Here is a 105,745-nt window from a genome sequence, read left to right on the forward strand (position 1 = left end):
ACTTCCACGCTGGCGGCGAAGCCTTGTTCGTGCAGGTGTGTATAGGCTTCCATCATCTGCGTTCCAAGCCAGGCTCCTTCTTGTTCCATCCGCAATTCTCCGCAGGTTTGTATGACGTCTTCAAAAGCTTCGTTGAAGGTGATTTCGTACTTTCCTTTGTTGATGAGTGTACGCATGGAGTGGGAGATATGTATTTCGTCCGGAAAGATGACAAAACGGTCTATCGGGCACCACCATTGTATCAGTTCTTCCCGAAATGCGTACCAGGGGAATATACCGTTGGAGTACGCCAGGATGAGGCGGTCGATGGAGAGGTCACCGCCCACGGCGAGCAACCCGTCGGGGTCGCCGTAGTGAGGATTGGGGAAAGCAAGTTTATTCGTCAGTTGAAAGACCATATCGTTATTCGGTTGCGGGTTGTAGTTTCAATGCTCCGTTTTCTACTTGCACGCGGACTTTCCCTCCCGCCTTCAGTGTGCCGAACAAAATTTCGCGCATCAATAAAGGTTTCAAGTGCGAGGCTATCACGCGGTCCATCTCTCGGGCACCGTATTCGGGGATAAAGCCCCGTTGGAGCAGCCATTCGTGTGCTTCTTGGCTCAATTCCATTTCCACCTGGCGGGAGGACAACTTGCTGCCCAGTTCTCCGAGTTTCTTGTCGAGGATAAGTGATGCCATCGGGCGGTCCATGTCATGGAAGACAACTGTGGCTGAAAGGCGGTTGATGAATTCGGGCTTAAAGGTTTTCTTGACTTGTTTCAGCATGGCTTCTCCGGCGGTGACCTGACTATTGAAGCCGATGGACGCTTGGCGGGCATATTGTGCTCCGGCATTGGAGGTCATGATGAGAACCACGTGGCGACAGTCGGCTTTCCGCCCTTTGTTGTCGGTCAGTATGGCATAGTCCATTACTTGCAGCAGGATGTTGAATACGTCGGGATGCGCTTTTTCTATTTCGTCGAGCAGCAACACGCAGTTTGGGGTCTTGCGTATGGCGTCGGTCAGCAGACCGCCGTCCTCGTAACCCACGTAGCCGGCAGGCGAGCCAATCAGTTTGGCTACGGTATGCTTTTCGGTATATTCGCTCATGTCGAAACGTTGCAGGGCGATGCCCAGCTCGGCGGCGAGCACTTTGGCAACCTCGGTCTTTCCTACTCCGGTGGGGCCTACAAAGAGCAGGCTTGCCAGCGGTTTGTTTTCGTCGAGCAGTCCGGCTTTGGACATTTGCACAGCTTCCACCACCTGACGGACGGCTTCTTCCTGCCCGTAGATGCGGGAGCTGATACGTTCGTGCAGGCTTTCCAAGGCGGCGGTGTCGTCCTCTTTCATGGCGAGGGCATTTACTTTACAAGTACGTGCCAATATGTCGGTTACCAGTACCTTGTCCACGGTCTGTTCTTCGGAGTCTGTGGGATGTATTTCTCGGTAAGCTCCTGCTTCGTCTATCAGGTCGATGGCTTTGTCGGGCAGGAAACGGTCGCTGATGTAGCGGGCGCTTGCCTTTACGGCATAGGGGATGACGTCGGGTTCGTAGGTGACGCCGTGGTAGGCTTCGTATTTCTCTTTCAGACCTTCTACGATATGTATGGCTTCTTCGATGCTCGGTTCCAGTATGTCTATCTGTTGGAAACGGCGTACCAGTCCCTTGCTGCGGGAGAAGTAGCGGTTGTACTCGTCGTAGGTGGTAGAGCCTATGAAACGTATTATTCCGGTTTCCAGATAGGGTTTCAGCATGTTGGAGGCATCCATAGAGCCTTCGCCCGTGCGTCCGGCGCCTATCAGGTTGTGTATCTCGTCGATGTAGACGATGGCGCGTCCTTCACGTCCGACACCTTCCATGATACTTTTCAGCCGCTTTTCGAAATCACCGCGATATTGTGTGCCTGCCAGCAGATTGCCCAAGTCCAGTTCATAGATGCGGAAGCCGGCAAGCCGTTCGGGGACGTTGCCCGCTTCGATACGGGCGGCAAGCCCATAGGCAAGGGCTGTTTTGCCTACGCCGGGTTCGCCCACATGCAACGGGTTGTTCTTTTCCTTGCGGCAGAGCACTTGTATGGTTCGCTCCAACTCCATCTCCCTGCCGATAAGCGGATTGTGGTCTGCCAGGCAATCGTTGAGGCAGGTCACGTAGTTACGCCATGGTTCTGTTTTTTCTTGCTCATCGGGAGATGGCATATCACCTGCTTCTGCTGCCAGCTCCGCTTCTTCGTAGTGGGTAATGAGCAGACTGAGGAATTCGGGCAGGTCTCTGCCAACTGCTTCCTTCAGGAAATGGCATGCCCAGGAATCTTCCAGTTGCAGCAAGCCTTGTATCAGATGGGGAACACCCAGCTCTTCGGCGCTGGAATACTCTGTCACCATATAGGCATGTTGCAAGAGTGAGCTGAGCTGGACGGAAAGTCCCAACTCGTATTCCACATTATCGGGGATAGTTTCCACTTCTTCCGTCAGATAGTTTTCCAGTGAGATGCTGAGCTCCACATAATTGTAGAAGGTATCTTGTAGGGTGTGGATGAATGGGTCTTGCTCTATGATGGCGCTCAGCAGATGTTCGGGCATGATGAACTCGTGCCGGTAAGACTCGGCTTTTCTTTGTGCGGAAGCGAATGCTTGGTTTACGAATATCGTATTTTTTATATCCATATTGTTTCTTTCTTCTTATTCTTCTTCCTCCGGGGTGACGGTGAGCCGGAGGGGGAAACCTTCATTGCGTGCCATGCGGGTGGCTTTCTGTACTTTGGAGTGGGCGATGTCGTATGAGTAGATGCCTACTACCGCGGAGTTACTTTTGTGCACCTGCAGCATCAGTGTTTCCGCTTCTACCGATGATTTGTAAAAGACGGTGGTGAGTACCTTTACCACAAACTCCATGGTGGTGAAGTCATCATTGTAGATGGTGACTTTGAAGCGTCGGGGTTCCCGTAATTCTATGCGTTCTTTTTCTTTGAAAGAAGATTGCTGTTGTTCCATTTCTTTTTAAAAACTACTGTTAAGACATTGTTCTACCGTTGTGTGGGCAACGAAAACTCCTGCCAGTCATATTCGTCCCCATACTCGTCGGCTATGGCTATGCGTATGGTGACGTTACCCGTCTTTATCCGTTCTCCGGCACTGATGTTGGCGGTGTATTTCACACCGTTGTGCGGAGTTATTTGCTCTATCATGACCGACGGTGATATGTAAATGCGCTTCATGCCCGTGGTTTCCGCCACCACCGGCACTACGTTGTAGGCTGTTTTGTTTCCTTCGTTCATGATTTCAAAAATCACTTTACAGTTTTCGCCCGAATTGATGACGTGGTTGCGGCTGTCGTCAATGAAACGTATATTCCGTATCCTCAAGTGGTCGATGGCCGATGCTTGCGGCTGTCTTCCGGATTGCGGGGGATAGGGCTGTGTCCTTTCTATCCGGTAGCTGTACTCCTCCTGCTTCTTGGGGGCTGTGGCTGCATTGGCAATGGCAGCTCCCGCAATGGTCCCTATGATGGTGCCGATGGCAGAACCCCGGTATCCTCCTCGCCAGCCTCCGTTACTGTCACCTATCAGCCCGCCGATGGCACCGCCTACATTGCTTCCGATGGCAGCTCCTGCAAGCACTGCGTTAGGGTCGCCTGCAGCCATCTGGCTTGTGCCGCATCCGCTGAGGATGATGGTTGCTGCCAGAATTCCTATAAAAGACTTTTTCATGTTCATATCCTATAATTATTATGTTGGGCAGATTGTTTTATAAAAGGGCTATTCCCAGTAAATCATCTTTTTGGTCATGCCTCCGTCAATGGTTATGTTTTCGCCATTGATGAAGTCGTTTTCGTCTTGGCATAGGAATACGCACATACGGGCAATATCTTCCGGTTTGCCAACCCGTCCGGAGGGGTGTTGCGAATGGTCTTCTGCCCGTAATTGTTCATAATCGTGTGTCTGAATCCAGCCCGGAGAGATGGAGTTGACCGTGATGTGCCACTCTGCAAGCGATAAAGCCAACGCATGCGTCAATGAATAGATACCTCCTTTGGAAGCTGCATATCCTTCACTGCCCGGTTCACTCATCAGATAGCGGGTAGAACAGAGATTAATGATTCTTCCGTAGGTATTCGTGCTGTTTTGACTTTTGCGGTGTACTGCCAACGCATGTGAAGTAATGAATACCGGACGTAAATTCACAGACAATATTTTATCGAACGTCTCCACACTCGTTTCTGTGATGGGAGAGAATTCACTGATGCCGGCATTGTTTATAATGATGTCAATATCCCCCCATTCCTTGAAAATATTTTGCAGGCAAAGTTCCAATGCTTCTTTGCTGTTTAGGTCGACGGGGTGAAATTGTGCTCCGGTGGCTTGGGCGGTTTGTTGTCCTTCCAGTTCATTCTTGTCACAAAAGGCTACTTGGTAATTAAGCTTGCAGAAGGCTTCTACAATGGCTTTGCCAATCCCCCCGGCACCTCCGGTCACGAAAACTTTCTTTCCGCCTTTTTTGAGGGGAAGTGTCGGCTTATGTAGCGTTTGTACCTTGCCGGATTTTTTCGCTTTCTCCCAAGCTGCTTTGCGTGCCTGGTATTGCTCGTACTGATTTTCAAGATAATTATCGGCCATATATGTTTCCGGTTTTATTGTTTAACTACGGCGTGTGTCACTTCGTACCCGATGACTACTGCCAGTCCGTTCTGTTTTAGGTATTGTCCGATGGCGGGTACGTAACCGCATCCGTTCAATATGAGCAGGGAGGTGGTCAGTATAGCAATCTGTTTCTTCATGTCATTTTGACTTTATTTGGTTTAATGTTACAAAGGTAGAGAAAGTATTGAAAAGGCTATAGGGGTAGCATTATGTTTTCTTTCCTTTTGTCATATTATTTTTTTCAATGTGGTGATTCACCTCTCCATTAATGAGAGTTATATGATGGCTTTTACTGATTTTTCCTACTTTTTGTTTGTGGCTTTTCCCACTTTTACGAAATAAGTTACATATTTCTGTAATTAGAGCTGTCAAAATGGCTATAATGATGGGAACTAACCACTCTTTATTATTTTGTATGAATTCTACTGGATTGCTCATATTTGTATGTATTTATTAAAGTTAGATATGGATAACGGTGATGAATGAGTGAGTTTCCCTATGATTTTTGTTCCAATATATAATCCTAAGATACTTAAACTTAATCTTGTTAATGTAGAACTATTTAGTAGATTGAATACTTGCTCCCAGTTCTTATTTAAATTACAAAAATAACTTCTGACTTCTGTGGCTGTAAACGGTGGCATTTCCTTTTTAGGCTCTTTCAGTCGTTTTTGATTTTTTTACTCTATTGAGTCATGTGGTATATTCACATGCTTCATCAATAGACTTGTCTTTTCTTCGGATAAGTTCACTATATTGATACAAGATAACCTTCATCTCTCTTCCTTCTTTTTTCCTTGAATTCTCTTTACTTGTTCCTCTATTTCCTCAATCGAAGGCAGTTGACTTTTAATATCTTCGGGAATCAGCTTAGACAGCTTACACTCTGATATGCCGATAGGCTGATTTGTTGATTCCAGTGCATATTGCGCCATTACTTGTTTTTTTGTCTTGCAGATAAGCAAGCCGATGGTGGGGGTATCGCCAGGTTTACATTTTAGATGGTTTACGGCACTGATATAAGTACCGAGTTGACCTATTCTAACTTAATTCTTGAAAATCTTTGGTAATGGTCAGGAAATCGAAGTTATAGGGGTCTTTGAGTGTCTGTAGAGCTAGGTCACTTTGCGGTTTTGGTAGCAGACGACTCTTTGAGAAATCCGCTTCCTCAAGTCATTTCTTTCTGCCGTTCTATAATTTCTGCTCCCAGTTGCCAGTAAAGGTGAAGCAGTTCGCTGTTCACGCGTACAGCCGCTTTAATCTGTGTACTACGCCTTTCCGTCTTTTCTACCTCTCCACTTTTACCACACAATATACTATCTCCCCCTCTCTTTCTTTTACCTCACCCCGTGTCGCTGCCATATCCTTCCAAATACGTTTACCCGTTTTGCAGAGAATAGGTATCGCACTATGTCGCTGTATTTCCTCCTATATTTTCGCAGACGATAATCATTCCCCTTGTAGGGCTTCAAAAGGGCATCCGTCTGTTTCCCTAAAGAGAACGGTTTGTTTCAATATGGAGAACAGTTTGTTTCATTAGTAGGAAACAGTTTGTTCCGTTAAAGAAAACAGTTCGTTTTATTGAGTGCAAACAGTTTGTCTCATAGTATGTGAATACTTTGTTTCTTACCGTTGTGAACTAAACTTTCTTATAAGCAAGGATGGACTATTTCACCTGGATGATGTCATAATTCAAGTCACTCACAGCTTCCTGCAGGCTGTCGTTGACAAGGCGCAGGGTTGTGTCGTTCACTACTACGAAGTACACCGGAGTGTCCCCGTCGTTCGGGGTCAGCTTGATGGCTGTTTTCTTCTTGTTGTCGACGTCTTTCTGGATAACTTCTTTCTTTCCTTTGGAAGTAAAGCTCTTGTTCTTTCCGGGGCTTTCGGCATCCAGATAAGTTGTTACCAGCGTGTAGCCGCTTTCTCCGTCGGGACCTACACAGTCTACGCTCAATACATACTGGATGCCCAGACCGTCGGCGGCGGGAAGGATTCCTTCGTATACGGCTACGGCAGACGAGTCATTGCCGGTAACAGCCATTACACTTTCGTCCATGGCGACGGCGTCATTGTTCTGAGTTCCTTTTGATTGGCAGGATACCAATGCAGCGGCAAGGGCTGCAATCATCATTACTTTTTTCATTACTTTAATGGTTTAAGTTAATTATAAAGACGCAATAGCGTTTGTTATTCATATTCTTCTTTCTTGATGACGAGCAGCTTGTCCACCCGTCCGCGGTCCATATCCACCACTTCGAAGTCCAGGTTTTTGTAGCTGAACAAGTCTCCGGCTTTCGGCACCCGTCCTATCAGGAACATGGCAAGGCCGCTCAAGGTGGTGAAGTCTTCCTCTTTTAGGTCATCATAGTTCATAATGCCCATCGCCTCCATAAAGTCATCCAGATTCATAGAAGCCTCCACCAGCATGGAACCGTCCTGACGAACAACGATTTCCTCTTCTTCCGTTTCATTCTCTTCGAGGATGTCTCCGAAGATACTTTCTGTCAAATCGTGCAGGGTGATGATACCTTCTGTATTTCCATACTCGTCTACAACAACTCCGAACTTGTTTTTGTTCTTCTTAAACAGCTCTAAAACTTTCTTTGCATACAAACTTTCCGGAATAAACAAAGCAGGGCGTGCAATACTACGTAAGTTGAAGGGTTGTTCGCCGCCCATCATCAAGATGATGTCCTTTACGGAAACCACACCGATAATCTCGTCCTTTCCCTGCTCCACCAGGAGATATTTGCTGAAGTGTTCTTCGTGGATGATACGCAGCACCTCTTCCGGTGTGTCTGTGGGATGGAGCACAACGATGTCGCGGCGATAGGTCATCAGGTCATTCGCTCTTTTGTCCGAGAAGCGGAACACGTCACGCAACATTTCCGTTTCGTCTTTGTCGATGACGCCTTGTTCCGAGCTTTGGTGCAGAATCATCTTCAGTTCGTCTTGTGTCATTTGGCGTTCTTCGCCGCTGTTCAGTCCGATGAGTTTGTTCATCAGTTTGGTGGAAGCGCTCAGCAGGCATACAAACGGATAGGAAATCTTGGTCAGCACAATCATGAAGGGGCTGAGCATGGTGGCCCATCGTTCCGGGTTGTTCAAGGCGATGGACTTGGGCACCAGTTCGCCTATGATGAGCGACAGATAGGTGATGATGGCTACTACGGTAATCATGGCGAGAGTCTTGGCATAGGCGGCTACTCCCGGAATGAGGGCGAACAGCGGTTCCACGTCGTCGGCAATAGTAGCACCACCATAGGCACCGGATACGATACCGATAAGAGTAATACCGATTTGGATGGTGGAGAGGAATTTTTCGGGCTCTTCCAGTTGTTTCAATACTCCTTTGGCTCTTTTGTTCCCTTTTCCGACAAGAGTTTCAAGGCGTGCTTTGCTTGAGGAGACTAAGGCGATTTCATACATGGCAAAGATGCCGTTCAAAATAAGTAAGAGTAAAATGATAATAAATTCCATAGCGGATTTTGAATAGTTTATGAGGCAAAGATAATGATTTTTCAGTATTTATTGTTAATATTGCCATCCGTTAGAAAAAATAAACAATAAATAGATGAAAAAAAGAATTATTGCCTTGGGGCTTTTATGGTGCCTGTCTGCCGTAATGTTGCAGGCGGCACGTGTAGACACGGTGTTGGTGAGAAGTGCAGCCATGAATAAGGATGTAAAAGTTGTGTATGTATTGCCTGATAAGGCTATCGGCAAGCAGGCTTGTCCGGTGGTTTATCTGTTGCACGGTTATGGCGGCAATGCGCGGAGCTGGGTGCAACTGAAGCCGGAATTGCCGCAGATGGCGGATGAGAAAGGAATCATATTTGTATGTCCGGACGGCAAGAACAGTTGGTATTGGGACAGTCCGGAGAATCCTGCCTACCGTTATGAGACTTTTGTCACCTCGGAATTGGTGAAGTATACAGACGGGAACTATGCTACCATTCCCGATAGAAAGGCGCGTGCCATCAGTGGATTGAGTATGGGCGGCCACGGTGCTTTGTGGAGTGCTATCCGTCATAAGGATGTGTTCGGTGCGGTGGGCAGTATGAGTGGAGGAGTGGATATACGGCCGTTCCCCCAGAATTGGGAAATGAACAAGCAGTTGGGAGAGTTTGCTGCCAACAAGGCATCTTGGGATGCGCATACGGTGGTCAACCAGCTGGATAAGATTGTAAATGGAGACTTGGCGCTAATCATCGACTGCGGTGAGGCCGATTTCTTTCTTGAAGTGAACAAGGACCTGCACAACCGGCTGCTGGCAAGGAAGATAGACCATGACTTCATCACCCGTCCCGGTGGACATACCGGAACGTATTGGAACAACTCCATAGACTATCACGTCCTTTTCTTCGACAAGTTCTTTAAGAAGTAAGTAACTTATTATTCGATGGTATAGTTCACGGTGCGTGTGTAGTCCTGCTCGTAGCCGTTCCTTATATGCCTGACGACTGCATGGCAGGAAGTGACGATACCCCGGTTATCTAACGTATAAGTATAGGTGGTGGTCTCTTCACTTTCTCCGTTGCTGTCCGGGATGAGTTGGGTAATCAGATAGTTTGCAGGTTCTCCCAGTATCTTCCCGTATATGGCAACCGCATGCATGGAAAGCGGATACATGTCCGTAATGAATAGGCTTGGTATTTCGGAGATATTTGCAATTTCATTGCCTGATGGTGTGGTAGCCGTACTGTTGTGTTCAAAAGTGTCAACCTTTTGCTGTATGCGCAATGCCCGGAAGTTGCTGTAGTCTATTGTAATGAATGAGTATTCTTTTCCGTCGTCCATCTTTTCTGTGATGTTTTCCAGATAGTATTTGTCTTCGGTGTTGATGAGGTAGGAGAAGGTGTAAGTACGGGTATTTCCTGCCATATCCTGACTGGTACAAGTGGTGGCATAACCTTTGTCATTCAGCGTGTAGGTTGATACTGTACCTGCTTCGTCGGTTATCACGGCTTGATGGTCCTTGTATTCGACGGTAGTGGTATTCTCTATCTCGAAGAGTTCGTCTCCTGCCGTAAAGCTCTGTTTGCCGGTGTAGCCGGTCAGCCTGCCTGCACTGTTGTAAAGATAGGTATGGGTGGCAGTAACCGGTTGCGCATCGCTCTCTATCACTTCTTTTAGTTCGATTTTGGAGAAAGGAGTGGTGGGGTAGGTTGACGGTTCCGGTTCTGGTGTATCATTGCCATTGTTATCATCGCTGCAAGCTGCCAGTCCACCGAGCAACAGCAGGCTGAACATGATTCCCGAAAATCGGGTGATGATTGTAACTCTTCTGTTTAGTTTCATCCTATTGGTCTTTTTATTTGATGCGTACGGCATGGCTTGCCCGGCGTTCAATGGAGTTTGCGAGAGTGGTCACTCTTAAAGAACGGGTATCTTCTTGTGCGGGCGGTTGTATGCTTCCGTCGATGGCGCCGAGTGCAGTGCTCAATAAGGCTTCGTTGGTATCTCCAAAGGGCAGGAAACGTGACATGTCGCTCATCTCATTCACTACATATCCCGAGTAGGCCGGTTGGAATCCGGATTCATAATCAGATTTCCCTTCCGAATTGTATATCTTGCAGACGATGGGATTCATCGTTATCATCAGTTTGGGGCTGGAGAAATTCCTGGAACCTACATTCTTGCCTACGGTAGTACCGCCGATGATGACAACATCCATATACGGGTCGAGGCAGTTAATCACCATTTCGGAGGCGGAGGCAGTCTGACTGCTGGTAAGTACGTAGAGAGTATTCAGGTTTAGGTTTGCTCCGTTTCCGATGAGTCCGGAGTTCAGGGTGAACGGTACTATCTGCGGATTGAAGCGGTTGTTGAATTCCAGGTACCCCAACTCTTGTCCCAAGGCGGAGGAAGGTGCAAGCATGGTACACAGCAATTCTGCGCAACTCAGTAATCCACCGTTGTTGTAGCGCAAGTCAAGGATGAATTCGTTGACTTGCTGTGATGCGAAATATTGGAATGCGCTGCGCAGGTCGTTGTCATATTCATTACTGTTGTCCGTGGGGCCGGAACTGAAGTGGTTGTAGACCAGATAACCTATTTTCTTGCTGCCTGATGTATATACATTCTTATAGTGCACCGGGTTGTCGTTGACGGGACGCGCCGATGCTATCTGTCTGGGTTTGTCGTAAGCAACGATGGCATTTTTCTCCACGTCGTAATAACCTACTGTAAGTTCCATGGCACTACTTCCATACAGTTTCTTATAATTCTGTTCAGTAATAAAGTTCCCGTCCATCTTCATAATCCAGTCACCCCGTTTCAGCCCGATTTCCGAGGCCGGGCTTCCGTCGGCAACGTAAAGAATCTGTGCAACAATGGCATTCTCTTCTCCTTCTACTTCTATCTGGTTGGTAGTGAACTGGAATCCGTAGCTGTAATCCGTATAGGGGATGCTGCGGGTAGTGGTGACGCTGACCAGACTGTCGATGGTGGAGAATTTGTCTTCTTCGGATTTGAGCGAGGCAAAGAAAGTGAAAGGGGCTTGAAAATAGTTCAGGTCGTTGGTATGGGGGATAGCGTCTACCCAATAGTACCACACACGCATGGTATCGTCAATCCAGCGGTCTGTCTGGGTCTGTCCGGCATACTCTTTCCAGCGGTCCACCCCGCAGGAAGTCAGATAAATGGGAAGAATCAGGGTTCCCAATATGAGTATCAGTATATTTCTTGCTTTCATGGGGGCAAAGATAGTGCAAATTGAGTGCAGAACTTTCATGCTTGCATGAAAAAGTTTTGCCGAAATGCAGTCTATCTTATCTAAAGATAGAAAATAGCTTGCTTATCTACCACAATTGTGGTATAAAATTCCCTAATCTGTGTCATTGTCTGCCCCGGCTTATCGCTCTATCTTTGCAACATCCGAATGAGAAACGGTTTATTCACCTAAAATACAAACGACAATGGAAACAAAGAAATTGCACTTTGAGACTCTACAACTTCACGTTGGACAAGAACAACCCGACCCGGCAACTGATGCCCGCGCCGTACCTATCTATCAGACAACTTCGTATGTATTCCGTAATTCGGCCCATGCGGCAGCTCGCTTTGGCTTGCAGGACCCGGGGAATATTTACGGGCGGTTGACGAATTCCACCCAGGATGTGTTCGAGAAACGTGTGGCGGCTCTGGAAGGCGGTGTTGCCGGATTGGCCGTAGCCTCGGGTGCGGCAGCCATCACTTATGCCTTTGAGAATATCACCCGTGCAGGCGACCATATCGTGGCAGCTAAGACCATCTACGGCGGAACGTATAATCTGCTGGCCCACACATTGCCTGCCTACGGGGTTACCACTACTTTTGTGGACCCGGGCAATCTGGACAATTTCGAGAAAGCGATTCAGGAGAATACCAAGGCAGTATTCATTGAAACGCTGGGAAATCCGAATTGCAACATCATTGACATTGATGCCGTTGCTGAAATAGCACACCGTCACCGGATTCCTCTGATTATAGATAACACCTTCGGTACTCCTTACCTGATTCGTCCCATAGAGCATGGGGCAGATATTGTAGTCCATTCGGCAACGAAGTTCATCGGAGGGCATGGTACGTCCTTGGGTGGTGTTATTGTAGATAGCGGCAAGTTCGACTGGGTGGCCTCGGGGAAGTTTCCCCAACTGACGGAACCGGACCCGAGTTATCATGGAGTATGTTTCGTCGACGCTGCCGGTCCTGCTGCCTATGCCATCCGTATCCGTGCCGTATTGTTGCGTGATACCGGTGCCACAATCAGTCCTTTCAATGCTTTCATTCTGTTGCAAGGATTGGAGACGTTGTCGCTTCGCGTGGAACGTCATGTGGAGAATGCCTTGAAAGTGGTTGAATTCTTGAAGAAGCATCCCAAAGTGGTTGCCGTGAACCACCCGTCCCTGCCCGAGCATCCTGACCACGCGCTTTACGGGAAATACTTTCCGAATGGAGGCGGTTCTATCTTTACGTTTGAGGTGCGGGGCGGTGTGAAGGAAGCGCAGACGTTTATTGACAGTTTACAGATATTCTCGTTGCTTGCCAATGTGGCTGATGTGAAATCCCTGGTTATCCATCCTGCCACCACTACCCATTCCCAATTGAGTGCACGGGAATTGGAAGAACAAGGCATCAAACCGGGCACGGTCCGCCTCTCCATCGGGACAGAACATATCGATGATTTGCTGGACGACTTGTCCCAGGCATTTGACAGAATTTAAAAGAATAACAGTATACGATAGAATGAATATTGCTGTATTATTGTCGGGAGGTGTAGACAGCTCCGTGGTGGTACATCTCCTTTGCGAACAAGGTTACCGTCCTTCTCTATTTTATATCAAAATAGGGAGGGACGATGCCGATTATATGGACTGCTCTGCGGAAGAGGATATGGAGATGGCTTCTGCCATTGCCCGGCGTTATGGATTATCGTTGGAAGTAGTGGACCTGCACCGGGAGTATTGGGACCAGGTGGCGGCTTATGCCATTGATAAAATAAGACGTGGCTTGACTCCCAATCCGGATGTGATGTGCAACAAGCTGATAAAGTTCGGGTGCTTTGAGCAACGTGTGGGGAAGGATTTCGATATCACGGCAACCGGGCACTACGCCACTACGGTGTTGAGGGATGGAAAGACATGGCTCGGTACCGCTGCCGATTCCGTGAAAGACCAGACCGACTTTCTGGCACAGATAGATTATCTGCAAGTTTCCAAACTGATGTTTCCATTGGGCAGACTGATGAAGAATGAGGTTCGTGACATAGCCCTGCGTGCCGGATTGCCCAGCGCCAGACGTCGTGACAGTCAGGGCATCTGCTTTCTGGGAAAGATTGATTATAATGATTTTGTGCGCCGTTTCCTTGGCGAAAGGGAAGGGGATATTGTGGAGTTGGAAACGGGTAGAAAGTTGGGCAAGCATCGGGGCTATTGGTTTCATACCATCGGCCAGCGTAAAGGATTGGGGTTGGGTGGAGGACCGTGGTTTGTTGTCCGCAAGGATGTGGAGGAGAATGTGATTTACGTGTCCCGCGGATGTGATACGGCATTGCAATACGGCTATGAATTCCGTATGTACGATTTTCATTTCATTACGGATAATCCCTGGAAGGGAGCGCAGGAAGAGGTGGAGGTGACTTTCAAGATACGCCATACGCCGGAGTTTGTCAAAGGCAGGTTGCAAAAGGAGGCGGAGGGTTACCGCATTGTTTCGGAAGAAAAGCTGCAAGGCATTGCTCCGGGCCAGTTCGGAGTGGTGTATGATGCTGATGCCCGGCTGTGTGTCGGGAGCGGGGAGATTTATATATAATATTCCACCAAGTCTACGATGCCTGCCTTCATGGCATATTTGGTGGCTTCGTGCGCATTGTTTACACCCAGTTTCCGGAAGATATTCTTCCGGTGGCTGTTTACCGTATGGAAGCTGAGGTTTCGTTCGGCAGCTATTTCTTTGGTTGTTTTCCCCAGGGCTATCTCTTTTAGGATGCTCCGTTCGGCAGTAGTCAGTAAATCATCTTTGATGGTAGGATGAGTGGGGGAGGAGGAACCGTTGCCTGCGAGCAGCAGGTTACTGACGTGATTACAGATGAATCGCTCCTTGCGTGAGGCGCATTGTAGTGCGGTCAGTATCTCTTCTTTGGAATTATCCTTCAGCGCTACACCGAATGCCATGCTGCTGAACAATACCTGGCGCAGGAACGGTAGGCTCAATTCGTCGGAAAAGAGTAGCCAATCGGCTTCCTTGAAGCGTTCGTGAAGTACCATTAGCTCTTCGGCTCCCGAAAAATCAAAAAGGGTATAGTCCAGAATGACAACGGCGGTGGGATGCAGGCGTAGTTGCTGTATCAGTTCTGCCTTGTTGTCGGCTTCCAGCAGCAGGGAGGTGTCTTTCTGTCTGCCCAATAGGAACATCATGCCTGCTTTGGTGATATCTTGATTGTCTGCAATGATAAATTCTCTCATGACATTGGTATATAAAAAACTCCGCTACAAATGTACACTTTTTAGTGTGATTTGTGGCGGAGTGGGAATATATATATTTATATAAGGGTTTTACCAGGAACGTCCCTTGAATATGTTGGATTGTTCCAGCGGAACCAGGTTCCCGCTCAAAGTCATGGTGTTGGAGTTGAAGTTCGGGCTGATGGTTACGGTTGCGTTGTTCCAGCCATCGGTCAGCGTAAGGAATATCTGGGCGGAAATGCCGATACCCTGGATGCTGAAGTTACAATTCACGTTGCCCCGTTTGTCGGTAGTTATTTGGATGTCCGATACGGTTCCGTCTACTGTTACACCGCCAATGCCGTTAGGACCTGGGTATACGGTGTTGAAGGCTACCTGCACGGTGCCACGTCCTTGGTTGACCAATACGAAGTTGGTGTTGGAGTTTACAAATGCGGTCTGTCCGTTGCGGAACATCACTTGGTCTGCCTCCATTACGAACTGGTGAGCTTTCAAGGCCGCCATTGCGTCATCGTACGAAATGGCATCCTGTGCTTGTTCTTCAGCTTTCAGGCGTGCACGTTCTGCGTCTCTTTGGGCTTTACGGTCTGCGCGCTTTTCAGCTCTACTCTCTTGTGCATACATGGTCGTTGTTGCCATGCTTACCAATACTACTGCTGCTAATGCAATAAACTTTTTCATAATCGAATCTTTTTTTGTTTAGGTTTAAATAAATTGTTCGTTATAAGTTTATTGCAAGAACAATGCCTATCCAGGATTGTTCACCGGTTTTTTAATTATTTTATATCCGATAGCAGCAATAAAGATACTCATTACCGGACTGATAAGGTTGAAGAAGCAATAGGGAAGGTAGGTCAGTGTGGGTACACTCAAAATGGTGGCTTGCGTCATGCCGCAGGTGTTCCATGGGATAAGCGGGGAGGTGACGGTAACGGCATCTTCCGTGGTACGGCTAAGTAGCCGGCTTTCGTAGCCTTTCTTTGCGTAAACGTTGCTGAACATGTTTCCGGTGAGGATAATGCTGATGTACTGGTCTGCCGTGGCAAGGTTCAGGAACAATCCGGAATATACGGTGGATGCTACCATGCTGGCTGTATTCTTCATGAAGCGGACGAATAGGGAAGTGATGCTTCCTAGCATGCCGCTTGCCGTCATGGCTCCACCGAAACACATGGCGCAGATGATGAGCCAGATGGTATTCATCATTCCTGCCATACCTCGTGTGGCAATCAGTTCTGTCAACATGTCACTGTCAGTTTGTAGACTGGTACTGCCATAGAATGTCATCATTATCCCTTTGAACATATTCCCATCTTCCGCTATCTCATTCAGTAGTCCCGGTTGGAAGATGAAGGCGAATATCCCTGCCAGCAGAGTGGAGAGAAAGAGTGTGATGACGGAAGGCACTCTCCGGGCAATCAGTATTCCCGTAATCACGGGAACAGCCAGTAACCAGGAAGTAATGTTGAATTTGGCGTCCAATGCTGCCGTAAATTCCGCAATCTGTTGTGTATTGTTCGTTTCGTGTGTGAGTCCCATTACTGTAAAGATGACAAGGGTGATGAGGAGAGAGGGGACGGTGGTAATCATCATATAGCGGATATGGCTGAATAACGGTGTTTCCGTTACGGATGAGGCAAGGACCGTGGTATCCGATAACGGTGAAATTTTGTCTCCGAAATAGGCTCCCGAAATGATGGCACCGGCTATCCATCCCTCTTCAAAACCTTGTGCCTTGCCTATGCCCAAAAGGGCGATACCGATGGTGGCGATAGTGGTCTATGAACTTCCCGTCATTACTGATACCAATGCACAAATAATGCAGGTAGAAGCAAGGAAAAAATTCGGATAGATAATCTGCATACCATAATATATAAGGGTAGGTACCACCCCACTTATCATCCATGTGCCGCTCAAAGCACCGATAATCAATAGAATAATGATAGCTGTGGCAACACCTGAAATGTTGTTGGTGATGGCAAGTTCATAATCTTTCCAAGGGATGCGGTAGAAAGCCATGCCGATAAAGACACACATACCAGTGGTGGCAAGCAGGGAAATCTGGCTTCCTCCACTCAAGGCGTCACTTCCGAAAGTATGGATGGTGGCGAACAGCATTCCTACGAGAAAAGCGATGGGAAATAGAGAAACGAGTGGAGAGGGTATTTTCTTTGCTGAATTCATTGAATCGTTTTTACTATGCTTGGTTGACGAATCTATTATCACTCTGCCGTTTACAGTTTGATGTGGCAAAGGTATAACAATTCTGTTTAATATCTTTCTTATCCTCTGTATGACAAATAAAAATTATCAAATCTTTGCGTTTGCTTGGAAAAATGATAGTATTTTTGACTTTCAATTGATATATTTGACTTCAATTTGTATATTTATGAATAAAAAACTGTAACAGACAAGAAAGTGTTGACTTTTGGTGAAGTGATGTTTCGTCTGATTACTCCAAGATTTCGCCGTTTCTCCCAGTTCAATGAGTTATTGCAATCTATGGTGGCAGGTAGGCTAATGTTGCTATGTCGTTGGCACATTTCAGCATCCCTATGGAATTTGTCACCTGTCTGCCGGACAATGCCATAGCGCATGCTTGTATTGCTTCTCTCCGTGTTTGCGGTTTGGATATGGAGGAGATTGTCTTTGGCAGCAAGCGTCTGGGATTATATTATTGGGAGAGCGATGTTGCTTTCCGAAATTCTAATGTGGTGTATGTTGCAGGAAAATCTTTCTGGAATTGTGTAATTTCATCACTTTCATCTAACTCTGTTACGCCACCTTCGTTGCAATGACATTCAAGCGTAAGAGTTCCAGTTCACCATAATGATCTGTTGTAAACTGTATAAAAACTTCTGGGCTGTTAATGTCGTATAGTCTATCTGCATCTACGAACTTTACTTGCGTGTAATAAGCTACATCTCGCAGATTTTCCGGGAGATTCGGTTGTTCTTTGTAGATACAGTTTCCTGTATCTCGTTAGTGATGTGGTAATACGTGCAATATGGCCTGATGGTCATAGTCTTTAGGTGAGATGCGGAATGCACCTTCACCGAATTCTCCAAAACCTTTATAATCTTTTACCTCAGTCTTGAACCTCGGTGTTATCTGATTGAGTTCCCTATTACTATATCTTTCCGCATTTCACTTTTTTTTGTAACTTTGCCATAAATAATCGAATATGAGTATGACTTTAACAACTGAGAGAAAAGAAAAAGCAATATTATTCCTCTGGCAACATCTCCTGCTTCTGATTTCATTGTATCTGATGACATTGGGAGTCGTTCTATGTGTAAAATCCTCTTTGGGCAGCAGCGTAATCTCCTCACTGCCGTTCGTTTTTTCGCTGGCGGGATTGATAAGTCGTGTCCCTGAGTGGACAATTGGCGGATACACGATTGCGATGAACTTTATCTTGGTATTTTGCTAAATACTCATACTGCGCCGCAATTTCGACTTCATGCAGCTCTTCCAGCTTGTCATCGGATTCGTATTCGGATGGCTTATAGATATTAACATGGCATTGACAGCCGGTTTGGAATGCACGACTTGGTCTTCGCAAATATTCGCCCAATTCGCTGGATGTACCATCATGGGCATCGGCATCGCCTTCGAGGTGCGGTGCGGCTCGGTAACCATGCCGGGCGAGGGCATTTCCATTACCGTCAGCCAGGTAACGAAGCGTCCTTTCGCCAAAGTAAAGATATGGGTGGATACGACCCTCGTACTGCTCGCTGTTGCTGGGTGTTATCTCTTTTTCGGGAGCTGGCAATGGAATGTTATCGGTATCGGAACGCTGTTCGCTATGATTTATGTCGGACTGGTAGTGAAATTTATCGCTCCGCATTTGGGTTGGTTCGACCGCCTTCTAACCTATCGCCCAGGCTTCCGGCGTTACCTGTTCGGATTGGCTCGATTACTATATCGTCGCGGTGAAGTGAAAGAATAAAAACGAGGGTGTCAAAATGTGGCACCCTCGTTTTTGTTGTATCCCTGTTGAAGGCTGAAATCAAATATCCGCTTCTACAAGGAATATTTTGATTTTTGGAACAGCATCAACGGTTAATGTTGTTTGATTAGGCTATTTCAATTTTGAAATTAGCCAGTCAGTGACAAGCTTCACCGCATAATCAGAAGCAACGGTATATTATGGTCTTTATCTGTTTGTTGTCATACTCTTCGCTTGCAATTGAAGTGACGCCCCGCCTTGTGAATGTCCAACAAGATATATGTTTTCAGTTATCGTTAATGCCTTGACATAGGAAATTATACTTATGAGGTCTTCATTCTCATTGAGTACTGTCATATTCTGAAACTCGCCTTCACTCTTGCCGCAATCGTTGAAATCATAATGCAAGACGCCTATGCCATTCTCGTTGAGAATACAGATTATCGGTTCCCAGAGATGAAAGCCATCGTCACAGATGGTATGTTATTCGACTTTGAAAAAGAAGCGCGAATGCCAAATGCAATCACGCTTCTTTTGAGAATAAAATCCTGTGCAAAACAGAACTTTTACTTGGCAGGCAGCACCTCACCCTTCTCGTTGAAGAGCACGTCCGAAGTCTTTCCTTCAGCATCGGCAAGTGTCACCTTGTAGGTCTTGACACCCTCCTCGTTCTTCACATAGGCGGCCTTGATGGTCTGTCCCTCGTAGCTCTTGGCTACGGCATCCTTGACAGCCTGCGGAAGCTGGTCGGTTTCGATAGCCTCGAATTCATTTTCGGCGGTTACCGAAATCTGAGCCTTCGGTGCGATTACAGTGTTGGCATACGCGGCATTGAAGCCGAGGGCTGCGAAAAGAGCAGCAGCGATAAATACTTTTTTCATTTTCGTAATGTGTTTAATTAAACTTAAAATCTCCTTTTTTCAAGGTTGCTGATACAAATTTATCGACATCCCGAGCACAATCCAAGCAAGTGATTATGAACGGCATTTTTCCGATGACGGATGTTTCCCGGGTTCTATTTCGTCCCGCCTCCGAGGGCATGGTAAAGCGTGATGACGCCCTGTATCTCGTCATAGCGGTCTTCCGATTCCGCCAGTTCGGCCTGCAAAAGTTTCTGCTGGGCGGTGAGCACTTCCAAATAGTGGGTTCGCCCGTACTTCATCAGCAACTTGGTATTCCATACGGCGGCTTTCAGATTCAGAATCCGCTTGCGGTCTATACCCAGCCGCTTGCGGGCCGTCTGCCAGAGGATAAGTGCATTGTTCACCTCGTTGCCGGCATCGAGCAGGCTCTGCCGGAATTGCAGCAATGCCTCCTGCTGCTGTGCGCGGGCTATTTTCAGCCGGGCAACGTTCTCGCCTTTATGGAAAAGGGGCTGCACCAGCGAACCGACCGCATTGAAAAGCCACGTTCCCGGATTGGATATGGTCTCCGCATTATTGGTCCATCTGATGGTGCCGGAAAGCGTGATACGCGGATAAAAAGCCGAACGGGCTTCGCCGGTGGCATAGAACGACTGCATCAGGGCAAACTCCGCCTCCCGCACATCCGGACGGTTGCTGACCAGCGACAGAGGAAGCCCGGCGGACAAGCTGTCGGGAAAGTGCCGGTCGGCAAGCACGCCGCGTTCCAGCTTTACAGGAGCAATTCCCAGCAATGCACAGACCGTATTTTCCAGCTCTCCGATGCGCTTTTCCAACGTGAGGATGGAACCTTCCACCTCCAACTTGTTGGCACGTGCCTGCAACACGGCAGCTTCCGTAGTTTTTCCTGCCCGTTTGAGCGCGGAAAGCGTGCGGATATTCTCCTGCCATGTCGTCAGCGTGCGGCGGCTGATCTGCAACTGCTCGTCGAGCATCAGCAGCGTATAGTAACTGTCGGCAACGGTGGCGACCAGACGTGTCTGCATCGCCTGCTCGTATGCCCGGCTTTGCCCGAGAGCCGCCTTGGCTCCGGCTTTCGCATTGCGCTGCCGGCCGAAGATGTCCAATTCCCACTCTGCCGAAGGGCCGACCGAATAGGTTCGTTGCGCAGGACGTCCGTCGGAATGACTTGCTTGTCCCTGCCCGCCGAGAGAGACGGACGGAAGGAATGCCAGACGGGAGGATTGCAGGACGGCTTCCGCCTCTTCCGTCCGCAGGCGGGCCACACGCAGGTCGGTGTTATGCTCCATGCCGCATTCTATCCACCGTTGAAGCAGAGAATCGGTAAAAAACTCTCGCCACGAAAGATTGGCGAACGATGCGCTATCCGTCTGTTGCGTCTCTTGTCGGATACCGGTGTACAGACTGTCGGCGAACGACAAGTCGGGCCGTTCGTAGCGCGTATAGATTCCGCAACCGTTCATGAACGGCAGCAGAAAAAGCAAAAGGAATATATAATGAACTGTTTTCTTCATGATTATTTCTGTTTTAGGGTACGCCGGGGCATGACGGCCTCCTCCATACGTTGGAACACGATGAACAGCACCGGAACGATGAACAGCAATGCCACCGTGCCGATAAGCATTCCGCCTACCGTACCCACGCCGATGGATATGTTGCCGTTGGCTCCCACGCCGCTGGCGAACATCATCGGCAACATACCGAAAACCATCGTCAGCGAAGTCATCAGGATAGGTCGCAGACGGGCTTTTGCCGCAGACATGGCGGCAGCGGCGATACTCATTCCCATTTTACGGTGCTTGGTGGCATATTCGGTCAGCAGGATAGCGGTCTTGGCCAACAGACCGATGAGCATCAACAACCCCACTTGCATATAGATGTTGTTCTCCAGAGAGAACATGCGGGCAAAGAGAAAACTTCCCGCCAGCCCGAAAGGTACGGAGAGCAATATGACTACCGGCATGAAAAGGCTCTCGTAAAGAGCACAAAAAATCAGATAGATGAAAACGAAGCAGATGACGAAGATGATTACCGTCGAACTGCCCGAACCGGCCTCCTCGCGCGACATGCCGCCGAACTCGTAACCGTAGCCCGCAGACAATACCTCGGCAGCCACCTCCCGCACAGCCTGAATGGCTTCGCCCGAACTGTAACCGCCCGCCGCCGAACCGTTGATGGCAATGGCGGAGAAGAGATTGAAACGCGCCAGTGACTGCGCCCCGTACACTTTCGTCAGGGTCAGATATTGTCCGACGGGACTCATGCCGCCCTTGTCATTGCGTACGAACATATTATTCAACGCTTTGGTGTCGAGGCGGAACTCCGGAGATGCCTGTACCATGACACGATACAATTTGGAGAACCTGTTCATGTTCGAGGCATAGATACCTCCGACATACCCGGACAACACATCCAGCACATTGGCAGGCGACACACCTGCCTGTTTACACCGTGCGGCATCGACCTCCAACAGATATTGGGGATATTTCGTATCGAATGCGGTGGTAGCCTTGGCTATCTCCGGCCGCTCGTTCAGCCCCTCTATCAACCGATTGGCCACTTTCTGCAAATCCTCGATGCTGCCTCCCTTCTGGTCCTGCAAATGAATCTCGAAACCGTTGCTCGCACCATAGCCGGGAATCATGGCTTGGGTGAAGACGATGACTTTCGCGGCTGTGATGTCCGCCGTGCGGCGGTATATCTCGTCGATGACGGATTGGATGTCATCTCCCTTTTCCGTGCGCTCGTCCCAGGGATGCAGACGGATAGTAAACATACCGCTCGACGAACCCATACCGCTCAACATGCCCATACCTGTGGTCTTTGCACATACCTTGATTTGCGGAATGTCGCCGATTTTACGGTCTATTTCCTCCATGATTCTGGCGGTCTGCTGCAAATTGGTGCCGGGAGGCGTCTGAACGTCAATATTGATCGTACCCATATCCTCGTTCGGGACCAGTCCGGTTTTCGTCGTCTGCATCAGATATACCAGCCCGCCGCACGCCAGCAGTAATGACAGTCCGGCCAGCCATTTGCGGCGGAACAGAAAGAGCACTCCGCTCTTGTAGCGCACGAGCATTCGGTTGAAAGCCGCATCGAAAGCCAGATGGGAACGGGTAGAGAAACCGGGCCGTTCTCCTGCGGTAACCTCCGTGTGGGGCGTCATGAGCAGGGCGCAAAGAGCCGGACTGAGCGTAAGTGCATTGAGCAGCGAAATGCCGACGGCAACGGCCATCGTCAGTCCGAACTGCATATAGAACGTGCCTGTCGTACCGCCCATGAAACTGACGGGAATAAACACCGCCATGAAAACGAACGTGGAGGTCAGCAGTGCGGACGATATGCCGTCCATCGCCCGGATTGTGGCTTCGTAAGGCGAACGGTACCCCTCGTCGAACTTGGCCTGCACCGCTTCGACCACCACGATGGCATCGTCCACCACCGTGTCGATGACCAGTACGAGAGCGAAGAGCGTAATCATGTTCAAGCTGAATCCCGCCACGTACAGGAAGGCGAAGGTGCCTATCAGCGAAACGATGATTGAGACGGTCGGTATAAGCGTGGAACGTATGTTCTGGAGGAACACATAGACTACGAGCACCACCAGCAGGACGGCTTCAATCAGGGTCTTGACCACATTCCGGATGGAGGCGTCCAGAAAATCCTTCGTACTCATCAGGTCGGCGATTGCCATCCCCTTGGGAAGATTCTCGGATATTTCCGCCACCACCTTGTCGATCTCTTCGATAATTTCGTTGGCATTCGAGCCAGAGGTCTGGGAAATCATGCAGGTAGTGCCCGGATGCCCGTTCACGGAACCGATGTACTCGTAGGTTTTCGAGCCCAGTTCGACCCGCGCCACGTCTTTCAGGCGCAGGACGGTTCCGTTTTCCTGCGCGCTGACCACCAGATTCTCGTAGTCGGTCTCCTTGTCGTAACGTCCGCGATATTTCAGCACATAACGGAACGTATGTTCCGATTCGGCACCCAGCGTTCCGGTCGGCGATTCCAGATTCTGCTCGTCGAGCACCTTGCGTATGTCCGACGGAACAAGACCGTATTGCGCCATCTTGCCCGGATTGAGCCATATCCGCAAGGAGTAGTCCGCACCCTTGACGTCCACCTCGCCGACACCCGCAATACGGGCGAAACGGGGCTCGACGTTTATCTTCATATAGTTGCACAGGAACTTTTCGTCGAACGAATCGTCGGGACTGTAGAGAGCCAGCGTCTTGATGCGGCTCGTCTGGCGTTTACGCACGGTCAGGCCGCTCTTGGTCACTTCGGCGGGCAGTTGCCCTTGTGCCGAAGCCAACCGGTTCTGCACATTGACCATTGCCATGTCGCCGTCCGTTCCCTGCCGGAAATAAATCTGGATCGTGGCGGAACCCGTGTTCGTGGCGGACGACACCATGTACATCATGTTCTCCACACCGTTGATGGCCTCTTCGAGCGGCACCACCACGCTTTTCTGCACCGTCTCGGCATTCGCACCGGGATAGGTAGCCGACACAAGCACAGTGGGAGGCGCGATTTCCGGGAACTGTTCCACCGGCAACTGGACGAGGCAGATGATGCCCAACAGCGTAATGAAGACCGAAATGACACCGGCCAGTATCGGTCGGTCGATAAACGTTTGTATCTTCATAAGTTATTCTCCCCGTGTGTTTTTAGGTTCGACAACAGCACCTTCGCGCACCAGTCCGGCACCTTCGGCGATAATGACGTCGCCCGCCTTCAGCCCCGATTCCACGATATATTCTTTTCCGTCGTTCTGCGGGAAAACTTCGATACGGGTAGAGACGGCCCTGCCGTCCACCACCTTATAGACGAAGATGCGGTCCTGCAATTCATACGTGGCAGCCTGCGGAATGACGATGCAGTTTTCGCGCACGGAAGGAATCAGCACCGTGCCGCTGCCACCGTTGCGCAGCAGCCTCTCCTTGTTCGGGAAGACGGCACGCAGGCTCACAGCTCCCGTACTCTCGTCGATGGTGCCGCTCACAGCGTCGATATGGCCTTTGCAGGAATACATCTGCCCGTTGCTCATTTTCAACTCCACTTCAGGCATCTCCTCGATGGCATGCTTCAGGGAGCCGTATCGCTGAATCATGTCCAACATCTGATTTTCGGCCATCGAAAAATAAGCATACACCCGGCTGTCGTCCGACACCGTGACTAACGGGTCGCCGGATGTGCTGCTGACCAATACGCCTACCCGGTAGGGAATCATGCTCGCCACACCATTCACGGGCGACTCCACCTCTGTGTACGACAGGTTGTTGTGGGCGCTCTTCTCTTCGGCCTCGGCCAATGCGAGCTTGGCTTCCGCTTCCATGACCTCGTTGCGGGCGGTCTGCAAGTCGAACTCCGAAACCACCTCTTCTTCCAAAAGCCCCTTGTTGCTCTCCAGACCAGCCGGGAGGTGGAGAGCACCGCTTCGGCACTTTTTACATTGGCGACGGCGATGTCGTGCGCAGCCTTGTAAGGCACTTGGTCGATGACGAACAATACGCTGTCCTTACGTACCGCATCGCCCTCCTTCATCCGGATGTCCGTAATCTGACCGCTTACCTGCGGGCGAATCTCCACGGTCTGATACCCCCGTATGGTAGCCGTATAACCACTGCGGAGCGTGCGGCTGCTCAACGTTACCGTATCCGTCCGGTAAGCCGCAGTTCCCTGCTGCCGCCCGTCGCGGCCTCCGTTGCAGGCGAAAAGGCACAGGGCACAAGCGGCAAAAATCATTTTTGTTTTATATCCGTTATTCATACCGAAAGTTTTTTTGGACACAATATTACGAAGAAATCGACGGGTCGGGAAAATAGCGTTGACGAACGGTGGAATTGCGGTGGTAAACGTCGGGGACAATTCTTGTACGCGACTTCCGGAATAAGTATCTTTGCAAATAAATTATTTATAATGAACGGAATATGAAAGAAAAAAATATAACCTTGTCCATCGACCTGATTTTTTGCGTTATTATCCTGCCGCTCATCATCACGATGGTTCCGGTGGAAAAATGGATAGAAAAATACACACTCTTCGCCGTAAGTCTCGTGGCTTATATGTACGTCCTTTACTTCGCCATACGCAAAGTCAATTTTCCGCAACTTTTCATGAATCGCCGGTACGGCAGGATGGCGGCATTCATTCTGCTGTTCCTGGGGACAACCTATCTGTTGTCACTGTTTCCCTATCCTGAAAGTGCAGCGGACAACTCGGCTCTGCATCCCCATCTGAAAGAGCACCTGCGCAGCCAGACGGTATGGTTCCTTTTTCTTGTCGTGAGCGGGTTCAGCCTTTCTGTCAGTCTGATTTTCGAGCTTTTCCGGCAAACGCTGGCCAAGAAGGAACTGGAAAGCCAGAAGACAAGGCCGAGCTGGCACTCTACAAGGCACAGATCGACCCCCATTTTCTGTTCAACACGCTCAACACCCTTTACGGGCTTGTCATTCAGAAATCCGAAAAGGCCGAATCGGCGTTCGCCCAATTCGCCGACATGGTGCAGTACATGTACACCCATGCCAAAGACGACACGGTTGCTGTCCGCGACGAGATAGACTACATCGGTCACTACATCGATTTGCAATCCCTCCGTCTGAACCGCCACACGAAAGTCGTTTGGGAATGCGAAACGGACGACGATACGCTGCGCATACCCCCGATGCTGCTTGTCACCTTCGTGGAAAACGCTTTCAAGTACGGTGCGTCTTCGAGCAAAGACTGCACGATACGCATCCGTATGGAAATCGAAGAGGGCGCGCTCCGTTTCACGACGCAAAACGGCATCATGAAAAAGCGGCACGAAAAGGAGCCTGCCGTCGGCATCGAAAACTGCCGCGCACGGTTGGAACTGCTCTATCCCGGACGTTTCACGCTGACCGCCCGGGAAGAAAACTCCGAGTATGAACTGAATCTGACCATACGCCTCAAATGAAAAAAATAAATTGCATCGCCATAGACGACGAACCCATAGCACTGTCCGTCATATCCCAATTCTGCTTGCGGACGGGCGGTCTCGACCTGCTTACCTACAGCGAACCGCAAGAAGGATTGCAAGCCGTCATCGACAGGCAACCCGACATCGTTTTCCTCGACATAGAGATGGACTGCCTGAACGGTCTCGACATCGCACGCAAACTGCCGGCATCGACCTGCTTCATCTTCACCACAGCCTACATTCGCTACGCCCTCGACGGATTCGACCTCGATGCCGCCGATTTCCTGCACAAACCGTTCTCCTACGAAAGGTTCAAGACAGCCGTGGAAAAAGCAGTGCGGCGGCTGGAATATATCCGTAATGAAAAAGAGTGCATCATCGTCAAGCAGGAATACAACAATGTAGTGATTCCTGTTTCCGACATACTCTACATCGAAGCAATGGAAAACTATTGCAAAATTTTCCGTCGCAAGGGATGCTACACGCTTTCGCGCATGAACCTCAAAGCGATAACGGAACTGTTGCCGCCCCGGAACTTCATCCGCATACATCGTTCGTTCATCGTCCAGCTCGACAGCATTTAGCATTTCAACAAACAGGAACTTCGGCTTACCACCGGGCAGACCTTACCCATCGGCAGGCAATATGCCGAAAAAGTGATTTCCCGGTTGCACTCTCCGGGGAACAACAATGCGCATCATGACAATGAGTAATCCAAAACCGAAATCGGGAAAATAATCGTAAGAATTAACAATAAACAAATATAAATCAGGAAAAATGGAAAATACAGTCAGATGTGGGAACAATGCTTCTTTGAACGGTATTGATGGAAACAAAAAGGTAAAAGGCATACAACGGCATGTCATAGTGGATAAGAATGGCTTTCTTATTGCCGTTATGGTCACCATAGCTAATGTGCATGACAGTAAAGCCGCTTATTTGCTGATGAGGGTTCTTAAGGAGATGTGCTCCAGTGTAAGAAACATTCTTGCCGATGGAGGTTACCGAGGAGAACTTGTCGATAACATAAGAAAGAAATTCGGATATGTCATTCAGGTTGTTATCAGTGCGTACAAGGAACAGGGATTCAGACCCATTCAAAAGAGATGGATTGTGGAAAGAACATTCTCATGGATGGATTACAATAGAAGGCTCTGCCGAAACTATGAACTAACATTCGACTCGGCAGAGGAAATGGTCAAATTAGCCACTATAAGATTATTATTGAGGAATATTTAAACAGGCTCTTATTTCGAACCACGTTTTTTAAGTGGACAGCTGCATAACCGTTGGCAGTAAAGAGGCTTCCCTAGGGCGAAATGCTGTCGGGCAGTGGGAGATTGATGTGCTCGGCTTTATAAAACGTACATTGGTTTGATGTGGTATCAGTTCCATAAAAGGCTACGTGTAACAGATGTTTGGGGGCGGCATCGTATGCGCCTACTAGCCGTTGGATTAAATGGTCGCATTGGATAATAAGAAAATTGGGTGATTGCTGTGCCATCACCAGAAAGCATTTATAATGCCATTCTCATAAAAGAGTAAATCGGTTTCATCAGATTTGGAATTTATTTGTTCAAGGTTATTGTATGGCGGCAAATGTATGAAAAAACGGATATACAAAAACTTCCACCTACGTTTATGAACGTAAATAGAAGCTTTTGTACAATATTTGTATGTAGTTGTTGTTAACTGTTCATACTCATCAAGAATTCGTCGTTGTCTTTGGTCTTCTCCAGACGGTCTTTTACGAAGTCCATGGCTTCTATCGGATTCATGTCGGCAAGGTATTTGCGGAGAATCCACATGCGGTCCAGTGTCTGCTTGTCTTGCAGCAGGTCATCGCGGCGAGTGCTGGAGGCAACGATGTTGACAGCCGGGAAGATACGCTTGTTGGACAAGTTGCGGTCGAGCTGCAACTCCATATTACCCGTACCCTTGAATTCTTCGAAGATAACCTCGTCCATCTTTGAGCCAGTGTCAATCAAGGCAGTGGCAAGGATGGTCAGTGAACCGCCGCCCTCGATGTTACGTGCTGCACCGAAGAAGCGTTTGGGCTTATGTAATGCGTTGGCATCCACACCACCGGAAAGCACTTTGCCGGAAGCCGGGGATACGGTGTTGTAGGCACGTGCCAGGCGGGTGATGGAGTCGAGGAAGATGACAACATCGTGTCCGCATTCCACCATGCGTTTTGCTTTTTCAAGGACGATGCCGGCAATCTTCACGTGGCGTTCTGCCGGTTCGTCGAAGGTAGAGGCGATTACTTCCGCATTGACGGTACGCGCCATGTCGGTAACTTCCTCCGGGCGTTCGTCGATGAGCAGCATAATCATGTAGACTTCCGGATGATTGGCGGCAATGGCGTTGGCTATGTCTTTCATCAAGATGGTCTTACCGGTTTTGGGCTGTGCCACAATCAAGGCACGCTGACCTTTGCCGATGGGGGCAAACAAGTCTACGACACGGGCCGACATAGAGTCGGAGTATCCGCCTTTGCAAAGCTTGAACTTCTCGTCCGGGAAGAGGGGAGTGAGGTGCTCGAACGGTACGCGGTCGCGTACGAAAGCCGGGTCACGTCCGTTTATTTTGGATACTTTTACCAGCGGGAAGTACTTTTCGCCTTCTTTCGGGGGACGGATTACGCCTTCTACCACATCACCGGTTTTCAGGCCGAACAATTTGATTTGTGATTGTGATACGTAAATATCGTCCGGTGAGGACAAATAGTTGTAATCGGAGGAACGGAGGAAGCCGTAGCCATCCTGCATGATTTCCAGTACACCGGTTCCGGTGAGGATGTCATCGAATTCGTACGTCTTCTCGCGTTCTATTACGGGTTTGCGTTCCGGAGCGGCGGGATAGTTCTCTCCGTTGTTATACGGTTGTGCAGGGCGCTGCTGCACGGGGCGCTGTTGGTTATAGCCACCGTTGCGGTTGTTATTGTTGTTGTTATTGTATGGGTTGTTGTTGTCGCGGGCGCGGAGGCGCGGGCGTTGTGGCTGTTGCGGTTCGGCTGGGGCAGCGGCAGGAGTGGGAGTGGCGGGAGTTTCCGCTTTGGTCGCTTCGAATTTGCCGATAAGTTCGGATGGCAATTCTATTTTTTCCGTAGGGAGGTCTTCAATGGGGATGAAGTCATCTGCCGCTTCGGCCAGGATAGGGCTTTCGTCCGGTACGATATTCTTTTCTGCTTTGGCTTCTGCCTGAGGTTCTGTTTTCGGAGCTTTAGCCTCGAAGTTCAATTCCGGTTCGGCAACCTTCGGGGTTTCCGTTACTTGGGGTGCAGCAGTCTCTTCCTTTACCTTGCGGGGGCGTCCCGGTTTGCGTTTGGGTACGGCGGCTTCTTTGGCTGGCGCCGGCGTTGCAGCTTCTATGGTCGGTTCTTGGGGTGCTTCCACAGTTTTGGGTTGTTCTTTCGCAGCCGGTGCTTCCTCTGTTTTGGCTTTGGTGAGGTCTCCGTTTTTATTGGCTGAGAACACTTTGTCGGCACCTTCCTTTTTTACGGTCTTTACAGTGACGCGCGAGCGTTTTTGCTTTTCCCCTTTACGCTCTTCCTTCAGCTTGTCGGCGGCAACTTTCTTGGTAGCGCCTGCGATAGCTTGTTCGTCAAGTATCTTGTAAACAAGTTCTTCTTTTTTGAGTGAGTCTGTTTTTTTTATACCCAGTTCTTGGGCAATAGTTTGTAGTTCCGACAAATTTTTGTCGTTCAGTTGAATGATGTTATACATACAGTATATATGTGAATGGTTTAAAATTTACTTTTATTGAAAGGCATAAGTGCACAGTTGCAATTATTGTAGGAAGCAACTTGGGCAAGTTTACCTTGTGATATATGATTTATATGGGATATTTATTATTGAACCGGAAATCTGATAAACAATTCTTGCCACAGCAAGAAGTCGCAGAATGTTTCAACGGTGCAAAGGTAATAAATATTTTTGGTTTCATAAACAAATCATCTTTTTTTTAAATTTAAAACTTTATCTTTGCTGTATTAACAACAACATGAAGGATTGGTTTATGAATATAGATGAAGTACAGTTGATAACTTTTTCACCTACTTGTACCTCTAAACAAGTGGGAGAGGCAATTGTTCACGGAACGGGAATTTCGTCTGTCTCCAAAGTGGACCTCACCTTGGAGGCGGCGGGTAAAAGGGAGGTACCTTCCCATGCTTTGGCGGTCATCACGGTGCCCGTATATGGCGGCCATGTGGCTCCTTTGGCATTGGAGCGGATGAAGGAGCTTCATGCTGACGGTGCACCTGCCGTGGTTGTGGTGGTGTACGGCAACCGGGCCTATGAGAAGGCTTTGGTGGAATTGGATGCTTTTGTCACGAAGTTGGGCTTCAAGGTAATTGCAGGTGCTACGTTTGTAGGAGAGCACTCTTATAGCAGTGAGAAATATCCGGTGGCAGCCGGACGTCCGGATGCGGACGACTTGGAGTATGCAAAGCTTTTTGGTGAAAAAATACGTGCTAAAATTGCGGCGGCCGAAGATATGGAGAAACTGTATGGGGTGGATGTGACCCGTATCCAGCGTCCGCGCCAGCCTTTCTTCCCGTTGCTCCGCTTTTTGCGCAGAGTCGTCAAGTTGCGTAAGAGTGGGGTGCCTATGCCCCGTACTCCGCAAGTGGATGCGGAACGTTGTACGCATTGCGGATATTGCGTGAAGCATTGTCCTGCAGGAGCCATTATAAAAGGAGACGAGTGCAATACGGTTGCAGAGAAATGCATCAAATGTTGTGCTTGTGTGAAAGGCTGTCCGCAGAAGGCGCGCACGTATGACACGCCGTTTGCCGTATTGCTTTCCGATTGCTTCAAGAAACAGAAGGAGGACAGAATTATTCTGTGATGGCTACTGGTCGATGGTTGATACGACCAGCACTTTCCGGGTTTTTTCGTCTATTCTGAAACGGTTGTCCACCCGTTCTCCCACCAGCCAGATGATGTCATCTCCGCAGCAAAGCACCCATTGCCGTTCTTTGCGCAGAAGGGAGAACTTGCGGTCGGTCAGGTAGTCGCTTACCTTCTTCCGGCCTTTCATGCCGAAGGGCACGAAGCTGTCTCCCTGCCTGCAAAGGCGTAGCGAGAGGGGATGCTGGAGTTTGTCGGCATCAAAGCAGGCGGTGGCTTTGTTGCGTGGAATCATGAAATCCGGTGTATAGGGATGTTCTTTTATTTCCAATAAGGGCTTTACGGCTTCTTGTACGGGCTCTATCAACAACGAGCCGCGGTCTTTGATGACACGCCAGCCGGGGGTGGCAAAGACTTTGCCGGGCTGTCCGTCCAATGTCCGGCAGATGTCCCTTACTTGTGCGGCGTTGAACCCGAGCGGATGCAGGATCTCAAATAAGACCGTTTCCGATGCCGTTTCTTGCTTCAGGGCGTTGATACTTATGCCTTCCGATGTCTTGACCCGCAGTTTGGCTTCTTCTATACCTATATTATATATAGAGGCCGCATCGTCCAGATGCTCTGCCGTTTTGAGGATGCTTTCCTTGACGGAGGGGTTTATCTCCTGCATCATGGGAAGCAGGTTCAAGCGTATTTTGTTGCGGGTATATTCGTCCTGCAGATTGGTGCTGTCCGTCACGTAGGATTGCCCGATACTTTCCAGATAACCGACGATTTCCTTTCTGTCCAGGCAGAGCAAGGGGCGGACTATATGTCCGTTTCGGGGGCGTATGCCCCGCAACCCGTTGATGCCGGTGCCGCGAATCAGATTGAGCAGCAATGTCTCCACACTGTCATCCTGATGGTGGGCGACGGCAATGACGGCTGCACTGCATGCTTCCCTTGTTTTTTCGAACCACGCGTAGCGCAATTCCCTTGCAGCCATTTCGATGGAGATATGCCGTTCCTTTGCTTCCTGCTCCGTGTTGAAGTGGACGGTGTGCAGCGTCACCCGGTGCTCCAGGCAGAGCTGGCGTACAAAGTGCTCGTCGCGGTCGGATTCCGCTCCGCGCAGATGGAAGTTGCAATGGGCGGCTTCGCATGTGTATCCCAGGCTGAGGAGCAGGCGCAGCAACGCCACGGAGTCCGCCCCGCCGCTCAGTGCCACAAGTATCTTGTCGTCCAGCGAGAAGAGCTTGTGGTGCTCGATGTATTGTACTACCTTCTGCATATTCAACTATAGAGTGGTGCAAAGATAGTGCAAACGATTTTTATTGCCATATCTGCAAGTATCTATTTTCAGAATCTCTATCGGCTAAGGTCGTATTTGCTAAAAGCTAATCTTACCACAGCTGTGTTTTATGCATACCACACCTTTGTTCTTTTCTTACCACAGCTGTGGTAAGAAAAGAACAAAGGTGTGGTGAAGTTACGATTTAGTATCTCTGGAAGTAGTGTTTTGCCTTCTGGGCATTATTGTTTAGTGTCTCTTATTTAAAAACATTCTAAATTATTTGTGCCTTGCGGACATAAGTATTATCTTTGCCCCCAAAATAGAAAAGAAAGGCAGAAAGACTATGCGTTTGTCCGAATTGAATACCGGTGAAAAAGGTGTAATCGTAAAAGTGCTGGGACACGGTGGTTTCCGCAAACGGATTGTGGAAATGGGATTTATTAAAGGTAAAACAGTGGAGGTCTTGCTGAATGCCCCACTACGCGACCCTATCAAATACAAAGTAATGGGATATGAGATTTCTCTTCGTCGGCAGGAGGCTGAGATGATAGAGATTATCAGTGAGCAGGAAGCTAAGGAGCAGGCTGTGCAGCCCGATTACCACGAGGGGTTGGGCGAAAACATGCATCTGGGCGAAGATGAGCTGAAGCAACTGGCCCTCGGCAAACGCCGCACCATAAATGTGGCTTTGGTGGGAAATCCCAACTGTGGTAAAACTTCTCTTTTCAACATCGCTTCCGGTTCGCACGAGCATGTGGGCAATTACAGTGGCGTTACGGTAGATGCCAAGGAGGGGTATTTTGACTTCCAGGGCTACCATTTCCGTATTGTCGACCTTCCCGGAACCTATTCCCTCTCGGCCTACTCCCCTGAAGAAATCTATGTCCGCCGGCACATCATCAATGAAACGCCGGATATCATTATCAATGTTGTGGACTCTTCCAACCTGGAACGCAATCTCTATCTCACCACCCAGCTGATTGACATGAACGTGCGCATGGTGATTGCACTGAACATGTACGATGAGCTGGAAGCCAGTGGAAACACGCTGGACTATGTAAAGCTCAGCCAGTTGTTCGGAGTTCCGATGTTGCCTACGGTCAGCCGTAGCGGAAAAGGCATTGAACAGCTGTTCCATGTGATTATCAATATTTACGAAGGCGGCGACTTCCTCGACCATAAGGGCAGGATGCGCAGCGAGATATTGAGTGACCTTCGCAGCTGGCATCAGGAGTATGTTCCCGACCATGACTTCGGCAGCCATAAAGAAGAGATAGAACAGCCGCGTGGCTTCTACCGTCATATCCATATCAATCACGGTCCCGAGCTGGAACGTAGCATTGAGGAGGTGAAGCGCGTCATCAGCGTCAATGAGAACATCCGCCACAAATATTCCACGCGTTTCCTTGCCATCAAGTTGCTGGAGAACGACGAAGACTTGAAAAAGATTGTGGAGGAGTTGCCCAATGGAAAGGAGATTCTTGCTGTCCGCGACCGGGAAGAGGCACGGATTGCCGAGGTGGTGAACGAGGAGAGCGAGCAGGCCATCACCGATGCCAAGTATGGTTTTATAGCCGGTGCCCTGCGCGAGACCTATGTGGACAATCATCAGGATACGTCGCGCACTACTCAAATCATAGACTCAATCGTTACTCACCGTGTATGGGGTTATCCCATTTTCTTCCTTTTCCTTTATCTGATGTTCGAAGGCACCTTTGTGCTGGGCGACTATCCTATGCAGGGGATTGAATGGCTGGTAGGCGAATTGGGCGACCTGATACGCAACAAAATGTCCGAAGGACCGCTGAAGGACCTTCTGGTGGATGGTATTATCGGAGGTGTGGGCGGTGTCATTGTTTTCCTGCCGAATATTCTGTTGCTCTATTTCTTTATTTCCTTGATGGAAGACTCGGGCTATATGGCACGTGCCGCTTTCATTATGGATAAGATTATGCATAAAATGGGGCTGCATGGAAAGTCTTTCATTCCGCTGATTATGGGCTTTGGGTGTAATGTGCCCGCCATTATGGCTTCGCGTACCATTGAGAACCGCAAGAGCCGTCTGGTGACGATGCTCATCAATCCGCTGATGTCGTGCAGCGCCCGTCTACCCATCTATTTATTGCTGGTAGGCGCCTTCTTTCCGAACAATGCGAGCTTTGTGCTGTTAGTAATCTATGCCATCGGCATTCTGTTGGCAGTGGTCATGGCACGTCTTTTCTGCCGCTTTCTGGTGAAAGGAGACGATACGCCGTTTGTCATGGAGCTGCCGCCTTATCGTATGCCGACGTCCAAGGCCATCTTCCGCCATACGTGGGAGAAGGGGGCGCAGTATCTCCGCAAGATGGGAGGCATCATTATGGTGGCATCCATCGTTATCTGGGCATTGGGATATTATCCCAACCACGATGAATATGAAAGTGTGACGGAACAGCAGGAGAATTCCTACATCGGCCGGATTGGTAAAGCCATGGAACCGGTCATCGAACCGTTGGGATTCGACTGGAAGCTGGGCATCGGCATCCTTTCCGGCGTGGGCGCCAAGGAGCTGGTGGTAAGCACGCTCGGAGTGCTTTATGCCGACGATGCCGAGGCAGATGCCGTAAGCTTGGGTGAACGCATTCCGATAACGCCCCTGGTGGCTTTCGGTTACATGGTGTTTGTGCTGATTTATTTTCCGTGCATCGCCACGTTGGCAGCCATTAAAGGGGAGTCGGGCAGTTGGAAGTGGGCCGTGTTTGCGGGGCTTTATACTACTGCGCTGGCCTGGCTGATGTCTTTTGCAATTTATCAGATAGGAGGTCTGTTTTTATGATGAATAGTTGGCAGGAGTGGGTAGTAGCCTTATTGTTGTTGCTCTGCGCTGTGCGGATTGGCATGAGTATTTATTCTTTTTTTCATCGGGTCAAAGAAAATGGTAATCCGTGTGATAGCTGTGCAAGTGGCTGTGAACTAAAGAATTTATATGATAAGAAGCGTGCGGAGTGCAGTGGAGTGACGAAAAAAAAGAAGAAAAGTTGTTGCGGATAGTTGGTAGTTTCAAAAAAAGTGCTACCTTTGCATCCGCAAACGAGAAATAAAGAGTTCTTGTAAGAACCGGTACCTTGGATGAGTGGCTTAGTCAGCGGTCTGCAAAACCGTGTACGGCAGTTCGAATCTGCCAGGTACCTCGAAGAATAAAACTCCGAAACTGCTTTTTAAAAGTGTTTCGGAGTTTTTTGTTATAGGGAATTGTTTGCCCATTCTATAAAATATCATTCGCTGAATAGTTACAGCTTACTTATTAAAGATTGAATAAAATGAAAAAAGTTGGATTTCTGATTTTCTGTCTGTTTGCTATGTGCAGCATGGCAGGCAAGGCGCAGGATGTAGTGGCGGACAGTACCGGCTACATCGTTAAGGTAGGGGAGATGGCTCCAGATTTTACAGTGAAGCTGACGGATGGGAAAAGCATTACCCTTTCGGAACTTCGTGGGAAGGTGGTCATGTTGCAGTTTACCGCAAGCTGGTGTGGAGTGTGCCGTAAGGAGATGCCTTTCATTGAGAAGGATATATGGCTGAAGCATAAGTCGAATCCGGATTTTATGCTGATTGGCATCGACCGTGACGAGCCGTTGGAGAAAGTGATTGCTTTTGGTAAGTCAACCGGAGTGACCTATCCTTTGGGTCTGGACCCGGGAGCGGATATATTTGCGAAGTATGCGCTCCGCAAGGCAGGTATCACACGCAATGTCCTGATTGATAAGGAAGGGCGTATTGTGAAGCTGACACGTCTGTATAACCCTGAAGAATTTGCTTCTCTGGTGAAGGAGATTGACGGAATGCTTTCTGAATAGTAGGAATAGGCAAGATATAAAAAAGGAAGTGCCCCCTAAAAGTTTTTGTCTAACTTTTAGGGGGCACTTCACTTTTATGCTTGTCGGGATAGTTTGGCAAGATAGTCATAATGTGTACCCTCTTTCACCAGCTCTGCTTTGAAGCCATTTTCTGCGGCATAGAAGCTCAAGGTTTGGAAGTCGATGTAGAGCCAGTCAAAGGAGTCGCCTTTGACATTCTTGTATTGCATCTGGAAGTCTACCTCTCCGTAGTAATTACCGGCAAGGTCGATAACAATACTGCCATCTTCCTCTTCGAACAGATAGCTCAGGTTGCTGGAATCCATTAAAACACAGCCTCCAGGCCGGAGCAGCAGCTTCATCTTCCGGAAAAAATCAGGCAGATTCTCCAACTTTCCGATAATGCCGGAACCGTTCATCAGCATCAGGATAGTGTCGTATTCATCGGCAAACTGTTCATTGAACAGATTGGTTTGTGACACGCTACGCACACCTCGCTGCTTCATCACTTCCACGGAAAGCGGGGAAATGTCGATGGCATGGACTTCTTTTCCGGCTTCTTGCAGGGCAAGGCTATGGCAACCGCTGCCGGCACCCACATCCAGAATCTTTCCGGTCGCCATTTGCAGAGCAGTACGCTCCAGCAAGGGCATTTGCTTTTCTGTGCGGAATAGCTCTTCGACGGGAATTTCGTCCTCATCGAATTGTGAAGAGAACACGCGTAGGCGGTCGGCTTTATGCCGTTTGAAGTAATCGGCTATGGCTGCGCCCATCGGGTCCTTGTCGGCAGGCAATAAGGCTGTATTTATCATTTCTTATGTCTGTTAGCGCGTTTGCGGCGGATTTCTGCTTTCATTTTGGCTGAGGCGGAACCGTGTTGCCCGGTAATGTAGGTTTTCTTCTTGGCTTTGGTCTTTATCTTGTTTTCTTCTTTAGGTTTGTCCTTTTTGCCTTTGAAGACAATACCACCCATCATCGCTTCTTCTATACTCATATATTTCGTTGTTTTAGTGATGTAAAATATCATTTCTCCGGCAGTACCTCAATCCAATAGTCATCCGGGTCATTGATAAAGTACAGTCCCATTGCTGTGTTTTCGAAACATACCCATCCGTTTTCCTTATGGTATTGGCGTATGGCGTCGTAATTGCCGGATACGCGGAAGCAGAGGTGACTCTCGTTCTCTCCTAATTCGTAGGCTTGTGGGTGCTCCTTCAAGCAGGTCAGTTCCAGCAGAAAGCCGGTACTGCCGTCGGTCAGATAGACCAGGGTGAAAGAGCCGTCGGACGACTCTTTCCTATGATGTTCTTTCAGCCCCAGTGCCTTTTCGTAGAATGCGATGCTACGTTCCAGGTTGGTGACATTGATATTAAAATGGTCGAATTTACTTTTTATTTCCATTTGTTTATTTCTGATTTGATTATTTACAATTTGCAGTCTGCGTGTGCGGTCATTTGACCATTGCTTTCAGAATTTCGCCTACATACGTGCGTGGCATACCTTCCATCGTTGCCGGTGAAGGCAGTTTCTTACATTCCAGAATGACCGTAGGCTCTGTCTGTCCCGTAGGATAGAAACGGATGGTATAGCTTTCTGCTTTTTCCATTTGTTCATACGGCTGGTCGGGCGACAGTATGCTGAATACAACTGGTTTGCCGTTGACTTTGCCCAAAGAACCTCCGGAGTTTGCTGTCATCATGGTCATGTTGAAAGGCTCTTGGCCGATGACGATAACTAATTTGCCTGCTCCGGTCTGGATGGCATCGGCTGACAATTGCTCGGGGGCTATGGTCTTGTATTCTTGCTGCCGGCTCTTTTGGGCAGGAACCAGTGCGGCAGGTTTCTTGACTTGGGGCACTTCGATGACTTGGGCATCTTTCACGACGCCTTCGGATGCCTTTTCAGCAACCTGGGCGGGTTCCACGGTAACTTGTTTCTTCGGGGTGATTACCGTCGGACCAGAATTGACGACAGCCTTCACCTCTTTCTTTTCTTCTACCGGAGCTTTGGCAGTGGTGGCGCTCAATGCTTCTGCTGCTCCCAGGCAAAGGTCATCAACGAAGTCTACAGTTTTTCTGCGCCACTTGGCAAGTCCGCGTACCAGTTTGTTTTTTGTCTTGTTCAAGGCATATTTGTCTACAATCCACTCCTCGGCGGTATATTTTTCTTTTCCTTCGCGGTAGTTAAACCGTATCTTCTCTACTTCGAGCACGCTCTTTTCGGGTTGGCAGGTCACAGTCAGCTGGTAAAGGATTTTGGTACGGTCTAATGACAGAGCCGTAGAACTGAATACAATCCATTCATCCCCGATACCTACAATTTGTCCTTTCTCTTTGTCTGAGAATACTACACGGCTGGTATTTTCATTCTCTTTCAGACGGGCATCCATCCAGCCGAGCAGACGTTCGTAGATTTCATCCTGAGACATGCCGGGGATGCTGAACTCTTTGGTGAATACCACTTTGCCGTCCACCTCGGGAACAGCACCGGCCAGATATTTACTGTCGTCCTTATCCTGCGCCTGCAGCATGGCCGGCAAACAAAGGCAAAACAGTGTAAAAAGAAGTTGTGTCAAATTTTTCATAATAGTATGTGTTTTAATTATTAATTTACGAATTATGGGCTACAAGTTGGGGAGTTCGAAACTTTCACCACGGTGTGCAATGCTCAGAAAGCGGCATCCCTTGCTCTCGGCAAACTGCCGGAAGGCGTTGCCTCCCTGATAATCTTCGCTGAAGTGCATCGGTACAAATATAGTGATTTTTATTCGTTCCACGAATTGTTCTGCTCCACGCATATAATCTTTTCCGATACGGCTGTCCACCGGAAACATGGCTACATCTATGGCAGGTACAGTTTGCAGCAGATTTTTCACTTCGGCCAGAAAGTCACCTTCGGCTTTGCGTATTTCCTGCGGAGTAGATTCCTCGCTCCAGTGCCAGTTGTTCAGGTCACCGGCATGAAACAGCCGCCTTCCCTGCAAATTTATCAGGAAGGAAATACCCACATCGGTAGAACCGAAGGCTTGGATACGGATATGTTCGTCTTCGTAGGTGTCGCCCTTATTGATGTAGGTGGCATCTTCTGCTGAGGCGCGGCGGTGCTTTAGGATGTCTTTGGAGAATATGTAGCGGATGTCGGGTCGTAGCTTTTTCCATGAAAGAACTTCGCGATTGAAGTGGTCGGGATGGAAATGTGAGCATAGTACGTAGAGTACGCCCGGCTTTTCCAAAAGGTAGTCGTGCACGATACCTTTATTGAAAACCTCTTCCGAGGAATCTTTATAGTAATCGATAATGACCGTCACTCCGTCCGCTTCAATCGCGAAGCCGCTATGGTAGATGTAATCAAGTTTCATTTACGGATTGAATTATAGCGCAATATTACAAAAAACGCTACACAAACTTCCGGTTTAAGCTGTTATTTTATGCAAAAGCACGCTACATCAGTACTTCTATGAAGAGAATGTGAGTGTCTTTCAATCTTTCCAGTTCAAAACTGCTGGTCTCGTATACTCCCATTCCGTCACGACATGAGAGTATTGCGCCGTCCGCTTTGCCTTTATCTTCCATTACGAAAATGTATACACCGGGATGCAATCAGTGCATGTGGTAGTCAATCTTCTATATAAAGACAATTGTTTTCATTTGTTTCATTAGAAACTATTTGATGTTTCAATGAAAGTATTATATTAGGATAATTTTATGCACAAAATGCTTTTTTATGTGCAATATTGTTGTACCTTTGCGCCCGAAAACAATTAAAAAAGATTTAGATGAGAAAATTTTCGTTGATTAGCATTGCGATGTTAATCGTTTCAATTCCAACTTTTGCAGGTGGTATCCTGACAAATACAAATCAGCATGTATCTTTTCTTAGAATGTTAGCTCGTGGTGCTTCCATTGATATTGACGGTGTATATTCTAATCCGGCTGGTTTGGCTTTTTTGCCGAAAGATGGTCTTTATTTGTCTTTGAATGGGCAAAGTGCTTATCAGACCCGTAACATAAAGGCAACATTTCCTTTGTTTATTGAAGATGGGAATACACGTTATTATAAAGGAAAAGCTTCTGCTCCTTTCATTCCTAGTTTTCAAGGTGCATATAAGAAAGGAGACTGGACTATTTCCGGTAGCTTTGCTGTTGTAGGTGGTGGCGGTAAGGCGTCGTTTGATGACGGTTTGGGTATGTTCGATTCAATGGTGATGGGACAAGTCCATACTATTTCAGGTGGTCAAATCACTCCCAATATGTATTCTATCAATAGTGCAATGGACGGAAGTCAGTTTATTTATGGTGTGCAATTGGGCTTGTCGTATCAAGTTAATGATTGGTTAGGTGTGTTTGCCGGTGGACGTATGAATTATTTTACCGGCGGGTATGAAGGATTTCTGACTGCAACAGCACACAGCAATATTCCTACTTATGGTGGCATGGAGTTGGTTGGTATCGATTTAGACTGCGACCAGACTGGCTGGGGATTGACCCCTATCTTGGGAGCTGATGTGAAGTTGGGCAAATGGAATATTGGGTTGAAGTACGAGTTTATGACAAGTCTTAATCTCGAAAATAAAACTAAAAAAGCTGAGGTGCGTGCAATGGGAACTGCTATGGGAGATGAAGGGAATCCTTTGGTTGACTATAAGGATGGTGTGAATACTCCGAGTGATATCCCTGCCTTATTGACTGCAGCCGTTGGTTATGAATTCCTTCCCACGCTTCGTGCAACGCTGGAATATCACCATTTTTTTGATAAAGCGGCAGGCATGGCCAATGATAAGCAGAAAGCCTTGAAGCATGGCACACATGAAATTTTGGTTGGTGCAGAATGGGATATAGCTAAACAGTTGACCATTAGTGGCGGTTATCAACGTACAGATTATGGTTTGGCTGATGGTTTTCAGAGTGATATAAGTTTTTCGTGTGACTCTTATTCACTGGGGTTTGGTGCTGCCATCAAAATGACAAAGCATTTGACTATGAATATAGCCTATTTCTGGACAAACTATGATGATTATACAAAGAGAATAAGTGAAACCACCAAGAATGTTTATAGCCGTACTAACAAAGTGTTTGGTCTGGGTGTTGACTATAAGTTCTGATTTCGCAATCTTATCTTTATATATTAAGAAGGAGGGTGTCAAAACCCTCTTTTTAACAAAATCACCCTTGCTACAGATATCTGTGACAGGGGTGATTTTCATATTTTTGGTGTTTTGACACATCCCCTTTCTGTTTGTTGAACGATTGAAGTTGGCGCGCCAGCCACGCAGATATTCAGCGCCTATCTGCATGTTCGGGGGCTTATTTCAGAATACATTGGCTACGAAATACTGTCTGTAATGATAGGTACTTGGCAGGTTGTTGGGATAACCGTCTCACACCTTACAACACCATTCTTGCCCTTTTCTAAGAGGGACAATTTCGGCGTGTCCGCTGAATAGTTACGCTGTTTGCCATTACTTGGAATAGAAAAAGGACTTTCGTTTTACTTGAATTTTGGTTAAAATATATGTTGTTTGTTCGTTTGCAAAACTTGTTGTACCTTTGCAGCCGGATTAAATAAGTATGATGCCGTGAATAGCGGTCGTGTATTCTAGAACACCACGTAAAAAACAGGAGTATGAAACAAAAAGTATCTGTACCTTTTATGTTGCTGGGCATTCTGTTCAATGTATGCCTGATTGCAGCCAATCTTCTTGAGACTAAAGTTATCCAGGTTTTTGGTATTACCGTAACAGCCGGATTGCTGGTCTTCCCGATTTCTTATATTATCAACGATTGCATAGCCGAGGTTTGGGGCTTTCGTAAAGCCCGCCTGATTATCTGGAGCGGTTTTGCCATGAACTTTTTTGTGGTAATGCTGGGACTGATAGCCGTGGCGTTGCCTGCCGCCCCTTTCTGGGATGGTGCCGCGCATTTCAATTTCGTCTTTGGAATGGCGCCCCGTATTGTCATAGCCAGTCTGATGGCATTCTTGGTAGGTTCTTTTCTGAATGCCTACGTAATGAGCCGCATGAAACTGGCAAGCAACGGGCGTAATTTCTCGGCACGTGCCATTTGGTCGACGGTGGTTGGTGAGACGGCAGATTCGTTGATTTTCTTTCCGGTGGCATTCGGAGGAATCATTGCATGGCGGGAGTTGCTGGTGATGATGTGTATCCAGATTCTGCTGAAGTCCATGTACGAGGTATTGATACTGCCTGTGACTATCCGTGTGGTAAAAGCTATTAAGCGGATAGACGGTAGTGATGTCTATGATGAAGGCATCTCCTATAAAGTATGGAAAATAGGCGATATTTAAAGCCTCTTACCCGTAGCGAGGGGAAAATCAGTTATTATGTCAAACAAATAATTAGCAATGCCCTCTCTGTTTCCCTCCCTACGGGGGAGGGCAAGGGGAGAGGCTTTTAACAAGATGAATAGGGACACAGCTTTGGTGGTATTCAGTGGCGGGCAAGACTCGACCACTTGCCTCTTTTGGGCAAAACGTGAATTTAAGAAAGTGTATGCGCTGAGTTTTCTGTATGGACAGAAACATCAGAAGGAAGTGGACTTGGCGAGGGCCATTGCCCGTAAGGCAGGTGTGGAGTTCGAAGTAATGGATGTTTCCTTTATCGGCCGGCTGGGACATAACTCATTGACAGATGCCGGCATGGAGATGGACCAGGAGAAGCCGGCAGACAGCTTTCCGAATACTTTTGTGCCGGGACGCAATCTGTTTTTCCTGAGTATAGCCGCCGTCTACGCCCGCGAGCGGGGGATTAATCATATTGTGACGGGGGTGTCGCAGACCGATTTCAGCGGTTATCCCGATTGCCGGGATGCTTTCATCAAGTCGCTTAACGTGACGCTGAACCTGGCTATGGACGAGCAATTCGTACTGCACACACCACTGATGTGGATTGACAAAGCGGAGACCTGGGCGCTGGCAGACGAGCTTGGAGTGCTTGAACTTATACGTCACGAAACGCTGACTTGCTATAATGGTATCCCGGGAGATGGTTGTGGACACTGCCCGGCATGCACGTTGCGCAGAGAAGGATTGGAAAAGTTTTTGGCTTCTACTAAATGAGGCACACTTGTATCACTAAAAATATATGGCTATGACAGAATTGAAAGACCAACTCTCCCTTTTAGGGAGAAAGACAGAATACCGTCAGGACTATGCCCCTGAAGTATTGGAGGCATTTGATAACAAGCATCCCGGCAATGATTACTGGGTACGTTTCAATTGCCCTGAATTTACCAGCCTCTGTCCCATTACGGGGCAACCGGACTTTGCGGAAATCCGTATTTGCTATATCCCTGATGTCAAGATGGTAGAGAGCAAGAGTTTGAAACTCTACTTGTTCAGCTTCCGCAATCATGGTGCCTTCCACGAGGATTGCGTGAATATCATAATGAAAGACCTCATTCATCTGATGAATCCTAAGTATATCGAGGTGACAGGTATCTTTACCCCGCGTGGCGGCATCTCTATCTACCCGTATGCCAATTACGGACGTCCCGGCACAAAGTTCGAGCAGATGGCGGAGCATCGTTTGATGAACCGTGAATAGGATGCTGTATCTGATGGCTCCTATAAATAGAAGGGGGCTGTTAGGATAGGTAATTTTTGCATCACTATATTCTATATCCTTGTCTACTGACCTTTAGTTTCTTGTTTGCTAATTTTTATTCGTCCGACAGTTGTTGCATTATCGTCCAACAGTTGTCGGACGATAATTAAACAGCCGTCGGACGATAATGTAACGGTTGTCGGACGAATAGTTTTTAGTAAATGAAAAGTTAGTCTGTCTTTATTCATCGGCTAATATAAGGCTTCTCTATCATCAGTTTTGCTACATCTTTATTTTCTCTTTTACGATTATCCGCATAAATGCCGCTGACGAATAAGAAACTGTTTTGATTTTATTATTTAAGAGATTTCCTCAGCACCTTCCGAGCTTGTTTTCGGTTTTTTTTATCTGTTTTATTATTAATAATACCTATCAATAGTGATTGCGCGGTATGATATATACGATGAAAACTCTCCATACAATTACCTACAATAAGCGATTGCACAGTTGGCTGTTAATAATGACCTTTGCAGCGATTTATTAACAACATATAATCATTGTAAAATTGAAAGCATATACACTTAAATTCTCTCTGTTGTTTCTTCTTCTGTCGGTTTCTCTGTCTGCACGTTCGCAGAGGGGAGGAGGGATGATTTCGGGTAGAATCATTTCTACGGAAAAAGAAACGGTGGATTTTGCGACTGTTTATCTGAAAGGGACAAGTTATGGAGGAATCACGAATCAGGAAGGCCTCTATCATATCAAGGCGCCTGCCGGCGACTATACGCTGGTGGTGTCTGCCGTAGGTTATACAAAGGTGGAAAAGAAGGTGAAGCTGGTCAATGATGAGCGGATGAAGCTGAATATAACCATCGCTCCCGAAACACAACAGCTGGATGAGGTGACTATCGTTTCTACCGGAGTGAGCCGTATGAAGAGGTCGGCATTCAATGCTGTGGCAGTCGATACGAAGGAACTCCAGAATACCACGAAGAATCTGAGCGATGCCTTGATCAAGGCTCCGGGTATGAAACTCCGTGAGTCGGGTGGGGTAGGTTCGGACATGCAGCTTATGCTGGACGGTTTTAGCGGAAAGCACGTCAAGGTATTCATTGACGGTGTGCCGCAGGAAGGCGTGGGAAGCTCCTTCAGTCTGAACAATATTCCGGTGAGCTTTGCCGACCGTATAGAGGTATACAAGGGTGTGGTTCCCGTAGGCTTCGGAACGGATGCCATTGGCGGTGTCATCAACATCGTTACCAACAAGAAACGTCGGAACTGGTTTCTGGATGCTTCTTATTCTTACGGATCGTTCAATACCCACCGCTCATACATAGACTTCGGACAGACTTTCAAGAACGGTTTCAGCTATGAAATCAATGCCTTTCAGAACTACTCGGACAACGATTATCATGTAGATGCACCGGTAAAGAACTTTGAAACGGGCAGTTTCAACGAGAGTGAAAAGGTGCGTGTGAGGCGTTTCAATGATACTTACCATAACGAAGCCATTGTGGCTAAAGCGGGTATTGTAGACAAAAGTTGGGCAGACCGGCTGATGTTTGGTTTCACCTATTCGCACATGTACAAGGACATACAGACCGGCGTACGCCAGAAGACAGTCTTCGGAGAAAAGCACCGCTTCGGCCATTCACTGATGCCTTCGATGGAATACAGCAAACGCAACTTGATAACCAAGGGGCTGGATATGGTGCTGACAGCCAACTACAATCGCAATGCCACTACGAATGTGGATACTGCCCGCTATGAATACAACTGGCTTGGTGAGAAACATCCGCTGAACAGTCCCGGCGAACAGTCCCGCCAGTATTCCCGTGCCGATAATGACAATTGGAACGGTACATTGACCTTGAATTACCGCATTGCCAGAGTCCACATGCTGACTTTCAATCATGTGCTGAACGCTTTCCGGCGTGATAATACTTCACTGTTGGCGGTGGAAGAACAGACGGATGCCATTGCCAAGCAGACCCGCAAGAATATCTCTGGTTTGTCATACCGCCTGATGCCTTCCGAAAAGTGGAACTTCTCGGCATTCGGCAAATACTACCGCCAGTATGTGGCAGGACCTATGGCCGAGGATGATACCGGTAGTAATTATGTACGCACCAGCCGTACGGTAGACTCTTGGGGATATGGTGCTGCCGGGACCTACTTCATTCTGTCCGGCTTGCAGGCAAAGTTCTCTTACGAAAAAGCTTACCGCCTGCCCACTATCGAAGAGATGTTTGGTGACGAAGATCTGGAGAGTGGAGACATCGGCATCCGTCCCGAGAAAAGTGACAACATCAACTTGAACCTGAGTTATTCCCGGAGTTCTGGAAAACATTCCGTCTACGTGGAAGGCGGTGTGGTATACCGCAATACGAAGGATTATATCCAGCGTAATATTCAGGACTTGAGCGGAGGAAAAGAAGGGGCCACTTATACCAACTACGGCAAGGTGCTGACGAAGGGATACAATGTATCGGCGCGTTATGGCTTCGGACGCTGGTTGAGTGTGGGCGGCAACTTCACGCGAATGAATGTGCGTGACAATGAGAAGTGGCAGATTGGAAGTACGGGAAACTCCGTACAGAATCTTGGCTATGAAGCACGTATTCCCAATGTACCCTATCAGTTTGCCGATTTTGACGTGAACTTCTACTGGCGCGACTTTGGAAAAAAAGAGAATGTGCTCTCCATGACCTACGACAACCAGTACATGCATAGCTTTTCCTACTATTCGCAGGCCGTCGGTAGCAAGAACAATGATTTTATGGTGCCCGACCAGTTCTCCCACAATCTGACATTGAGCTATAGTCTGAAGAACGGCCGTTACAATATCTCGTTTGAATGCCGCAACTTCACGAACGAGGATTTGTACGACAACTTCAGCCTTCAGAAAGCCGGGCGTGCGTTCTATGGCAAGATACGTGTACATTTTGGTGATTAATAAATATAATGGTTTTAATAGGTGTAATTAATAAGAAGAACAAATGAAGAAGAATTATCTTTTGTCCGGCCTCTTTGCAATGGCAATGACCGGAATGGCTTTAATTTCTTGTACAGACACAGACGAACCGGGTTCCGGCTCCGGTTCCGGTTCCGGTTCAAAGGGCAACTATGTGATAGCTGCCACGGCTACAGTTTCAGGTAGCTCCGTTCCTGTCCTGCTGACAGCCGAGTCGCTGGAAAGCGGTGAGATTACTGCTGCTGGTAATGGCCTTGTGAATGAGGGTGCTACTTACTGGGTGTTCTACGGAAACAAATATCTGTATGCCTTGAACTACAATCAGGGAAATGCAGGCACTACCCAGTCGTTCATTATGAATGCAAACGGTGAACTGGAAAAACGTAGCCAGGAGTATAACGTCAATCGTTTCACTACCTACGGCTATTGTGACCAATTTATAATGACAGCTTCTACCGGTGACGGCCCAACGGAGCTGAATGATGCAAATGGGTATACTCCCCAATCTTTTTTGATTTCCTATCTGGATGTCGAGAAACAGACTTATACAAAGAATTCGGTAACAAAAGATACTCCGTTTCTTGCCGAAAATTTCCTTGAAAATGGTGAATACGTGACACTGGCCGGTATAGAACAAGTGGGCAGCAAGGTTTATGCGGCAGCCATTCCCATGGGGCTTAGCCAGTATGGTTGCATGCAGAAGAACGAAGACGGTAGCTACAAGTGGGTGCTTCCCGGTAATGAGGATTTAATAAAGGCAGAATCTGGCGGACAGGGTAGCGGTGCCTATGAAAAGGACGAGTTGCAATGGACTCAGTATCCTAATGAATGCCATATTGCTATCTTTGCTGATTGGACACTGAAGTCTCATAAAGTCATCACTACCGACAAGATAAGCTATGCTGCCGGACGCAACCGTTCACAGTACTACCAGATGAGCTGGCTTGCTGACGACGGCTATGTATATGTATTTTCTCCGAGCTATGCCAAGACCATGGCCGATGCCCGCCAGCAGACTACGTTGCCTGCCGGAGTGGTGCGTATCAATACAAAAACAGAAGAATTTGATGCCGGCTACTACTACAACCTTGAAGAAAAGGCGAATGGACACTCCTTCATGCGCAGTTGGTACATCTCCGGCAGTTATTTCTTGCTGCTGATGTATGATAGAGACATTACGGAGGCGGGTAAGGTCGCCAATCAACTTGCCATTTTCAACGCCTCCACCGGAGCTTTGACTTATGTGAACGGCCTTCCAAGTGATGTTTCCGGATTTGGTAGTACCCCATACATGGAAAATGGCAAAGCATATATGGCAGTCACTACCTCTTCCGGCTATCCTGCCATCTATAAGGTAGACCCAGCCAATGCAACAGCTGCCAGAGGTCTGGTTGTTAATGTAACTCAATTGAACGGTGTAGGTAAACTGGAATAAGCTCCTATGAAGAAAGTTTTTCGTAAGATACATTTATGGCTTTCAGTCCCCTTCGGGCTACTGATTACCCTTATCTGTTTTTCCGGAGCGATGTTGGTATTCGAGACGGAGGTGATGGAGCTTTGTCATCGCGACCTCTACTATGTGGAGAAAGTCGGGACGGCACCGCTTCCCATGGACAAGGTGGCCGAAAAAGTAGCTGCTACTCTGCCGGATAGTGTTTCTGTGACGGGTGTCACTGCTTCATCTGCTCCGGAGCGTGCCTGGCAAGTGAATCTTTCCAAACCCCGTCGTGCCTCTGTCTATGTAGACCAATATACGGGTAAGATAAAGGGAAAGTATGAGCGTGCACCGTTTTTCATGACCATGTTCCGCCTGCATCGCTGGTTGTTGGACAGCATGAAGCCCAATGGAGGCATCTTCTGGGGGAAAATGATTGTGGGCACTGCCACGCTGATGTTTGTCTTTGTCCTGATATCGGGCATTGTCATCTGGTGGCCTCGTACAAAAAAGGCTTTGAAGAACAGTTTGAAGATTGTTGCCGGTAAGGGGTGGCGTCGGTTCTGGTACGACTTGCATGTGGCAGGTGGTATGTACACGCTGGCTTTTCTGTTGGTAATGGCGCTTACGGGACTAACATGGTCTTTCTCCTGGTATCGCATCGGTTTCTACAAAGTTTTCGGAGTGGAAACCACACAAGGAGATGGAGGACATGGTGCTCTGGCACAAACTGCAGCCCAGGGAGGAGAACGGGCTCAAGGTCGGTCTGGTGGCAGACGGGGAGGTGAGAATCGTGAAAGAAATTCTTTTTCTCCTTTTGCAAGCTGGCAGAAGGTTTACAAAGAACTGAAGGAGCTCAATCCTGATTATAAACAGATAACCGTATCCAAAGGCTCTGCTATGGTTTCTTTCAATCGGTTGGGCAACCAGCGTGCTGTCGACCGTTATACGTTCAATCCCCGTAGCGGTGAAATCACCGGGACTACCTTGTACAAAGATACCGACACTTCAGGAAAAATCCGGGGCTGGATATTCTCTATTCATGTAGGTAGTTGGGGAGGGCTGGGCACTCGCATATTGAGCTTCCTTGCTGCTTTGGTGGGTGCAAGTTTGCCGCTGACGGGCTATTATCTTTGGATTCGCAGATTGATTCGGAAGGGCGGTAGGAAAGCGAATATGCGCCCATAACCAGATACTGCACAGGCAGATAAGCCGGTAGATGCCGTGAAGAGATTCGGATTATAAATGAGATGGTAGGGTGATAGCAAGATATCACCCTATCATTTTATCCTCTTATCACGTTATTTATAGCTTCTTCCGTTCCGCAGAATGGTCCGTGTGATTGTAGTTTTATGGTACACATGGCAGCAGCAAAGCATCCGGCTTCCCAATGTGATGCACCTTTGTTGCGCATATACAGATATCCTACCATATAGGTGTCTCCGCATCCTGTTGCATCTGTAATCTGAAGGGCCGGATAGGCAGGTATTTCGTGGAATTCTCCTTGGGCATATATCAGCGAACCTTTATCTCCCAGGGTCAGCAGCACTTCCTTGACACCCCAGTCTGCAATCAGTAATGCAGCTTCGTGTGGTTCACGGCATCCGGTCAGCACTTCCATTTCAGCTTCGTTGGCTTTCAGAATATGGATATACTTCAATGCTTCTTTCTTTTCCGGCCAGTCTACGGCCAGCACTTTTTCATTGTCCACTTTACGGAGAAATCCTTGTACATCTACCGAGAGTAATCCCTTTCCGGACAGAAACTTGATAACCTCCAAAGAAAAGTCATCGGCAAGCAGACTACCCAAGTGGATAATCCGTGCATTGATATCTTTCAAACCTTCCACAGTGAAAGGGTCTGCTTTTGCCGTGACGCGTTGTGTACGTTCGTTCTGGTTTTCTCCATAAATATTCTCGAAACATACGGAATGTGTGCTGTGCAAGGCTTTGACGGAAATTCCTTCTTTCCGAATATCTTCCACAACGCCCATATCGGTATCAGCCAAAGCTGTTATCAATAGAAAATCGCTGGCATTCAAATGCTTGATGGCGTGTGCGAAGTAGAAAGAGGTGCCTCCCGGCATGTATATGGTATTTTTAGGGGTTACGACTTTATCTTGGGTAATATAACCGATGCAACATAGACTGTGTGTATTCATTTCTTTGTTGGCTTTTTATTTCTTTATTGTATTGATTACGTAAATTGGGCGCGAAGATAGTGATTTAATAACAATTCGACTATATTTGCAGCTGTAAATGTAGCCTTATTGAATACGAATTCATTAAGAACGAAAAGAGTGTGTATGATACATTGCAGGCCTTTAATGTATGTTCACCATCCATTATAACGAAGTTTGGCTGGAAGTCTGTATTAAATTTCTTCCAAGGCATAATATTGATAGTCCCGGAGAACGGTTTGAAGAAAGTTTTCCGGACTACTGTCATGAGGGGTGATGGAGAGAAGTTCCTGCACTTTTCTAGCAAGGGAAGCAATGCGGCGTGTACGGTCCTTTTTACCCGATTGCAGGGTCCGGGTAATGACGTTGATTTGCTCCAATGATAAGTCGGAAACTTGTGGATAGGTAGGCCGGTAGTCTTTGGTCAGGTAGTCGAACTCATCGAGACTGACGTGTATCTTGCGGTAATTCTTTTCTTTGATTACCATGGTGCCAGCGGCAAGGTCTCCCATTCGCTGGCTGTTTTTTGTCAAAAGGACGACCAGAAGTCCCAAGCCACCGGTCATCGGTCCGTCGATAGGGAAGAGAAACCATCGGAGCAGGTATGAGCCTATGCTGGGCGTGGAGCCGTCCGCTTTTACGACACGGATGTTCATTATCCGCTTACCGAAACTTTGTCCCTGATTGAACATTTCGCAAAGAAATGCGTAAAACAAGACCGGCAGGTAGACGATAGCGAGGAAGAAAAGCATCGCGAAATCAGAAGGCAGGTGAATTCGTGAGAACAAGTCAAAAGTAGAAAATACATAGATTCCAAGCAGAATATAGTCTATAACCAGTGCAATGAGTCGCTCACCGATACTGGCAGGCGTTTGACTGATGCGGACAAACTGTCCGGTGATAATTGTAGATTCTGCCATTCCTAATAAAACATTTTCAGTATTTCATTGCAAATATATCATTATTCTCTTATTTTTGTTACCAATTTCAGACAAAACTTCTCTGAGATAGTCATGGAGTATGAAAATGGAGTATGAAAGAAGTGACGTTTATCCGGTGGAACATCGAAAAATGGAAACAAGCAGAAAAAATAGTGGAGCAGGCAGACAGTCTGTCTCCCGATGAGCTTGCCGACGCATATATGGAGCTTACGGCAGACTTGGCTTTTGCCCAAACGCATTTCCCCGCTTCCCGCATTACTATCTATCTGAACAATCTCGCTTCAGCGTTGCACAACCGCATTTATAGAAATAAGCGCGAGAAATGGTCAAGAATTGTCACCTACTGGACTCGTGAAGTACCTTTGGCTATGCGCGATGCACGCCGTGAGCTGTTGGTTTCCTTCATTATATTTGCGGTTAGCGCATTGATAGGAGTGGTATCCGCTACCGGAGACCCCGATTTTGTGCGTTTGGTTTTAGGAAATTCTTATGTGGATATGACTTTGAACAACATCGCCAATGGCGAACCCATGGCTGTATATAACGGCTCCTCCGAGCTTCCTATGTTTCTGGGTATCACGCTGAACAATATCATGGTCTCCTTCAACTGCTTTGCCATGGGGCTGCTGACCAGTTTTGGTACTGGATACATGCTCCTTAACAATGGCATCATGTTAGGGGCTTTCCAAACCTTTTTTTATCAGCATGGCTTGCTTTGGGAGTCCTCTCTTGCCATTTGGCTGCACGGGACACTTGAAATCTGGGCAATTATTGTAGCCGGTGCCGCCGGTCTTGCCCTGGGCAACGGATGGCTCTTTCCCGGAACCTATTCAAGGCTGGAATCTTTCAAGCGAGGAGCCAAGAAAGGATTGAAAATAGTGGTGGGTACGATTCCCGTATTCGTCATGGCAGGATTTATAGAAGGCTTTATCACCCGCCATACCGGACTTCCGGATATCCTGAGGCTCGGTTTTATCCTGCTCTCTTTGTCGTTTATTCTTTTTTACTATATTTATTTACCAGACAGAAAGAAACATGGAAGCGCAGAAACCTAAAATCGCACTGTATGCACAACGCTCTTTTGGAGAGAAATTGACCGCTGCCTTTGATTTTATCAAAGAGAACAGTAAGCTGTTAATGAAGTTTACCACCTATCTGATTTTGCCGCTTTGTCTGCTTCAAGGGCTGAGCCTGAACGGACTGATGAGCGGTGCAATGGCTTGGGGTGATATGACCGGAGGCTCGTTCGACTCTTCTGTTGCCGGGTCGTCCGTCATGATGTTGGTGACTTATTATAGTCTGTATGCCGTTCTCTATCTGTTGGGGACTGTAATGCTGACCTCTCTGGTCTACGCTTTGGTCCGTACTTACAATGAACGGGAAGAACGCTTGGAGGGAGTGACGTTAGGGATGCTGAAGCCCTTGTTGTTCCGTAACGTCAGAAGGTTGTTCCTGATAGCGATTGTGGGTGTGCTTTTAGTGTTGTTTGTGGGGGGTGTTGCCGGTTTTCTGGTTACCATCATCCCGGTTATGATACTTGTGTCCCTGTTTGTTTTGCTTGTTATTGTGGTGTCTGTGCCGCTTGCTATTTGGGCTCCTGTTTATCTGTTTGAAGATATTCATATCATGGATGCTTTGAAGAAAGCCTATCGTCTGGGATTTGCTACTTGGGGAGGTATTGTGTTGATTTCTATTGTTATGGGATTCATTGCCCTCATCTTGCAGGGAGTGACTATGATTCCGTGGTATATCGGGACTATTGTGAAATATATTTTTGTGATGACCGATACGGGTGGTGGCGCCACTGTCTCGGTAGGTTATAACTTTATGCTTTATCTGTTGGCGGTAGTCCAGGCATTCGGAGTCTATCTGTCCATGATTTTCTCATTGCTGGGGCTGGCCTATCAATACGGTCATGCTTCGGAAAAGATAGATTATGTGATGGTGGAGAATGATATTGACAATTTTGACAAACTCTGATAGCAGACTATGAATATGGCTCCGGCTGATACACTGGTTTATGATACTGCACAGATTGCCGTTTGGCAGTCCGACCCGGCGTTTGCTTACAGCCGTGAGTTGATGGCTCCTGAAATCAATGTGCTTGAGTGGATTGGAAAGTGGTTCGGCAGGCTGCTGGACAAGATATTTGGCAATACGTTCGTAGAAGAATATTCGGAGGTTGTGTTGATATGCATTGCAGTCCTTATCTTGATGCTGGTCATCTGGTTTGTATATAAGAAGCGTCCGGAACTGTTCATGCGTTCGCGCAAGAATGCCTCGCCCTATACGGTGGGGGAGGATACCATCTATGGAGTGGATTTTGCGAAAGAAATCACTGGAGTGCTTGCCCGGAAGGATTATCGGGAGGCTGTGCGTCTGCTTTATCTGCAGACATTGAAACGGCTTAGTGATGGGAAACGTATAGACTGGCAGTTGTATAAAACGCCTACGCAATACATCTATGAAGTCCGCCTGCCTGCTTTCCGCCAAATGACCCATCACTTCTTGCAGGTGCGTTATGGAAATTTTGAGGCGACCGAAGCATTGTTCCGTATCATGCAGAATTTACAGAAAGAGGTAGAGAAAGGAGAGACGGCATGAAAGGAAACCATTGGTTTATAGCCGGTATCATTGCTTTTCTGGTACTGATGTTTGCGATAGAGTGCCGTCTGCCGAAGAAGTTTGTTTGGAACCCTACATTCAGCCATTATGATAAACAGCCGTTCGGTTGCGCCGTGTTCGACAGCCTGCTGTCTTCATCATTGCCGAAGGGATATTCATTGTCGAGAAAGACCTTTTATGAGTTGGAACAGGAAGATACGGCACTCCGTCGTGGAATACTGGTTATCACCGACAACCTGCATCTGACGAATGTGGATGTGGAGGCAATGCTGAAGATGGCGGAACGGGGAGACCGGATTACGCTGGTAGGAAGTTCTTTCAGCCGTATCTTGAAAGATACGTTGGGATTTGAGTGTGGATATTCCTCTTTTAATCCATTAGCGTTGAAGAAGGATGCCATTGCATTACGTTCAAAAGACAGTTTGTATTGGGTGGGGGACTCAGCAATCTATCCTCGTCAGGTATTTTGTTTCTACCCCCAGCTTTGCCAGTCCCATTTCTTTGCAGATTCCATTTCTTGTGAAATATGGGCGAAAAAAACTATTGTTGGGGGAGTGTCCCATCCGGTTGCCATGTCGGTTTCTTGGGGAAAGGGGGAGGTTATGCTGGTTTCCACTCCCCTGCTTTTTACGAACTATGGGGTACTGGATGGGAAAAATGTGGCTTATCTTTTTCGTATATTATCCCCAATGGGTGGATTTCCCATTGTCCGAACCGAAAGCTACATGAAAGAAACAGCCCAGGTACAGATGTCTCCTTTTCGCTATTTTCTTTCGCAGCCGCCGCTTCGCTGGGCATTGTACCTGAGTATGGCTTCCATCTTGCTCTTTATGATATTTACAGCCCGCAGAAAGCAGCGTGCCATTCCCGTTATCCGCGAACCGGAGAATAAATCTTTGGAGTTTGTAGAGTTGATAGGCACCCTTTATTATCAGAAGAAAGACCATGCAGACTTGGTCCGCAAGAAGTTTTTCTATTTTACGGAGGAACTGAGGAGAGAAATACAGGTGGATGTGAGGGAAGTGGCAGAGGATGAGCGCTCTTTCGGCAGGATTGCCCGGAAGACGGGTATGGAGGCGGGGGAAATTGCCGCATTCATCTGTGAGGTAAGGCCGGTGGTGTACGGAGGGCGCAGCATTTCCGAGAAGGAGATGAAACGGCTTGTCGATAAAATGAATGAAATAATCAATCATATATAAAGAAGATATTTATGGAGGTGAACACAGAAAAACGAGTGGACTTGACTCTCTTTTCCGAGAAGATACAAGTGTTGAAGGATTGGATTACTATGGTCATAGTGGGGCAGGAACAGACGGTGGATCTGGTGCTGACGGCTGTCCTGGCAAACGGTCATGTGTTGCTGGAAGGAGTGCCGGGAGTGGCAAAGACACTGCTTGCCCGTCTGGTGGCACGCTTGATTGAGGCGGACTTCAGCCGTATTCAGTTCACTCCGGACTTGATGCCGAGTGACGTGCTGGGTACTACGGTCTTCAACATGAAAACCAATGACTTTGACTTCCATCAAGGACCGGTGTTTGCCGACATCGTGCTGGTGGATGAGATAAACCGTGCTCCAGCCAAGACGCAGGCAGCCTTGTTTGAGGTCATGGAAGAACGGCAGGTCAGCATTGACGGTACCACGCATCAGATGGGAGAACTCTATACGATTCTGGCAACCCAGAATCCGGTGGAGCAGGAGGGGACTTATAAGTTGCCCGAAGCGCAATTGGATCGTTTTCTGATGAAGATAACTATGGGATACCCTTCATTGGAGGAGGAGGTGGATATTCTGGAGCGCCACCACACGAATGCTTCGCTGGTGAAGCTGGACAGTCTGGCGCCCGTTCTTACAAAGGAAGAACTGCTGTCATTGCGCAGACTGATGGAGCGTGTGTTTGTAGACCGTACACTGCTTCAGTACATCGCGTTGATTGTGCAGCAGACGCGTACCAGCAAGGCTGTGTATTTAGGAGCCTCTCCGCGTGCGTCCGTGGCAATGATGCAGGCTTCGAAGGCGTATGCACTATTGCAAGGACGCGATTTCGTGACACCGGAGGATATCAAGTTTATTGCTCCATATGTGCTTCAGCACCGCCTGATATTGACGGCAGAAGCCGAGATGGAAGGTTATTCGTCGGTAAAGGTGACGCAACGTCTGATTGATAAAGTGGAAGTTCCGAAATGAGACTGGGCCGCCGCTTCTATATGGTTCTTGTGCTGATTATCCTGCTGATGGGTATCGGGTATGTCTTTGCTCCGCTCTTTGCAATCGGGCAGTGGGCATTGTTTGTTTTGGCCTTGTTGATGCTGGTGGATGGGGCTATGCTCTATCACGTTCATGGCATTCGGGCATTCCGCCAATGTGCTATCCGTTTCTCAAACGGAGATGAGAACGGTGTGAATATACGTGTGGAGAGCAGTTATCCGTATCCGGTGACTGTGGAAGTGGTGGATGAGATTCCTTTTGTATTTCAATTGCGAAATGTTGATTTCCGGATGAGGCTTCAGGCGAGTGAGGGCAGGACGATTATGTATCATCTGCGTCCCACGCAGCGGGGGATTTACTCTTTCGGACGGATTCAGGTGTTTGTGGAAAGCAGGATGGGACTGCTTTCCCGCAGATATACTTGCGGTGTTCCTCAGGATGTTAAGGTATATCCGTCCTATCTGATGCTCCATCGGTATGAGCTGCTGGCCATCAGTGACAATCTGACCGAGCTGGGTATAAAGCGCATCCGTAGGGTGGGGCATCATACGGAGTTCGAACAGATAAAGGAGTATGTGAAAGGGGATGATTACCGCACGATAAACTGGAAAGCGAGTGCCCGGCGGCACGAACTTATGGTCAATGTCTATCAAGACGAACGTTCCCAGCAAATCTATAATGTGATAGATAAGGGGCGGGTTATGCAGCAGGCATTTTGCGGAATGACTTTGCTTGACTATGCAATCAATGCTTCCCTTGTCCTATCGTACGTTGTCATGCGGAAGGAGGATAAAGTCGGACTGGTGACGTTCAACGAGCATTTTGATACGTTTGCTCCCGCTTCCCGGCAGCCTGGTCAAATGCAGATGTTGCTTGAGAATCTTTACAGTCAGCAGACGACTTTTGGAGAAACCGACTTTTCTTCATTGTGTGTACACTTGAACAAGCGTGTTTGCAAACGGAGCCTTTTGGTGTTGTACACCAATTTCTCTGGTATCAGAAGCCTGAACCGCCAACTGGCTTATCTGCAGCAGTTGAACCGACAGCACCGTTTGCTTGTTGTCTTCTTTGAAGATGCTGATTTGAAAGAGTACATTGCCATGCCTGCAAAAGATACAGAAGGTTATTACCGTCATGTCATTGCCGAGAAATTTGTATTTGAGAAGCGGCTGATTGTTTCCACTTTGAAGCAGCATGGCATTTATTCTTTGCTGACTACACCGGAGAATCTTTCTGTGGATGTGATAAACAAGTATCTGGAAATGAAGTCACGCAGCCAGATATAAAGACAGTAACTAAGGTTATATAATCCGTAATAAAGATAGTGAAGATATCCGGGTTTCCGGTAATTCTTGAGAACTTCTGTTAGTGACTTATACAAAGGACTTTGGGAGAATTACCCAATTTTGAGGTAATGATTTGGTAACCGTGCCATATGCTGTGTGCTGCCTTGATTTGCTATTAGAGAAATTACGTGGCATGTGCGTGTGAAACGCGGTCAAAACATGGAGCCAAGTGTAGGTATCATGGATAGTCAAAGAGTCAAATGGGGGGAATAAAAGGCCGGGGGAGTAAAAGGGGGAGTAGTAGAAAAAAGAAAACCTCCGAGATTCAATATCTCGGAGGTTTTCTTTCTCTTCGCGGTGCGTACGGGACTCGAACCCGTGACCCCATGCGTGACAGGCATGTATTCTAACCAACTGAACTAACGCACCATTATTTCATTTCTTAGTTGCTATCTCTCTCGATTGCGGTTGCAAAGGTAGGCATTTTTTTTATATCTGCAATAGCTGTGATGATTTTTTTTTAAAAGGTTTATGTTGTGAATTGTTTTAAGTGCTAACAATTAGGGGGTTATGTAAATAAGAAAAACTGAGTTTAACATCTGTTTAGAAATGTGCTTGTACCCCGTTTTATCTTTGATAAGAAAACCATTCTTGGAGAAAACGAAACATTTTGAGGCTTCTTTTAAACTTATTGCTCGAAAAGTTCGTTGTTTTGCAATAAATAGTTATTTTTGCGAACTCAAAATGAGAATGCTGTAATTTGAAAAGTGAAAAACATTTTAGGATGATGAAAATAGCCAAACTGTTGCTGCACTGTCCTGACAAACCAGGTATATTGGCAGAAGTAACAGACTTTATAACGGTGAACAAAGGTAATATTATCTATTTGGATCAGTATGTAGACCATGTAAAGAATATCTTTTTCATGCGTATCGAATGGGAATTGATGGATTTTCTGGTGCCTCAGGAAAAGATTGAGGATTATTTCGCCACTTTGTATGCACAGAAGTATGAGATGAATTTCCGACTCTATTTCTCCGATACAAAACCGCGTATGGCTATCTTTCCTTTCCATCTTTTCCCCATCACCAAAGAGACAAAGGAGGAGCAAGAGAAGAAGGAAATGGAGTTGCTGGCAAAGCATAAAATCACTTTTATAGTGCTGGCACGCTACATGCAGGTCATTTCAGAACGAATGATAAATGCTTATCCCAACCGGATAATCAACATTCATCACTCTTTCCTTCCGGCATTTGTGGGAGCGAAACCTTATCATGCTGCATTTGAACGTGGAGTGAAGATTATTGGAGCCACCAGCCACTATGTTACCACGGAGTTGGATGCCGGCCCTATCATAGAGCAGGATGTGGTGCACATTACGCATAAGGACACTGTACAGGATTTGGTGAACAAAGGCAAGGATTTGGAAAAGATAGTGCTTTCCCGTGCCGTTCAGAAGCATATTGAACGCAAGGTGTTGGCATATAAGAATAAAACAGTAATATTAAATTAATGAATAATTGATAAAAGAAAATTCTTTGTTATTTATTATCAGTTCTTCATTATCAATTCAATTGCAGGGATGAAGGTTGCAGTTATCAAATATAATGCGGGTAATATCCGTTCGGTGGATTATGCTTTGAAACGCTTGGGAGTAGAGGCGGTGATTACGGCAGATGAGGCTGTGCTGCGTGCTGCCGATAAGGTTATATTCCCCGGTGTGGGAGAGGCGGAAACTACTATGGGCTTTTTGCGCGCTGGTGGTATGGATAAACTGATAAAGGAGTTGCGTCAGCCGGTGTTGGGTATCTGTCTGGGCATGCAGTTGATGTGCCGCCACTCTGAAGAGGGAGATGTGGACTGCTTGGGTGTCTTTGATGCTGACGTAAAGCGTTTCATTTCGCAGAGGCACGAGGATAAAGTGCCTCATATGGGATGGAATACCATTGCTCAGACCAATAGCGGACTTTTTAAAGGGTTTGCTAAAGAAGAGTTTGTTTATTTCGTACATAGTTTCTATGTGCCTGTTAATGATTGTACGGCAGCCGTGACGGATTACATTCATCCATTCAGTGCTGCTTTGCATAAGGACAATTATTACGCCACACAGTTCCATCCCGAAAAGAGTGGAAGTGTGGGAGAGTGTATCTTGAGAAATTTTTTGGAACTGTAAACCGTCAAATTGTAAATAAAATGATAGAACTGATTCCCGCTATTGATATTATTGACGGAAAGTGTGTGCGTCTTTCCCAAGGTGATTATGACAGTAAAAAGGTGTACAACGAAAATCCAGTAGAAGTAGCTCTGGAGTTGGAGGCTCATGGCATCCGCAGACTTCATGTAGTCGATTTGGACGGTGCGGCTTCCCATCACGTGGTAAACTACCGTATGTTGGAGCAGATTGCTGTGCGCACATCTCTTATTATAGATTTTGGAGGTGGGGTGAAGAGTGACGAAGATTTGGTGATAGCTTTTGAAAGCGGTGCACAGATGGTGACCGGTGGCAGCATTGCTGTGAAGAACCCCGAATTGTTCTGCAAGTGGCTGCGGATGTATGGTTCTGAAAAGATTATTCTTGGTGCTGATGTGAAAGAGTCTAAGATTGCTGTCAACGGTTGGAAAGACGAGAGTGGCTGCGAACTGTTTCCGTTCCTAAAATACTATGTGGAGGAAGGTGTCCGCAAAGTTATCTGTACCGATATTAGTTGCGATGGAATGTTGCAAGGACCATCGTTGGCGCTGTATAAGGATATATTGGAACAATATCCCGAACTCTACTTGATAGCTAGCGGAGGGGTGGGCTGTGCCGATGACATCCGTCAGTTGGAAGCCGTGGGTATACCTGCTGTCGTTTTCGGTAAGGCTCTGTACGAAGGTCGCATTACTTTCAAGGAACTGGAAAGCTTTGTTGATTGATACTGGATAATTGATAATTGGCAATAATAATAACTCATAACTTGAACTGCCGTGTTAGCAAAAAGAATCATTTCTTGCCTCGACATTAAGGATGGGCAGACCGTGAAAGGTACTAATTTTGTGAATCTCCGTCAAGCGGGCGATCCGGTAGAACTGGCGCGTGCTTATAGTGAGCAGGGCGCTGACGAATTGGTGTTTCTTGACATCACTGCCAGCTTTGAAGGCCGTAAGACTTTCACCGAATTGGTGAAGCGTATTGCTGCGAATATCAGTATTCCTTTTACTGTAGGCGGAGGCATCCATGAATTGGGCGACGTAGATAGGCTGCTGAATGCGGGTGCCGATAAAATCTCTATCAACTCCTCTGCAATCCGTCGTCCCGAACTGATAAACGAGATTGCAAAGAATTTCGGTTCGCAGGTGTGTGTGTTGGCTGTCGATGCTAAACAGACAGATAAAGGATGGCGGTGCTACTTGAACGGTGGTCGTGTGGAAACGGATAAGGAGTTGTTCGTATGGACAAAAGAGGCTCAGGAACGTGGTGCAGGCGAGATTTTGTTCACCAGCATGAATCATGACGGGGTCAAGACCGGTTATGCCAATGAAGCGCTTTCCAGTCTTGCCGACGGATTGTCTATCCCTATCATAGCATCGGGAGGAGCAGGTGCCAAAGAGCATTTCCGTGATGTTTTTTTGAAGGGGAAAGCGGATGCTGCCTTGGCAGCCAGTGTTTTTCACTTCGGAGAAATTAAAATTCCCGAATTAAAATCGTATCTTTGTGCCCAAGGAATTGCGATGAGAAGATAATAACTTATAACTTACAATAATGTTGGATTTTGATAAGATGAACGGACTTGTTCCGGCAATTATACAAGATGCAGATACCGCTAAGGTGCTGATGCTTGGTTTCATGAACAAGGAAGCCTATGAGAAGACGGTAGAAACCGGAACGGTAACTTTTTTCAGTCGTACCAAGAACCGCCTTTGGACAAAAGGCGAGGAGAGTGGAAACTTCTTGAATGTGGTTTCCATGAAGGAAGACTGTGACCGGGACACTTTGCTGATTCAGGTACATCCCATGGGACCGGTTTGCCATATCGGTACGGATACCTGTTGGGGGGAGAAGAACGAACAGCCCGTAATGTTCCTGAAGTTGCTTCAAGATTTCATTAGCAAGCGTTATGACGAGATGCCTGAAGGTTCCTATACTACCAGCCTTTTTCAGTCCGGTGTAAACAAAATGGCACAGAAGGTGGGTGAGGAAGCTGTGGAAACAGTCATTGAGGCTTGCAACGGTACAGGTGAACGTCTGATTTATGAAGGAGCCGATTTGTTGTATCACCTCATCGTATTGCTTACGTTCAAAGGATACCGTATTGAAGATCTTGTGCGTGAATTGGAGGAACGTCACAGTGCGACGTGGAAGAAGCACTGATAATTAATAATTAAAAATTGAACAAGGGGTGAGTGAAGCGCTGATAAAATATAAGGACGTAGAGATACACCAGCAGGAGTTGTGCGTACTGAACGATGTGAATTTGGAACTTCACAAAGGGGAGTTTGTGTACTTGGTTGGTAAAGTGGGCTCCGGTAAGACGAGCCTGCTCAAGACTTTCTATGGCGAACTGGATATTGCATCGGGCGAGGCTGGGGTTTTAGGGTATGACATGCTCCATATTAAGCGTAAGCACATCCCGCAGTTGCGCCGCAAGCTGGGAATCATATTTCAGGATTTTCAGTTGCTGACAGACCGTACGGTGTACGACAACCTTGAATTTGTTCTTCGTGCCACCGGTTGGAAGAGTAAAGGAGAGATTAGGGATAAAATTGAAGAGGTATTGAACTTGGTGGGGATGAGCAACAAGGGATATAAGTTGCCCAATGAACTTTCGGGCGGTGAGCAGCAGCGCATTGTGATTGCGCGCGCAGTGCTCAACTCTCCGAAGATAATCCTTGCGGATGAACCTACCGGAAACCTTGATTCGGAAACCGGACATTCCATTGCAGAACTTCTGCACGGCATCAGTGAGGCCGGTGCATTGGTGGTGATGACCACGCACAATCTGCAATTGTTGCGTGAGTTTCCCGGCAGGGTGTACCGATGCGCAGACCATCTGATGACTGATGTTACAGCAGAATACGCCCCTGCAATAACTAATGATTAGTAGTTAAGTAGTTTTTCTGACTACTGGTTTTTATAAAGAACATAAATTAATGATAAAGCTCCGCAGCTATTGACTTGTAGCTCGTTGCTTGTAACTATAAACTAATTAATACAGGAACGAAAATGAAAGTTTTAAAGTTTGGAGGTACTTCAGTAGGTTCGGCTCAGCGAATGAAGGAAGTGGCTAAATTGATTACCGATGGTGAACGTAAGATTGTGGTTCTCTCTGCCATGTCGGGTACCACAAACACATTGGTTGAGATTTCGGATTATCTGTACAAGAAGAATCCGGAAGGTGCCAATGAGATTATCAACAAGCTGGAGAGTAAATATCGCCAGCACATTGATGAACTCTTTGCTACTCCGGAGTATAAACAGAAAGGCTTGGAACTCATCAAATCTCATTTTGACTATATCCGTTCTTATACCAAAGACCTTTTTACTCTGTTTGAGGAGAAAGTGGTGTTGGCTGAGGGCGAGTTGATTTCCACCGCCATGATGAACTACTATCTGCAGGAATGTGGTGTGAAGTCTGTGTTGCTTCCGGCTTTAGAATATATGCGTACGGATAAGAATGCCGAACCCGATCCGGTCTATATCAAGGACAAACTCCAGATTCAGCTGGAACTGTACTCGGATGCTGAGATTTACATCACTCAGGGTTATATCTGTCGCAACGCCTACGGCGAGATAGATAATCTGCAGCGTGGTGGAAGCGACTATACGGCTTCACTGATTGGTGCTGCCATTGACGCTTCCGAAATCGAGATTTGGACGGATATAGACGGCATGCATAACAACGACCCACGTATTGTGGACAAGACTGCACCAGTACGTCATTTGCACTTCGAAGAGGCCGCAGAGTTGGCGTACTTTGGTGCTAAGATTTTGCACCCTACTTGCATTCAGCCTGCCAAGTATGCTAATATTCCTGTCCGCCTGCTCAATACAATGGACCCTACTGCTCCGGGTACGCTGATTTCCAACGATACAGAGAAGGGTAAGATTAAGGCGGTGGCTGCCAAGGATAATATTACAGCCATCAAGATAAAATCCAGCCGGATGTTGCTTGCTCACGGATTTCTGCGTAAGGTTTTTGAGATATTCGAAAGCTACCAGACTTCCATTGATATGATTTGTACCTCAGAAGTGGGTGTGTCTGTATCTATTGACAATGTGAAGCATCTCAATGAAATTCTGGATGACTTGAAGAAGTATGGCACAGTGACAGTGGACAAGGATATGTGCATCGTCTGTGTAGTAGGTGACCTCGAATGGGAGAATGTCGGTTTCGAAGCTAAAGCGTTGGATGCCATGCGCGACATACCAGTACGTATGATTTCTTTTGGTGGCAGTAACTATAATATTTCTTTCCTTATCCGAGAGTGCGACAAGAAAGTAGCGTTGCAGTCACTCAGCAATGCGTTGTTCAACGGAGAAGAACAATAATAAGAGAACCGCATAAACCAAAGCGCTTTTACTTTGTTGATAAATGCGCTTTTTTTAACTGAACAAGGATTATAAAAGTTATGAAAGGAACATTCCCCATCAATAAATTCCGCGAATTGCGTACTCCCTTCTATTACTACGATACAAAGGTTTTGCGTGATACGCTTTCTCATATTCGTACGGAAGTGGCGAAGTATGGTAATTATTCAGTGCATTACGCAGTGAAGGCTAATGCCAATCCCAAGGTGCTTGCTATTGTCCGCGAGAACTGTTTGGGTGCCGACTGCGTAAGCGGCGGTGAAATCCGTGCGGCCATTAAGGCTGGTTTTCCTACCGATAAGATTGTTTTTGCCGGGGTCGGTAAGGCTGATTGGGAAATTAATCTGGGATTGGATTATGACATTTTTTGCTTTAATGTGGAATCTGTTCCCGAATTGGAGATTATTAATGAGCTGGCTGCTGCCAAAGGCAAGATAGCTAACGTAGCTTTTCGTATCAATCCCAATGTAGGTGCCCATACTCATGCTAATATTACCACTGGGTTAGCCGAGAATAAGTTCGGTATCAGCATGCAGGATATGAATCACGTGATAGATATGGCGCATGATATGAAAAACTTGAGATTCATTGGGTTACACTTTCATATTGGTTCCCAAATATTGGATATGGGAGATTTCGTAGCTTTGTGTAACCGCATCAATGAGTTGCAGGATAAGCTGGAAGCCCGTCATATCCGTATTGAGCATGTGAATGTAGGGGGAGGATTGGGCATTGATTACGGTCACCCTAACCGTCAGTCGATACCTGATTTTAAAAGTTATTTCGAGACTTATAACAGCCATCTAAAACTTCGTCCTCACCAGACGCTCCATTTCGAACTGGGACGTGCGGTAGTGGGACAGTGCGGTTCATTGATTTCGCAGGTGCTTTATGTAAAGCAGGGTACCAATAAGCAGTTTGCTATCTTGGATGCAGGCATGACGGATTTGATTCGTCCGGCACTTTACCAAGCGTTTCATAAGATAGAGAATATTACTTCAGATGCACCAGTCCAGACTTATGATGTGGTAGGTCCTATCTGCGAGTCTTCCGATGTATTCGGCAAGGCCATTGATTTGAATGGTGTGAAACGTGGTGACTTTATTGCCCTCCGTTCGGCAGGTGCTTATGGTGAGATTATGGCTTCGGGTTATAATTGCCGCGAGCTACCTCAAGGGTATACTTCGGACGAATTGGTATAGATAGGTTAAAGGCGTGTGTCATAGTTGATGAGATATTTATCCTATACTATGTGTACTGTTTTTATATAAAAAATGTTATTGCGTGAACAACTTTTAAGGTTTCTTGTTATTTTTGTAATGATTTCAATTTAAATAAATACGATTATGATTACAGAAAAATTACAGAATGCAATTAATGAGCAGATTACAGCCGAAATGTGGTCTTCCAACCTTTATTTGGCAATGTCTTTCTATATGGAAAAAGAAGGTTACAATGGTATGGCTTGCTGGTTGAAGAAACAAGCTTCTGAAGAAAAAGCTCATGCTTGCGAAATGGCTTCTTATATTATCAAGCGTGGCGGTAAGGCTAAATTGGATAAGATTGATGTTGTTCCCAATGATTTTGGTACTCCGTTGGAAGTGTTCGAGCAGGTTTATGAACACGAATGCCGTGTTTCAAAGATGATTGATACATTGGTGGATGTCGCTGCTGCAGAAAAAGATAAGGCTACACAAGACTTCCTTTGGGGATTCGTACGTGAGCAGGTAGAAGAAGAAGCTACTGCTGCTGGCATTGTGGATATGATGAAGAAAGCTGGTACTAACGGAATCTTCTTTGTTGATGTGAAGTTGGGAGAACGCAAATAAGAAATGACAAAAAAATCCCGCGACTGATTAGTCGCGGGATTTTTTGTTTAGTTATGAGTTATTTGCTTGCAACATACAAAAAACATCAATAAATAACTCATTTCAGTATTCCGAGCTCTTTCCCTACCTTAATAAATGCAGCAATACATTTGTCCAGATGTTCCTTTTCATGTCCGGCAGAGATTTGTACGCGGATGCGTGCCTGGTCTTTGGGAACTACGGGATAGTAGAAGCCGGTGACGTAGATGCCTTCTTCCTGCATGCGGGCAGCATAAATTTGGGAAAGTTTGGCATCATATAGCATGACGGCACAGATGGCACTTTGTGTCGGTTTGATGTCAAAACCGGCAGCGGTCATCTTGTCGCGGAAATAATTCACGTTTTCTACTAGTTTATTATGAAGTGTATTGTTCTCTTTCAGCATTTTGAATACTTCGAGGCTGGCACCGATAATACCCGGAGCCAATGAGTTGGAGAAGAGATACGGACGGCTACGTTGGCGCAATAAATCAATAATTTCCTTGCGTCCGGTAGTGAATCCGCCCAAAGCACCGCCAAAAGCTTTGCCCAAAGTACCAGTATAAATGTCTACACGTCCATAGGTGCCGTATTGCTCACTCACACCATGTCCAGTGGGGCCTACCACACCGGCAGAGTGTGATTCATCCACCATGACTAGTGCGTCATATTTCTCGGCAAGGTCACAAATCCGGTCCATCGGAGCAACGTTGCCGTCCATGGAGAATACTCCGTCTGTAACAACGATGCGGAAACGCTGTGCCTGGGCTTCTTGCAGGCATCTTTCCAGGTCGGCCATATCGGCATTGGCATAGCGATAGCGTTTGGCTTTGCAGAGACGCACGCCGTCAATGATGGAAGCATGGTTCAGGGAGTCCGAGATGATGGCGTCTTCTTCGGTGAAGAGGGGCTCGAACACACCACCATTGGCGTCGAAACAAGCGGCATAAAGAATGGTGTCTTCAGTTTTGAAGTAGTCGGAGATGGCTGCTTCCAGTTCCTTATGGATGTCCTGCGTTCCGCAGATGAAGCGTACGGATGACATGCCGTATCCACGGCGTTCCATAATTTTCTGAGCGGCGGCAATCAGCCGCGGGTGGTTGGACAGTCCCAAGTAATTGTTGGCACAGAAGTTTAACACTTCTTTGCCTTTTACGGTGATAGCAGCTTGTTGTGCATTCTCAATCAGTCGTTCCTCCTTGTAGAGTCCGGCTTCTTTTATTTCAGCAAGAGTTTTGCTGAGATGGTCTTTCATTTTACCGTACATAGCATTTTATTTTTTAGGTAATACATTTTTTCTACAAAGAACATCATTTTCTTGGAATAAACAATAACAATATGGCAGAAATATGAAAAAAAAGTTTGTATATTTGCAGCATTTATAATAACAAAACCTTATAAATAACTCGTTATGAAGAATATTTTGGTAATTGGAGCTACTGGGCAGATTGGATCGGAACTCACGCTGGAGTTGCGTAAACGTTATGGAGACGATCATGTTGTAGCCGGATACATTCCGAGTGCTATGCCCAAGGGAGAATTGAAAGCATCTGGTCCTTCGGCCATTGCCGACGTGACAGACCGTCAGTCAATCGAGGTGGTGGTGCGTCAGTTTAAGATTGATACAATCTACAATTTGGCAGCTTTGCTATCGGTAGTTGCCGAAAGCCGTCCGGCTATGGCTTGGAAAATCGGTATCGACGGATTGTGGAATGTGCTGGAAGTAGCGCGCGAGTACAATTGTGCAGTGTTTACCCCGAGTTCCATCGGTTCGTTCGGTGAAGCTACACCTCACGTGAAGACACCGCAGGACACTATTCAGCGTCCGCGTACTATGTATGGCGTGACAAAAGTGACGACTGAATTGTTGAGTGACTATTACTATACAAAATATGGTGTAGATACACGCTCGGTACGTTTTCCGGGAATCATTTCGAACGTGACTCCTCCGGGTGGCGGCACTACAGATTATGCAGTAGATATTTTCTACTCTGCTGTGAAGGGAGATAAATTCGTATGTCCGGTGAAGGCTGGTACCTATATGGATATGATGTATATGCCCGATGCGCTGAATGCAGCCATCTCGCTGATGGAAGCTGCACCAGCAAGGCTGAAGCACCGTAACGCCTTCAACATCGCTTCCATGAGTTTTGACCCGGAGCAGATTTATCAGGAAATTAAGAAGCATGTGCCCGGTTTTGAAATGGTATACGAGATTGATCCGTTGAAGCAGGCTATTGCTGACAGTTGGCCCGATTCTTTGGATGATTCTTGTGCACGCGAGGAATGGGACTGGATGCCGCAGTATGATTTGGAATCCATGACTGTAGATATGCTTGAGAAGTTGAAGGCTAAATTAAACAAGTGATCGTAAGTGGTCTGCAACGAATGAAAAAACTTTTATTGGGATTCTTGTTATTCGCCTTTTTGGTTTCGTGCGGAAACAAAAAGGCGAAAATGAATCCCTTTGTTACCATTACGGAAATGGTAGATTCGGTCGGTCACAAGGCCGATACGCTGCAGGAAGCAGAAGTGGAGGAAGAACTGAAGCCAATGGAAGCAGACGAGCTGTTTGATGACTTTGTCTTCAATTATGCTTCGGATGATGTTCTTCAAAAGCAGAGGACAGTATTTCCTTTACCCTATTATAATCGTGATACTCCGTCGAAAATAGAGGAAAACTTTTGGAAGCACGATTATCTTTTTGCTAAGCAGAACTATTACACTTTGCTTTTTGATAAGGAAGAGGATATGGACATGGTGGGCGATACTACTCTGACATCGGTACAAGTGGAGTGGATTTTCTTGAAAACGCGTGTGATGAAGCGTTATTATTTTGAGAAGAAGCGGGGAATGTGGATGCTTGAGGCCATCAATTTGCGCGAGATGGAGAAAGATGAAAATGAAGACTTCGTGGAATTCTATACCCATTTTGTGACGGACAGTGTATATCAGAGCAAGCATATCAGCCATCCGCTACAATTCATCACCATAGATCCTGATGATGAGTTCTCTATCTTAGAAACTACCTTGGATGTAGATCAGTGGTACGCTTTCCGTCCGATAATGCCTACCGACAGATTGTCTAATATCAATTATGGACAGAAGAATGAGGATTTGTCAGATACCAAAATATTGAAGGTGAATGGTATAGGAAACGGATACTCCAATATCTTTTATTTTCGCAAACGGACTAAGGGATGGGAGCTGTACAAGTATGAAGACACAAGCATTTAAAATAAGGAGAGAGGGCTTGAAGAAGATACCCAATACATTTGGAATTGATGTTACTGCTGCAAGATTGTTGGAATACAGTTCGGAGGATGAACTGCGGGAATTGATTGCGGCAGGACATGTTATTGCGCCTTGGCTACATATTGGTGGAGGGAGCAATCTGCTTTTTATCAAGGATTATGAAGGTACAGTGCTGCATTCATGCATTGGTGGTTTGGAAGTGACTTCGGAGGATGAGGAATGCGTGTCGGTGCGTGTGGGTGCCGGTGTGATATGGGACGATTTTGTGGCTTACTGTGTGGAGCGACATTGGTATGGTGTTGAGAACCTTTCGCTGATACCAGGTGAGGTAGGGGCAAGCGCAGTACAGAATATTGGTGCCTATGGCGTGGAAGTAAAAGACTTGATAACTTCCGTGGAAACCATAAACATAGCAGGGGAGAAGCGTATCTACGGGGTGGACGAATGCAGCTACTCCTACAGAAAGAGCTTGTTTAAGCAACCGGAGATGAAGACTGTGTTTGTGACTTATGTGAACTTCTGTCTAAGTAAACGTGAACATTATACATTGGATTATGGTACTATCCGGGAGGAACTGGAGAAATATCCGGTGCTGAATTTGGAAACTTTGCGCCGTGTGATTATAGACATCCGTCAAATCAAGTTGCCTGATCCGAAGGTGCTGGGCAATGCGGGTAGTTTTTTTATGAATCCTATTGTGCCGCGTCAGCAGTTCGAGTCTTTGCAGCAGGAATATCCGGATATGCCTCACTATGATGTGGATGCCGGCTGGGTAAAGGTACCGGCTGCCTGGATGATAGACCGGTGTAATTGGAAAGGCAAAGCGCTTGGGCCTGCTGCAGTGCACGACCGGCAGGCATTGGTACTGGTGAATTTGGGTGGTGCTACGGGAGCGGATATTGTTGCTCTTTCGGATGCCGTGCGGGCTTCTGTCCGCGAGAAATTCGGCATTGACATTTACCCGGAAGTTTGTTTGATTTAATGATAGTTGATAATGGGGAGACTCAGAATCTTAGGAAGTGGAACTTCGACAGGTGTGCCTGAGATAGGTTGTACTTGTCCAGTCTGCACTTCTACTGACCCGCGGGACAACCGCTTGCGTGCATCATCCTTGCTGCATACAGATGATGCGGTAATATTGATAGACTGTGGCCCTGACTTCAGGGAACAGATGTTGAGTGCTTCTTCTTTTGAGAAGATAGACGGTGTACTTGTGACACACGAACATTATGATCATGTGGGCGGTCTGGATGATTTGCGCCCGTTCGGCCGTTTTGCTGATATCCCTATTTATTCCAATGCCTACACTATTGCCCATCTACGGGCAAGGATGCCTTACTGTTTTGTAGATAAAGTATATCCGGGAATTCCGCGTATCTATTTGCAGGAAGTGGAAGCGGGGCAAGCGTTCCACATCAATCGGACGGAGGTGTTGCCCCTACGGGTGATGCACGGCAGGCTTCCCATTCTGGGTTACCGTATTGGTGGTCGTGTGGGATATATCACGGATATGCACACGATGCCTGAGGAATCTTATGAACAATTGAAGGACTTGGACGTTTTGGTAATTAATGCTTTACGACCAGAACCGCATCCTACACACCAGAATATTTCGGAGGCGTTGAAGGCAGCTGGACGCATTGGCGCTAAAGAAACCTATTTTATCCATATGAGCCATCATGCAGGGCTTCATGCCGACATCGAAAAGCAGCTACCACCTCATGTACACTTTGCCTACGATGGACTTGAAATAGATTTCTAAACTTTTTGAAACATTTGTTTTGCTTTATTAGTGGAAAATGTTATTTTTGCCAAAAGTTGACGAATAAATGCCATGAAACTCCGACTCCTCATACAGATAGCTGTCGTTGTGTCCATAGTACTGCTATGTGCCGGTTTTGGCGTGTATTCTTTCCTGCGGTTGAATTCAGTGGAGAAACAGCAGGATTTCAATCTTTATACTTTGGTGCCGCAAGATGCCATAGCCATACTCGAAACCGACCGTATGGCAGATTTCGTGAAAGATATCAATGAACTGAATTGCAGCAAAGACAATCATTTTCTATATGTATCGGAGCTTTTCGTTTACTTGAAGAAGTATTTGTATACTTTGGTGGAGGATACTCCGCATGGACTGAGTAAACAGATGAACAAGATGCTGATTAGCTTTCACGAGCCGGATACACCAATGAACCAAGTGTTGTATTGCAGTTTGGGTTCAGGTGATTATGAGTTGGTAGAGTCTTTTGTGGGGAAATACTGCTCCAGCTCGTTTCCTTCCAAGTATTTCGATTATAAGGGAGAGGAGATACGTATCTATCCTATGGCAGACGGTCGTTTCCTGGCTGCCTACTTCACTCCCGATTTTCTGGTTGTAAGTTTTCAGAAGCGTTTGATAGAGCATGTGATTGATGTGCGGCGGAGCAAAAAGTCCCTGATGCACCTCTCCTCTTTCCGTGTTATGCATGCGGGGAAGCACAACAATGTGGCTGCCACAGTCTATGTACGTATGAAAGGAGTTGATATGGGGAAACCTACGGACGGTATTCGTTCGCAGACGCGACTGGGCAGTTGGGCAGAGTTTGACATGAAGTTCAACGAAGATGCCATCTATTGCTCTGGTATCAGCCATGGGGCGGATTCCACACAGACGTTTATCAATGCCTTGCGGGTGCAACAGCCGGTGGAGGACGGATTTTCCAGGGCTCTGCTTCCGTCTTCCACTTTCTTTTACAATCGATGGGCAATGTCTGACAGAAATACCTGGTTTGGTTTCACTGCTAGTCAGGAGTATGCTAAGGCCACCTATTCAAATTATATCAAGCAGCGCGACGAAGAGTGGATTGCTTACTTGAATGAGCATGCGGGCGAAAGTGTGATGTCTTGCTTGTTCCAGCCGAAAGACATGTTGTATAAGCTGCCTTGCGCCGTGATGTGTATTCCTCTCAAGGATGAGTTGGCGGCAGAACGTGGCTTGCAGTCTCTGCTTTACAGTACTCCCAAGGAAGAGGATGCTCCGTTTATGCCGAAGGTGGTTTCAAATAATTCGTTGTATCCCAAAGCAAGGAGATTCCTTAAATATGTGCTGCCCCGTAATACGCTGCTCACCCAGTTGACGGGTATCACAGAGTCTGCCCTTTATACCTTTGCCTGCTTCTATCGGGGTAGCCTGTTGCTGGCTCCCGATGCACTGAGCCTTTCGGCCTATATTGAGGCGGTGGAGAGTGGAGATGTGCTAGACGGAACGCCGATGTACGAAGAGGGTATAGGCAGTCTTTCACCCATATATAATTTTGTGATGATGGCGGATATGGAGATGATGCTGAGTCAGCCGGAAACGTATGTACGTCTGATACCGAACTTTTTCTTCCGCCAATCCAACTTCTTTCGTAACTTCATGCTTGCAATACAGTTCACTTGTACAGAAGGAGTGGTTTATCCGAATATAGTATTGCTTTATAAAGGGTGATTAGTCAGATATACTATAGAGTGTTGAGAGATAATAAGCACAAGGGAAGTCAAAATACGCATTCACCACAGAATTACACAGATTAGCACATTTGAAGTTCTTTATTAATTCTAAGGCAATCTGCGTTAATTTGTGCAATCTGTGGTGAATTATGACATTATTCTTAGAATGGCAGGTCATCCTTTGCATCTCCTGCGAGGAATTCCGGTGCAGCAGTGGGAGCCGGCGGCGGAACGGGAGCGCCCGGTGTGGGTGCGGCAGTGCTTACACGCTCTACTTTCCATGCACGAATACTATTGAACCAACGGTCTTGCCATTGGCGTGCGTCTACATCAAAAGATACTGTCAACTCTTCGCCCATCTGAATATTAAACTGTTCGATTTTGTCCGCTCCAAAAACGTCAAAACACATTTTACGCGGATATTGGCCATGATCTTCAATCACATATTCTTGTGATTTCCATTCGTTACCTGACCTAGAAACTCCGCCTCTGGGCTGGAGTATAGCGATGATTTTTCCTGTAAATTCCATTGTTCTCTTTTTAAATGATGCGGCGAAGTTACGATTTTTTAGGAATATGAGACGAATATTCGGCTGTTTTTTCTTTGTATTTCTTTGTTGTAGGGAATTCTTTTTTTAACTTTGTCCGTCTGTTTGAGACACTAGCAAAATAAAAAACTTAAATATACAGAAGATATGAAATTTATCGTTTCGAGTACTGCGCTTTCCAGTCATTTACAGGCTATCAGCCGCGTGATTAATTCGAAGAATGCGCTGCCTATTTTGGATTGTTTCCTCTTTGAGCTGCAAGACGGAACCTTGTCTGCCACTGTTTCTGATAGTGAAACGACGATGGTCACTACAGTGGAAGTGAATGAAAGTGATATGGACGGCCGTTTTGCCGTTACAGCCAAAACTCTTTTGGACGCTTTGAAGGAAATTCCCGAACAACCGTTGACTTTTGAAATTAATACGGATTCCCTTGAAATCACGGTACAGTATCAGAACGGTAAATACAGTCTGATGGGTCAGAATGCAGACGAGTTTCCGCAGTCTGCCATGTTGGGTGACAATGCCGTACGTGTGGAAATGGATGCACAAGTGTTGCTGGGTGGTATCAACCGTGCTGTGTTTGCCACGGCTGATGACGAACTTCGTCCCGTGATGAACGGTATCTATTTCGATATCACAACGGAGGATATCACGATGGTGGCATCAGACGGTCATAAACTGGTGCGTTGCAAGACACTGGCTGCCAAGGGCAACGAGCGTGCCGCCTTTATCCTGCCCAAGAAGCCGGCTTCGCTGATGAAGAACCTGCTACCGAAGGAACAAGGCATGGTGACTATTGAGTTCGACGAACGTAACGCTGTGTTCACACTCGAAAGCTACCGCATGGTGTGCCGCCTTATTGAAGGGAGATATCCAAACTACAATTCTGTGATTCCGCAGAACAATCCTTATAAAGTGACGGTAGATCGCCTGCAACTGCTCGGTGCTTTGCGTCGTGTGTCCATCTTCTCTTCGCAGGCAAGCAGCCTTATCAAGTTGCGCATGAAGGAGAATCAGATTGTCATCTCTGCACAGGACATCGACTTCTCTACATCGGCTGAAGAAACGCTGGTTTGCCAGTATGCGGGCAATCTGATGAGCATCGGTTTCAAGTCCACTTTCCTGATTGACATTCTGAATAATATTTCTGCCGATGAAATTGCTATCGAACTGGCAGATCCTTCACGTGCAGGTGTCATCATCCCGGTAGAACAGGAAGAGAACGAAGACTTGCTGATGTTGCTGATGCCGATGATGCTGAATGACTGATGAATATTACAATCGGATTATGAGTTACGAGCTACAAGTGGCTGCGCAATTATGCCGCACGGTACTTGTAGCTCGTGGCTTGTAATTCAAACTTATAATTTATAGCTCACATAGCCAGAGCTTATAAAACGAAAAAACAATGAAATTGAATCTGAAAAATCCGATAGTCTTTTTTGATTTGGAGACTACGGGTACCAATATCAATTCAGACCGAATTGTCGAAATCTGTTACCTAAAGGTATATCCCAACGGGAATGAGGAGTCCAAAACCATGCGTATCAATCCCGAAATGCCCATTCCTGCCGAAGCATCTGCCGTTCATGGCATCTACGATGCCGATATAGCTGACTGCCCCACATTCAAGGAAGTGGCGCGCAATATAGCCAATGACATTGAAGGATGCGACTTGGCTGGCTTCAACTCCAACCGTTTTGATATCCCCGTCCTGGCGGAAGAGTTCCTTCGTGCCGGTGTGGACATTGACATGAGCCGCCGCAAGTTTGTGGACGTGCAGGTCATTTTCCACAAGATGGAGCAACGCACGCTGTCTGCCGCCTATAAATTCTATTGTGGCAAGAATCTGGAAGATGCTCATACGGCAGAGGCCGACACACGTGCCACTTACGAGGTGCTGATGTCGCAGTTGGACCGTTATCCGGAGTTGCAGAATGACGTGGCTTTCCTTGCCGACTATTCCAGCTTCAACAAGAATGTGGACTTTGCGGGCCGTATGGTCTACGATGAAAAAGGGGTGGAAGTATTCAATTTCGGCAAGTATAAGGGTATGTCGGTATCCGATGTTCTGAAACGTGATCCCGGCTATTACAGCTGGATTTTGAACAGTGATTTTACTTTGAATACCAAAGCTACGCTGACTAGAATACGTCTGCGTGAAATAACTCAGAAATAAATGGCAAATATACTGAAAGGGAAGAAAATAGTATTAGGCATTACGGGCAGCATTGCCGCCTATAAAGCATGCTATATTATTCGCGGACTGATTAAGCGTGGTGCAGAGGTGCAGGTGGTCATTACATCTGCCGGTAAGGAATTCATTACCCCCATCACGCTCTCTGCCCTCACCGGTAAACCGGTCATCAGTGAGTTCTTTGCACAGCGCGATGGCACCTGGAACAGCCATGTGGACTTGGGGCTGTGGGCAGATGCCATGCTGATTGCTCCGGCAACGGCTTCTACCATTGGTAAGATGGCAAATGGTGTGGCAGACAATATGCTGATTACCACTTATCTCTCTGCTAAAGCTCCGGTATTTGTGGCACCTGCCATGGACTTGGATATGTACGCCCATCCTTCCACCCAAAAAAATCTGGATATACTCCGCTCTTATGGAAACCATATTATAGAACCCGCTACGGGAGAACTCGCCAGCCATCTGGTGGGGAAAGGCCGTATGGAGGAGCCGGAGAATATCATCTGCCATCTGGAGATGTACTTTGCTGCCAAAGAGGGAGACCTGATGGGTAAGACAGTGATGATAACCGCAGGGCCTACTTATGAGAAAATAGACCCAGTACGCTTCATCGGCAACTATTCTTCCGGTAAGATGGGATTTGCCTTGGCAGACGAATGCGCTGCAAGGGGAGCCAAGGTGATACTGATTACCGGTCCGGTACAGCAGACCACTTACTTTCCGATGCACCAATACCATGTGGTAGAGTCGGCGCGGGAGATGTTCGATGCTGCATCCGCAGCCTTCGTCCATGCCGATGTCGCCATCTTGACAGCTGCTGTGGCAGACTATACTCCCGAACAAGTTGCTGATGAGAAAATCAAACGCGAAAAGACCGGAAAGATGAGTTTGAACTTGAAACCTACCCGTGACATAGCCGCTTTCTTAGGTAATCTGAAGAACGATACGGCGTTCCGTCGACGCCTTCTCGTAGGCTTTGCCCTTGAGACTCATGACGAGCAGATGAATGCGGAAGACAAGCTCAACCGCAAGAATCTGGACTTCATCGTGCTGAACTCCTTGAACGACAAGGGGGCTGGTTTTCGTTGCGATACCAATAAAATCAGTATTATAGATTGCCATGGAAAGACGGACTACCCATTGAAGTCCAAGGCTGAAGTGGCTGCCGACATCGTGGACCGTCTGGTGAAGGAATTGACTTTGAAATAGTAAATAGTAAATTTTCCAATCGTAAATATCCTTATGTTGCGTTCGCTTTACATACAGAATTATGCACTTATTGAAAAGCTCGATATCAGCTTCAGTAGCGGTTTCTCGGTGATAACGGGTGAGACCGGTGCTGGAAAATCCATTATTCTAGGTGCCATTGGTCTGCTCCTGGGGCAGCGTGCCGACGTGAAGGCCATTCGTGTGGGAGCATCTAAGTGCATCATCGAGGCCCGTTTTGATATTTCCGCTTACAGTATGCAGCTCTTTTTTGAGGAGAATGAGCTGGAGTACGAGGAAGAATGCATCTTGCGTCGTGAGGTGTCCGCTTCGGGCAAGAGCAGGGCATTCATCAATGATACACCTGCTTCATTGGCTCAGATGAAGGAATTGGGAGAGTTACTGATTGACGTGCATTCCCAGCATCAGAACCTTTTGTTGAACAAGGAGGGATTTCAGTTGAATGTACTAGACATCCTGTCGCATAATGAAGAGGCCTTGTCTGCTTATCAGAATATCTTCGGAGAGTGGAAGGAGGCACAGCAGGATTTGGAAGCCCTTGTTGCCCGTGCCAACCAAGACAAGTCAGACGAAGACTATATTCGTTTCCAACTGGAACAGTTGGAAGAGGCACACTTGTCTGTCGGTGAGCAAGAGGAGCTGGAGCAAGAGGCAGATACGCTGAGCCATGCGGAAGAGATAAAGGCCGGACTCTATCGGGTAGGGCAGACGCTCTACTCGGATGAAGGCGGCTTGTTGTCCGGGTTGAAGGAATGCTTGAATACAATGCTCGGCTTGCAGAGGGTTTATCCGGTTGCCGGAGAACTTGCCGAACGCATGGAAAGCACTTATATCGAGCTGAAGGATATTTCGCAGGAAGTGTCGGGTAAGGAGGATGAAATAGAATTCAACCCCGAACGTCTGGAGGAAGTAAACGAACGTCTGAATCTGATTTATACGCTCCAACAGAAGCATCGCGTTGCTACTGTCGGCGAACTTCTGACGCTGACGGATGAGTATACCGCGAAACTCTCCGCCATTACTTCGTCCGACGAGCGCATTGAGGAGCTGAAAGCGCGTTGTGACGCTTTATATAATAAGGTGAAAAAGCAGGCTGTCGTCCTCACCAAGGCGCGTATTGCCGCTGCTTGCGAAGTGGAGAAGCAGATGGCTGCGCGGCTGATTCCGTTGGGCATGCCCAATGTCCGTTTTCAAGTAGAGATAGGTGTCCGCAAGGAGCCGGGCATACATGGGGCGGATACTGTGAACTTCTTGTTCTCTGCGAATAAGAACGGGGCATTGCAAAGCATCTCCTCTGTAGCTTCGGGTGGTGAAATAGCCCGCGTCATGCTCTCCATTAAAGCAATGATAGCTGGTGCTGTCAAGCTCCCCACCATTGTATTCGACGAAATAGATACCGGAGTTTCCGGCGAGATAGCCGACCGCATGGCAGATATCATGCAGGAGATGGGTGAGCAGGACCGCCAGGTAATCAGCATCACCCATCTGCCTCAGATTGCTGCCCGTGGACGCGCCCATTACAAGGTGTACAAGCAGGACAACGAGACGGAAACAAACAGCCATATCCGTCGTTTGACCGACGACGAACGGGTGGAAGAAATAGCCCACATGTTGAGTGGCGCTAAGTTGACCGAAGCAGCATTGAATAATGCTAGGGCGTTGATGGAAGTAGCAAATAGTAAATAGTAAATTGTTAAATAGTAAATAACTACATGGTTGATAACAGTGAAATGATTTTCGGCATCCGTGCCGTGATTGAAGCCATTCAGGCAGGAAAAGAGATAGACAAGATATTGGTAAAGAAGGACATTCAGAGTGATTTGTCAAAAGAGTTGTTTGCTGTCTTGAAAGGGACTTTGATACCGGTACAGCGCGTTCCGTTGGAACGCATCAACCGCGTGACGCGTAAGAATCACCAGGGAGTAATTGCTTTCATCTCTTCAGTTACTTACCAGAAGACGGAAGATTTGGTACCCTTCCTTTTCGAGCAAGGCAAGAATCCTCTGTTTGTGATGCTTGATGGCATCACGGATGTTCGTAATTTCGGTGCCATTGCCCGTACTTGCGAGTGCGCGGCGGTAGATGCCGTGATTATCCCTGCACGGAACAGTGTGTCTGTCAACGCAGATGCCATGAAAACCTCGGCAGGAGCCTTGCACACCTTGCCCGTTTGCCGCGAACACAGCCTGAAAGAGACCTTGCAATTCCTCAAGAACAGTGGCTTTCATATTGTGGCGGCCACAGAGAAGGGCGATTATGACTATACCAAAGCCGACTATACCGGTCCGATGTGCATCATTATGGGTGCCGAAGACAAAGGGGTGTCCTATGACAACCTGGCGTTGTGTGACGAGTGGGTGAAGATTCCTATGTTGGGAACTATCGAGTCCCTCAATGTTTCCGTTGCGGCCGGTATTTTGATTTATGAAGCGGTGAAACAAAGAACCAACTAAGATATGAAAAAGAAACTGCTGTTAATGCTCACTCTCTGTTTATTGGCTCAGTGGAGTGTGGCGCAAGCCCCGAAGTGGGTAGACAAAGCCAAACGTGCCGTTTTCTCGGTGGTGACCTACGACCGGAACGATAAAATACTGAATACCGGAAACGGTTTTTTTGTCACTGAAGATGGTGTTGCACTTTCTGACTATACCTTGTTCAAAGGCGCCCAACGTGCCGTTGTGGTGGGCTCGGACGGGGCTCAGATACCGGTGGAGGCCATTATGGGAGCCGATGACATGTACGATGTTGTCAAGTTCCGTGTCGGTATTTCTGGAAAGAAAGTCACGGCACTCACTTTGGCTGCTGTGGCTCCGGCTGTCGGTGCGGATGTATATCTGCTACCTTATTCCACCCAGAAGGACCGTTCCTTCACTGCCGGAAAAGTAAAGGAGGCTGATAAGATTTCCGGTAATTATTCCTATTATACGCTTGATATGCGTCTGAAGGACAAGATGGTGAGTTGTCCGCTGATGACTATGGACGGGCAAGTCTTCGGTCTGGCGCAGAAGTCCTCCGGACAAGATACGGCTACCATCTGCTATGCCATCGATGCCAATTTTGCCATGTCGCAGAATATATCCGCATTGTCTTATGGAGATATGTCATTGAAGGGTATCGGTATCAAGAAGGCGTTGCCCGATACCGAAGAGCAGGCTTTGGTGTTCCTTTACATGGCTTCTTCCCAATTGTCTCCGGAGAAGTATATGGAGATTCTGAACGATTTCATTGCACAATATCCTGCCAGTGCCGACGGTTATCTGCGCCGTGCTTCCCAGCATCTGTTCATGTCTCGTGAAGATGATTCCATGGATAAGGTTGCCACAGACGTAGACAAGGCTTTGGAGGTTGCCGCAAAGAAGGATGATGTATATTACAACCGGGCTAAGATAATCTATAATTATGTATTGGGTAAGCCCGAAAAGACCTATAAGGACTGGTCGCTCGACAAGGCTCTGGATGAAGTACGGAAAGCAATAGCCATTGACGAACTTCCGGTTTATGTCCAGTTGGAGGGTGACATCCAGTTTGCTAAGCAGGACTATCCGTCAGCGTTTGCCAGCTATGATAAAGTGAACAAGACTGTTCTGGTATCTCCGGCTACCTTTTTCAGCGCTGCCAAGACTAAAGAACTGATGCAGGCGCCTGCCGAAGAGGTATTGGCTCTGATGGACAGCTGTGTGACCCGCTTTACTCAGCCCTATACGGAGGAAGCCGCCCCTTACTTACTGGAGCGTGCACAAGCCCGTATGAATGCAGGCCAGGCGCGTAATGCCATGCTGGATTATGACGCCTATTATAATGCCGTGAACGGTAAGGTGAACGACATGTTCTACTATTACCGTGAGCAGGCTGCCTTGAAGGCTAAGCAGTATCAGCGTGCGCTTGATGATATGGCGAAGGCTATCGAGTTGAATCCGGAGGATTTGACTTACCGTGCCGAACTGGCAGTGGTGAATCTTCGCGTGGGACGCTACGAAGAGGCATTGAATGTGTTGAAGGTTGCCTTGGAGAAAGACCCCAAATATGCTGAGGGCTATCGTCTGATGGGCATTGCCCAGCTGCAGATGAAGAAGGACAAGGAAGCTTGTGCCAGCTTTGCCAAGGCAAAGGAATTGGGAGACCCCAATGTGGATGCCTTGATTGAGAAGCATTGCAAGTAAAAGGAGGAGATAGAATAAAGGCTCTGCTAAAGCAGAGCCTCTGGTTTTGGGGAACTCCCCAAGTTAAATGAGTTAAGTCTAGGTATAATAGGTTATGAGTGAAATTGCGTTATTCTATCTATAAAATGCGTGGATTTCCGGAATACTGCATATGCTTCGGTTTTTTTGTTTCAAAAAAGGAAAGTAGATTCGATTATTAATAAAAATAAACTTTGACAATTATGAAGAAAGTGATTTGCAGCCAAAAGGCACCGGGTGCCATAGGCCCTTATAGTCAGGCTGTTGAGGCCGGTGGAATGGTATTTGTATCAGGTCAGTTGCCCATTGACGCAACTACCGGAGTGATGGCTGAAGGTGCGGAGGCGCAGGCCCGTCAATCTTTGGAGAATATAAAGCATATCCTGGAAGAGGCAGGGTTAGGTATGGCGAATATTGTGAAGACTACCGTTTTCCTGGCAGACATGTCCTTGTTTGCTGATATGAATAAGGTATATGCCACCTATTTTGACGGTGCTTTTCCGGCACGTTCGGCTGTTGCTGTGAAGGCATTGCCCAAAGACGCCTTAGTAGAGATTGAGTGCATTGCGGTTCGCTAACAAGTCGGCCACAATGAAACTGCTGCCTCCCACGAAGATGAAGTCTTCCGGGAGGCTTTTTTCTTGTGCGGCCCGCACGGCGGTGGGTACGTCAGGATAGCAATGCCCTTCCAGACCTGCTGCTTCGGCAAGCTCCTGCAGTTTGTTTTCGGGCAATGCCCGCTTCACGCTGGCTTTGGTGAAGTAGTAGGTCGCTTCTCGGGGCAGCAAGGCCAGTACCCCCCGTATATCCTTGTCATTCACCATGCCTATGACGATGTGTAGCTGGCGGTAAGCCTGCTGTTTCAGTTGTTCTGTAATGTAGGTGATGCCTCCTACATTGTGCCCGGTGTCACAAATCAGGGTGGGCGATTCGTGCAGTTTTTGCCAGCGTCCCATCAAGCCCGTCAGTTCCGTTACATGGGCAAAGCCGCTACGCACCGCTTGTCCGTCCAGCCGGTAGCCGACTTCTTTCAGTAGCGGGAGGGAGGTAAGTACAGTCCGGGCATTTTTCTGTTGGTAGAGCCCTTTCAGTTCGTATTCTATTCCGGGATAGTCCTCACGGTCATTTTCCTCGGCAAAGTAGATGGGAGCGCCCGTTGTCTGTGCTTTTTCCAGAAACACCGGTTTCGTTTCGGGAGTGGTCTCGCCGATTACAACGGGGATATTGCTTTTAATGATTCCTGCCTTCTCTCCTGCGATTTTTGCCAGGGTACTCCCCAGGAATTGAGTATGGTCAAAACTGATGTTGGTGATGATGCATACATCCGGACGGATGATATTGGTACAGTCCAGGCGTCCGCCTAGTCCCACCTCGATTACGGCTACATCAACCTTCTCATCGGCAAAGTAGCGGAAGGCCATGGCAGTGGTCAGTTCAAAGAAGGAGGGATGGAGGGGCTCGAAGAAGCCACGTTCCTGCTCTACAAAACGGATGACGTACTCCTCGGGTATAGGCTGTCCGTTAATCCGGATGCGTTCCCGGAAGTCCACCAGATGGGGTGAGGTATATAGTCCGACCCTATATCCCGCCTCTTGCAGTATGGCAGCAAGTGTATGTGAGCAAGACCCCTTTCCATTGGTTCCGGCCACATGAATGCTCCTGAAGCTGCGGTGGGGATGTCCGAAGTGTGCGTCCAGAGTCAGTGTGTTTTCCAACCCTTCCTTGTATGCTGAGCCGCCCACTTGCTGAAACATGGGTGTACTGTTATATAAGTAAGTTAAAGTGTCCTGATAATCCATCTTTTATAATATTTAACGGAGAAGCAATCCTTTCTCCCTATTAATTTGTTATCTTTAAAAGCAACAAAGATAATGCAAACCGAAAGCAATCAAGCTTGCTTGAAATCGCTTGCAGGGTAGCTTGTCTTAAGTTTGTGCAAAGGTATTAACAATTTAAATCTAACGTGTATGGGAGCTAAAAAAAATTTTGTGATTGATACGAATGTGATTCTTCACGATTATAACTGTCTGAAAAATTTTCAAGAGAACGACATTTATCTTCCCATCGTAGTCCTTGAAGAATTGGACAAATTCAAGAAAGGCAATGAACAGATTAATTTCAATGCCCGTGAGTTTGTCCGTGAGCTTGATTTGATTACTGATGACAATCTGTTCACCAAAGGAGCGCCATTGGGAGAGGGTTTGGGCCGCCTGTTTGTGGTGGCAGGCATGGTGGACTCTCCTCGGGTACGTGATTCCTTTCCCGAACGCATTCCCGACCATCAGATTCTGTCGGTGGCGGACTGGCTTTCCACTCAAAAGCCCAAGATGAAAACCATCCTTGTTACGAAAGACGTGAATCTGCGCATGAAAGCGCGTTCCATCGGTCTGCTGTGTGAGGACTACATTAATGATAAGGTAATCAATGTGGATATATTCGAAAAGTCGAATGAAGTGTTCGAGGGCATTGAACCTGCGCTGATAGACCGCATTTATTCCTCCAAAGAGGGACTGGACATTAACGAGTTCGATTTTAAGGACATCATTCGTCCCAATGAATGCTTTGTGTTGAAGAGTGACCGCAGCAGTGTGCTTGCACGTTATAATCCCTTTACCCATTCGATTTGCCGGGTCAACAAGACTAAGAACTATGGGATTGAACCGCGCAATGCCGAGCAGAGTTTTGCTTTTGAGGTGCTGAACGACCCGAACATCAAGCTGGTTGCCCTGACCGGTAAGGCGGGAACCGGCAAGACCCTGCTGGCACTGGCCGCCGCATTGGGTAAACTTACCGACTACAAGCAGATTCTTTTGGCACGTCCCATCGTGGCCCTATCCAATAAAGACCTTGGATTCCTTCCCGGTGATGCCAATGAGAAAGTGGCTCCTTACATGCAACCTTTGTTCGATAATTTGAATGTAATCAAGCATCAGTTCGCTACCAATTCCTCTGAAGTGAAACGCTTGGAGGATATGCAAAAAAGTGAACAATTGGTTATCGAGGCATTAGCCTTTATTCGCGGGCGCAGCTTGAGCGAGACCTACTGTATTATTGATGAAGCCCAGAATCTGACCCCACATGAGATTAAGACTATCATCACTCGTGCTGGCGAAGGCACAAAAATGGTGTTTACCGGTGATATTCAGCAGATAGACCAACCCTATCTGGACAGTCAGTCCAACGGGCTTGTCTATATGATAGACCGTATGAGAGAACAGAATTTGTTTGCTCATGTTAATCTGGTGAAAGGAGAACGTAGCCAGTTGAGCGAATTGGCAAGTAACTTAATGTAGCGGATTCGTATTTTTCGAGATAAAACTATTTTTATCCCGCTTTCCGACTGTTAAAACGGGGGGGGAGGCGGGATGATTTTTTTGTGGACGATAAATATTGTTATAACATTTTTTTATCGATTTATTGTCTGTTTTGATTAAAATAGTGTATCTTTGCTGAATCTAAAACAAAACTGTCAAATGAAATGAAGCAAACATTTTTTCATCGGTATCTTTCCGCAAAAGTGCTTCCGATATGGACTATTCTATTGATTGATGTGTTTATTATCGTCATATCCTGCATATTGGCCTATGCTCTCCGATATGATTTCCGAAGTATCTTTTTGGAACCTTCTACCATTGACAAGACTGTTCTGTGGACGGTAGTTGTCAATCTTATTTTCTTTCGCGTTTTCCGCACGTATTCTAATGTATTGCGCTTTTCTTCCTTTGTGGATATTTTGCGCATTTTTGTGGCATTGACGGTTTCTTATGCGCTGTTGATGATAATGAGTGTCTTGACGGCAAGCTATTTGGAATTCCGCTTGGCTCCAATCAGTGTGCTGTTCATGTCCTATATCATCAATTTTGCCATGATGGCATGTTCTCGTGTAGTTGTCAAAACTGTTTTCGAGGCGCTGAATTTCGACGGTACTCACAGTGCCAACGTGTTTATTTACGGTGCCAAGGAAGCCGGGGTCAACATTGCCAAGGCATTGCGCGTCAATCTGCGCAACCATTATCGCCTGCGCGGATTCATTGCGGACGAACCTGAGCTTATCAATAAGGTGATGATGGGTGTCAAGGTGTTCCCCAACGATGATACGCTGATTGATGTGCTGAACGACCGTGATGTGCAGACCATCATCATTTCTCCTGCCAAGATGGAGGAACTGAAGAAGTCCGACATGGCTGACCGCCTGCTGGTGCACAACATCAAACTGATGACCGCACCCCCTTTGAGCGAGTGGAATGGCCAGGCGCTGAGCCCCACGCAGCTGAAGGAAATCCAGATTGAGGACTTGCTTCAGCGCAATCCCATTGAGATAGATATCCATAAGGTCGCCTCTCATCTGGAGGGCAAGCGTGTGATGATTACGGGTGCCGCCGGTTCCATCGGCAGCGAAATCATGCGTCAGGTAGCTTCGTTCAATCCCTATAAGCTTATTTTAGTAGACCAGGCCGAGACTCCTCTGCACGACATCCGTCTGGAACTTCAGGATTGTTGGCGCGACATCGATACTGAGACCATCATAGCCGACATCTCCAATGCTACGCGTATGGAGGACATTTTCAGGGAGTTCAAGCCCCAGTATATTTTCCATGCAGCCGCCTACAAGCATGTTCCGATGATGGAGGACAACGTTTCCGAGTCCATCCAGGTGAACGTATTCGGTACGCGCACCATGGCCGATCTTGCTGTGAAATACGGTGCCGAGAAGTTTGTGATGATTTCTACGGACAAGGCTGTCAACCCTACCAACGTGATGGGTTGTTCCAAACGTATCTGCGAGATTTATGTGCAGTCTCTTGCGAAGAAGTTGCAGAAGGAGGGAGGCCGTGCCACTCAGTTCATCACTACGCGTTTCGGTAATGTTCTGGGTTCCAACGGTTCTGTCATTCCCCGTTTCCGCGACCAGATTCAGCGTGGTGGTCCGGTGACGGTGACCCATCCTGAGATAATCCGTTACTTCATGACCATTCCCGAGGCTTGCCGTCTTGTTCTTGAGGCCGGCAGTATGGGCAACGGTGGTGAAATCTATATCTTTGACATGGGTAAGCCGGTGAAGATTGTAGACCTTGCCAAGCGTATGATCAGCCTTTCCGGTCGCACAGATGTGAAGATTGAGTTTACCGGTCTCCGCCACGGTGAAAAGCTTTATGAGGAACTCCTCAATGTGAAGGAGCTTACAAAACCCACCCATCATGAAAAGATAATGATTGCCACGGTACGTGAGTATGACTATGATGAGGTGAAGGAGCGTATCCAGAAGTTGATTGATGTAAGTTATACTTATGACCAGATGAAAATTGTTGCTGCTATGAAGGATATTGTTCCGGAGTTCGTGAGCAAGAATTCCTGCTTTGAGGTACTGGATAAGAAGGAATAGAAGATAAGGTATAGTATAAAATGAAAGGGTGATAACATCGTTGTAGTGTTATCACCCTTTCATTTTTATTGTCTTCTTGTCCCCCTTTTGCCTCATTCATGCGAAGAGAAGTACTTTAGGAACTGCGTACGTTCGAAGGTATTGACTCCCTTCGGGTCGTTTACGTTCAGAATACCTTTGAACTGGCCGATGGTTTCCATGCCTTTGCGGTCCATCCACGCGTTGAGGAAACGGACATACTCCTCGATGAGGGTTGCCGAATTCTGATAAAGCACACTGCATATCTCTACAGCCGAAGCACCTGCCAATATTGCTTTGACCACACCTTCGGGTGAGTGGATGCCACCGGAAGCTGCATAATCGAGCTTGTTTACGGCTGCCGAAGCGATGCCTATCCAGCGCAGGGCTTTGTACAAATCAGATTCATTGCTGAATACATTGCCTGATACTTGTATCATTTTCTCAATATTGATGTCCGGCTGATAGAAACGGTTGAACAGCACTACTGCAGCGGCGCCGTTGGCGTACAGCTGGTCTATCAGGGCTATTGGGTTGGTCAGGTTGTCGCCCAGTTTCATGATGACAGGTATCTTGACCGTCTTCTTGATGTGGCTCAGGATGTCGATGTGGCGCTGCTCGAAGGTTCCGTACGTATACTGTACATCCGTCTGCAGGGCAAGGATATTGATTTCCAGTGCATCTGCACCGGCCTCCTCTATTTTTGCGGCAAATTCCACCCAGTCAGCATTCTGATAGCAGTTGATGCTGGCTATGATGGGGATATTGCAAACCTTTTTGCTTTCCTTGATCAGGTTCAGATATTCACCCAGCTTATGTTCGCGGATATATCCTACAAGATAGTCACTGCCTTCGGGGTACATGTTCGGGTCTCCCATCCAGTCAGCCTCCATCATAATTTGCTCTTCAAAGAGTGATTTTAGCACAATGGCACCTGCGCCGGCTTCAGATAATTTTTGGTTCTTGGCGGCACTGTCTGTTAGTCCGGAGCTGCTGACAATAATGGGGTTTTTGAGTTTCAACCCTGCAAAAGTAGTTTCTAATGTTGCCATGATAATGATCTTTTATGGTTAATAGTTTCTTTCTCCAAAAATCTTGCTTCCTACGCGTATCAAGGTGCTTCCGGCTGCAATGGCCTCGTGGTAGTCGTGAGACATCCCCATGGACAGTTCCCGGAATGACTCTGCATCGGCAAGCCACTTGGCTTTCACTTCATTGAAGAAGCTGCTTAAAGAACAAAACTCTGTTCTGATTTGTTCGTCATTGTCCGTATTCGTGGCCATGCCCATCAATCCGCATATCCGGATATGCTTGAGCTTCCTCCACTCACCAGCCGCCAGCATTTCCCGACATTCGTCAAAGCTGAATCCAAACTTGGTTTCTTCCCGGGCAATGTGCAACTGCAGCAGGCAGTTGACGGTTTTTCCGGCTTTGGCAGCCTGCTTGTCCACTTCGGCCAACAGCTTGTAGGAGTCTATGCCGTGAATCAGCGCTACGTAAGGAACAATATATTTTATCTTGTTTGTTTGCAGATGCCCGATGAAATGCCATTCTATGTCTTTGGGCAGACTTTCGTATTTGGCGGTCATTTCCTGCACCTTGCTTTCTCCGAACACGCGCTGGCCGGCACGATACGCTTCTTCTATCGCCTCATTGGGGTGAAATTTGGAAACAGCCACCAACCGTACCTTTTCAGGCAGTTCGCTCAGTATTTGTTTTAAATTCTCTGCAATCATCGTCTTGGGGGGGGTAATGCGGCAATGTGCCAATGTGTATGTTAGCACATTGGCACATTGCGAGTTACACTTCCGGTTTGTCGTCGGGCTCTGCACTATACGGATATACATCCATCAAGGCAGTTTCAGCTACAGATGCTATCTGGTAGTCGGCCATTGTGCCCTTCATGCCCTCATCCAGTTTTTTCACTGCATCACGCAGGTCGGCTGCCTGCACCAATACCTGGGTAGAGGTTTTCTTTTCCGCACCGCTTTTCTCGTCCAGTGTGATGAATACCAGTTTGCATTTAAACCAGCGGTCGGCAGCTTCCTCCTCGCTGGGGAACAATTCGCTATAGTTGGCGCGTTTGATGTCCGATACGGTAAATTCTCCCGAAATGAACGGTGTCATCTCTTCGATGATACGTGCTTCCGCTTCCGTAAAGCTGAGGGCATCCACCAGATATGGTTCTGTTACCTTCTTATTCATTCCATTTTCCATTGTTTTCTCGTAACGGATCTTACATTCAAACCATGTATGCATTGCCATAATTTTCTGTTTTTAATTATTGATTTATTGTTAGTTAAGTTGCTTTATGCGTGCTTGCACCCGCAAAAAGCAACGCAAAGATATAAAAAGTCGAGCGCAGAAACAAGCATTAGCTTGATTATGCTGAGACATAGTTTTTTTCGCTGGGAGAGTTGGGGATGATACGTATGGGTATAAAATCTGTGTTTGTAACACTTGTTATATTTTAAGTCTTTGTGTTGCACCTTTTTTAAGATTTGTGGCTGTTGCCGAAGTATAAATTGGTATCTGTGGAAAGGAGAGTCGGATTTAAGAAGTAAATATCGTGTTTGCAGGAAGTTAATATCCTGCCGACACGATATTTGTTTTTTGTATCACACGTTGTTAATATCCTGCATGACATGATATTAATTTATGTTTCGTAAGTACAGATTTTCAGAGGTAGAGGCATAAAATTACTCAGAGCCGATGCCGGTACACAAAATTATTCCTTTTTCTCTCGGATATCAAAGACTTGTCTCTGTGCGGCTGTCACCGATGGTGTCTCTCAGATTATTCTTGACTTCGCCGTCGTTGGAGAGATGGTAAAGCGGGCTGTACACTGGGGTATAAAGTTCAGCTATGTATTGGCAGACAGTTGGTTTACGAATAAGGAGATTGTCCGGTTTATCCATAGCCGCCACGTCAGATGTCGTTGGCTCGGCATGATAAAGGTAGGTAAGAACGGCAAGACAAAACACTATGCCGAACACGGAGGCCTTACGTCCCATGTGCTTATAAAATTCGGCAAGAAGCTCAAGTTGCAGAAGTATAGCAGAAAGCTCAAATGCAACTACATCATGTTTGACCCACGTTCGGAGGTGTACCGGTATAAGAATCTTTCTTGTGCGAAGGACTCAGCATGGCAAATGGAACGGATTGCTTACAGCTGACACCGGAATGGATTTCTTCAAGGCGTGGAAAATATATTCCAGACGATGGGCTGAAATCAGCAAATTGAACTTGTGAAGCTTGAGTAAGATTATATATTGGGAATGGCGAGGTGTTTTTTAAACGTTCGTTTAATGAACGCAAAGATAAGCTGTATTTTTTGAACTAACAAAATGTCTAATAAAAATATTTCCAAAATAGTTTTTATCTTATTTCAATATATTGAATTACAATAGTATACGAATAATATTTTAAATATTAAAGTTCTGTTCCTTTTCAATTTTTAAGTCTTTGCTTCTTTTCTTGAAAACAGGCGTTCATTAAACGAACGTTTATTGGACACTTCTATGAGTCTAATATCTTCTTTAATAGCCTATTATCATTGCAAAAGTGTACAATACGGTTTGGGTGGGAAAATGTCTCGTTCAAACCGCGAAGCGCACCCGCAACTGAGCTAATTCATTCGAAAGAAAAATCCTAAGTGGCTGAACAACAGAAGTATTGGTTTGCGGCTCGCACCCGTGATAAGCAAGAATTCACAGTCCGGAAATCTTTAGACCGACTTAAATCGGAAGAGCATTTGGACCTTGACTATTACCTTCCTACGCGCTTTGTGGTTTCTCAATTGAAGTATCGTCGTAAACGTAGTGAAGTTCCGGTAATTCGTAATCTGGTATTTGTTCATTCCACCAAACAGACGGCCTGCGATATTTCCAACATTTATAATGTCCCTCTTTTTTATATGAAGGACCTTTCCACGCATTCCATGCTGGTGGTGCCGGATAAGCAGATGGAGGACTTTATGTTCGTGATGGACTTGAATCCTGACGGTGTCAGCCTTGATAGCGAAATGCTTACTGTCGGGCATAAAGTAAAGGTTATCAAAGGAGAACTTAGCGGCATTGAAGGTGAGGTTGCCATCGAAGCCAATAAAACATACGTTGTAATCCGCATCAAAGACCTTTTGACGGCAAGTGTCAAGGTTCCCAAATCCTATCTGAAAATCATAAAAGATTAATAATCATATTCAACTTGCTTATTATCAATTCATAGCAGCTTTACAAACTCTTCATCAGTAATAAAGCGTTACTTTATCTGCGATAAAGCAGTACTTTAATACTAATAAAGCAGTACTTTAACGCGTATAAAGCGGCACTTTAGTATCGATAAAAAAGTATAAAGCAGAAAGATTCTGTCTTTCAGAGCATTGCTGCTACCACATTGCAGCAACAGGCAAGTGATGAACAATTCCTGATTCACACAAATAATAGAAAACTTAATATAAAGATGAATTCTTTACTTTCCCGTGCTCTTGAGCTTCAACGTGTTGCTCATGAGTTGATGTATTTTGGCATGGACGGTACTCCCGTCTATTCCGATACGTTTTGTCGATTGAACAAGGAGGTGCTTGTTCAGTCCGATTCCCTTTTTCCCGTTCAAGGTTCCGATGTTGAAGAGGAGGCGAATTTGTGCCTGGCTCTTTTGATGGGGTATAATGCTACCATTTATGATGATGGAGATAAAGAGCAAAAGAAACAGGTTGTCTTGAATCGTGCTTGTCAGGTTTTGGACCGGCTTCCGGTTTCTTTGCTCAAAGTCCGCTTGCTGGCTTATACGTATGGCGAGGTTTATGAGGAGTCTTTGCTTCAGGAGGCTCATGCTATTGTAGACAGTTGGGCTAAGGAGACTATGACTGCGGAACAGGTAGAGGCTGTGAAGGAGTTGAGGAATATTGAGGAGAATCCGTATCCGTTTGAGGAAGTGGAATAGGATTTGGGTGTGATAAGGAAATCATAAAAAATAGATAACTTTTATTGATATGAAAGCATGTTTTATGGGATTGGGTTATATTGGCCTGCCTACTGCGATTATTGCTGCTAAACACGGAATTCAGATTATCGGGGTTGATATTAATCCCAAAGTTGTAGAAATGACTAATCAGGGTGAGTTGCATATCATTGAGCCAGGTATGCAGGAGCTTCTTCAAGAAGTCGTTACTACCGGTCAGTTGAAGGCTTCTACAACTCCGGAAGTGAGTGATGCCTATTTTATGGTGGTGCCTACTCCTTTTAAGGGAAATCATGAGCCTGATATTTCTTACGTGGAAGCTGCTACCCGTGCCGTAATACCTTTGTTGAAAGAGGGAGATTTGTATGTCATAGAATCTACATCACCGGTAGGTACTACTGATAAAATGTGTGATTTGATATTTGGATTACGTCCGGAATTGAGAGATAAAATTTATATTGCTTATTGTCCGGAGCGTGTTCTTCCAGGGAACGTCATTTATGAGTTAGTTCATAATGATCGAGTTATTGGAGGTCTGAATGAAGCCTCTACAGATAAGGCCATTGAGTTTTATAGTAAGTTTGTACAAGGAACGCTCCATCGCACTAATTGTAAAACGGCAGAAATGTGTAAACTGACAGAAAACTCCTCCCGTGATGTACAGATAGCTTTTGCCAATGAACTCTCTCTGATTTGTGATAAAGCAGGAATCAATGTCTGGGAATTGATAAACTTGGCGAACAAGCATCCCCGTGTGAATATTCTTCAACCAGGTTGTGGCGTTGGAGGACACTGTATAGCGGTTGATCCTTATTTCATTACGGCAGAATTTCCTATGGAATCTAAAATCATATCTACCGCTCGCGAAATCAATAACTATAAAGCATTCTGGTGTGCAGAGAAAGTGCAGAATGCCATGTTGAAGTTTGAATTGGAATATCATCGTAAACCTATCATTGCCATGATGGGACTGGCCTTTAAACCCGATATTGATGATTTGCGTGAAGCTCCTGCCAAGTATATTACTACCAAAGTGATGCAAAGCTGTAATAATGCGGATATATTAGTCGTGGAACCTAATGTGCAGGAACACAATGTGTTTAAACTTACAGACTATAAAGAAGCCTATGAGAAGGCTGATATCGTTGTTTTTCTGGTTGCTCATTCTGTATTTAAATCCTTGCCACATAATGACCGGAAAGTAATTCTTGACTTTTGCGGAATCTATAAGAAATAATTAATCCCCTATAGTATGAAGAAAATTATGCTGGTTTTCGGGACTCGCCCCGAAGCCATAAAGATGGCTCCCCTGGTGAAAGAATTTCAGAAATATCCGGAGGAGTTCAAGACAATCGTATGCGTTACCGGTCAACATCGCGAAATGCTTGATCAAGTGTTACATATATTTGATATTACTCCTGACTATGATTTGAATATTATGAAACAAGGGCAGGATTTATATGATGTGACAGCCCGTGTTTTGACGGGGATGCGGGATGTCTTGAAAGAGGCACAGCCGGATGTTGTTTTGGTTCATGGTGATACAACCACTTCTACGGCTTCGGCATTGGCTGCTTTTTATCAGCAGATTCCGGTGGGGCATGTAGAGGCGGGACTTCGTACTCATAATATTTATAGTCCTTGGCCAGAGGAGATGAATCGGCTGATAACAGGACGCATTGCTACTTATCATTTTTCTCCCACACCGTTAAGCCGACAGAATCTGTTGGATGAAGGGGTAAAGGAATCTTCTATTATTGTGACCGGAAATACGGTAATAGATGCACTCTACATGGTTGTAGATAAGATAAAGAGCGATAAGAAACTTGATGAAGAATTGGAAGGTGTTTTGAGAACTTCCGGTTATGACATTAACCGTTTGCAGGATGGAAAGAGATTAGTTTTGATAACAGGTCATCGTCGTGAAAATTTCGGTGACGGATTCATGTCTATGTGTAAGGCTATTCAGGCTCTTACAAAACGATATCCCGATGTTGACTTTGTTTATCCGATGCATTTGAATCCCAATGTTCGCAAACCCATTCATGAAGTATTTGGTGAGGATTTATCCAATCTAGGAAATATGTTTTTTATAGAGCCTTTGGAGTATCTCTCTTTTGTTTATCTGATGGAGAAATCTACTATTGTTCTGACAGACAGTGGTGGTATTCAGGAAGAAGCTCCCGGGCTTGGCAAGCCGGTACTTGTGATGCGTGATACGACGGAACGTCCGGAGGCATTGGAAGCTGGTACGGTAAAATTGGTAGGAACAAATTATGATAAGATTGTAAATGAGGTCTCTGCTTTGCTGGATGATGAGGCGCATTATGAGGAAATGAGTAAGGCGGTGAATCCTTATGGGGACGGAAAGGCTTGCGGAAGAATAACTTCTTTTTTATAATTTTTGTATGAGGCTTTTAATCGCTGATACGATATTCCCAAAGGGACATTGTTGCTTGAATAAACATTTATTGGAAATATTACTTCGAAATGAGAAAATAGCAGAAGTAAAACTCATAGATTATCAAGATTATTATGCGAACCATTCCAATAAAGTGACAAGTTATAATGTCTCTTTCCTTTTTAAAAGTAAAAATGCCTATCTAAATTATATTTGTCAATTCTTAAACTCGATATTAATAGTATTTCTGTGTTTAAGAATACGCTATGATAAGGTGTTTTTTTTTACGTTTGATACACTGTCTTTTACTCTTTTACGTTTAGTTATTTGTAAACCCATATATTTGTTCCATCATAATAATACAGATCATTTACTGAATAAATATAAGCGCAAGATTTTCAAAACGTATATGAATAAAGTAAACCATGTAGTATTTGCGGATTTTATAAAAGACTATTTAGTAAGTATTGGTGTAAGCGCAAACCGGATTTTTGTAATATCACATCCATTGCCAGATCTTTCTTTTACATCAAAAATGCAAAATACTAATGGACTAAATATGTATATAGCATTAGGACATGCAAATGATGAAAATATCATTCATGATTTGATAGAGTATGAGAAGCAAAAACATTGTTTAGAAAGAAACAATATTCATCTTGTTTTGAGAACGCAGAACTCATTTAATGAGTTACCATTATCTATAAATATAGTGACAGGTTTTTTGGCAGAAGAGCATTATATAGATTATTATAGAAAGGCGAAAGGGGTTTTAATCCTTTATCCAGATTATTTTAAATATCGATTTTCTGGTGTTTTGTTGGATGCTTTGGTTGCGAAGAAAAAAGTTATAGGGAGAAATATTCCTATTGTAAGGTATTATGCACAAAGATATCCTTCTTGTTGTTCCTTTTTTGAAGGGGTTGATGATTTAATGAAGAAAATACTTTTAGATAATATAGCTCTAAATGTAAATGAAGAAGTCTATACTTCTTTTTTGAGTGCACATTCAGATCAAGTAATAACATCTCAATTGAATGAAATTTTGTTATAAAAATGGAATATTGGATTGGCGTATTGTAGTATTAGTGTTTTTGCTATACTTGCTACATGCACTAACGGTAAAAATATTAGTTGTTGCTTCTATTATAGCTATTTGTGAAAGCGGTATATTATTATTTTTAGCATTGAAACGCAGACTTGATTTATATCTTTATACATTAGTTATCATATTGGCAACCACGTTTGAGTTTCCAATGTTTGTAGATGAATCATTGAAGTTCGTTCCATCAATAATAATGCTTCCTTTAATAAGTGGTTATTTTTTCTTATTATTATCTCTATGGCCTTTGCCTAAAATGTTAGGTAATGGTTCTATTTGGAAAACTATTTCTAAAAAATTTCCTTTTTTATTTAGTTTTGTATCTATAACGCTGGTTTTAGGAATTGTAATGGGAGTATTGTCCTTGTTTACAGATAGTACATCAAAAACATTTCATTTTTCCTTTTTTGTAAAAGATTTAATGATTCTTGGGGTATTTAATGTGTATGCATTATATTTCATGTATTCATCTTTGATTTATCCTCAATTTAAGCAGAAACTGGAATTAATAATATTTTCAGTATTAGTGGCTATGGTATTGGCAGCTTTATTTGTTTCATTAGTTGGAGCTAAGGGATTTTATGGTACAAATGAAATAATGTTAATGCCTTTGTCTTTTTTCTTTTCTACTACTATAGTCTTTTTTCTTTTTTATAAGAAATATAGTAATAATCATTTTGTATTGCTAATATTTTTGTCATGTATTACTTTTTTTATGCAATTTGCTTACTCTAATGCTTTAGGTGGTAAATCTTGGTTAGTTTTTTTTCTGATATTAATGACTTGCTTAATATTTTGGTATAAAAGAGCCAAGTTAAAATTGATATTAGGAAGTATAGTTGTATTTTTATTGTTTCCTTTTTTATTGAATATTGTTGAGAAGAAAACTGATGGAGACTCTTTATCTTCATCTAAATTGGTTCAGGCTTTGTCTTTAGTTTCTGTTGTTGATGTTGATTGGTATACCAATTTGCCCCTTTCGCCTAAAATACGTATTGAGGAATTGCTGAATACTAATTTAGAATTTGTGAAGCATCCTTCGTTTGCATTATTTGGAAAAGGATTTGGAGGAGGGCATCAAGACTATCGTTATGCATATGGTGGTTATAATCCTGCGGCTTTTTCTTTAGAAGAATACAATAATGAATATTTTATTAGAATGCATGAATCAGTGAATACTATTTTTCTAAAATTTGGTTTGTTGGGGCTAGTCTTGAGTGGAACCTTATTATTCCGGCATTGCCTTGTTTGTAATAAATCACCGTGGCTTGTTCTTGGCTGTTTATGGTTTGTCTTTTTCTGGGGGTATTCTTCTTCATTGATGTCTATAGGATTATCATCGTTGTTTATAGGGATAGAAGATGTTAGAGATAAATAGCTAAAAAGAGTATTTTATGAACTGCAATAAGAATCTTTTATGGAATTATATCGGTTATGGAAGCTCTTTGTCTATAAATATATTTTTATTACCTATTATCTTGCAGTATTTAAGTGGGGAAGAGCTTGGATTATGGTATGTTTTTATGAGTGTTGGAACTTTTGTAACAATGGTTGATTTTGGTTTCTCTCCTCAAATTGCTCGTTTTGTTACTTATGCATATGCAGGCGCTGATTCTCTTAAGAAAAGCGGAATTGTATCAGCAGTCCATACCGAAATGAATGCTGAACTATTATTGAAATTATTGATAGCATCTCGTAGGTTGTATTTATTTCTATCTTTATTTGTTTTTATTTTATTAATAACTGTAGGCTCTTATTATGTTACTGTAATTAGTAAGACTTTGCCTTATAGGCAGGTGTTATGTTCTTGGATTATTTTTTCTATAGCGTCATTCATAAATATATTGTATGGTTATTATCACGCTTTTTTTCGAGGGATAGGTGATTTTATTAGTATTAATAAAGCAATGCTGCTTTCTAAATGTACGCAAATTATTTTTGCTTATATAGGTTTGTATTTGGGATATGGACTTTTTGCAGTAGCTTTTTCTTTTTTTCTTTCAGGCGTATGCTTACGTATATATTTAGGAATTGCATTAAGTAAATTTGAAAAGGAAAGTTTTGGAACGCAGCAAAAAAATGTATTTGACGTTGGAATTTTGGATGTTATCTGGCATAATTCTTGGAGAGAGGGTATTGTAATGATCTCACGTTATCTTATTATCCAGTCTAATACAATTTTATGTTCTTTATATATTGATTTATCTGAAACGGCTGCTTATGCACTAGCAATACAAATTTTGACTATAATTTCATCAGTTTCATTGATTTATTTTACTACTAATTTACCAAAATTGAATGCAGCGCAAGTTACGAGAGATGTAAAATTGAGAAATAGACTCTTGTTTAAAACATGGTTTATATATGTTGTCAGTTATATAATGATGTTATTATTACTTTTTATTATAGGAATCCCTATAATTGAGTATATAAAGCCTAATGTAATGTTGGGAAATTCATTGTTGTTGTTTGTTTCTTTATATGTATTTTTGGAATCTAATCAATCTTTGTTTGTTTCATATATTTCTACTTCTAATAAACTTCCATATGTTTTTCCTTACTTGATTTCTGCAATAAGTGGGGTAGGATTAGCTATAGTACTATTGGAATATACAGATTGGGGAATATGGGGAATTCTTATTGCTCATTTTGTAGTGCAGTTATGTTATAATAATTGGAAATGGCCTTGTTATGCAATAAAAGAATCTAACATAAAGATTTCAAATGCTTGTGAATTGTTATATTGATTGTTTTAAATAGTTTTAAGAGATGAAAAGTAAAGTAATATTAACAATGATATATGATATCAAGTTATTTCCACCAGTGATATCTATATGTAACATATTGTCGGAATTAAATTATGAAATAGTATATATCGGTGGTTGTTCGAATGTGGCCATTGAAAGGGCATTGATAGAAAAAAATCATGTAAAATTCTATAAGACACCATTGTATGGTGGAAATGGAATGCAACGAATAATTCAACAGTGGAAATATCGAAAGCAAGTATTGAAAGTATTGAAAACTGAGTATAGCTCCAAAAATACATTTTTGTGGTTGTTACATTCTGAAACAGTCAGTCTATTTTCTGGTGTATTAGAACGTTATAATACGATATCTCATTTGTTTGAATTTAAGAATCCATCACAAAAATGGGCATACAAACTATTAAATCCTTTTTCTTCTTTTGAGGATAATTTAAAGAAGTCGAAGAAAATTATTTGCTGTGAGTATAATAGGGCTCATATCACTAAGGCTATTTATAACTTAGAAAAATTACCTTATATATTGCCCAATAAACCTTATAATAAACAATCGGAGGAATCGGTAGTATTGCCTCTTTCTATACAGGAAATAGTAGCAAAATACAAGAACAAGAAAATTATATTGTATCAAGGTATTTTTATTGCTGAAAGAAAAGTTGATGATTTTATAGAGGCTGTAAATTTATTGCCAAATGATTATGTCTTGTTTCTTATGGGGGGAGGAACTTCTTTATATGATGAGTTAAAAAATAAATATCAAAGTGATAGAATAGTTTTTTTGCCATTTTTAGCCCCTCCTTTGCATTTAGAAATAACCAAATTGGCACATATAGGAATACTTGTGTATATAGTAAATGGAGTTCCTATTAATCATGCAATTAATGTATTGTATTGTGCTCCGAATAAGCTTTATGAATATTCTAAATTTGGAATTCCAATGGTTGCCAATGATTTACCAGCATTGAATATGGCTTTTTATCAAAACAAAGCAGGGGTTTGTTTGCGGTCATTATCTGCAAAAGAAATTAGTGAAGCAATACTTAAAATTGATTCTGATTATGAGGGATATTCTCAATCATCTTATCAATTATATAATAGTATTGATATGGTTGATCTTGTAAATAGTATCGTAAGTGATGAAGGTTGAACTTTGGGGAACATATCCTCCTCCAATTGGTGGAGTTTCCATTCATATATATAGATTGATTCATAATTTGCATAAATTGGATTCTTCTATAATATTGCGTAATTTTGGGAAACATGTACCTGATATTTCCTATGTAAAACGCGTGTCTTATCCTTGGATGGAGTTTCTTCTTTTACCTTTTAGAAAGAAGAAAGTGATTCATTTACATTCCAATAATCTTTCTGCATTTGCTTTATTTCTTCTGTTAGGAGGAAGACATAAGGTTGGCGTTACATTACATAATCAGAATCTGATAAGGGAAACCTCTTATATTAAAAGAAAAATTATTCAGCTTTTTCTTCAAAATGCGGCTTTTGTTATTTTAAATGATGATAATTATTCAGTAAAGTTATGTTCGTACTTTCGATGTTCAAATGATAAATTCCATATACTTCCTGCTTTTTTGCCTCCGACCCAATCCGAATATTTAGGATTAAGTAATGAAATACTACTTTTTAGGAAGCAACATTCTTTTTTATTTTCAGCAAATGCTTATAAGCTACGTTATGAAAATGGCATTGATATATATGGTTTTGATTTATTGATACAGTTAGTGAAATCTTTGAAAGAGAAAGGTATTAATGTAGGGCTTGTTTTTTGTTTACCAATGATTGGAGATATGGAATATTATCAGAGATGCCTTTCTTTGATAAAAGAAATGAATATTGACGATAATATTTTAGTTGTACAAAAAGAAATGCCTAATGGATTTGAGGTTTGGAAATTATCTGATTTGTTTATCAGACCTACATATACTGATATAGAAGGCATTTCTGTAAAGGAAGCTCTGTATTGTGGTACTCCTGCTATAGCAAGTGATGTTTGCAAAAGGCCTAGTGAAGCTATTTTATTTAAAAATAGGAATTACGAAGATTTGGAGGAAAAAGTTTTAGCTTTCTATAAGAATCATAATCAATCTCAAATTAGAAATGCCTCTTTTGTAGATAGTACGGTTTCACAATTATGGGATATATACAAATCTGTATAATAATATTATTGATTTTGCATTAAAATAGATTCTGTTGAGTATTAGAAGGTGTTATAAAGGAAATTAATCATGAAGCAAATAATTCAAGATATGAAATTAGGGAGGACTGTACTTGAAGAAGTTCCGGTTCCTCAGGTAAAATCAGGTTATGTCTTGGTTAAAACATCTTGTTCTTTAGTGTCTTTAGGGACAGAACGTATGCTTGTCGAGTTTGGAAAGGCAAATTTGATAGACAAGGCCCGTCAACAACCAGATAAAGTAAAGCAAGTACTTGATAAGATAAAGACAGATGGTTTACAACCTACATTGGAGGCTGTTTTTAATAAATTGGGACAACCATTGCCTTTAGGGTATTGTAACTCTGGTATAGTGGTTGCTGTAGGAAATGGAGTTACAGAATTTAAGGTGGGTGATTGTGTGGCATCTAATGGACAACATGCCGAGTATGTTTGTGTACCTAAAAACTTGGTAGCTAAAATACCGGAAAATGTTTCGGATGAAGAAGCTGCTTTTACTGTAATTGGGTCTATAGGTTTGCAGGGTATTCGTTTGTTGAATCCGCAACTGGGAGAAACCGTTGTTGTAATCGGGTTAGGGTTGATTGGACTGATAACGGCGCAGCTATTGAAGGCGAACGGATGTAAAGTTATAGGAGTTGACTTTGATGAAGAAAAGGTGGAATTAGCCCGTACTAAAGGAGTGATAGGGGTAAATCCTGCTAAAGGAACAGATTCTGTAAAATATGTGCTTGAAGAAACATATTCACATGGAGCTGATGCTGTATTGATTACTGCTTCTGCTAAAACAGATGAAGTGATTCACCAAGCGGCTGAGATGTCAAGGAAAAGAGGCCGTATCGTGCTTGTAGGTGTAATAGGATTGGATATTCGTAGGGATGATTTTTATAAAAAGGAGTTATCATTCCAGGTTTCTTGTTCCTATGGTCCGGGACGTTATGATGAAGATTACGAAAATAAAGGAATAGATTATCCGTTACCTTTTGTACGCTGGACAGAAAAAAGAAATTTCGAGACTGTTTTGCAGGCAATATCCATGGGAAATATTGATGTGAAATCATTGATTACTGAAGAAGTGGATTTGAAGGATTATGAAAAGATATATGGGGACATGCGTAAACATGGTTCTATCGCTTCTATCTTGAAATATCCCGTTGATGCAAAACGAAATACGATAGTTGAGGTTGCTTCTGCTGACTTTTCAGCAACAAAAGGACAAATAGGCATTATTGGCGCCGGAAACTTTACATCGGCAACGATGCTGCCTGCTTTGACGAAAGCAGGAGCGCATATTCGGTATATTGCGAGTGCGCAAGGTTTGTCTGCTAAAGTTTTGGCTCAAAAGGCCGGTGCCATGAAAGCAACTTCTGATTACAAGGAAATCTTGAAAGATGAGGCTGTGGATTTGGTAATGATTACAACCCGTCATAATCTTCATGCTTCAATGGTGCTGGATGTATTACGAGCAAAGAAACATGTATTTGTGGAGAAGCCGTTGTGCTTGAATCAAATGGAATTGAATGAGATTACTGAAACTTATCGGGAAGCACAAAAGAATGGAGTAACATTGACTGTGGGGTATAACCGACGTTTTTCTCCTTTCGCGGTGAAAATGAAACAGCTTTCCGGAAGCGGAGTGAAAAATATTGTGGCAACTATGAATGCCGGATTTATACCGTCTGAAGTATGGGTGCATGATTTGAAAGTGGGAGGAGGACGTATTATTGGTGAGGCTTGCCATTTTATTGATTTATGCTCATTTTTCGCAGACAGTAAGGTTGTTGCCGTATGTATGAATGCAATGGGGGAAAACCCTGAAGAGAATACGGATAATGCGAGTATTTTGCTAAGATATGAGAATGGGGCGAATGCCGTGATAAACTATTTTGCTAATGGTAGCAAGTCTTATTCGAAAGAGAGAATAGAAATCTATACACAAGAAAAGACGCTGGTTCTTGACAATTGGAGAGAACTGAAAGGGTATGGTTGCAAAGGATTCTCTAAAATGAAAAAAGGCATGGATAAAGGACATACTACCCAATTTGCTTTATTGAATGATAGAATACAAAACGGAGGAGAAGCTTTAATTCCATTTGACTCTATTGTAAATACAGCCAAGGCATCGTTTGCTTGTATCGATAGCTTGAAGCAGAACAAGTGGATTGAGATTGAATAATTCTGTGTTCCTTATGAATAAACTTCTTCTTTATTTTCAGTTATTTCATAACATGGGAATAAAGTACTTTTTGTTTCGTATCCAGTATGAAATACGCCGTAAAGGGGGAATGTTGAAAAGAGCATACCCTATTTCTTGGGAGGATAAAGAATATTTGTCATTGACGGATTGGAGAAAGCACGCAAAACCCTTTTTCTTTTCAAGTAGAAAGAGCGTGAAATTGACCCATACTGATAGTAGGGTACTTTCAGAGAGAGTCAATAGAATGAAGCGCGGTGAATATTGCTTCTTTTCTGCCGTTTGGTACAACCTTGGAACGGATTATGACTGGCTGACAAACCCTGATACGAACTATAAATATAACGCGAATGTACACTGGACGACAGTAGAGGATATTGTGCCTGAAGCAGGGGATATAAAGTATGTATGGGAAAAGTCCCGTTTTTCTTTTCTCTATGACATTATCCGCTATGATCAAAAGTCTGGTGAAAATCATGCGTCTTTTGTATTCTCTCAAATAGAGGACTGGATTCATAAAAACCCACTTAATTGTGGACTTAATTATAAATGTAGTCAGGAAATATCTTTGCGTGTATTGAATTGGTTATTCGCACTTTATTATTATAAAGATTCGGTTGAATTGACGGAAGATATTTTTAAGCTAATCATTCAGTCTGTTTATTGGCAAATGAAGCATGTACGTGCAAATATAAATTTTTCCCGGATTGCAGTGCGTAATAATCATGCAATAACGGAAACGTTGGCGTTGTATCTGATAGGTCTGTTATTTCCTCAATTTCCAGAATCTGGAGAGTGGAAAAAGAAAGGGAAAAAATGGTTTGAGCAGGAGATAAAATACCAGGTGGCAGAAGATGGTACTTATCTGCAATTCAGTATGAATTATCATCGGGTAGTGGTTCAGCTTTTGACATGGGCCATTACTCTGGCAGACAGAAATGGGGAGCGGTTTTGTGATGAAGTATATAAACGTGCTTATCAGTCTGTGAATTTTTTGTATCAGTGCCAGGATGATTCGACCGGTCGGTTACCCAATTATGGCTCAAATGATGGAGCTTTGTTTTTTAAACTTAATGATTGCGATTATCGTGATTATCGTCCTCAACTCGATGCGTTACATTATTTGCTTACTTCTGAACATTTGTATGACCGGCAGTATGAGGATAGAGAATGGTATTTGTGCGAGTGGAAAGCAAACCGACAGATGTATCCACCAATAAAAAAACAGTTTGGTTGCATTTCTTTTGATAAGGGAGGATATTATTGTATTCGTGAAAAGGATACTTTTTCTTTTATCAGATGTGGAAGACATAAGGACCGACCTGCGCATGCGGATAATCTGCATTTGGATATTTGGTATCAGGGAGAGAATTGTTTGTTTGATGGGGGTAGTTATAAATACAATACAACAGAGAAGTTACTTCGATATTTTATGGGTACGGAATCTCATAATACAATAATGCTTGAAGGACATGACCAAATGTTGAAAGGAGATCGATTTATTTGGTATAATTGGTCGCAAGCAGAGTGGAGTTCGTTGAAAGAAACAGAGGATGTTTATATATTTGAAGGAAAAGTTTCTTGTTTTACTTATCTGAATAAGGAAATAAAACATTATAGAAAGATTGTAAAATGGAAAAACACATGTAAGTGGGAGATAGAAGATTGTATAGATGGTAACCCCAAAAATATGAATATGCGTCAATTATGGCATACAAATAAGGATAATCTTAGTTTGGAATCAAACGGTGAAACTATTGATACAGAACAATTATGTTCTAATTATTATGGTCAAACGACTAAATGTAGGCAAATCGAATTTCAGACTAAAAATAGCTCGATAAAAACAATCCTTCAATTTATATAAGATGAGAGTACTTTATTTCCATCAACATTTTACCATTCCCACCCAAGCGGGGGGGACACGTTCTTATGAATTGGCAAAACATCTGGTTGCCAGAGGTCATTCTGTTTGCGTGGTTTGTGGTGAAACGGCCAAGCTGGATTTGCCGAACACAACGATGAAAAATGTTCATAGAGGAATGGTCGATGGTATAGATGTGATTCAGATAGCTTTGCCTTACTCTAATAAGGATGGCATCGCCAAAAGGGCATGGACTTTCGTGAAGTTTGGATGGAAGGGTATTCAAATAGCATTGAAAGAAGATTATGATTTGTTGTTTGCGACTTCTACTCCTTTGACAGCCGGTATTCCAGGCATAGTAATGAAGTTGTTCCGGAAGAAAAAATTTATTTTTGAAGTTCGTGACTTGTGGCCTGAATTACCTAAGGCCTTAGGTATGAAGAATCCTTTTTTATTGTGGGGGATGAATATTTTGGAGTGGTTGAGTTATCATTGCGCGGATGCTTGTGTTGGTCTTTCTCCTGGAATTTGTGAAGGAATTAAAAGAAGGAGCCAGTCGGGCAAGCGTATTTCGATGATTCCGAACGGGTGTGATTTGGAGATATTCAAGCCATCTTCACGTGATAATCTTTCGTTGGAGGGCATTTCCAAAACAGATAAAGTGGCGGTTTTTACTGGTGCACATGGAATTGCTAATGGTTTGGACGCAGTGTTGGATGCTGCTGCAGTGCTGAAGGCAAAGCAACGGACGGATATTGTGTTGGCATTTATAGGAGACGGTAAAATGAAACCGCATTTGATGGAACGAGCTCGAAAAGAGCAATTGGATAATTGTCGTTTTTATAATCCGATGCCTAAGAAGGAACTAAATAAAGTTGTTGCATCAGCAGATTTGGGTTTGATGGTATTAGCTGATGTTCCGGCTTTTTACTATGGAACTTCACCTAATAAGTTTTTTGATTATATATCTTCAGGATTGGCTGTCTTAAACAATTATCCAGGTTGGCTTGCTGATATGATTCAAGAAAATAAGTTAGGGATTGTTGTTCCTTCTAAAGATGCAAATGCTTTTGCCGAAGGCTTGATTTCTTTATTGGACGATGATACATACAGAGCAGAGTGTGGGCAAAGAGCTCGGGCATTTGCAGAAGCTAATTTCTCAAGGAAATTGTTAGCGGATAAATTTGTTTCTTTTTTAGAGGAAGTGATTTCTTTTGTATAAAAATCATTGTTGATAACCAATAATATAGCAAAAGGTTAAATAATCAATGTTTTGCCGGTATTTATATTGACTATTTATAGTCTATTGTTATATTTGCAAAATCAATTATTTAACAAAATCTAATTGGTATTAGAAAGGGAAGATATATAATGTGTTGTGTTGAAGTCATTAAAGATAATATTGTTGCTATTCAAACGGAATCGGCAATGAATAAAAAGGCTATGGATAAGGCTATTGATACTTATTTGGATATAATTTTAGATATTCAGAAAAACATACGTAGTTTGAATAAATCTATAGCTGAACTTTATGATTTGATTCATGATAATTTCTCTCAATTAACAAAAGAAGACTATTCTCAGATAGCTGATATGTATAAAAAGCTAATTCGGAATCTGATTGGATTATATACAACTTATCGAACATCCCATTTTTATTCCGGTATAAAAACCGATTTGAAGAATTTTAAAAATGGCATTGATGATTTGCAGGAGATAGGGAATGATATTAGAATATTTATTGTTTCACTTCCTCAAAATAATGATTATAGGAATTTGGTTGGTTTAATCAATAGCTTATAATTGTTGTGCTTGTTTTTTATTCCATTCAGGCATTTCGAAATGCCCTAACAAAGCTTTGTTCTAAGCCCAAAGAAGGTTATGGCAGTGTTGTGAAAGATATATGTAACTCATTTAAGGATAAATCTATAGAGGAAATTCGCATAAATCGGGACATGGTGCTTAATGAAGGTAAACGTCCTATTTTCCGCCTTGACGCTGATTTAATATAAATATACCTTTGTGGCAAACTTGAAATTTACAGTTAT

Annotated in this window: 94 protein-coding genes, 2 tRNA genes and 4 pseudogenes (1 of these 100 only partly in view); 62 read left to right on the forward strand and 38 right to left on the reverse strand. The window is 45.3% G+C overall.

Translation table 11 applies throughout. The annotated features are described in order from the left end of the window. From aat to M1B78_RS01875, 10 genes are all read right to left on the reverse strand, one after another. Positions 1-398, reverse strand: the 5' portion of a protein-coding gene (gene aat / locus M1B78_RS01830) for a leucyl/phenylalanyl-tRNA--protein transferase (protein WP_257939742.1). 253 nt of this gene lie to the left of the window's left edge; 398 of the gene's 651 nt are visible here — the first part of the coding sequence; the start codon lies at positions 396-398; its stop codon lies beyond the left edge, outside the window. 4 nt (positions 399-402) lie between these two features. Further along, positions 403-2,643, reverse strand: coding sequence for an AAA family ATPase (locus tag M1B78_RS01835; protein WP_257939743.1), 2,241 nt, complete (start codon positions 2,641-2,643; stop codon positions 403-405). Between the two features lie 15 nt (positions 2,644-2,658). Continuing rightward, positions 2,659-2,970, reverse strand: coding sequence for an ATP-dependent Clp protease adaptor ClpS (locus M1B78_RS01840; RefSeq protein ID WP_008663802.1), 312 nt, complete (start codon positions 2,968-2,970; stop codon positions 2,659-2,661). Positions 2,971-3,002: 32 nt separating this feature from the next. After that, positions 3,003-3,692: a glycine zipper family protein gene (locus M1B78_RS01845; protein ID WP_117713553.1), complete on the reverse strand. Its 690-nt coding sequence runs from the start codon at positions 3,690-3,692 to the stop codon at positions 3,003-3,005. A gap of 42 nt (positions 3,693-3,734) precedes the next feature. Continuing rightward, on the reverse strand, positions 3,735-4,592 hold the full coding sequence (locus M1B78_RS01850; protein WP_257939744.1) for an SDR family NAD(P)-dependent oxidoreductase: 858 nt from the start codon (positions 4,590-4,592) through the stop codon (positions 3,735-3,737). A 14-nt stretch (positions 4,593-4,606) separates the two neighbouring features. After that, positions 4,607-4,753: a hypothetical protein gene (locus M1B78_RS01855; protein WP_005826486.1), complete on the reverse strand. Its 147-nt coding sequence runs from the start codon at positions 4,751-4,753 to the stop codon at positions 4,607-4,609. Between the two features lie 70 nt (positions 4,754-4,823). After that, positions 4,824-5,054 carry a hypothetical protein gene (locus M1B78_RS01860; RefSeq protein ID WP_005826487.1) on the reverse strand — a complete coding sequence of 77 codons (231 nt, stop codon included), beginning with the start codon at positions 5,052-5,054 and terminating at the stop codon, positions 4,824-4,826. Between the two features lie 335 nt (positions 5,055-5,389). After that, positions 5,390-5,656, reverse strand: coding sequence for a PDDEXK nuclease domain-containing protein (locus M1B78_RS01865; protein ID WP_346015104.1), 267 nt, complete (start codon positions 5,654-5,656; stop codon positions 5,390-5,392). Between the two features lie 626 nt (positions 5,657-6,282). Further along, on the reverse strand, positions 6,283-6,762 hold the full coding sequence (locus M1B78_RS01870) for a copper resistance protein NlpE (protein ID WP_257939745.1): 480 nt from the start codon (positions 6,760-6,762) through the stop codon (positions 6,283-6,285). A 44-nt stretch (positions 6,763-6,806) separates the two neighbouring features. After that, entirely contained in the window at positions 6,807-8,099 is a 1,293-nt protein-coding gene (locus M1B78_RS01875) for a hemolysin family protein (RefSeq protein ID WP_257939746.1), read from the reverse strand. A 94-nt stretch (positions 8,100-8,193) separates the two neighbouring features. Here M1B78_RS01875 and M1B78_RS01880 point away from each other — a divergent pair, with 94 nt between their 5' ends. After that, entirely contained in the window at positions 8,194-9,006 is an 813-nt protein-coding gene (locus tag M1B78_RS01880; RefSeq protein WP_257939747.1) for an alpha/beta hydrolase, read from the forward strand. 8 nt (positions 9,007-9,014) lie between these two features. Here M1B78_RS01880 and M1B78_RS01885 read toward each other — a convergent pair whose 3' ends face one another. Then, positions 9,015-9,920, reverse strand: a complete 906-nt coding sequence (locus tag M1B78_RS01885; protein WP_257939748.1) for a DUF4595 domain-containing protein — start codon at positions 9,918-9,920, stop codon at positions 9,015-9,017. Positions 9,921-9,933: 13 nt separating this feature from the next. Beyond that, on the reverse strand, positions 9,934-11,355 hold the full coding sequence (locus M1B78_RS01890) for a S41 family peptidase (protein WP_328516885.1): 1,422 nt from the start codon (positions 11,353-11,355) through the stop codon (positions 9,934-9,936). Positions 11,356-11,539: 184 nt separating this feature from the next. Here M1B78_RS01890 and M1B78_RS01895 point away from each other — a divergent pair, with 184 nt between their 5' ends. Next, positions 11,540-12,826 carry an O-acetylhomoserine aminocarboxypropyltransferase/cysteine synthase family protein gene (locus tag M1B78_RS01895; protein ID WP_257939749.1) on the forward strand — a complete coding sequence of 429 codons (1,287 nt, stop codon included), beginning with the start codon at positions 11,540-11,542 and terminating at the stop codon, positions 12,824-12,826. Positions 12,827-12,848: 22 nt separating this feature from the next. Beyond that, on the forward strand, positions 12,849-13,913 hold the full coding sequence (gene mnmA, locus M1B78_RS01900) for a tRNA 2-thiouridine(34) synthase MnmA (RefSeq protein ID WP_005835905.1): 1,065 nt from the start codon (positions 12,849-12,851) through the stop codon (positions 13,911-13,913). Here mnmA and M1B78_RS01905 read toward each other — a convergent pair. The 3 genes and pseudogenes from M1B78_RS01905 to M1B78_RS01915 all read right to left on the reverse strand — a co-directional run bounded on the left by M1B78_RS01905 (position 13,904) and on the right by M1B78_RS01915 (position 16,750). Beyond that, complete coding sequence (locus M1B78_RS01905; protein WP_005826511.1) at positions 13,904-14,566, reverse strand: response regulator transcription factor; 663 nt, start codon at positions 14,564-14,566, stop codon at positions 13,904-13,906. The two genes, mnmA and M1B78_RS01905, sit on opposite strands and share 10 nt — an antisense overlap. A 90-nt stretch (positions 14,567-14,656) precedes the next feature. After that, the gene (locus tag M1B78_RS01910; RefSeq protein WP_257939750.1) at positions 14,657-15,247 is read right to left on the reverse strand and encodes a DUF4251 domain-containing protein; all 591 of its coding nucleotides are present in this window, start codon (positions 15,245-15,247) and stop codon (positions 14,657-14,659) included. Positions 15,248-15,313: 66 nt separating this feature from the next. Next, a pseudogene (locus M1B78_RS01915) lies at positions 15,314-16,750 on the reverse strand (Na+/H+ antiporter NhaC family protein). A gap of 255 nt (positions 16,751-17,005) precedes the next feature. Here M1B78_RS01915 and M1B78_RS01920 point away from each other — a divergent pair. Continuing rightward, positions 17,006-17,286 (forward strand): annotated as a pseudogene (locus tag M1B78_RS01920) (sugar kinase); the annotation flags it as partial. Positions 17,287-18,008: 722 nt separating this feature from the next. Continuing rightward, on the forward strand, positions 18,009-18,518 hold the full coding sequence (locus M1B78_RS01925; RefSeq protein ID WP_257939787.1) for a DUF6198 family protein: 510 nt from the start codon (positions 18,009-18,011) through the stop codon (positions 18,516-18,518). Between the two features lie 566 nt (positions 18,519-19,084). Here M1B78_RS01925 and M1B78_RS01930 read toward each other — a convergent pair. The 5 genes and pseudogenes from M1B78_RS01930 to M1B78_RS18735 form a co-directional block, all read right to left on the reverse strand. Beyond that, the gene (locus M1B78_RS01930; RefSeq protein ID WP_136009465.1) at positions 19,085-19,399 is read right to left on the reverse strand and encodes a hypothetical protein; all 315 of its coding nucleotides are present in this window, start codon (positions 19,397-19,399) and stop codon (positions 19,085-19,087) included. Positions 19,400-19,533: 134 nt separating this feature from the next. Then, positions 19,534-20,916: a TolC family protein gene (locus M1B78_RS01935; protein WP_257939751.1), complete on the reverse strand. Its 1,383-nt coding sequence runs from the start codon at positions 20,914-20,916 to the stop codon at positions 19,534-19,536. A 2-nt stretch (positions 20,917-20,918) separates the two neighbouring features. Further along, positions 20,919-24,053, reverse strand: coding sequence for an efflux RND transporter permease subunit (locus M1B78_RS01940; protein ID WP_257939752.1), 3,135 nt, complete (start codon positions 24,051-24,053; stop codon positions 20,919-20,921). A 3-nt stretch (positions 24,054-24,056) separates the two neighbouring features. After that, positions 24,057-24,917 carry an efflux RND transporter periplasmic adaptor subunit gene (locus M1B78_RS01945; protein WP_346015105.1) on the reverse strand — a complete coding sequence of 287 codons (861 nt, stop codon included), beginning with the start codon at positions 24,915-24,917 and terminating at the stop codon, positions 24,057-24,059. Positions 24,918-24,934: 17 nt separating this feature from the next. Further along, positions 24,935-25,177, reverse strand: a pseudogene (locus M1B78_RS18735) (efflux RND transporter periplasmic adaptor subunit); the annotation flags it as partial. A 496-nt stretch (positions 25,178-25,673) separates the two neighbouring features. On the opposite strand from M1B78_RS18735, the gene M1B78_RS01950 reads away from it, so the two are divergent. From M1B78_RS01950 to M1B78_RS01960, 3 genes are all read left to right on the forward strand, one after another. Continuing rightward, entirely contained in the window at positions 25,674-26,345 is a 672-nt protein-coding gene (locus tag M1B78_RS01950; protein ID WP_257939753.1) for a sensor histidine kinase, read from the forward strand. Further along, positions 26,342-26,932 (forward strand): LytR/AlgR family response regulator transcription factor, encoded by a 591-nt coding sequence (locus M1B78_RS01955; protein WP_346015103.1) that lies wholly within the window; start codon positions 26,342-26,344, stop codon positions 26,930-26,932. The genes M1B78_RS01950 and M1B78_RS01955 overlap by 4 nt, the downstream gene beginning before the upstream one ends. 193 nt (positions 26,933-27,125) lie before the next feature. Next, the gene (locus tag M1B78_RS01960; RefSeq protein WP_257939754.1) at positions 27,126-27,587 is read left to right on the forward strand and encodes a transposase; all 462 of its coding nucleotides are present in this window, start codon (positions 27,126-27,128) and stop codon (positions 27,585-27,587) included. 449 nt (positions 27,588-28,036) lie between these two features. Here M1B78_RS01960 and rho read toward each other — a convergent pair whose 3' ends face one another. Continuing rightward, entirely contained in the window at positions 28,037-30,076 is a 2,040-nt protein-coding gene (rho, locus tag M1B78_RS01965) for a transcription termination factor Rho (protein ID WP_257939755.1), read from the reverse strand. Positions 30,077-30,368: 292 nt separating this feature from the next. On the opposite strand from rho, the gene M1B78_RS01970 reads away from it, so the two are divergent. Further along, entirely contained in the window at positions 30,369-31,202 is an 834-nt protein-coding gene (locus tag M1B78_RS01970; protein ID WP_057253123.1) for a 4Fe-4S binding protein, read from the forward strand. Between the two features lie 3 nt (positions 31,203-31,205). Here the strand turns inward: M1B78_RS01970 and tilS are convergent, their stop codons facing one another. Further along, a complete protein-coding gene (gene tilS, locus M1B78_RS01975) occupies positions 31,206-32,474 on the reverse strand; it encodes a tRNA lysidine(34) synthetase TilS (protein WP_257939756.1) in 1,269 nt (422 codons plus the stop codon). A 346-nt stretch (positions 32,475-32,820) separates the two neighbouring features. On the opposite strand from tilS, the gene feoB reads away from it, so the two are divergent. The 4 genes from feoB to M1B78_RS01995 all read left to right on the forward strand — a co-directional run bounded on the left by feoB (position 32,821) and on the right by M1B78_RS01995 (position 36,313). After that, the gene (feoB, locus tag M1B78_RS01980; RefSeq protein ID WP_044468424.1) at positions 32,821-35,292 is read left to right on the forward strand and encodes a ferrous iron transport protein B; all 2,472 of its coding nucleotides are present in this window, start codon (positions 32,821-32,823) and stop codon (positions 35,290-35,292) included. Continuing rightward, on the forward strand, positions 35,292-35,507 hold the full coding sequence (locus M1B78_RS01985; RefSeq protein ID WP_370293441.1) for a hypothetical protein: 216 nt from the start codon (positions 35,292-35,294) through the stop codon (positions 35,505-35,507). The genes feoB and M1B78_RS01985 overlap by 1 nt, the downstream gene beginning before the upstream one ends. A 68-nt stretch (positions 35,508-35,575) precedes the next feature. Then, positions 35,576-35,647, forward strand: a tRNA-Cys gene (locus M1B78_RS01990). Positions 35,648-35,776: 129 nt separating this feature from the next. Then, positions 35,777-36,313 (forward strand): TlpA family protein disulfide reductase, encoded by a 537-nt coding sequence (locus M1B78_RS01995; protein WP_016274283.1) that lies wholly within the window; start codon positions 35,777-35,779, stop codon positions 36,311-36,313. A gap of 74 nt (positions 36,314-36,387) precedes the next feature. Here M1B78_RS01995 and M1B78_RS02000 read toward each other — a convergent pair whose 3' ends face one another. The 6 genes and pseudogenes from M1B78_RS02000 to M1B78_RS02025 all read right to left on the reverse strand — a co-directional run. Further along, complete coding sequence (locus tag M1B78_RS02000; RefSeq protein WP_175332214.1) at positions 36,388-37,125, reverse strand: class I SAM-dependent methyltransferase; 738 nt, start codon at positions 37,123-37,125, stop codon at positions 36,388-36,390. Then, on the reverse strand, positions 37,122-37,307 hold the full coding sequence (locus M1B78_RS02005) for a hypothetical protein (RefSeq protein ID WP_008664928.1): 186 nt from the start codon (positions 37,305-37,307) through the stop codon (positions 37,122-37,124). The genes M1B78_RS02000 and M1B78_RS02005 overlap by 4 nt, the downstream gene beginning before the upstream one ends. A gap of 29 nt (positions 37,308-37,336) precedes the next feature. Continuing rightward, positions 37,337-37,714 carry a VOC family protein gene (locus M1B78_RS02010; protein ID WP_005832456.1) on the reverse strand — a complete coding sequence of 126 codons (378 nt, stop codon included), beginning with the start codon at positions 37,712-37,714 and terminating at the stop codon, positions 37,337-37,339. A 49-nt stretch (positions 37,715-37,763) separates the two neighbouring features. Beyond that, positions 37,764-38,897, reverse strand: a complete 1,134-nt coding sequence (locus tag M1B78_RS02015; RefSeq protein ID WP_257939757.1) for a DUF4468 domain-containing protein — start codon at positions 38,895-38,897, stop codon at positions 37,764-37,766. Between the two features lie 39 nt (positions 38,898-38,936). Beyond that, the gene (locus tag M1B78_RS02020; protein ID WP_257939758.1) at positions 38,937-39,671 is read right to left on the reverse strand and encodes an MBL fold metallo-hydrolase; all 735 of its coding nucleotides are present in this window, start codon (positions 39,669-39,671) and stop codon (positions 38,937-38,939) included. An 82-nt stretch (positions 39,672-39,753) separates the two neighbouring features. Then, positions 39,754-39,936, reverse strand: a pseudogene (locus M1B78_RS02025) (pirin family protein); the annotation flags it as partial. Positions 39,937-40,088: 152 nt separating this feature from the next. On the opposite strand from M1B78_RS02025, the gene M1B78_RS02030 reads away from it, so the two are divergent. The 7 genes from M1B78_RS02030 to M1B78_RS02060 all read left to right on the forward strand — a co-directional run bounded on the left by M1B78_RS02030 (position 40,089) and on the right by M1B78_RS02060 (position 49,471). Continuing rightward, positions 40,089-41,414: an OmpP1/FadL family transporter gene (locus M1B78_RS02030; protein ID WP_257939759.1), complete on the forward strand. Its 1,326-nt coding sequence runs from the start codon at positions 40,089-40,091 to the stop codon at positions 41,412-41,414. Between the two features lie 521 nt (positions 41,415-41,935). Further along, positions 41,936-42,616 (forward strand): queuosine precursor transporter, encoded by a 681-nt coding sequence (locus M1B78_RS02035; RefSeq protein WP_257939760.1) that lies wholly within the window; start codon positions 41,936-41,938, stop codon positions 42,614-42,616. A 114-nt stretch (positions 42,617-42,730) separates the two neighbouring features. Next, the gene (queC, locus tag M1B78_RS02040) at positions 42,731-43,387 is read left to right on the forward strand and encodes a 7-cyano-7-deazaguanine synthase QueC (protein WP_005831503.1); all 657 of its coding nucleotides are present in this window, start codon (positions 42,731-42,733) and stop codon (positions 43,385-43,387) included. Between the two features lie 31 nt (positions 43,388-43,418). Then, positions 43,419-43,874, forward strand: a complete 456-nt coding sequence (gene queF, locus M1B78_RS02045; RefSeq protein ID WP_008664917.1) for a preQ(1) synthase — start codon at positions 43,419-43,421, stop codon at positions 43,872-43,874. 649 nt (positions 43,875-44,523) lie between these two features. Continuing rightward, positions 44,524-46,830 (forward strand): TonB-dependent receptor, encoded by a 2,307-nt coding sequence (locus M1B78_RS02050; protein WP_257939788.1) that lies wholly within the window; start codon positions 44,524-44,526, stop codon positions 46,828-46,830. 43 nt (positions 46,831-46,873) lie between these two features. After that, complete coding sequence (locus M1B78_RS02055) at positions 46,874-48,283, forward strand: DUF4374 domain-containing protein (RefSeq protein WP_257939761.1); 1,410 nt, start codon at positions 46,874-46,876, stop codon at positions 48,281-48,283. 6 nt (positions 48,284-48,289) lie between these two features. Continuing rightward, positions 48,290-49,471 (forward strand): PepSY-associated TM helix domain-containing protein, encoded by a 1,182-nt coding sequence (locus M1B78_RS02060; RefSeq protein ID WP_257939762.1) that lies wholly within the window; start codon positions 48,290-48,292, stop codon positions 49,469-49,471. 97 nt (positions 49,472-49,568) lie between these two features. Here M1B78_RS02060 and M1B78_RS02065 read toward each other — a convergent pair whose 3' ends face one another. After that, entirely contained in the window at positions 49,569-50,444 is an 876-nt protein-coding gene (locus M1B78_RS02065) for a PfkB family carbohydrate kinase (protein ID WP_136009483.1), read from the reverse strand. A gap of 212 nt (positions 50,445-50,656) precedes the next feature. Further along, a complete protein-coding gene (locus M1B78_RS02070; protein ID WP_136009484.1) occupies positions 50,657-51,382 on the reverse strand; it encodes an RDD family protein in 726 nt (241 codons plus the stop codon). 113 nt (positions 51,383-51,495) lie between these two features. Between M1B78_RS02070 and M1B78_RS02075 the strand changes: the two genes are divergently transcribed. Genes M1B78_RS02075 through M1B78_RS02100 form a run of 6 tightly spaced genes read left to right on the forward strand, consistent with a single transcriptional unit; the run spans position 51,496 to position 57,520 of the window. Continuing rightward, positions 51,496-52,458: a stage II sporulation protein M gene (locus M1B78_RS02075; protein ID WP_148356414.1), complete on the forward strand. Its 963-nt coding sequence runs from the start codon at positions 51,496-51,498 to the stop codon at positions 52,456-52,458. Next, positions 52,439-53,383 (forward strand): hypothetical protein, encoded by a 945-nt coding sequence (locus tag M1B78_RS02080; RefSeq protein ID WP_257939763.1) that lies wholly within the window; start codon positions 52,439-52,441, stop codon positions 53,381-53,383. Before M1B78_RS02075 ends, M1B78_RS02080 begins: the two co-directional genes overlap by 20 nt. A gap of 9 nt (positions 53,384-53,392) precedes the next feature. After that, positions 53,393-54,007, forward strand: a complete 615-nt coding sequence (locus M1B78_RS02085) for a DUF4129 domain-containing protein (RefSeq protein ID WP_257931263.1) — start codon at positions 53,393-53,395, stop codon at positions 54,005-54,007. Then, a complete protein-coding gene (locus M1B78_RS02090; RefSeq protein WP_257931262.1) occupies positions 54,004-55,227 on the forward strand; it encodes a DUF4350 domain-containing protein in 1,224 nt (407 codons plus the stop codon). Before M1B78_RS02085 ends, M1B78_RS02090 begins: the two co-directional genes overlap by 4 nt. A gap of 11 nt (positions 55,228-55,238) precedes the next feature. Beyond that, entirely contained in the window at positions 55,239-56,213 is a 975-nt protein-coding gene (locus M1B78_RS02095) for an AAA family ATPase (RefSeq protein WP_257931261.1), read from the forward strand. Beyond that, positions 56,210-57,520: a DUF58 domain-containing protein gene (locus M1B78_RS02100; RefSeq protein ID WP_257939764.1), complete on the forward strand. Its 1,311-nt coding sequence runs from the start codon at positions 56,210-56,212 to the stop codon at positions 57,518-57,520. Before M1B78_RS02095 ends, M1B78_RS02100 begins: the two co-directional genes overlap by 4 nt. Before the next feature lie 355 nt (positions 57,521-57,875). Here the strand turns inward: M1B78_RS02100 and M1B78_RS02105 are convergent. Beyond that, positions 57,876-57,949, reverse strand: a tRNA-Asp gene (locus M1B78_RS02105). 355 nt (positions 57,950-58,304) lie between these two features. Between M1B78_RS02105 and M1B78_RS02110 the strand changes: the two genes are divergently transcribed. The 9 genes from M1B78_RS02110 (at position 58,305) to M1B78_RS02150 (ending at position 65,917) form a co-directional block, all read left to right on the forward strand. Next, a complete protein-coding gene (locus M1B78_RS02110; RefSeq protein WP_257939765.1) occupies positions 58,305-59,033 on the forward strand; it encodes a formyltetrahydrofolate deformylase in 729 nt (242 codons plus the stop codon). A 69-nt stretch (positions 59,034-59,102) separates the two neighbouring features. Then, positions 59,103-59,693, forward strand: coding sequence for an imidazole glycerol phosphate synthase subunit HisH (gene hisH / locus M1B78_RS02115; protein ID WP_257931258.1), 591 nt, complete (start codon positions 59,103-59,105; stop codon positions 59,691-59,693). Between the two features lie 20 nt (positions 59,694-59,713). Further along, positions 59,714-60,436: a 1-(5-phosphoribosyl)-5-[(5-phosphoribosylamino)methylideneamino]imidazole-4-carboxamide isomerase gene (gene hisA, locus M1B78_RS02120; protein WP_257931257.1), complete on the forward strand. Its 723-nt coding sequence runs from the start codon at positions 59,714-59,716 to the stop codon at positions 60,434-60,436. A gap of 51 nt (positions 60,437-60,487) precedes the next feature. Continuing rightward, complete coding sequence (gene hisF / locus M1B78_RS02125; protein ID WP_257931256.1) at positions 60,488-61,243, forward strand: imidazole glycerol phosphate synthase subunit HisF; 756 nt, start codon at positions 60,488-60,490, stop codon at positions 61,241-61,243. Between the two features lie 16 nt (positions 61,244-61,259). Then, positions 61,260-61,871: a bifunctional phosphoribosyl-AMP cyclohydrolase/phosphoribosyl-ATP diphosphatase HisIE gene (gene hisIE, locus M1B78_RS02130; protein WP_257931326.1), complete on the forward strand. Its 612-nt coding sequence runs from the start codon at positions 61,260-61,262 to the stop codon at positions 61,869-61,871. A 28-nt stretch (positions 61,872-61,899) separates the two neighbouring features. Next, a complete protein-coding gene (locus M1B78_RS02135; RefSeq protein ID WP_257939766.1) occupies positions 61,900-62,601 on the forward strand; it encodes a cell division ATP-binding protein FtsE in 702 nt (233 codons plus the stop codon). Between the two features lie 122 nt (positions 62,602-62,723). Further along, positions 62,724-64,049, forward strand: coding sequence for an aspartate kinase (locus M1B78_RS02140; RefSeq protein WP_136009497.1), 1,326 nt, complete (start codon positions 62,724-62,726; stop codon positions 64,047-64,049). 80 nt (positions 64,050-64,129) lie between these two features. Then, positions 64,130-65,290, forward strand: coding sequence for a diaminopimelate decarboxylase (gene lysA, locus M1B78_RS02145; protein WP_257939767.1), 1,161 nt, complete (start codon positions 64,130-64,132; stop codon positions 65,288-65,290). 144 nt (positions 65,291-65,434) lie between these two features. Further along, positions 65,435-65,917 carry a ferritin gene (locus M1B78_RS02150; RefSeq protein ID WP_136009499.1) on the forward strand — a complete coding sequence of 161 codons (483 nt, stop codon included), beginning with the start codon at positions 65,435-65,437 and terminating at the stop codon, positions 65,915-65,917. A 97-nt stretch (positions 65,918-66,014) separates the two neighbouring features. On the opposite strand, the gene kbl is transcribed toward M1B78_RS02150, so the two are convergent. Beyond that, entirely contained in the window at positions 66,015-67,202 is a 1,188-nt protein-coding gene (gene kbl / locus M1B78_RS02155; RefSeq protein WP_257939768.1) for a glycine C-acetyltransferase, read from the reverse strand. Positions 67,203-67,346: 144 nt separating this feature from the next. Here kbl and M1B78_RS02160 point away from each other — a divergent pair, with 144 nt between their 5' ends. The 5 genes from M1B78_RS02160 (at position 67,347) to M1B78_RS02180 (ending at position 72,659) form a co-directional block, all read left to right on the forward strand. Further along, positions 67,347-68,303: an NAD-dependent epimerase/dehydratase family protein gene (locus M1B78_RS02160; RefSeq protein ID WP_136009501.1), complete on the forward strand. Its 957-nt coding sequence runs from the start codon at positions 67,347-67,349 to the stop codon at positions 68,301-68,303. Positions 68,304-68,323: 20 nt separating this feature from the next. Next, complete coding sequence (locus M1B78_RS02165; RefSeq protein ID WP_257939769.1) at positions 68,324-69,172, forward strand: DUF4348 domain-containing protein; 849 nt, start codon at positions 68,324-68,326, stop codon at positions 69,170-69,172. After that, a complete protein-coding gene (gene murB / locus M1B78_RS02170; protein ID WP_176467781.1) occupies positions 69,153-70,172 on the forward strand; it encodes a UDP-N-acetylmuramate dehydrogenase in 1,020 nt (339 codons plus the stop codon). The genes M1B78_RS02165 and murB overlap by 20 nt, the downstream gene beginning before the upstream one ends. Positions 70,173-70,184: 12 nt before the next feature. Beyond that, positions 70,185-70,952 carry an MBL fold metallo-hydrolase gene (locus tag M1B78_RS02175; protein WP_136009503.1) on the forward strand — a complete coding sequence of 256 codons (768 nt, stop codon included), beginning with the start codon at positions 70,185-70,187 and terminating at the stop codon, positions 70,950-70,952. 72 nt (positions 70,953-71,024) lie between these two features. Continuing rightward, positions 71,025-72,659 (forward strand): DUF3352 domain-containing protein, encoded by a 1,635-nt coding sequence (locus M1B78_RS02180; RefSeq protein ID WP_257939770.1) that lies wholly within the window; start codon positions 71,025-71,027, stop codon positions 72,657-72,659. A 163-nt stretch (positions 72,660-72,822) separates the two neighbouring features. Here M1B78_RS02180 and M1B78_RS02185 read toward each other — a convergent pair whose 3' ends face one another. Further along, the gene (locus M1B78_RS02185) at positions 72,823-73,191 is read right to left on the reverse strand and encodes a DUF3127 domain-containing protein (protein WP_136009318.1); all 369 of its coding nucleotides are present in this window, start codon (positions 73,189-73,191) and stop codon (positions 72,823-72,825) included. A 165-nt stretch (positions 73,192-73,356) separates the two neighbouring features. On the opposite strand from M1B78_RS02185, the gene dnaN reads away from it, so the two are divergent. The 7 genes from dnaN to M1B78_RS02220 all read left to right on the forward strand — a co-directional run bounded on the left by dnaN (position 73,357) and on the right by M1B78_RS02220 (position 81,395). Then, positions 73,357-74,481: a DNA polymerase III subunit beta gene (gene dnaN / locus M1B78_RS02190; RefSeq protein WP_257939771.1), complete on the forward strand. Its 1,125-nt coding sequence runs from the start codon at positions 73,357-73,359 to the stop codon at positions 74,479-74,481. 139 nt (positions 74,482-74,620) lie between these two features. Next, positions 74,621-75,391 carry a 3'-5' exonuclease gene (locus M1B78_RS02195; RefSeq protein ID WP_136009320.1) on the forward strand — a complete coding sequence of 257 codons (771 nt, stop codon included), beginning with the start codon at positions 74,621-74,623 and terminating at the stop codon, positions 75,389-75,391. Further along, a complete protein-coding gene (gene coaBC / locus M1B78_RS02200) occupies positions 75,392-76,621 on the forward strand; it encodes a bifunctional phosphopantothenoylcysteine decarboxylase/phosphopantothenate--cysteine ligase CoaBC (RefSeq protein ID WP_257931133.1) in 1,230 nt (409 codons plus the stop codon). It begins immediately after the preceding gene. A 33-nt stretch (positions 76,622-76,654) separates the two neighbouring features. Further along, complete coding sequence (recN, locus tag M1B78_RS02205) at positions 76,655-78,325, forward strand: DNA repair protein RecN (protein WP_136009322.1); 1,671 nt, start codon at positions 76,655-76,657, stop codon at positions 78,323-78,325. Positions 78,326-78,351: 26 nt separating this feature from the next. Further along, positions 78,352-79,092, forward strand: coding sequence for a 23S rRNA (guanosine(2251)-2'-O)-methyltransferase RlmB (gene rlmB / locus M1B78_RS02210; RefSeq protein WP_136009323.1), 741 nt, complete (start codon positions 78,352-78,354; stop codon positions 79,090-79,092). Positions 79,093-79,095: 3 nt separating this feature from the next. Continuing rightward, a complete protein-coding gene (locus M1B78_RS02215; RefSeq protein ID WP_257939772.1) occupies positions 79,096-80,799 on the forward strand; it encodes a tetratricopeptide repeat protein in 1,704 nt (567 codons plus the stop codon). Between the two features lie 221 nt (positions 80,800-81,020). Continuing rightward, positions 81,021-81,395, forward strand: a complete 375-nt coding sequence (locus tag M1B78_RS02220) for a RidA family protein (RefSeq protein ID WP_257939773.1) — start codon at positions 81,021-81,023, stop codon at positions 81,393-81,395. Here the strand turns inward: M1B78_RS02220 and M1B78_RS02225 are convergent. Further along, the gene (locus tag M1B78_RS02225) at positions 81,363-82,616 is read right to left on the reverse strand and encodes a bifunctional folylpolyglutamate synthase/dihydrofolate synthase (RefSeq protein ID WP_257939774.1); all 1,254 of its coding nucleotides are present in this window, start codon (positions 82,614-82,616) and stop codon (positions 81,363-81,365) included. The two genes, M1B78_RS02220 and M1B78_RS02225, sit on opposite strands and share 33 nt — an antisense overlap. A 168-nt stretch (positions 82,617-82,784) precedes the next feature. Between M1B78_RS02225 and M1B78_RS02230 the strand changes: the two genes are divergently transcribed. Together M1B78_RS02230 and M1B78_RS02235 are read left to right on the forward strand one after the other, a co-directional pair. Beyond that, on the forward strand, positions 82,785-84,110 hold the full coding sequence (locus M1B78_RS02230) for a PhoH family protein (protein WP_257939775.1): 1,326 nt from the start codon (positions 82,785-82,787) through the stop codon (positions 84,108-84,110). A gap of 185 nt (positions 84,111-84,295) precedes the next feature. Then, positions 84,296-86,200: a polysaccharide biosynthesis protein gene (locus tag M1B78_RS02235; protein ID WP_257939776.1), complete on the forward strand. Its 1,905-nt coding sequence runs from the start codon at positions 84,296-84,298 to the stop codon at positions 86,198-86,200. A gap of 92 nt (positions 86,201-86,292) precedes the next feature. On the opposite strand, the gene M1B78_RS02240 is transcribed toward M1B78_RS02235, so the two are convergent. From M1B78_RS02240 to M1B78_RS02255, 4 genes are all read right to left on the reverse strand, one after another. Continuing rightward, positions 86,293-87,270 carry a dihydroorotate dehydrogenase-like protein gene (locus M1B78_RS02240; RefSeq protein ID WP_257939777.1) on the reverse strand — a complete coding sequence of 326 codons (978 nt, stop codon included), beginning with the start codon at positions 87,268-87,270 and terminating at the stop codon, positions 86,293-86,295. Positions 87,271-87,288: 18 nt separating this feature from the next. Further along, entirely contained in the window at positions 87,289-87,954 is a 666-nt protein-coding gene (locus tag M1B78_RS02245; RefSeq protein ID WP_176467772.1) for a YggS family pyridoxal phosphate-dependent enzyme, read from the reverse strand. A 64-nt stretch (positions 87,955-88,018) separates the two neighbouring features. Then, positions 88,019-88,483, reverse strand: coding sequence for a DUF4494 domain-containing protein (locus M1B78_RS02250; protein WP_136009330.1), 465 nt, complete (start codon positions 88,481-88,483; stop codon positions 88,019-88,021). 485 nt (positions 88,484-88,968) lie between these two features. After that, the gene (locus M1B78_RS02255) at positions 88,969-89,232 is read right to left on the reverse strand and encodes a hypothetical protein (protein WP_257939778.1); all 264 of its coding nucleotides are present in this window, start codon (positions 89,230-89,232) and stop codon (positions 88,969-88,971) included. A 641-nt stretch (positions 89,233-89,873) separates the two neighbouring features. Here M1B78_RS02255 and M1B78_RS02260 point away from each other — a divergent pair. From M1B78_RS02260 to M1B78_RS02320, 13 genes are all read left to right on the forward strand, one after another. Next, positions 89,874-90,410 carry a UpxY family transcription antiterminator gene (locus tag M1B78_RS02260; RefSeq protein ID WP_257931140.1) on the forward strand — a complete coding sequence of 179 codons (537 nt, stop codon included), beginning with the start codon at positions 89,874-89,876 and terminating at the stop codon, positions 90,408-90,410. 269 nt (positions 90,411-90,679) lie between these two features. Further along, positions 90,680-91,162: a UpxZ family transcription anti-terminator antagonist gene (locus M1B78_RS02265; RefSeq protein ID WP_257939779.1), complete on the forward strand. Its 483-nt coding sequence runs from the start codon at positions 90,680-90,682 to the stop codon at positions 91,160-91,162. 49 nt (positions 91,163-91,211) lie between these two features. Continuing rightward, positions 91,212-92,417, forward strand: coding sequence for a UDP-N-acetyl-D-mannosamine dehydrogenase (gene wecC, locus M1B78_RS02270; RefSeq protein WP_257931142.1), 1,206 nt, complete (start codon positions 91,212-91,214; stop codon positions 92,415-92,417). 15 nt (positions 92,418-92,432) lie between these two features. Next, positions 92,433-93,581 carry a non-hydrolyzing UDP-N-acetylglucosamine 2-epimerase gene (gene wecB / locus M1B78_RS02275; RefSeq protein WP_257939780.1) on the forward strand — a complete coding sequence of 383 codons (1,149 nt, stop codon included), beginning with the start codon at positions 92,433-92,435 and terminating at the stop codon, positions 93,579-93,581. A gap of 409 nt (positions 93,582-93,990) precedes the next feature. Next, on the forward strand, positions 93,991-94,635 hold the full coding sequence (locus tag M1B78_RS02280; RefSeq protein WP_257939781.1) for a hypothetical protein: 645 nt from the start codon (positions 93,991-93,993) through the stop codon (positions 94,633-94,635). Continuing rightward, a complete protein-coding gene (locus M1B78_RS02285; protein ID WP_117588523.1) occupies positions 94,619-96,061 on the forward strand; it encodes a hypothetical protein in 1,443 nt (480 codons plus the stop codon). Before M1B78_RS02280 ends, M1B78_RS02285 begins: the two co-directional genes overlap by 17 nt. A gap of 16 nt (positions 96,062-96,077) precedes the next feature. Further along, positions 96,078-97,430 (forward strand): O-unit flippase-like protein, encoded by a 1,353-nt coding sequence (gene wzx, locus M1B78_RS02290; RefSeq protein ID WP_117880978.1) that lies wholly within the window; start codon positions 96,078-96,080, stop codon positions 97,428-97,430. Between the two features lie 22 nt (positions 97,431-97,452). Beyond that, a complete protein-coding gene (locus M1B78_RS02295) occupies positions 97,453-98,595 on the forward strand; it encodes a glycosyltransferase (protein ID WP_117588525.1) in 1,143 nt (380 codons plus the stop codon). Continuing rightward, complete coding sequence (locus M1B78_RS02300) at positions 98,585-99,622, forward strand: glycosyltransferase family 4 protein (protein ID WP_257939789.1); 1,038 nt, start codon at positions 98,585-98,587, stop codon at positions 99,620-99,622. Before M1B78_RS02295 ends, M1B78_RS02300 begins: the two co-directional genes overlap by 11 nt. Before the next feature lie 69 nt (positions 99,623-99,691). Continuing rightward, on the forward strand, positions 99,692-101,815 hold the full coding sequence (locus tag M1B78_RS02305) for a bi-domain-containing oxidoreductase (protein ID WP_257939782.1): 2,124 nt from the start codon (positions 99,692-99,694) through the stop codon (positions 101,813-101,815). A gap of 13 nt (positions 101,816-101,828) precedes the next feature. Next, positions 101,829-103,700 carry an alginate lyase family protein gene (locus tag M1B78_RS02310; RefSeq protein ID WP_257939783.1) on the forward strand — a complete coding sequence of 624 codons (1,872 nt, stop codon included), beginning with the start codon at positions 101,829-101,831 and terminating at the stop codon, positions 103,698-103,700. A 1-nt stretch (position 103,701) separates the two neighbouring features. Next, a complete protein-coding gene (locus M1B78_RS02315) occupies positions 103,702-104,919 on the forward strand; it encodes a glycosyltransferase family 4 protein (protein ID WP_257939784.1) in 1,218 nt (405 codons plus the stop codon). A gap of 206 nt (positions 104,920-105,125) precedes the next feature. Then, positions 105,126-105,500, forward strand: coding sequence for a hypothetical protein (locus M1B78_RS02320; RefSeq protein WP_176468297.1), 375 nt, complete (start codon positions 105,126-105,128; stop codon positions 105,498-105,500). Positions 105,501-105,745 lie beyond the last annotated feature (245 nt).

It is taken from the genome of Bacteroides muris (ex Fokt et al. 2023) (genome assembly GCF_024704895.1).
In the GTDB taxonomy this organism is placed as follows: Bacteria; Bacteroidota; Bacteroidia; order Bacteroidales; family Bacteroidaceae; genus Bacteroides; species Bacteroides muris.

Bases quoted from the DNA above. Each gene is read 5' to 3' on its own strand.
- M1B78_RS01835 (WP_257939743.1), bottom strand. From the start codon at position 2,643: ATGGATATAAAAAATACGATATTCGTAAACCAAGCATTCGCTTCCGCA.
- M1B78_RS01840 (WP_008663802.1), bottom strand. From the start codon at position 2,970: ATGGAACAACAGCAATCTTCTTTCAAAGAAAAAGAACGCATAGAATTA.
- M1B78_RS01845 (WP_117713553.1), bottom strand. From the start codon at position 3,692: ATGAACATGAAAAAGTCTTTTATAGGAATTCTGGCAGCAACCATCATC.
- M1B78_RS01850 (WP_257939744.1), bottom strand. From the start codon at position 4,592: ATGGCCGATAATTATCTTGAAAATCAGTACGAGCAATACCAGGCACGC.
- M1B78_RS01855 (WP_005826486.1), bottom strand. From the start codon at position 4,753: ATGAAGAAACAGATTGCTATACTGACCACCTCCCTGCTCATATTGAAC.
- M1B78_RS01860 (WP_005826487.1), bottom strand. From the start codon at position 5,054: ATGAGCAATCCAGTAGAATTCATACAAAATAATAAAGAGTGGTTAGTT.
- M1B78_RS01870 (WP_257939745.1), bottom strand. From the start codon at position 6,762: ATGAAAAAAGTAATGATGATTGCAGCCCTTGCCGCTGCATTGGTATCC.
- M1B78_RS01875 (WP_257939746.1), bottom strand. From the start codon at position 8,099: ATGGAATTTATTATCATTTTACTCTTACTTATTTTGAACGGCATCTTT.
- M1B78_RS01880 (WP_257939747.1), top strand. From the start codon at position 8,194: ATGAAAAAAAGAATTATTGCCTTGGGGCTTTTATGGTGCCTGTCTGCC.
- M1B78_RS01885 (WP_257939748.1), bottom strand. From the start codon at position 9,920: ATGAAACTAAACAGAAGAGTTACAATCATCACCCGATTTTCGGGAATC.
- M1B78_RS01890 (WP_328516885.1), bottom strand. From the start codon at position 11,355: ATGAAAGTTCTGCACTCAATTTGCACTATCTTTGCCCCCATGAAAGCA.
- M1B78_RS01895 (WP_257939749.1), top strand. From the start codon at position 11,540: ATGGAAACAAAGAAATTGCACTTTGAGACTCTACAACTTCACGTTGGA.
- mnmA (WP_005835905.1), top strand. From the start codon at position 12,849: ATGAATATTGCTGTATTATTGTCGGGAGGTGTAGACAGCTCCGTGGTG.
- M1B78_RS01905 (WP_005826511.1), bottom strand. From the start codon at position 14,566: ATGAGAGAATTTATCATTGCAGACAATCAAGATATCACCAAAGCAGGC.
- M1B78_RS01910 (WP_257939750.1), bottom strand. From the start codon at position 15,247: ATGAAAAAGTTTATTGCATTAGCAGCAGTAGTATTGGTAAGCATGGCA.
- M1B78_RS01930 (WP_136009465.1), bottom strand. From the start codon at position 19,399: ATGAAAAAAGTATTTATCGCTGCTGCTCTTTTCGCAGCCCTCGGCTTC.
- M1B78_RS01935 (WP_257939751.1), bottom strand. From the start codon at position 20,916: ATGAAGAAAACAGTTCATTATATATTCCTTTTGCTTTTTCTGCTGCCG.
- M1B78_RS01940 (WP_257939752.1), bottom strand. From the start codon at position 24,053: ATGAAGATACAAACGTTTATCGACCGACCGATACTGGCCGGTGTCATT.
- M1B78_RS01950 (WP_257939753.1), top strand. From the start codon at position 25,674: ATGGTTCCTTTTTCTTGTCGTGAGCGGGTTCAGCCTTTCTGTCAGTCT.
- M1B78_RS01955 (WP_346015103.1), top strand. From the start codon at position 26,342: ATGAAAAAAATAAATTGCATCGCCATAGACGACGAACCCATAGCACTG.
- M1B78_RS01960 (WP_257939754.1), top strand. From the start codon at position 27,126: ATGGAAAATACAGTCAGATGTGGGAACAATGCTTCTTTGAACGGTATT.
- rho (WP_257939755.1), bottom strand. From the start codon at position 30,076: ATGTATAACATCATTCAACTGAACGACAAAAATTTGTCGGAACTACAA.
- M1B78_RS01970 (WP_057253123.1), top strand. From the start codon at position 30,369: ATGAATATAGATGAAGTACAGTTGATAACTTTTTCACCTACTTGTACC.
- tilS (WP_257939756.1), bottom strand. From the start codon at position 32,474: ATGCAGAAGGTAGTACAATACATCGAGCACCACAAGCTCTTCTCGCTG.
- feoB (WP_044468424.1), top strand. From the start codon at position 32,821: ATGCGTTTGTCCGAATTGAATACCGGTGAAAAAGGTGTAATCGTAAAA.
- M1B78_RS01985 (WP_370293441.1), top strand. From the start codon at position 35,292: ATGAATAGTTGGCAGGAGTGGGTAGTAGCCTTATTGTTGTTGCTCTGC.
- M1B78_RS01995 (WP_016274283.1), top strand. From the start codon at position 35,777: ATGAAAAAAGTTGGATTTCTGATTTTCTGTCTGTTTGCTATGTGCAGC.
- M1B78_RS02000 (WP_175332214.1), bottom strand. From the start codon at position 37,125: ATGATAAATACAGCCTTATTGCCTGCCGACAAGGACCCGATGGGCGCA.
- M1B78_RS02005 (WP_008664928.1), bottom strand. From the start codon at position 37,307: ATGAGTATAGAAGAAGCGATGATGGGTGGTATTGTCTTCAAAGGCAAA.
- M1B78_RS02010 (WP_005832456.1), bottom strand. From the start codon at position 37,714: ATGGAAATAAAAAGTAAATTCGACCATTTTAATATCAATGTCACCAAC.
- M1B78_RS02015 (WP_257939757.1), bottom strand. From the start codon at position 38,897: ATGAAAAATTTGACACAACTTCTTTTTACACTGTTTTGCCTTTGTTTG.
- M1B78_RS02020 (WP_257939758.1), bottom strand. From the start codon at position 39,671: ATGAAACTTGATTACATCTACCATAGCGGCTTCGCGATTGAAGCGGAC.
- M1B78_RS02030 (WP_257939759.1), top strand. From the start codon at position 40,089: ATGAGAAAATTTTCGTTGATTAGCATTGCGATGTTAATCGTTTCAATT.
- M1B78_RS02035 (WP_257939760.1), top strand. From the start codon at position 41,936: ATGAAACAAAAAGTATCTGTACCTTTTATGTTGCTGGGCATTCTGTTC.
- queC (WP_005831503.1), top strand. From the start codon at position 42,731: ATGAATAGGGACACAGCTTTGGTGGTATTCAGTGGCGGGCAAGACTCG.
- queF (WP_008664917.1), top strand. From the start codon at position 43,419: ATGACAGAATTGAAAGACCAACTCTCCCTTTTAGGGAGAAAGACAGAA.
- M1B78_RS02050 (WP_257939788.1), top strand. From the start codon at position 44,524: ATGATTTCGGGTAGAATCATTTCTACGGAAAAAGAAACGGTGGATTTT.
- M1B78_RS02055 (WP_257939761.1), top strand. From the start codon at position 46,874: ATGAAGAAGAATTATCTTTTGTCCGGCCTCTTTGCAATGGCAATGACC.
- M1B78_RS02060 (WP_257939762.1), top strand. From the start codon at position 48,290: ATGAAGAAAGTTTTTCGTAAGATACATTTATGGCTTTCAGTCCCCTTC.
- M1B78_RS02065 (WP_136009483.1), bottom strand. From the start codon at position 50,444: ATGAATACACACAGTCTATGTTGCATCGGTTATATTACCCAAGATAAA.
- M1B78_RS02070 (WP_136009484.1), bottom strand. From the start codon at position 51,382: ATGGCAGAATCTACAATTATCACCGGACAGTTTGTCCGCATCAGTCAA.
- M1B78_RS02075 (WP_148356414.1), top strand. From the start codon at position 51,496: ATGAAAGAAGTGACGTTTATCCGGTGGAACATCGAAAAATGGAAACAA.
- M1B78_RS02080 (WP_257939763.1), top strand. From the start codon at position 52,439: ATGGAAGCGCAGAAACCTAAAATCGCACTGTATGCACAACGCTCTTTT.
- M1B78_RS02085 (WP_257931263.1), top strand. From the start codon at position 53,393: ATGAATATGGCTCCGGCTGATACACTGGTTTATGATACTGCACAGATT.
- M1B78_RS02090 (WP_257931262.1), top strand. From the start codon at position 54,004: ATGAAAGGAAACCATTGGTTTATAGCCGGTATCATTGCTTTTCTGGTA.
- M1B78_RS02095 (WP_257931261.1), top strand. From the start codon at position 55,239: ATGGAGGTGAACACAGAAAAACGAGTGGACTTGACTCTCTTTTCCGAG.
- M1B78_RS02100 (WP_257939764.1), top strand. From the start codon at position 56,210: ATGAGACTGGGCCGCCGCTTCTATATGGTTCTTGTGCTGATTATCCTG.
- M1B78_RS02110 (WP_257939765.1), top strand. From the start codon at position 58,305: ATGATGAAAATAGCCAAACTGTTGCTGCACTGTCCTGACAAACCAGGT.
- hisH (WP_257931258.1), top strand. From the start codon at position 59,103: ATGAAGGTTGCAGTTATCAAATATAATGCGGGTAATATCCGTTCGGTG.
- hisA (WP_257931257.1), top strand. From the start codon at position 59,714: ATGATAGAACTGATTCCCGCTATTGATATTATTGACGGAAAGTGTGTG.
- M1B78_RS02140 (WP_136009497.1), top strand. From the start codon at position 62,724: ATGAAAGTTTTAAAGTTTGGAGGTACTTCAGTAGGTTCGGCTCAGCGA.
- lysA (WP_257939767.1), top strand. From the start codon at position 64,130: ATGAAAGGAACATTCCCCATCAATAAATTCCGCGAATTGCGTACTCCC.
- M1B78_RS02150 (WP_136009499.1), top strand. From the start codon at position 65,435: ATGATTACAGAAAAATTACAGAATGCAATTAATGAGCAGATTACAGCC.
- kbl (WP_257939768.1), bottom strand. From the start codon at position 67,202: ATGTACGGTAAAATGAAAGACCATCTCAGCAAAACTCTTGCTGAAATA.
- M1B78_RS02160 (WP_136009501.1), top strand. From the start codon at position 67,347: ATGAAGAATATTTTGGTAATTGGAGCTACTGGGCAGATTGGATCGGAA.
- M1B78_RS02165 (WP_257939769.1), top strand. From the start codon at position 68,324: ATGAAAAAACTTTTATTGGGATTCTTGTTATTCGCCTTTTTGGTTTCG.
- murB (WP_176467781.1), top strand. From the start codon at position 69,153: ATGAAGACACAAGCATTTAAAATAAGGAGAGAGGGCTTGAAGAAGATA.
- M1B78_RS02175 (WP_136009503.1), top strand. From the start codon at position 70,185: ATGGGGAGACTCAGAATCTTAGGAAGTGGAACTTCGACAGGTGTGCCT.
- M1B78_RS02180 (WP_257939770.1), top strand. From the start codon at position 71,025: ATGAAACTCCGACTCCTCATACAGATAGCTGTCGTTGTGTCCATAGTA.
- M1B78_RS02185 (WP_136009318.1), bottom strand. From the start codon at position 73,191: ATGGAATTTACAGGAAAAATCATCGCTATACTCCAGCCCAGAGGCGGA.
- dnaN (WP_257939771.1), top strand. From the start codon at position 73,357: ATGAAATTTATCGTTTCGAGTACTGCGCTTTCCAGTCATTTACAGGCT.
- M1B78_RS02195 (WP_136009320.1), top strand. From the start codon at position 74,621: ATGAAATTGAATCTGAAAAATCCGATAGTCTTTTTTGATTTGGAGACT.
- coaBC (WP_257931133.1), top strand. From the start codon at position 75,392: ATGGCAAATATACTGAAAGGGAAGAAAATAGTATTAGGCATTACGGGC.
- recN (WP_136009322.1), top strand. From the start codon at position 76,655: ATGTTGCGTTCGCTTTACATACAGAATTATGCACTTATTGAAAAGCTC.
- rlmB (WP_136009323.1), top strand. From the start codon at position 78,352: ATGGTTGATAACAGTGAAATGATTTTCGGCATCCGTGCCGTGATTGAA.
- M1B78_RS02215 (WP_257939772.1), top strand. From the start codon at position 79,096: ATGAAAAAGAAACTGCTGTTAATGCTCACTCTCTGTTTATTGGCTCAG.
- M1B78_RS02220 (WP_257939773.1), top strand. From the start codon at position 81,021: ATGAAGAAAGTGATTTGCAGCCAAAAGGCACCGGGTGCCATAGGCCCT.
- M1B78_RS02225 (WP_257939774.1), bottom strand. From the start codon at position 82,616: ATGGATTATCAGGACACTTTAACTTACTTATATAACAGTACACCCATG.
- M1B78_RS02230 (WP_257939775.1), top strand. From the start codon at position 82,785: ATGGGAGCTAAAAAAAATTTTGTGATTGATACGAATGTGATTCTTCAC.
- M1B78_RS02235 (WP_257939776.1), top strand. From the start codon at position 84,296: ATGAAGCAAACATTTTTTCATCGGTATCTTTCCGCAAAAGTGCTTCCG.
- M1B78_RS02240 (WP_257939777.1), bottom strand. From the start codon at position 87,270: ATGGCAACATTAGAAACTACTTTTGCAGGGTTGAAACTCAAAAACCCC.
- M1B78_RS02245 (WP_176467772.1), bottom strand. From the start codon at position 87,954: ATGATTGCAGAGAATTTAAAACAAATACTGAGCGAACTGCCTGAAAAG.
- M1B78_RS02250 (WP_136009330.1), bottom strand. From the start codon at position 88,483: ATGGCAATGCATACATGGTTTGAATGTAAGATCCGTTACGAGAAAACA.
- M1B78_RS02255 (WP_257939778.1), bottom strand. From the start codon at position 89,232: ATGGGACGTAAGGCCTCCGTGTTCGGCATAGTGTTTTGTCTTGCCGTT.
- M1B78_RS02265 (WP_257939779.1), top strand. From the start codon at position 90,680: ATGAATTCTTTACTTTCCCGTGCTCTTGAGCTTCAACGTGTTGCTCAT.
- wecC (WP_257931142.1), top strand. From the start codon at position 91,212: ATGAAAGCATGTTTTATGGGATTGGGTTATATTGGCCTGCCTACTGCG.
- wecB (WP_257939780.1), top strand. From the start codon at position 92,433: ATGAAGAAAATTATGCTGGTTTTCGGGACTCGCCCCGAAGCCATAAAG.
- M1B78_RS02280 (WP_257939781.1), top strand. From the start codon at position 93,991: ATGAATAAAGTAAACCATGTAGTATTTGCGGATTTTATAAAAGACTAT.
- M1B78_RS02285 (WP_117588523.1), top strand. From the start codon at position 94,619: ATGAAATTTTGTTATAAAAATGGAATATTGGATTGGCGTATTGTAGTA.
- wzx (WP_117880978.1), top strand. From the start codon at position 96,078: ATGAACTGCAATAAGAATCTTTTATGGAATTATATCGGTTATGGAAGC.
- M1B78_RS02295 (WP_117588525.1), top strand. From the start codon at position 97,453: ATGAAAAGTAAAGTAATATTAACAATGATATATGATATCAAGTTATTT.
- M1B78_RS02300 (WP_257939789.1), top strand. From the start codon at position 98,585: ATGAAGGTTGAACTTTGGGGAACATATCCTCCTCCAATTGGTGGAGTT.
- M1B78_RS02305 (WP_257939782.1), top strand. From the start codon at position 99,692: ATGAAGCAAATAATTCAAGATATGAAATTAGGGAGGACTGTACTTGAA.
- M1B78_RS02310 (WP_257939783.1), top strand. From the start codon at position 101,829: ATGAATAAACTTCTTCTTTATTTTCAGTTATTTCATAACATGGGAATA.
- M1B78_RS02315 (WP_257939784.1), top strand. From the start codon at position 103,702: ATGAGAGTACTTTATTTCCATCAACATTTTACCATTCCCACCCAAGCG.
- M1B78_RS02320 (WP_176468297.1), top strand. From the start codon at position 105,126: ATGAATAAAAAGGCTATGGATAAGGCTATTGATACTTATTTGGATATA.